This window comes from Kribbella sancticallisti (assembly GCF_039530625.1).
In the GTDB taxonomy this organism is placed as follows: Bacteria; Actinomycetota; Actinomycetes; order Propionibacteriales; family Kribbellaceae; genus Kribbella; species Kribbella sancticallisti.
Genome location: NZ_BAAAOS010000032.1, coordinates 1 through 113,790, shown reverse-complemented (window position 1 = coordinate 113,790; position 113,790 = coordinate 1). Strand labels below are relative to the sequence as shown.

The following is a 113,790-nucleotide window of genomic DNA, read 5'->3' as shown; positions in this document are numbered from 1 at the left end:
CGAGTGCTGGTGATCGGGGACGTTCTGCTCGATCGGGACATCGAGGGAGTAGTACGGCGGGTGACGCCCGACGCGCCGGCGCCCGTGGTCGAGGTCGGGGAGGTGACCGAACGCGCCGGGGGAGCCGGGCTGGCCGCCACGCTGCTGGCCCGCCGCGGTGTCGAGGTCACGTTGGTGACGGCCCTGGCGGACGACGACGCCGGCAAGCGGCTGACCGCCTTGCTCGACGAGCAGTTGCCGGTCATCGCGGTGCTGACGTCGTCGGCCACCCGCTGCAAGACCAGGGTGCGCAGTGCGGGGCACTCCTTGCTGCGGATGGACATCGAGGCCTCCATCGACGGCTCCGGGAGTTGCGACATCCCGGCGCTGGAGGACGCTCTGGATGCTGCCGACGTGGTGCTGGTTTCGGACTACGCCGGCGGAGTGGTCAGCCATCCCGAGGTGTACGCGGTACTGCGGCGCTGGACCTCGCAGCGGCCGATGGTCTGGGATCCGCATCCCCGAGGCGCCGAACCGGTCCCCGGGCTGACCTTGGTGACGCCGAACAAGGCCGAAGCCGTGCAGTTCGGCACCCAGGGACCGGATCGGCCCGACCGTCTGGCCGCCGAGCTGTGTGAGCGTTGGCAGGCCTGGGGCGTGGCGGTCACCGACGGCGGCAACGGCGTCTTCGCCGCCACCGGGGGAGGGCCGGTGCAGTTCATGCCGGCGCCCTTCGAGTCCAATGGCGACACCTGCGGAGCGGGCGATCGCTTCGCCGGCACGGTCGCAGCTCAGCTCGGATCAGGGGCCACGGCCAGCGACGCGATCGAGACCGCGGTCCGGGACACCGCGGACTGGCTGGCCGCCGGCGGGGTGCGGCCGGCCGTGCGCGGCAACGGCGCGGCGCCGCAACTCGATGCCGCCACCCTCATCCGCCGAGTTCACGCGGCGGGCGGGACCGTGGTCGCGACCGGTGGGTGTTTCGACGTCCTGCACGCCGGTCACATCGCCAGCCTCGAAGCCGCCCGCCGGCTGGGTGACGCCCTGGTCGTGCTGGTGAACTCCGACGACAGCGTGCGGCGGCTGAAAGGCCCGGCCCGGCCCGTGAATTCCCAAGCCGACCGCTGCCGAGTACTGCGGTCGCTGCGCTGCGTCGACGCGGTCGTCGTCTTCGACGGCGACGACCCGTGCGTGTCGCTCGATCAGTTGCGACCCGACATCTGGGCGAAAGGCGGCGACTACACCGCCGAGATGATGCCCGAGACACCGATCGTGAACGGCTGGGGCGGCCGGGTCGTGCTGGTCCCGTACCTGCCCGGCCGTTCGACCACCGCAATTCTCGAGGAAGGAAGCACCCGATGAGCCTGGACCGAGTCGCGGTCACCGGCGGATCTAGCGGACTTGGCGCCGCTGTCGTCCGCGCAGTACAGAAACGAGGCGGTACGGCGGTCGCCATCGATCGGCAGAAGCCGGCCGACGACATCGGCTGGGTCGAGGCCGACCTGTCCGATCCGGCCGCCGCGGAGACCGCCCTGGCCCGGGCCGAGGAGCTCATCGGCCCACTGACCGGGGTCGTCACGGCTGCGGGCGTGGACGCCTGCGGCCGGATCGAGGACGTGGAACTGGCCGACTGGGTGAGAGTGATCAACGTCAACCTGATCGGCACCGCCGCGATCGCGCGGGCCGCCGTACCGCGGTTGGAGCGAAGCCATGGCCGCATCGTCACTGTCGCCTCGACGCTGGGACTGCGCGCGCTCAGCGACGCCACGGCGTACTGCGCCTCGAAGTTCGGGGTGGTCGGGTTCAGCCGCGCACTGGCGGTGGAGACGGCCGGACGGGTCGGGGTCACGATGCTCGTTCCCGGTGGCATGCAGACGGCCTTCTTCGACGGCCGGCCCGAGCAGTACAAGCCAGGCCCGGACGCGATGCTGAACGAACCGGACAACGTCGCGGACGCCGTCGTCTACGCGCTCGGCCAGCCGCCAGGCGTGGAGGTGCGCGAACTGGTGGTCTGCCCGTCGGTCGAGCCGTCCTGGCCGTAGTGTCCCGCCCGGTTCTGGTCCTGCGCGCGCTCGGTCTCGGCGATGCCCTGACCGCAGTACCGGCGTTGCGTGGCCTCCGCCGCCAGTACTGCGATCGCCCGCTGCTGCTGGCCGGCAGAGAGCCCGTGTCCAGTTGGCTTTGCGGGCTGGGGCTTGTGGACGGCGTAGTGCCGACCGATGGGTTGTCCGGGGAGCCACCTGGGCGATCCCTCGGCCGGCATCTGGCCGTCAATCTGCACGGGCGCGGTCCGCAGAGTCACCTGCTTCTAAAGGCGGGATCACCGGACGGGCTGGTTGCTTTCGACTGCGCGGCGGCCGGCTATCGCAGTACGAGCAGGTGGCGGGCTGAGGAGCATGAGGTGGGTCGGTGGTGCCGTCTCGTGGGGGAGTGCTCCGTCGATGATCTGCGGTTGACTGTTTCTGCGGAGCCGGACGGGGCGGTGGTGGTTCATCCGGGTGCTGCGAGTGTGGCTCGGCAGTGGCCGCTTTCGCGTTGGGGCTCGGTGATCAGGGAACTGGCTGCGGACGGGCGGCACGTAGTACTGACTGGGTCTGAGCGGGAGTTGTGCGCGCAGTTGGCGGGAGAGGCCGAAGACCTCAGCGGGCGGTTGTCTCTGGAGGGGCTGGCTGCGCGCGTTGCGTCGGCGGCTTTGGTCTTGTCGGGTGACACCGGGGTCGCTCATCTGGCGACCGCGGTGGGGACCAGATCGGTGACGCTGTTCGGTCCGACGCCGCCGAGGTGGTGGGGGCCGACGATCGACCTTGACCGGCATACCGTGCTCTACCACGGCGTTGGCGCCGGGAACCCACACGCGGATCAGCCAGATGCCGCGCTGCTGCGGATCACTGTCGCGGAGGTCCTTGCCACGGCTCGGAATCAGCTAGCGTGCGGAACCAGTCGACCGTCGTGGACAGGCCTTCCTGCCAGTCCACCTGGGGTTTCCAGCTGAGCACCTGCTCGGCCAGCGTCGTGTCAGGACGCCGTACTCCGGGGTCGTCCACCGGGCGGTCGACGAACTCGATGGTGGATCGGGAGCCGGTCGCGGCGATCACGTCCTCGGCGATGCGCAGTACGGATCGCTCGTCGGGATTGCCGATGTTGACCGGTCCGGGGTGGTCGCTGAACGCGAGACCGAGGATGCCGGTCACGGTGTCGTCGACGTAGCAGACCGAGCGGGTCTGGCTACCGTCGCCGGCCACGGTCAGCGGTTCGCCGGCCAGGGCCTGCCGGATGAAGGTCGGGATCGCGCGGCCGTCGTCGGGGCGCATCCGCGGTCCGTAGGTATTGAAGATCCGGACGATCGCCGTGTCGACGCCCTCGCTGCTGCGATAGGCCGTGGTGAGCGCCTCGGCGTACCGCTTCGCCTCGTCGTAGACACCACGCGGGCCGACCGGGTTCACGTGTCCCCAGTAGGACTCCGGCTGGGGATGGACCTGCGGGTCGCCGTACACCTCCGACGTACTGGCCAGGAGGAAGCGGGCGTCCTTCTCCTTGGCCAGGCCGAGGGTGTGCCAGGTGCCGATGGCGCCGACCTTCAGGGTCTGGATCGGCAGCCGAAGATAGTCGATCGGTGAGGCCGGACTGGCGAAGTGCAGAATCACGTCCACGTCACCCGGCACGTGCACGTACTCGGTCAGATCCGTGCGGAGACAGCTGAACGCGGGATCGTCGAGCAGGTGCGCGAGGTTGTCCGGCGTACCGGTGAGGAAGTTGTCCAGGCAGGTCACGCGGTAGCCGTCCTGCAGCAGACGCTCGCACAGATGACTACCGACGAAACCTGCCCCGCCGGTCACCACGACGTGTTTTCGGTCCATGCCGCGGGGTACCCCGCCCGGACTCTTGGAAACCGCTACTTGCCCTTGGCCTTCTTGACGGCGGCCTGCGCCTTGCCCTTGACGGTTCCCTTGGCGTCCGCGATCGGGTTGTACGTGCCGTACAACGCCGGGTCGGGCGCGGGCGCGGTGCCCGGACCGCCCAGCGGCTGCGGATCCTCCAGATACTCCAGCGGATCGTCGCCCTGGGTCCAGCCGCCGTTCTTGCCGTCGGTGCCGTCCGAGAGCCGCCAGATGGTGTGGTTGTGCTCCTGGTCCTCCTCGTCGAACAAGGCGTTCGGGACGATCGGCGTCTCCAGCCCGTCGGACTCCAACTCCTCGATCGCCTTCAGCCACTGCTTCTGGTGCACGGTGTCGCGCGCCAGGTTGAACTGCAGCATCGCCTTCACGCCGGGGTCGTCGGTCATGTTGTAGAGGCGCGCGGTCTGCAGCCGACCTTGCGCCTCGGCCGCCGCGTTGGCCCGGAAGTCGGCCAGTAGGTTGCCGCTGGCCACGATGTACCGGCCGTTCCACGGCACGCCCTGGCTGTCGGAGGGCAACGCGCCACCGCCGCCGACGATCGCCTGCTGGGGATCCATGCCGCCGAGCACCGCCGCCATCACCGGGTCCTTCACCGCGTCCGCGGTCATCGTGGCCGGCGCGCCCTCCAGCAGCCGCGCGACCATCGTGGCGAGCATCTCGACGTGACCGATCTCCTCGGTCGCGGTGTCCATCAGGAGGTCCTTGTACTTGCCTTCGACGCGGCAGTTCCAGCCCTGGAACAGATATTGCATGGTCACGCTCATCTCGCCGTACGCGCCGCCGATCAGTTCCTGCAGTTTCCGGGCGTACAACGGGTCCGGGCGTTCCGGCCTGGCCTCGAACTGCAGCCGCTTGGTGTGACGAAACATCACCGCTCCTGTCGTTGGGGGAGCGGCGCCGGTACCCCGCGGCAAGCGCTGTACACCCGGCAGTTGCCGGGTCTGTTTCCGCCGTGCCGCGCGGGGCACCGGACGGCCAAATCCCTAGCATGGAAAGTGGTGAGTGCGATGGCGACCGCACGTGACCTGATGACACCGGGTGCCGAGTGCGTCGGAGAGAACGAGACGCTCGTCGATGCCGCCCGGAAGATGCGGGATCTGGATGTCGGCGCGTTGCCGATCTGCGGTGAGGACAACCGGCTCAAGGGCGTGCTGACCGACCGCGACATCGTGGTCCGCTGTCTGGCCGAGGGGGGCGACCCGGCGACCGCGCGCGCGGGCGAGTTCGGTCAGGGCAAGCCGGTCACGATCGGCGCCGACGACAGCCTCGAGGAGGCCCTCCGGACCATGAGCGAGCACCAGGTCCGCCGGCTGCCGGTCATCGACGGCCACGAACTGGTCGGGATGCTGGCGCAGGCCGACGTGGCCCGCGAGGCGTCCGCCGAGGACACCGGCGACACGGTGCAGGAGATCTCGGAGAAGTGAGGCCGGCCGCAGGTCTGCTCAGTACCAGCGAGCCGTGGGATCGCAGCCGCGGGGCGAGGTCTGCCGCGCGGGCACGGGGGGCGGTGACGCGCGCGGGATCACCGGCGGCGACGTACCTGGTTTCCGGGTGGTCGGCGAGCCGGTCGAGCCAAGAGGTGCTGAGCAGCGCCTGCGTTCCACCCTGGTACGACGTCGCCCTGATCCGCGGGATCGCCAGCGGGTCGAAGTCGCGGTGGAACGGCGAGAGGCAGGGCAGCCGCGTCCACCCCTGAACCCATGGCATCGCCTTCGCCATAGCACTCACTGCGTGGCACATCTCCGGACCACGATCAGGTCCCCGCCCGTACCCACTTGACGACACGGAGCGTTCGCGGGATCACCCAAAGTGATCAAACCGTTATGGCCGCGGTCAGTACTGAGCCGCTATGTCGAGGACCCAGACCACGCCGAAACGGTCCTTGAGCATGCCGTAGAGCGGCGACCAGCCAGCCGGCGCGAGGTCCTGGATGACGTCCGCGCCCTCGGCCAACTTCTTCCAACAGGTGCTGATCTCCTCGGCGTCCGTGCCGCGGATCGACACGAACACCGAGTTCACGCCCTGCTCGTACGGCGTACGCACGGGCACGTCGTAGGCCATCACGTGGATGCCGTTGTCGCCTTGGACCTGGCCCCACATGATCTGGTCGGCCTCGATCGGGTCCTGCACGTTGTGGGCGTCCTGATAGGTGACGACGGTGATCTCGCCGCCGAAGACGGTCCGGTAGAACTCGAGCGCCGCGCGGGCGTCGCCACGGAAGTTCAGGTGCGTGGTGGTGGTGATGGACATCTTCTGCTCCTTCATCGAGGTGATGACGGCTACCGTAGGAAGGATCGCGGTCACTTCCTGACCGCAATGAACCCGATCGTGGAGAGATGGCGAATACGAGCTCTCGGACTCTTCGGCTGCTGTCCTTGTTGCAGGCTCGCCGGTACTGGCCCGGTCCGTTGCTGGCCGGGCGGCTCGAGGTTTCGCCGCGGACACTGCGCCGGGACGTCGATCGACTGCGCGAGCTCGGGTATCCGGTTGACGCGCATCCAGGGGTCGACGGCGGCTACGCTCTCGCGCCCGGTGCCGCCTTGCCACCGCTGGTGGTCGACGACGACGAGGCCATGGAACTCGCGGTGGCCATCCAGTCCCACCTCGCCACCGGAACCGGAGGCGACGCCGCGTTGCGGGCCCTGACCAAGATCATCCAGGTGATGCCCCGACGGCTGCGGGCGCGACTCGACGCGGTCCGCTCGTCCACCACGCCGGCGCCGTGGAGCAGCGATACCGTCGCGCCGGTCGACCACGCAGTACTGGCGACGCTGGCCCTGGCCCGTCGTGACTCCGAACGGGTCCGGTTCGGCTACCGGTCGATCGACGGGACGCAGACCTCCCGGTTGGTCGAGCCCTTCCAACTCGTGCCGCTCGGCCGGCGCTGGTATCTGGTGGGCTACGACCTCGACCGTCGCGACTGGCGGACGTTCCGGATCGATCGCATCATCACCGCCGAGGGCGCCGGGACGACGTTCGCGTCGCGTACGCCGCCCTTCGACGACGTCGCCGCCTTCGTCCGCACCAATGTCCTGGGCAGCGCATCAGGCGGTCGGCATCGCGTCGAGGTGATCGTGGAAGCGACCGCGGAGATCGTCAGCGCCCGCTTCGGGCGGTGGGCGGATGTGCAAGCTCGCACGTCGAAGAGCTGTCTGGTGAGCATGGAGCCGGACTCGCTCGACGGGCCGCTCGTCACCCTCGCTTCCATCGGCGCGGAGTTCACCGTGCTGACGCCGCCCGAACTCGCGACGATGGCCGCCGACTGGGGCGCCCGCCTGACCCGGGCCGGTCAGAATTCCGAAGGTGGCGCGGCGGCCTTTTGACAGCACGGATTCTTGTGGAGTTCGGAACAGTTCGATCTCAGCCGGGCACCCGGCGGCGGAAACTCGCGAGGCTGTTGCTCATCGCATCGTTCGGGGTACCTGACAGGTAACGGACTCCGGAGGTAGCGATGCTCATCGCGGATCGGTACCAGCTCGAGACAGTGATCGGCCGGGGCGGCATGGGCGAGGTCTGGCGGGCGACCGACGAGGTTCTCACACGGCCGGTGGCAGTCAAGCTGCTCAAGCAGAGCGATGCCGACGCCGAGGCCGGGGAGCGGTTTCACCGCGAGGCCCAGGCTGCCGCGGTGGTCAACAACCCGCACGTCGTCGGGGTCCACGACTTCGGGCCGTACGACGACAGCTACTACCTGGTGATGGAGTTGGTCGTGGGGAACACCCTGGCGGCGGCGCTCCGGCAGTCCGGCCCCTTCAGCCCGCCGACCGCCGCCCGGGTCATCGCCCAGGCGGCGGAAGGTCTGTCGGCGGCCCACCACCAGGGCGTGGTGCATCGCGACATCAAGCCCAGCAACCTGCTGATGACCAGCGACGGCACGGTCAAGGTCGCCGACTTCGGCATCGCCTGCTTTCTCAGCGACAGGGCCGACGATCCGGACCGCGACGGGGGAATCCTCGGCACCAGTTACTACCTGGCCCCCGAGCGGGCGAAGGCCGAACCGGTCGGGCCGCCCGCCGACATCTACTCGCTGGGCTGCGTCCTGTACCAACTGCTCACCGGTGATCCGCCGTTCGTCGCCGACACGCCCACCGGCGTACTGCGGCAGCACCTGGCGGGCGTACCGGCGCGACCGGACCGGCTCGAGGGTGGATTCCGGCGCTATCTCATGCGCATGCTCGCGAAATGCCCGGACGACCGCCCCGACGCCGAAGAGGTCGTGGCGTGGTGCTGGCAGACCTACCTCAGCGCCCCGGCCGCGGAACCGGTGGTGGACCTGCCGGCCGTTGTCGTTCCCACAGCCGGCCTGACGGCTGTCCCGACCGCCGACCCGACGACGAACCTGGCGATCACGCAGGCCCTTGCCGGATAACTTTGCGCCTCCCGAGTGCATCTAGCAGATGTCCTTGAGGGAGGTCACCGTGAAACTCATCCACCCCATTCAGAGCCGCAGACCGATTCGTACCGCGCTCGTCGCGCTCCTCGCCGCCGCAGTACCGGCAGGTGCGCTCGCCGCCCCGGCGAGCGCCGACGCGCGAGCCAACCCCATCAGCCTCGTGTCGGTCGGGCTGAACGGTGGTGGCGGCGACGGTGCATCCGGCCTCGACGGTCGCCCGGGAGTGTCGTCGGGCGGGCGCTTCGTCGTCTTCTCCTCCTACGCGTCCGACCTGGTGGCCGGTGACACCAACGGTCAGCGGGACGTCTTCGTCCGGGACACGGCGACCGGCCGTACGACGCTCGTATCGGTCGGCGTGGGAGGCGTCCAGGGCAACGCCGAAAGCCGGCAGGGGTCGATCTCGGCGGACGGGCGCTTCGTCGCCTTCAACTCCTACGCCTCGAACCTGCTTCCCGGCGACACCAACGACAGCCCCGATGTCTTCCTCCGCGATCTGGTGACCGGCCGGACGACGCTGGTCTCGGTGGGCCTCCAAGGCTGGGCGGACCAAGGCGCGCACGAGCCTGGGATCTCGACCGATGGCCGCCACGTGGCGTTCACCTCGAGTGCGACCAACCTCGTCGCCGGCGACACCAACGACACCCAGGACATCTTCGTCCGGGACCTCCACGCCGGACGCACCGAGCGGGTTTCCCTGACCGCCGAGGGCCTCCAGTCCGACCTGCCCTCCGCCCAGCCCGCCATCTCCGGGAACGGGCTCGTGGTGGCCTTCACCGCCATCGGCGGCGGGGGAGAGATCCAGGTCCGCGACCGGACGGCCAACACGACCCGAGTGATCTCCGACGGCGTGCCGGCCGACCCCCGGGCCTTCGTCGTGGAGCCCGAATCCGCCGCTGTTTCCGCCGACGGCCGATTCGTGGTCTTCACCGTCATCGGGTGGCTGGGAGTCGGCGTCGACCCGATCGCGAACGTCTGGCTGCGCGATCTCCGGACCAACGAACTGCAACTGATCTCGGCGGACCATCTGGGCCGGCCGTCGTCGGCGATCGGTGCTGCCACCGGAGACGTGTCGGCCGACGGCAGGTACGTGACCTTCGGAACGAAGGGCCAAACCTCCCGCGCGGACCAAGGCGCCCTCAGCGACGTCTACCGCCTCGACCGCAAGACCGGTGCCCTGGTCTGGATCACCCACCGCCAGGACCAGACCGACCCGTACGGCGGCCGGAACGGCAGTTACAGCCCGGCGATCTCCGACGACGGACACCACGTGGCCTTCGACTCCGACGACAAGCGACTGGTCCGCGGCGGCGGCACCTCCGGCTACGACGTCTACCGCTGGAGTTCCGCGGGGTAGGTCAGTGGCCGGCGCCGAGTCTGCCCGCGAGGCGTTCGTGGCGCTCGGCGCTGGAGGCGTTGAGGCCGACGATCCGGACGGTCTTGCCGTAGCGGGCGTACTTGGTGGTGATCGCGTCCAGGGTGGCGACGGTGGAGGCGTCCCAGATGTGGGACTCGGACAGATCGATCACGACGTTGGCGGGGTCGCCGCGGTAGTCGAACTGGTAGACCAGATCGTTGCTGGAAGCAAAGAACAGCTCCCCGGTGACGGCATAGACCCTGGTGTCGTCGTCGGGGTGGGCGACGTCCTTGACGGTGGTGAAGTGGGCGACCCGGCGGGCGAAGAGCACCATCGCCACGACGACCCCGACGATCACGCCGATGGCGAGGTTGTGGGTGATGACCACGACCACGACGGTGGACAGCATCACGAGGGTCTCGCTGCGGGGCATCCGGCGCAGGGTCCGGACGCTGTGCCAGTCGAAGGTGCCGACCGCGACCATGATCATCACCGCGACCAGTGCGGCCATCGGGATGTCGCCGACGAGGTCGCCCAGGCCGACGACCAGGATCAGCAGGAAGACGCCGGCCAGGAAGGTGGAGATCCGGGTCCGGGCGGCGGAGGCCTTCACGTTGATCATCGTCTGGCCGATCATGGCGCAGCCGCCCATCCCGCCGAAGAAGCCGGTGATGATGTTCGCCGCGCCCTGGCCCCAGGCCTCGCGGGTCTTGTCCGAGCGGGTGTCGGTGACGTCGTCGACGAGTTTGGCCGTCATCAACGACTCCAGCAGCCCGACCAGCGCCATCGCCACGGCGTACGGCGCGATGATCCGCAGCGTGTCCAGGTTCCACGGCACGTCCGGCCAGAACAGCGACGGCAGGCTGTCGGGCAGTTCACCCTCGTCGCCGACGGTCGGCACCGTGACCGAGGTGAAGGCCACCAGCGCGGTGACCCCGAGGATCGCGACCAGCGGCGCGGGCACGGCCTTGGTCAGCTTCGGCAGGAAGACCATCACCACGATCCCGGCGGCGACCAGCGGGTAGACCAGCCACGGCACGTGGGTGAGGTGCGGAAGTTGGGCCAGGAAGATGAGGATCGCCAGGGCGTTGACGAAGCCGACCATGACCGAGCGCGGGATGAACCGCATCAGCCGGGCGACGCCGAGCACACCGAGGACCACCTGAAGGATGCCGGCCAGGATGACGGTGGCGACGAAGTACTCGAAGCCGTGGTCGCGCATCACCGGCGCGATCACCAGCGCGACCGCTCCGGTGGCGGCCGAGATCATCGCCGGGCGGCCGCCGAGGAACGCGATCGACACCGCCATGGTGAACGAGGCGAACAGCCCGACGCGGGGATCGACGCCGGCGATGATCGAGAAGCTGATCGCCTCCGGGATCAGCGCGAGCGCGACCACCAGGCCGGCCAGTACTTCGACGCGCAGCCGGCGCGGTGAGCGCAGAGCCGGGCGCACGGAGGTGATGTCGGCCTCGGCAGCGGGGGTCCGGGCAGGTTCGGGCGCGGCTGACTCAGGCGTCAGCGAGGTCATACGGTCTCCAGGGAAAGACAGGCCGGGATCTCCGCGGCGGGCAAGCGCGGCGCGTCATTGCGCAGCGGTAGCACGGGAACCGGGTCCGGAAGGACGGGCGGGGTGAGGAGCACCAGAACGCCCCACGGGCGGCAACTCTACCCGAACGTAAGAGTAGAGTTCCTCGTGGGTCCGCTATCCTTCCTCGATCGCGGCACAGCCGTGAGGCCCCACGACGCGGGCCACAGCAAGGCGGCAGGAGTGAGCAGGATGGGCGAGCACAGGCAGATCGGCGAGGTCGCCGAGCGGACCAAGCTCAGCCTGCGCACCATTCGCCACTACGAGGAAGTCGGCCTGGTCCCGCCCTCGGCGCGCAGCAAGGGCGGCTTTCGTCTCTACAGCGAGGCCGACGTCCAGCGGCTGCTGCTGATCCGGAGGATGAAGCCGCTCGGCTTCACCCTCGAGGAGATGGCCGACCTGCTGAACCTCGTCGACCGCCTCGCGACCGAGGTCCAGACCGAGGAACGAGCGGCACTGCTGGATCGGCTGACGATGTACCGCGAAGCCGCCGGCCAGCGCATCACCGCGCTGCGCGAACAACTCGAGGTCGCGATGAGCTTCGCCGACCAGTTGCAAGAGCGCCTCGACCTGCACGCGGACAGTCGCGGCTCCAACCTGCACTAGGTCGCCCGGTCGCGGCGACGTACACAGACAGCGTCATCTGACGGGCGCGGAGGGTTCTCTCGGCTGCCTAACGTCTCTGGTGTCCCCACAACCAGAGGAGAGTCCGTTGATCAGCAGGAGACGATTCACCCAAGCGGTAGCGGCCGGTGCGGCCGGCGCGGCGGCGACATCGCTCGCCGGCGGCTCTGCGGAGGCTGCCCGGGCGGTCGCGGGCGCTGACCTGCGGGCCGGCTCGGGCGGACACACCTCACTCGGCCCCATCAAGAAGATCAAGGCCGGCGTGCTCAACATTGCGTACGCCGAACTCGGTCCCCGCACCGGGCAGCCGGTGGTCCTGCTGCACGGCTGGCCGTACGACCCGCACAGCTTCATCGACGTCGCGCCGTTGCTGGCCGCTCAGGGCTACCGGGTGATCGTCCCGTTCCTGCGGGGGTACGGCGAGACGACCTTCCGGTCCTCGCGGACGGTCCGCAACGCGCAGCAGTCGGCGGTGGCGCTCGACATCATCGCCCTGATGGACGCGCTGAAGATCCGCAAGGCGGTTCTCGGCGGCTTCGACTGGGGTGCGCGAACGGTCGACGTGATCGCCGCGCTGTGGCCGGAGCGCTGCAAGGCGATCGTCGCGGTGAGCGGCTACCTGATCACCAACCTCGAGCGGAACCTGCAGCCGCTGGTCCCGACCGCCGAGCTGGGCTGGTGGTACCAGTACTACTTCGCGACCGAGCGCGGCGTCCTGGGCTACCGGCAGCACCTGAGCGAGTTCAACCGGCTGATCTGGCGGACGGCGTCACCGCAGTGGAACTTCGACGACGCGACGTACGGGCGGACCGCGGCCTCCTTCGACAACCCCGATCATGTCGACCTGGTCATCCACAACTACCGCTGGCGGCTGAGCCTGGCCCCCGGCGAGTCGCGGTACGACGTCTACGAGCGCAAGCTCGCCACCGGGCCGGCCATCTCGGTGCCCGCGATCACCATCGGCAGCGACTTCGACGGCGCGGCCGCGGACGGCAAGGGGTACCGCGACAAGTTCACCGGCAAGTACGACCACCGCGTGTTCGCCGGCATCGGGCACAACGTCCCGCAGGAGGCCCCCGTCCCGTTCGCCCAGGCGATCATCGACGCCGACCACCTCCTCTGACGCGCACTAGGCGGCTGTTCCGTTCTGCCTGGAGCAGGGAGCACCTCTGTGGCACGATTCGGAGCGTGGCGAGTAAAGCGACACCCAACCTGAGTGATCTCGCGCGGTTGCGGCGCGTGCGGGACCGGATCGACCGGGAGTACGCGCAACCGCTGGACGTCGAGGCGCTGGCACGGGGAGTGCACATGTCGGCCGGGCACCTCAGCCGCGAGTTCCGGGCGGCCTACGGCGAGTCGCCGTACAGCTACCTGATGACGCGGCGGATCGAGCGGGCGATGGCGCTGCTGCGGCGCGGCGACCTCAGCGTCACCGATGTCTGCTTCGAGGTCGGGTGCTCGTCGCTGGGCACCTTCAGCACCCGCTTCACCGAACTGGTGGGGGTGTCGCCCAGCGTCTACCGGCGTGAGGTCGGGCGGGCGACCGCGGGGATACCGTCGTGCATGGCGAAACGGGTGACCAGACCGATCAGGAATCGAGAAGCGCCGGTCACCGATCCACAGCTAGCGTGACAGCCATGGACATCACCATTCACGCGACCTACCTCCCGCACGACGACCCGGACGCCGCCCTGGCCTTCTACCGCGACACGCTCGGCTTCGAGGTCCGCAACGACGTCGGCTACCAGGGGATGCGGTGGATCACGGTCGGCCCGCCCGAACAACCCGGTACGTCGATCGTCCTGCACCCGCCGGCCGCGGATCCCGGCATCACCGACGACGAGCGGCGCGTCATCGCCGAGATGATGGCCAAGGGCACCTATGCCTCCATCAACCTGGCCACCAAGGACCTCGACGCCACCTTCGAGCGGCTGCAGGCCACTGACGCCGAGGTCGTCCAGGAGCCGACCGACCAGCCGTACGGCGTCCGCGACTGCGCCTTCCGCGATCCCGCGGGCAACATGGTCCGCATCCAGGAACTGCGCTGAGCCTGACTGACGGCCGAGCCAGGACCGAACTCAGGTGCGCCGCCACGAGGTGACCTCCCCGCGCCGGCGTCTGGTCCCCGCCGCCTACCGGCCGGTGCTCGGCAACCGGGTGTTCCGGAAGCTGATCCTCGGCTTCGGGGTCTCCTACCTCGGCGACGGGATGAGCTTCGTCGCAGTCGCTTGGCTCGCCATCGAGCTCGCGCCGCAGGCGACCGTGGGGCTGTGGGTCGGCGGCGCGGTGGCCGCGTACACGTTGCCGGGCGTGGTCGGCGTCCTGGTGCTCGGGCGCCGCCTGCGCCGGCTGCCGGCCAAACGCCTGCTGCTCGCCGACAACATCGTCCGCGGCGTGTTTCTCGGCGCTATACCCCTGGCCTGGGCCACCGGCCTGCTGACGCTGCCGCTGTATGTCGTACTGCTCGCGGTCTCGTCGCTGCTGCACGCGTGGGGGAGCGCGGGGAAGTACACGATTCTGGCCGAGTTGCTGCCCGACGAGCAGCGACTGGCAGCGAACACCCTCGTCAGCACGCTCAACTTCGCTGCCACGATCGCCGGCCCCGCGATCGCCGGTGTGCTCGTGACATATGTCAGCGCCGCGCTGGTACTCGGCCTGGACGCGCTGACGTACGTCTTCCTCGCCGTGCTGATCGCGCGGATCCGGCTGCCTCAGTCGGGGCACGTCGAGGTCGTCGACCAGGCGGCGGCCCGTGGTGGGCTCGCGCTGCTGCGGTCCCATCCCGAGCTGCTTGGCCTCCTGACGCTCACCTGGTTCTTCAACCTGCTGTACGGACCCGTCGAGGTCGCGTTGCCACTCCACGTGACCAACGACCTGCAGGCTCCGGGCACGCTATTGGGCCTCTACTGGATGCTGTTCGGCATCGGTGCGGTGCTCGGCGGGCTCGCGGTCGGAGCGTTGCGGCAGTTGCCGCTGTGGCCGGTGACGGTCGGCATCGTGGTCGCCTGGGGGCTCGCGCTGCTGCCGTTCGGCTTCGACGTACCGACGGTGGTTACCGTGGCGTGCTTCGCGCTCGGCGGCGCGATCTACGGACCGTTCGTCGCACTCTCGGTGACCCTGATGCAGACGAAGTCGCCGCCGCAGCACCTGGCCGCGATGCTCGCCGCCCGCAGCGCAGTACTGCTCACCGCTGCCCCACTCGGTACTGCGCTCGGCGGCCCGCTCACCACCGCGCTGGGCCCCCGGGCGACGCTCGGCGGCTCAGGACTCGCCACTGTCGTGCTCGGCGCCGTCGCGTGCGTCCTGCTGCTGGCGCGCCGCAGGAACCGATCAGGAATCGAGAAGCACGCACCCCCGAGCCCCACCTAGCGTGAGTGGCACCACTTACCAACGACTTCAGGAGTGATCATGACCAGCTCGCCCACCCAAGGAATCAAGACCGTCCTGCACCCTGTCTCCGACCTCGCCAAGGCCAAGAAGGTGTACGCCGCGCTACTCGGCGTCGCGCCGGTGGCCGACGACTCGTACTACGTCGGCTTCGAGGCCGCCGGCCAGCACATCGGGCTGGTGCCGGGCGGGGGACCGCAGGGCCTGACCTCGCCGCTGGCCTACTGGCACGTGGCGGACATCGAGGCGAAGATCGCGGAGGTGACCGCCGCGGGCGGCACCCTCACCGAGGCCGCGCACGACGTCGGCGGCGGTCGCCTGGTGGCCACCGTCACCGACCCCGACGGCAACGCCCTCGGTCTGCTTCAGGACCAGTGAAACGTCGCCCCCGCAGCCAGTTAGATTGAGCCGGACGACGCCGACGCAGACCGCGAAGGCGCCCGGGAAGCAGATGGAGACACGATGAGCATTGCCACCAGGCCGGACGCGCAGGCGTCCGGGCCGGACGTTGCCGACAGCCACGACCTCATCCGGGTGCAGGGTGCGCGGGTGAACAACCTCAAGGATGTCAGCGTCGAGATCCCGAAGCGCCGGCTGACGGTGTTCACCGGCGTCTCCGGCTCGGGCAAGAGCTCGCTGGTCTTCGGCACCATCGCCGCGGAGTCGCAGCGGCTGATCAACGAGACGTACAGCTCGTTCGTGCAGGGCTTCATGCCGACGCTGGCCCGGCCCGACGTCGACCTGATGGACGGGCTGACCACCGCGATCATCGTCGACCAGGAGCGGATGGGCAGCAACCCCCGCTCCACGGTCGGCACCGCGACCGACGCCAACGCGATGCTGCGGATCCTGTTCAGCCGGATCGGGAAGCCGCACATCGGGCCGCCCAACGCCTACTCGTTCAACGTCCCCTCGGTGAAGGCCAGCGGGGCGATCACGGTCGAGCGCGGCGGCAAGACGAAGGCGGAGAAGGCGACCTTCAACCGGCTCGGCGGCATGTGCCCGCGCTGCGAGGGGATGGGCTCGGTCACCGACTTCGACCTGACCGCGCTGTACGACGACAGCCTGTCGCTGAACGAGGGCGCGCTGACGATCCCCGGCTACAGCATGGAGGGCTGGTACGGCCGGATCTTCCGTGGCTGCGGCTTCTTCGACCCGGACAAGCCGATCCGCAAGTACAACAAGCGCGAACTGCACGACCTGCTCTACAAGGAAGCGACCAAGATCAAGGTCGAGGGCATCAACCTGACCTACTCCGGCCTGATCCCGCAGATCCAGAAGTCGTTCCTGTCCAAGGACGTCGACGCGATGCAGCCGCACATCCGCGCCTTCGTGGAGCGGGCGGTGACCTTCACGACCTGTCCCGAGTGCGAGGGCACCCGGCTCAGCCAGGAGGCGTTGTCGTCGAAGATCGACAAGGTCAACATCGCCGACGTCTGCGCGATGCAGATCAGCGACCTGGCCGACTGGGTCCGGGACATCGACGAGCCGTCGGTGGCGCCGCTGCTCAAGGGACTGCAGCACCTGCTCGACTCCTTCGCGGAGATCGGGCTCGGCTACCTCTCGCTCGACCGGCCGTCGGGCACGCTGTCCGGGGGAGAGGCGCAGCGGACCAAGATGATCCGCCACCTCGGGTCCTCGCTCACCGACGTCACGTACGTCTTCGATGAGCCCACGATCGGCCTGCACCCGCACGACATCGAGCGAATGAACAACCTGCTGCGGCAGTTGCGGGACAAGGGCAACACCGTGCTCGTCGTGGAGCACAAGCCGGAGACGATCGCGATCGGCGACCACGTCGTCGACCTCGGCCCGGGCGCCGGTACGGGCGGTGGAACCATCTGCTTCGAGGGCACCGTGGAGGGGCTGCGGAAGAGTGACACCATCACCGGCCGCCACCTCGACGACCGGGCGAGCCTCAAGGACGAGGTGCGGGCGTCGTCCGGCCCGCTGGAGGTCCGCGGCGCGTCGACGCACAACCTCCAGGACGTGGACGTCGACATCCCGCTCGGCGTGCTCTGCGTACTCACAGGCGTCGCGGGCTCCGGCAAGAGCTCGCTGATCAACGGCTCGGTCGCCGGTCGCGACGGCGTGGTGGTGATCGACCAGGGGGCGATCCGCGGTTCGCGCCGGAGCAACCCGGCGACGTACACCGGACTGCTCGACCCGATCCGGAAGGCGTTCGCGAAGGCGAACGGCGTGAAGCCGGCGCTGTTCAGTTCGAACTCCGAGGGCGCCTGCCCCGCCTGTAACGGCGCCGGCGTCATCTACACCGATCTGGGCGTCATGGCGACCGTCGAGTCCACCTGCGAGGAGTGCGAGGGGAAACGGTTCCAGGCGGCGGTACTGGAGTACAAGCTGGGTGGGCGGAACATCGCCGAGGTGCTGGCGATGTCGGTGGTCGAGGCCGAGGAGTTCTTCGGCGACGGCGAGGCTCGCACCCCGGCCGCGCACAAGGTCCTCGACCGGCTGGCCGACGTCGGGCTGGGCTACCTTTCGCTGGGACAGCCGTTGACCACGCTGTCCGGCGGTGAGCGGCAGCGACTCAAGCTGGCCACGCAGATGGCGGACAAGGGCGACATCTACATCCTTGACGAGCCGACTACCGGCCTGCACCTGGCGGACGTCGAGCAACTGCTCGGCCTGCTCGACCGGCTCGTGGACTCCGGCAAGTCGGTCATCGTCATCGAGCACCACCAGGCGGTGATGGCGCACGCCGACTGGATCATCGACCTCGGCCCCGGCGCCGGCCACGACGGCGGCCGCATCGTCTTCGAGGGCACGCCTGCCGACCTGATCGCCGACGGTTCCACCCTCACCGGCGAACACCTCGCGGCGTACGTCGGCAACTGACCACTACTCCCGAAGAGAAAGTCCTCGTAGCGGGAGATCCAGCGGAAGTTGACTGGATCGTCGAACGTGAGCGGAACCTGGTCGTGGCTCTGAATGACCATGGCCAGGCCGTTCGCGCGACCGACGGCGTACAGGTATGCGGTTACCGGAGGTCGTCCGAGAGGGCCTGGGCCGCCTGGGTCAGCAGGGGGACCGCTTGATTCACCAGGTCTTCGGACATGCGGCCGGCGGGACCCGAGATGGACATGGCGAGTCGGGATGGTGCGTCGGGCACCGCCACCGCGATGCAGCGGACGCCGAGTTCCTGCTCGCCCTCGTCGGTGGCGTAGCCCTTCTGCTGGGCCTTGTGTAGCTGCGCGGTGAACTCGTCCACGTCGGTGATGGTGGTCTCGGTGTGCTTGGGCATGCCAGTGCGTTGCAGCAGGTCGCGGACCTCGGCCTCTCGCAGTTGGGCGAGGATCGCCTTGCCGACGGCCGTGCAGTGGGGGAGCACTCGGCGGCCCACCTCGGTGAACATTCGCATCGAATGCCGGGACTGGACCTGTGCGAGATACACGATCTGGTCGCCGTCGAGCATCGCCATGTTGGCCGACTCGCCGAGTTCGTCGACCAGGCGGGCCAGGTGAGGACGGGCCCAGACGCTCAGCATGTGGGAGGAGGTCTCGCCGAGCCGGATCAACTTCGGGCCGAGCACGTACTGCCGGGAGGGCTCCTGGCGTACGTAGCCGAGGTCGACCAGGGTGCGGACGAGCCGATGGATCGTGGGCAAAGGCAGTCCGGAGGCCGCGGCGAGTTGGGAGAGGCCCATCATTCCGCCCGCGTCAGCCATCATCTCGAGAAGGCCGAAAGCCCGCTCGATGGACTGCACGCTGCCGGAGCGGCCCTTGGTGCCGTTCTCTTCCGCCACTGCGGTCCCATCCTTCTCGACGTTTCCGGATGACGGAAGTTTAGCGCCAGATTCCGGAAGAGCGGGAGCATTGCGACTTCCGCAGAGTAGATACTAGTATCCGCATTACGAAATCCCGAGAATCTGAGGTGGTTCGGTCATGACTGACCTCGACGCTCTCGTCGACGAACTGGATCGGCGCTTGGCCGGGGCCGACGCGGCGCTGGCCGCGCTCTATCCCGGCGATCGCGGGGCCCGGCAACCAGTTCACACCGTGTACGTGCCTGCGGACCGGTATCACGCAGGGACTGTCGAGGAGTGGGCTGCGGAGGCCAGGTCGGTGCTGAGTGAGCACGGCGGGTCGGCGGGGGATTTGGCCGAGGCGTTGGAACTGCCGCCCGGCCAGGCTGTTGAGGTCTACGAAAGGGTTCGGGCCAAGCTGGAGCGCGAGCCGATCGAGGACCTGCGCATCGATTTCGAGGACGGCTACGGGAACAGGCCTGACGAGCAGGAGGACGCCGCCGCGGTTGGTGCCGCGCGTGCGTTGGCGGAGACCGTTAGGGCCGCCTCTGCGCCGCCGTATCACGGGCTTCGGATCAAATCGCTCGAGGCGCCGAGCCGGCGGCGCGGCGTACGGACGTTGGATCTGTTTGTCGGTGAGTTGTCCGAGGCCGGGGCGTTGACGGACGGATTCGTGATCACTCTCGCGAAGGTCACGTCGGTGGAGCAGGTCGAGGCGATGGTGGTCGTGTTGGGCGCTGTCGAGCAGGCTCATGCGGTGCCCTCGGGTTCGCTGAAGTTCGAGATCCAGATCGAGACGCCGCAGGCAATTCTTGGTTCGGACGGCACCGCTCTGGTCGCGCGGATGATCAGCGCGGGGGATGGGCGAGTCACCGGACTGCACTACGGCACCTATGACTACTCGGCCTCGCTGGGCGTTGCCGCGGCGTACCAGAGCATGGAGCATCCGGTGGCGGACCACGCGAAGGACGTGATGCAACTGGCCGCGGCGGGCACGGGGGTTTTCGTCTCAGACGGCTCCACCAACGTCCTTCCGGTCGGCGATCGCGATGCCGTGCACGCCGCCTGGCGACTCCATTCGCGGCTGGTACGACGCTCGCTCGTCCGCGGGATCTACCAAGGCTGGGACATGCACCCCGGCCAACTGCCGAGCCGCTTCGTCGCCACGTACCTGTTCTACCGCGAGGGCCTGGACTCAGCTGCCGCCCGCTTGCGCGCCTACGTCGGCGAGGGCGAATCCGGTTACCTCGACGAGCCCGCAACAGCCGCCGCCCTCGCGAGCTTCGTACTACGCGGCGTCGAGTGCGGCGCTTTAGACCAGACGGAACTCGACGAGCTGACAGGCCTGGACACCACCGGCCTAGCCGCGCTGGCCCGCCGCCCGCGGCGCGCGTGACGAATGCCGGGCGGACCAGGCGAGTGCCCTGGTCCGCCCGACAGCGAGCTGCCGCTCAGCTCGCCTTGGTGACTAGCGTGCGTTGGACTTGCGCGACTTCGCGGGCGAGTGCTGGTTCGTCGAGAGTGACGACGGTGTCGTGCTCGACTACCGGGCGGCCGTTGACGAGTAGCAGCTCCAGTGGGGGTGGGGAGCCGAGGACCAGGGCGGCTACCGGATCGGCGATGCCTGCGTGGGCGAGGGTGTCGAGGCGCCACACCGCGAGGTCGGCCAGCTTGCCTACCTCCAGCGAGCCGATCTCGTTCTCGCGGCCCAGAATGCGGGCGCCGTCGAGGGTCGCCATCTCCAGTGCCGCGCGGACGCCGAGTGCCTGCGGGCCGCCCCGGGCGCGGGCGAAGAGCAAAGCATGGCGGAGTTCTTCGAGCAGGCTGCCGGCTTCGTTGCTGGCGGCACCATCCACGCCGAGGCCGACCGGACTGCCGGCCATCCGCAGGTCCGCGACCCGCGCGATCCCGGCGCCGAGCCGGGCGTTGGAGCTGGGACAGTGGGCGATGCCGGTGGCCGTCTGGCCCAGCCGCTTGATCTCCGCGTCGTCGAAGTGGATGCCGTGCGCGAACCACACGTCCGAACCGGTCCAACCCAGCTGTTCCGCGTACTCCGAGGGCGTGCAGCCGAACCTCTGCTGACACCAATCGCCCTCGTCGGTGGTCTCGGCAAGATGCGTGTGCAGCCGGACGCCCTTGCGCCGCGCCAGTTCCGCCGCCTCCCGCATGAGTTCGCCGGTGACGCTGAACGGCGAACACGGCGCGACCACGATCCGCAGCATCGAGTCCGGCGCGGGATCGTGCCAGCGGTCGATCGCGCCCTCGGTCGCGACCAGGATCTCGTCGCGATCCTGGACCACGGAATCGGGTGGCAGCCCACCGTCCTTCTCGCTCAGGTCCATCGAACCCCGCGCCGGGTGGAACCGCAGTCCCACCTCGGCCGCGGCAAGGATCTCCGCCTCGAGCAGGTCGCTGCCGGACCGCGGAAAGAGGTAGTGGTGATCGGCGGCGGTCGTGCACCCGGTACGCGCGAGCTGGGCCAGTGCGCCCTGGGCGGCCACGTGGACCGACTGCTCGTCGATGCCGGCCCAGACCGGGTAGAGCGCGGTCAGCCAGCCGAACAGGGTGGCGTCGGCCGCGAGCCCACGCGTCACCCACTGGTACAAGTGCTGGTGCGTGTTGACGAAGCCGGGGGTGACGAGACAGCCGCTCCCGTCGACCACCCGGGCTCCGTCGTACGGCGGCGCCGGCCCCGGTCCGACGGCGACGATTCGCTTGCCCTCAGCAACGACATGGCCGGTGGCGAGCTCGCGACGCTCCGGGTCGAGCGTCACGATGCTCGCGCCCTCGATGACGATCGTTGCCGGGGTCATCAACACCTACTCAGCAAAAGCCCGGAACGGCGTGCCAGGCGCTGCCCGGATCGCTGGCGTCGTCCCGCGCGACGGTCGCCTCGATCAAACCGTACGGGCGGTCGGCGGCGATGAACACCTCACCCGGGTTCTCCACCTCGAACGGACTCAGATCCACCAGGAAGTGATGCTTGTTGGGTGCCGAGAACTTGATCTCCGCGACCTCGGGGTGTTGCTGGAGCACGGCCTCGCCCATGCCGTACAAGGTCTGCTGCAGCGCGAAGCTGTGGATCCGGGCGAACTGCGCGAGCAGCAGCCCTTTGATCTCCTCGTACGACTTGTCCCAGTCGACGTTGGTGTGGTCGTAGCGCCACCGGGCCACCAGCGAGGTGGCGAGGATGCGGTCGTTCGTCTCCGGCAGCGTGGTGTACCGGTCCTTGAGGAAGCCGTGGAACTCCGAACCGGTGGACTTGAGCACGACCAGGTCGCTGATGCCGGACACGACGTACGCCGTACGGTCGTCGCCGCGGCCCTCGACGTTCACGACCGTCGTCCGGATGCCGCTGCCGGACCGGACGAAGGAGTGGTCGTGGTCCGCGCCGTCGACGGTGATCCGCTCCCACGGATACTCCTCGATCTCGATCCGGGCGCCATCGGCCGCGGGGGCTGCGTCGAGGAAGTGGTCGCCGAGCGTCAGGGCGAAGTCCTCGATCGCGCCGACGCCCTTCTCCTTGGCGAAGGCGAAGGCGGTGTTCTTCTGGGTGTCGGTCGGCAGCACGTCACGCTGGTCGCCGGTGGTGTGCGCGTCCTCGAACCGGCCGCGCAGGGCGGAGGAGACGTTGAGGTCGCGGATCTCGTGCCGGGGCGTGTCGCGGTAGATGCGGACGACACGGCTCTCGGCCTTGCCGTACTGGTTGGCTCCCAGGTGGATCGCCATCGGATCAGCTCCCTCGATAGGTGGAAAAGGCGTACGGGCTGAGCAGCAGGGGGACGTGGTAGTGCCGCTCGTCGGTGATCGTGAAGGTCACGGAGACCTCGGGAAAGAAGAAGTCCTGGCCGGACGCGACCGCATAGGCGGCAACGTCGAACCGAAGTCGATAGGTGCCGGCCTCGAGCCCATCAGGCGCCAGGTCAGCCACCCGCCCGTCGTCGTCGGTGGTCCCCACCCCGACCTCGACCCCCCGGTCGGCGGCCTGGACGGCGGTCTGATCGACCGCCCGGTCGGCGGGCTGGTCGAGTGTCTGGACGGCGGTCTGATCGACTGCGCGATTGACCGCCTGTTCGGCTGCCCGGTCGGCAGGGCGGTCTTGGTCGGCGGCTCGGCCGCCCGCGCGTTGGGTGGGCGGGTAGTTGGGGAGGTGGGTTAGTTGCACTGGGACGCCTCGGGCAGGGAGGCCCAAGCCTGTGTCGAGGACGTGGGTGGAGACGGTGCTCATGCGGGGACCTCCAAGTCCGTGTCCACGAGCTTGGCCAGGCGCAGGACGGCGATCTTGCGCAGTTCGTCCCGCACGACCACGGCCTCCGCGGCCTCGTCGAACGTCAACCGGCGCCTCAGGCTGGCGAGCATCTGGTGAGCCGACAGCCCAGTGGCGCAGATCAGGAAGACCCGGCCGAACCGCTGCTCGTACTCGCGGTTCCCGGCCGCCAGCGCGGCGCGGATCGCGGCATCATCGCCGACACCCGCCTGCTCACCTCGCGACCAGGCGGCCTCCGTGCTGTCACCGTCCGCTCGGTCGCCGATGCGCGGATGAGCCGCCAGCGCCTGGTTGACCTCCTCGTCGTCCAGGTCTCGCACCCCTTGGTCGGCAGCGTGCGTGAGCGCCCGGACGTCGGCGTACGGCCGGCCGGCGAGCATGGTCGCGACCCACCGAGGTACGTCGCAGCAGGCGGCCAGCATCGGACGCAGCCGGTCGGCCGAAGCGTCGTTGAATTCCCGCAGGTCCACCGGTCATACCTCCAGAGGGGAATCGTCGTCGACCTGCAGCAGTTGCCCGTCGATCCAGACAGCGCGAACATCCGCAGGCGTGCCGAGCGTGAAGACCCGGGCCAGAACGTCCTCGGCGTCGGCGGCGTGAGTGATGCCAACAGCCAACGGTGAACCCTCAGCCGGACGCAGCAGTTGGGCATCGAACCGCTTGCCGACGCTCAGATCACCGACCTCCGCGCTGAGCCCGAGTGCCTCGGCACCGGCCGTCGTCGCCAGGTGCAGCAAATGCGCGGCAGTGAGCGGATGACCGCGATCGCCGAGCAACTGCTGGCAGAAGTAGGCCTGCAGCCCTTCCTTCAGCAGCGAGAAGCCGGTGCCGGCGCCGACGTCCGAGCCGAGCGCGACGCGGACGCCATGATCGAGATGCCGGCCCAGCGGGAACAGCCCGCTGCCCAGTACGGCGTTGCTCGTCGGGCAGTGGGCAACCGTCGCACCGCTCTCGGCGAGCACCTTGAGCTCGACATCGGTCGGGTGGACGTTGTGGGCGAAGATGCTGCGTCGGTCGACCAGCCCGTGCCGTTCGTAGGTGCTGACGTAGTCGCTTCCACCGAACAGTTCGGCCACGGCGGCGATCTCCGCGTCGTTCTCGTTGAGGTGCGAGGTGAACAGCGCACCCGGGATCTCTTCCAGCACGGTGTGGCAGGCGGCGAGCAGGTCGTCAGTGCAGGAGAGCGAGAAACGCGGCGTCACGGCGTACCGGTTGCGGCCGACGCCGTGCCACCGCGACGCCAAGGCGAGCGATTCGGTGTGCGCCTGGGCCGGGGTGGTCAACAGGTCCGGCCGCAGGAGCCGGTCGCTCACGACCAGACCGCTGGTGATCCGCAGGCCGACCTGCGAGGCGGCGGTGAAGAGCGTGTCGACGGCGGATGCGAAGTGGGCGCCGAAGACGAGCGCGCTGGTGGTGCCTGCCGCAGCGAGGCCTTGGACGAATTCGCCGGCCACCCCCGCGGCGTAGCCGGCGTCGGCCATCTTGGCTTCCTCCGGCAGTGCGTACTTGTCGAGCCACTCCAGCAGCGGCATGCCCATCCCGCCGACCGCCCGGATCTGGGGGAAGTGCACATGCGTGTCCACGAATCCGGGAAGTACCAGCCCGCCGGTCAGGTCGACAACCTGCTCGGCCGGATGCGCGCGACGGATGTCGGCGTACGGGCCGCGGGCGGTGATCACCCCGTCCTCAACCAGTACCGCGGCGTCGGTGTCCACGCGCAGCGCGCCACCGGTGAACGGGTTCTGCGGTGTGTCGAGGAACGTGCCTCTAAATACGGTCATGCGTTTGCCTCACGTGGGCCGGCGCGGGGTTGCGCTCGGCGGCGAACAGGTGGAGTAGCCAGGCCGCCGCGCTGACCGCGATCGTGGCCGGCTCCTTGCCGGTCAGGTCGGGCAGGCCGATGGGCGTGGTGATCTTGGCGATCGCCTCGGCCGGAATGCCGTCGTCGGCGAGCTTGCGGCGGAACCGCGCCCATTTGGCGCTGGACCCGATCAGGCCGATCGTGGCCAGGTGGCCGCTGCGGAGCGCCGCGTCGCAGAGGGCGGCGTCCTCCGCGTGGTCGTGCGTCATCACCAGCGCGTGCGTACCCGGTGGCAGCTCGCCGACCACCAGTTCCGGCAGTACTGGGACGTGGTGAACGTGGACATTGGCGACGGCGTCGTCGAGTACGGACAGTCGCTCGGACGTCAGTTGGTCGGGGCGCGAGTCGACCAGGTGTAGCTCGACGTCATGCCGGGCCAGGATCCGGGCGAGCTCGAGCCCCACGTGGCCCATCCCGAAGATCGCCACGGACGGAACCACTGACAGCGGTTCGAGCAGCAGTTTCACCTCGCCGCCGCAGCACTGAACCGCCTGCTGGAACGGCGCCTTGTCCGAGAGCGCGAACTCCAGCACCTCAGGTTCCGTAGTACCGGCCGCGAGCAGCGCACGCGACCGCTCGACGGCGACCGCTTCCAGGTTGCCGCCGCCGACGGTCGCCCACACATTGTCCTCGGCAACAACCATCTTGGCGCCGGCGTCGCGGGGCGCGTGTCCCCGGACCGACATGACGGTCACGAGTACGCCGGGCCGGCGCTGTTCGCGCAGTTGCTGTACTGCCTTCATCCATTGCATCTCCGTGCTCACCCCCCACTCGATCCGACTGCCTCGAGGTGCTTCACCGGCACCGACGAGCGGGCCTGATCCAGCGCCCAGTAGACGGCTTCGGGAGTGGCGGGCAAGGGCAGTTCGACGCTCGTCCCGGCCGGGCCGAACGCCGCCGCGGCCTGCCGCAACGCCTCGCGCACGGAGAAGGCGAGCATCAGCGGCGGCTCGCCAACCGCCTTCGAACCGTAGACAGCGCCGTCCTCGTGCGCCTTCTCCAGCAGCCGGACGTTGAAGACCTCCGGCATCTCCGAGAAGCTGGGCAGCTTGTAGGTGCTGGCAGCCTGCGTGGCCAGCCGGCCGCGGTTCGGCCCGTCGCTCTCGTCCCAGCGCAGATCCTCCAGCGTCAGCCAGCCGGCGCCCTGGACGAAGCCGCCCTCGATCTGGCCCAGGTCGATCAGCGGGCTGAGGCTGTCGCCGACGTCGTGGACGATGTCGACCCTGCGCAGCGTGTACGCGCCGGTGAATCCGTCGACCTCCACCTCGGAGGCCGCGACGCCGTACGCGAAGTACTTGAACGGCTCGCCGAGCATGGCGACGGGGTCCCAGTGCAGCCCTTCGGTGCGGTAGAAGCCGGCCGCCCACAGTTGGACCCGCTGGTGGTAGGCGTCGTGGACAACCTCCTCCCAGCGCAGGCTTTCGCTGGTGGAGGACAATCCGTGGAGGCTGCCGTCCGTGATCCGCACGTCACGCGCGCTGATGCCGAGCCGGCCGCCGGCGACCTGGGCGAGACGTTCGCGGATCTGCTCGCAGGCGTTCTTGATCGCGGCCCCGTTGAGGTCGGCGCCGGAACTCGCCGCGGTGGCCGAGGTGTTCGGCACCTTGTCGGTGCGGGTCGGCGCCAGCCGCACCCGTTCCAGCGGTACGCCGAGGGTGGTGGCGGCCACCTGCAGCATCTTCGTGTGCAGGCCCTGTCCCATCTCGGTGCCGCCGTGGTTGATCAGCACGGAGCCGTCCTTGTAGACGTGCACCAGCGCGCCGGCCTGGTTGAACGCGGTGAGGTTGAACGAGATGCCGAACTTCACCGGCGTCATCGCCACCGCCCGCTTCGTGTGCGGGTGGTTCGCGTTGAATCGCTCGATCTCAGCCTGCCGGTGCTCGACCTCCGCCGATTGGAGCACCTCGCTCCAGCAGGCTTCCAGCCGTTCAGCATGCCGCACCGGCTGCCCGTACGGCGTGGCGTGGTGTGACTGGTAGAGGTTGCGACGGCGCAGTTCCATCGCGTCGTACCCGAGCAGTGGCGCGCACCTGCCCAGCAACTCCTCCACGACGAGCATGCCCTGGGGCCCACCGAAGCCGCGGAAGGCCGTCTGGGAGGTCTTGTTCGTCTTGGCGATCCGGCCGTCGACGCGGACGTTCGGGATCCAGTACGCGTTGTCGATGTGGCACATCGCGCGGGCCAGTACCGGCTCGGACAGGTCCAGGCTCCAGCCGCCGTCGGCGGTCAGGGTGGCGTCGAGCGCCACCAGGTGGCCGTCGTCGTCGAAGCCGGCCCGCCACTCGGTGTGGAAGCCGTGGCGCTTGCCGGACATCGTGACGTCCTGCGTCCGGTTGAGCCGCAACCGCACCGGCCGGCCGGTCAGGGTCGCGCCGAGCGCCGCGATGGCGGCGAACCCGTGCGGCTGCATCTCCTTGCCGCCGAAGGCCCCGCCCATCCGGAGGCACTGCACGGTGACCGCGTGGCTGGCGAGGCCGAGGACGTGGGCGACGATCTCCTGCGTCTCCGACGGATGCTGGGTGCTGCTCTGGACGAAGATCTGGCCGGCCTCGTCGACCTGGGCCAGCGAGGCGTGGGTCTCGAGGTAGAAGTGCTCCTGGCCCGCGAACTCGAACTCGCCCCGGAACAGGTGGGCCGCCCCGGCCAGCGCGGTCTCGACGTCGCCGTGGTCGAGGTGCCGCCCGGTGCCCTGGAAGTTGCCTGCGGCAATCGCTTCGCGGACCGTCACGATCGACGGGAGTTGCTCGTACTCGACCTCGACGGCCGCGGCGCCGAGCCGGGCGGCCTCCAGCGTCTCGCCGAGCACCCAGCAGATGGCGTGCCCGTGGAACATCACCTCGGTCGGGAAGAGCGGCTCGTCGTGCTTCACGCCGGCGTCGTTGATGCCGGGCACGTCGTCAGCAGTCAGGGCCAGGACCACCCCCGGTACGTCGTACGCGGGCTTCACCCGGAGGGCTGTGATCTGAGCGTGAGCGTGCGGGGACTGGACCGGCCAGGCGTGCAGCACATCACGAGTACGCCCGACGAGGTCGTCGGTGTAGAGCGCTTCGCCGGTGACGTGCAGCGCGGCACTCTCGTGCGGCAACGGCAGGCCGACAACGGCTTGCTGAGGTCGTTCGGACAGTGAGCTCATGCGCTGACCCCCTCTACCTCCAGGTGCTGGGCATAGAAGCGGAGCAGCGACTGACCGAGCATCGCCGAGCGGTAGGAGGCGCTGGCCCGGTGGTCGTCCATGGGCGTGCCCTCGGTGGCCATCACCGCCGCGGCCTCGCGAACTGTCCGCTCGGTCCATGGCCGGCCCGTGAGCGCCTCCTCGGTCGCTCGCGCGCGCAGCGGGGTGGCAGCCACACCGCCCAGGCCGATCCGGGCCCGGCTCACGAAACCGTCGACGACCTCGACGCTGTAGCCGACCGCAACGCTCGAGATGTCGTCGAAGCGCCGCTTCGCGATCTTGTGGAAAGCGCTGAGGGGTGCCAGGGGCAGCGGGATCAGAACCGCCCGGATCAGTTCGTCCGGAGCCTTCAAGGTTTCCCGGTATCCGGTGAAGTAGTCAGCCAGCGCGACCACTCGCTCGCCGCGGCGGGACGCCAGTACAAGCGAAGCCTCGAGCGCCAGCAAGGCGGGTGGGGCGTCGCCGATCGGTGACGCGGTGCCGAGGTTGCCGCCGATCGTCGCGCCGTTGCGGATCAGCCGCGAGGCGAACTGCGGGAACATCTGGGCCAGCAGCGGCACCCGGCCGGCGAGCAACCGCTCGATCTCGCTCAACGTCAGGGCAGCGCCGATCCGGACCTCGTCGGGCCCGAAGTCGAACTCCCGCAGTTCGTCCAGCCGGTCGACGGCGATGACCAACGGCGCCCGTACCCCGCGCAGGTTCACCTCGACCCCGACATCGGTCGACCCCGCCACGATCTGGGCGTCGGGTCGCTCGGTCAGCAGTCCGAGTACGGCGTCGAGCGCCGCAGGCCGGTGGAACTCCGCTCCCGCCACGGCAAGCTTCGTGGGCGCAGGCGGGGGAGGCGGGCTGGACCGGCGCGCCGCGAGTACGTCGTCCGTCGCCGGATCACCGAGCGCGTACGCCGCGTCCCGGAGCGGGCGATAGCCGGTACACCGGCACAGGTTTCCGCTGAGCGCGTGCAGGTCGAACCCATTGGGTCCGTGCTCGTGGTCGCACGGCTCGCCGGCGGTCGGCGTACGGTCGGGGCGGTAGTACTCCGCGGCCATGCTGCAGACGAAGCCCGGAGTACAGAAGCCGCATTGCGATCCACCCCGGACGGCGACCTCCTGTTGCACCGGGTGCAATGCGCTGCTCGAGCCCAGGCCCTCCGAGGTGATGACCTCCTGGCCGTCGAGGGATCCGACCGGCAGCAGGCAGGCGTTCACCGCGGTCCACTCGGTAGGGCTGTCGATCCCGGGCCGGGCGACGAGGATCGAGCACGCGCCGCACTCGCCCTCGGCACAGCCTTCCTTCGCTCCGGTCAGCCCTCGGTCGCGGAGCCAGTCCAGCACGGTGGTGTGGATCGGCACGCCGTCGATGGCGAGGTCGCCGCCGTTGACCTTGATCGTCGTACTCATCGGTTGCTGCTCCAGCGGGTTCGCGCACTGTGGATGGGGTTGGCGTCCTGGAGGAAGTCGTCGAACCGGTACCCAGCGATCTTCGCGATCTCCAGCAGGGCGGCGGCGTGCTCCTGGTTCTCGCAGTTGCCGAGCCGGTCGCGGCCCTGCTCGACGATCCGGTCGAACGAGTCCGCGTCCCGCACAGAGATGACCAGGGGGAAGCCGAAGCGGTCGCGGTACGCCTCGGTGATCGCGGTCAGTTCGTCCCGCTCCGGCTCGGCCAGGTAGGTCAGCCCGCGGGCGGACTGGTCCCGCAGCGACGCCTCGCCGCTGAGTCCGTCGGCGACGAACTGCGAGCCGAGCTGCGGGTAGGCCTCGATCAACTGGCGCTGCTCGTCGTGCGATCCGGAGAAGAGCGCCTCCTGGAACGAGCGGCGCAGCGCGTGGGTGTCGGCGAACGGCCGCATCTCCCAGGCGCGTTCGACCATCCAGCGCGGCCCCTGGAACAGGCCGGCGAAGGTCTCCACGAACTCGTCGCGGGTCATCCGGTTCACCTGGTCCAGCCGCACGGTGCCGTCGCCCGGCTGGCCGGCCACGGCGGGCCCGAAGTCCTTGCCGACGTGGTGGAAGACGAGGTTGAGGCCGATCGCGGTCAGGCTGCCCAGGGTGATGCCGCTGCCGAAGATGATCTCGGCCCAGCCCGGCACGGCCTGGGCGACCTGCGGCTGCGCGGTGACGTACATGGCCAGGCCGACGCTGGTCGCCACGATGACCACGTTGCGGTGGTCGTGGAAGTCGACCTTCGCCAGGGTCTGGAAACCGACCACGGCCACGGTGGCGAACATCGCCAGGGCGGCGCCGCCCAGGACGGGGTGCGGGATGCCGGCCACGACGGCGCCGGCCTTGGGCACCAGGCCGAGCAGGATCATGATCACGCCGGCCGCCGCGACCACCCACCGGCTCTTCACCCGGGTGAGCCGGACCAGGCCGACGTTCTCGGCGAAGCACGTGTAGGGAAAGGAGTTGAAGACCCCGCCGATGGTGGTGGCCAGGCCGTCCGCGCGCAGGGCGCGGGCGATGTCCTCGCGGCCGATCCGCTTCTCGACGATCTCGCCGGTCGCGAACACGTCACCGGTGGTCTCGACCGCGGTGATCAGCATGACCACGACCATCGAGATGATCGCGGCGACCGAGAACTGCGGCCAGCCGAAGTAGAACGGTGTGGTGACCCCGACCCAGCCCGAGTCGCTGACCGCGCCGAAGTGGGCATCTCCGAGGGCCCAGGCGACCAGCGTCCCGACGACCAGGCCGACCAGGACCGCGACTGTCGCCATGAACCCCTTGAAGACCCGCTGGATGAGCACGATCAGCGCGAGCGTTCCGAGCGCGTAGGCCAGGTTCTTGCCGCTGGTCGGGTCCGAGGTCGGTCCCGCGCCGCCGGTGGCGTCGGCGGCCGCGACCGGCAGCAGCGCCAGTCCGATGATGGTGATGACCGAGCCGGTGACCACCGGCGGGAAGAACCGGATCAGCCGGCTGAAGAACGGCGCGATCAGGAAGGTGGCCAGACCGGCGACCAGCACCGCGCCGTAGATCACCAGCAGCCCGTCGGTCCCGCCGCCCGCGGCCAGTCCGATCGCGATCATCGGCGAGACCGCCGTGAACGTCACGCCCTGCAGCAGCGGCAGCCGGACGCCGACCTTCCAGAACCCGACGGACTGGATGATCGAGGCGATGCCGCAGGTGAAGAGGTCGGCGTTGATCAGGTGCACGAGTTGTTCGGTGCTGAGCCCGATCGAGTTCGCCAGCAGGATCGGGACGATCACCGCGCCGGCATAGAACGCCAGCACGTGCTGGGTGCCGTAGACGGCGAGCCTGCCCGGGGACAGCACCTCGTCGACAGGGTGACGGGGAGCGCGGCGGCTTGGTCGCAGGACTGCCTTCATCGGACACCTTCCAAGGGGTCGCGGCGGATCTGACCTGCACGACAGCTTGGGCTTCGGGCCTCGCCGGGGGCTATCGACGAACCTCCGAATTTCGCCCGCTCGGACGGGTCCGGATCTGTGCGATCACCCAAACCGGACGGTTCAGAGCGACTTGAGGGCCAGGAAGACGTCGACCCGGTCCTCGAGCGACGACAGGTCGCGACCAGTCAGTTGCTCTACGCGTTCGATCCGGTAGCGAACGGTGTTGACGTGCAGGTGCAGCGACTCCGCGGTCCGGGCCCAGGACCCCGAGCAGGCCAGGAACTCCTGCAGCGTGGCGATCAAGTCGGCCTTGGTCCGGCGGTCGTGGTCGAGCACCGGCCCAAGCACGCGATGGGCATAGGTCCGCCGGACATCGTCGGGGACCGTGGCGAGCAGGAGCACGTGCGACGCGACCTCGTCCGACGTCACCACCGACACCGGCGTGGTGCCGGCCAGAGCCACCCGGTGCGCGAACCGCGCCTCCTCCATCGCGCCGGCCAGGGCGTCGACGGTGGTCTCACCGCTGACGCCGACGGCAAGTCTCGCCCGCGCCAAACCGGGGGAGAGCCGGCCGAAGGCCCGGCGGAGCAGCGCGGGGAGTTCGGGGGATGAGGGCAACAATCCGACCAACAGGCCATCACGCCCCGGCGCGACGATCGCGGGGCCGACCGTGAGCGCGACATCCTCGAAGACGCTGACCGCGACCTCGGTCGGCCCGTCCTCCCGAGGCAGGTGTTCATGGTGCTGAGGCGAGGGCGGGATCAGTTCGGCCACGGCGACGACCATCGGCCGGTCAGAATGCGCACCTGCCTGCCGCAGGCGGGTGGTGACCTCGCTCAGCGGACCGCCGGACTCGACCAAGCCCAGCGCATCGACCACCAGAGGTCGTAGCGCCAGGCGGCCCTCGTCCCGGCGTACGCGGTCCAGGGCAGTGATGGCGCACAACTCCTGCACCGCCTCGACATGATCGCGCGGCCATTGGGTGTGATCACCGTCGATGACCAGCAGCCAGGCGGTCAGCCGGTTGCCGAGCCCCGATCCAACCGGGAACACGCTGTACGCCGTGCCGCCGGCGTCGGCGACGGCCGGGGTGCGTTCGGCGGTGAGGAACCGCCGGGTGACCGCGTCGAGGGTCTGGCCGTCCAGCTCACCAGGACCCGGTACGACGTGCCGCCCGGTGGAGGTGATCACCCGGCAGTCGTGCCCGATATCGGCGGAGATCCCGGCGGCGAGTTCGTCGAGGGAGCGGCCGGAGGCGATCGCCGAGAGCAACTGACGTTGTCGCACCAGACTCGCGGACAACCGGGCTCCGGTGTCGGCGGATCCTGCCGCCGCGACGTACTCGGTCACGTCGGCGAAGGCGACCTCCGTGGGCACCTCGACGAGGGTGACCTGGTGGCGCCGGCAAGCCTCGAGCAGGTCGTCCGGGATCGCGCCGAGCAGGGCTTTGCCCGCCAGGATCGTGGTGGCTCCGCGCCCGGCCACCGAAGCGACGAAGGTCTCGCTGTCCGCGGGGCTCCGGCGCCAGACCAGACCGGTGAGGACCAGTTCGCCGCCGTTGAGGTAGTTGCCGGGTTCCAGCAGATCGGTGGTGACCAGGCGGCCGATCGGGCGGTCGGCACCCTCGGCGGCATGCAACAGACGAAGCCCGAGTTCGGGCGCGTCGAACAGCTCGGACAGCAGCATGACGCACCTCCCTTCACAACAGCCTCTTGGAGGAACGTACAACGCCCACCCCGCTTGACGCCTTCGGTCACGGCAACTTATCGTCCTTTCGCAGAATAGAAAACTACTTCCACAATGCGGAATACACGAGAGGACGCCATGAGCCACAAGCTGCGCTACGCGGTGAACTGCTCGATCCTGTTCACCGAACTGCCGCTGCTGGAGCGCCCGGCCGCCGCCCGGCAGGCCGGATTCGAGGCCGTCGAGTTCTGGTGGCCGTTCGCCGAGGCAGTGCCGCCGGACACCGGCGTCGACGCGTTCGTGACCGCGATCGAAGCGGCCGGTGTCCAGCTGACCGGTCTCAACTTCTTCGCCGGCGACATGCCCGGCGGCGACCGCGGCCTGGTGTCCTGGCCGAAGCGATCCAGCGAGTTCCGGGACAACATCGACGTCACGGTCGGCATCGGTGAACGACTCGGCTGCCGGGCCTTCAACGCGCTCTACGGCAACCGGGACGGGAGTCACTCCGCTGACGAACAGGAGGAGCTCGCCGTCGAGAACCTCGGTCTGGCGGCACGTGCTGCCGCTCGAATCGACGCGACAGTGCTGGTCGAGCCGGTGAGCGGGGCGGAGCGGTATCCGCTGCTGACCGCCGACGACGTGCTGTCCGTCATCGATCGCGTGGAGGCGGCGTACGGCGTACAGAACCTTGGGCTGCTCGCCGATCTCTACCACCTCGCGGTGAACGGTGACGATGTCGATCGGGTGATCGCTCAGCACGCGGACCGAATCGCGCACGTGCAGATCGCCGACGCACCCGGCCGCAACGAGCCCGGTACCGGCGCGCTTGCGCTCCAAGCCCAGATGGCCGCCCTCGCGGCCCGCGGCTACACCGGCTGGGTCGGCCTGGAGTACAAGCCGGCCACCAGCACCGTCGACAGCTTCGGCTGGCTACCGCGCGAACGCCGCGGCCTGGCCGGCTGACCCCACCATTGGAGATTCAGACATGACGAACATCGCCTTCATCGGCCTCGGCATCATGGGCAGCCCGATGGCCGTTCATCTCGCGAACGCCGGGCACCAGGTCGCCGGCTACAACCTCGATCCCGAGCGGGCCAAGCCGTTGGTCGACGCGGGTGGACGCGCGGCCGACTCGATCGCCGACGCCGTCAAGGGCGCGGACGTGGTCTGCGTGATGGTCCCGGACTCACCTGACGTCGGGCTGGTCCTCGCCGGCCCGGGCGGGGTCTTCCAGAACGCTCAGACCGACGCCCTCATCATCGACTTCTCCAGCATCCGGCCCGACGTCACCATCGAGCTCGCGCGCCAGGCCCGCGGGCACGGCTTCCGGCTGCTCGACGCGCCGGTGTCCGGTGGCGAGGCCGGCGCCAGGAACGCGGCGCTGTCGATCATGGTCGGCGGTGAGGCCGGTGACTTCGAGGCTGCCAAGCCGCTGTTCGACGCCGTCGGCAAGACCGTCGTCCACGTCGGTGGTAGCGGCTCCGGCCAGACGGTCAAGGCCGCCAACCAACTGATCGTCGCGGCCAACATCCAGGCGGTGTCGGAGGCCCTGATCTTCCTGGAGGCGTACGGCGTCGACACCAAGGCCGCTCTGGAGGTGCTCGGCGGGGGACTGGCCGGTTCGGCGGTGCTGAACCAGAAGAAGGAGAACATGCTGTCGCGCTCCTTCCAGCCCGGCTTCCGGATCGACCTGCACCACAAGGACATGGGCATCGTCACCGCGGCCGCGCGCGAGGCCGGCGTCGTCGTACCGTTGGGTGCGCTGGTGGCTCAACTGGTCGCCTCCGCGCGCGCCAACGGTGACGGCGGCCTCGATCACTCAGCGCTGCTCCGCGGCGTCGAGCGGCTGTCCGGAAAGGCGGCAAGCTGATGGCACGCATGCGCGCGGTGGATGCCGCGGTTCTGATCCTGGAGAAGGAAGGAGCCGTCCAGACTTTCGGTCTGCCCGGCGCCGCGATCAACCCCTTCTACAGCGCGATGAGGAAGCACGGCGGGATCAAGCACGTACTGGCCCGCCACGTCGAGGCTGCCTCGCACATGGCCGAGGGCTACACCCGGGCCAAGGCCGGCAACATCGGCGTCTGCGTCGGTACGTCGGGCCCTGCCGGGACCGACATGATCACCGGTCTGTACTCCGCTTCGGCCGACTCCATCCCGATCCTGTGCATCACCGGCCAAGCACCGGTGGCGAAGCTGCACAAGGAGGACTTCCAAGCCGTCGACATCGCCTCGATCGCCAAGTCTGTCGCCAAGTGGGCCGTGACGGTGATGGAGGCTGCCCAGGTCCCGGGGACGTTCCAGAAGGCCTTCCAGTTGATGCGCGAGGGCCGGCCGGGTCCGGTGCTCGTCGATCTCCCGGTGGACGTCCAGTTGGCCGAGATCGACTTCGACATCGACACCTACGAGCCGTTGCCGGTGGCGCGACCGGCAGCGACCCGAGCTCAGGCGGAGAAGGTGCTGGCGTACCTCGACGACGCCGAGCGGCCGTTGATCGTCGCGGGCGGTGGAGTGGTCAACGCCGACGCGGCCGACGTGCTGGTCGAGTTCGCCGAACTGGTCGGGGTGCCCGTCGTACCGACTCTGATGGGCTGGGGCTCGATCCCGGATGATCATCGGTTGGCCGCCGGGATGGTTGGCCTGCAGACCTCGCACCGGTATGGCAACGCCACCTTGCTGGCTTCCGATTTCGTGCTCGGCATCGGCAACCGCTGGGCCAACCGGCACACCGGCTCGGTGTCCACCTACACCGAGGGCCGGAAGTTCGTGCACGTCGACATCGAGCCGACCCAGATCGGCCGGGTGCTCGCGCCGGAGTACGGCATTGTCTCCGACGCGCGCGCGGCGCTTGAGGTCTTCGTTGAGGTGGCCAAGGAGTGGGCTGCCGGAGGGAAGCTGAAGGACCGTTCTGGCTGGGTGGAGGAGTGCCGGGAGCGGCGGACCGCCCTGCAGCGCAAGACGCATTTCGACGCTGTGCCGATCAAGCCGCAGCGCGTGTACGAGGAGATGAACCGGGCGTTCGGACCTGATACCCGCTACGTGAGCACCATCGGGTTGTCGCAGATCCAGGCGGCGCAGATGTTGCACGTCTACCGGCCGCGGCACTGGATCAACGCCGGCCAGGCGGGTCCGCTCGGCTGGACGTTGCCGGCCGCGCTGGGTGTCGCGACCGCCGACCCGGACAGCACCGTCGTGGCGTTGTCGGGTGACTACGACTTCCAGTTCCTGATCGAGGAGTTGGCGGTCGGCGCGCAGTTCAACATCCCCTACATCCACGTGGTCGTGAACAACTCGTACCTGGGGTTGATCCGGCAGGCGCAGCGTGGGCTGGAGATGGACTACTGCGTGCAGCTGTCCTTCGAGAACATCAACAGCCCGGAGGTGAACGGTTACGGCGTCGATCACCTGAAGGTCGCCGAGGGGTTGGGTTGTAAGGCGCTTCGGGTGTCCGAGCCGGACGAGATCCTGCCGGCGCTGGAGCAGGCGAAGAAGTTGCTGGTCGAGTTCCAGGTGCCGGTCGTGGTGGAGGTCATCCTGGAGCGGGTGACGAACGTGTCGATGGGCACGGAGATCGACGGCGTCGTCGAGTTCGAGGAGCTGGCTGAGCGGCCCGAAGATGCTCCGACGGCGATCGCGCCGCTCCGCTGATGGTCAAGGTGATCGTTGCCTCTGACAAGTTCAAGGGCACGCTCAGTGGTGATGAGGTCGCGGCCGCGGTGCGTGATGGCGTACTGCGGGTCCGCGGTGATGCGGTCGTCGAATCGGTGCCGGTGGCCGATGGCGGCGAGGGGACCCTCGGCGCCGCGGTTGGCGCGGGATTCGAGCTGGTGCCGGTGACCGCCAGTGGACCCACCGGCGAGCCGGTCCGCAGCGGATACGCCCGGCGTGGCGAGGTCGCTGTTGTCGAGCTCGCCGACGTGTCTGGGTTGAGCCGGCTGCCCGGAGGTGAGCCGGCGCCGATGACCGCGACCTCACGCGGTACGGGCGAGTTGGTGGCGGCGGCGATCGACAGCGGCTGCACGCGGGTGATCCTCGGTATCGGCGGTAGCGCGTGCACGGACGGAGGAGCCGGTCTGGTCCGCGCCCTCGGTGCACGGCTGGTCGACGCCGCCGGTGAGGAGATCGCCGAGGGAGGCGCCGCGCTGACGTCGGCGGTGTCTCTCGATCTGACGGCACTCCGCGAGCAGTTGCAGGGTGTGGAGATCGTCGTTGCCTGCGACGTCGACAACCCACTCACCGGCCCCACCGGAGCCGCGGCGACCTACGGACCCCAAAAGGGTGCCGACCCCGCACAGATCGAGCAGCTGGACACCGCCCTCACCCACTGGGCAGACCTCGTAGCCCACGCAACCGGCCGTGAGCTGCGTGATTCGGACGGTGCGGGTGCGGCTGGGGGAGTGGGGTTTGCGGCGATGGGGGTGCTGGGGGCGGAGTTGCGGCCGGGGATCGAGCTTGTGCTTGAGCTGGTCGGCTTTCATCAGCGGCTCAGTGGCGTCGACCTTGTGGTGACCGGCGAGGGGTCGTTGGACGAGCAGACGTTGCACGGGAAGGCAGTTGCCGGGGTGGCTGCGGCGGCCAAGGCGGTGGGGATTCCGGTGGTTGCTGTCTGTGGTGCCAACCGACTCGATTCGGCCCGGCTACAGCAGGCCGGCATCGGCGCGGCGTACGCGCTGACCGATCTCGAGCCCGACGTCCGCCGGTGCATCGCCGACCCGGTCCCGCTGCTGCGGCGTCTCGGTGAGCTGATCGCGGCCGATCTACGATGAGTTCAACCGAGAGGGGCGTCGCGTGAACGAACGAAGAGAGTTCATCATCAAGCACCGCCCGGCTCGTGTCTCATCCACGCCCGGAGCGAAGCGAGGACGTGGATGAGCATGCTGGATCTGGTTATCCGGGCCCGCAGGGTTGTCAGTACCTCGGGCGAGGTGTCGCTTGCCGTCGGCATCAAGGACGGCCGGATCGCCACGATCGAGCCCTACGAGTCCGCCCTCGACGGCGCCGACCAGATGGAACTGGCCGACGACGAGGTGCTGATGCCAGGCGTGGTGGATTCTCACGTCCACGTCAACGACCCTGGGCGCACCGACTGGGAGGGCTTCACCAGCGCGACCAGGGCGGCCGCGGCGGGTGGTGTCACCACGATCATCGACATGCCGCTCAACAGCATCCCCCCGACCTGCGACGTACCGGCGCTGGAAATGAAGCAGAAGACCGCCGAGCGCCAGGCGTACGTCGACGTCGGCTTCTGGGGCGGCGCTATTCCCGGCAACCTCGCCCAGCTACGGCCGCTGCACGAAGCAGGTGTTTCCGGCTTCAAGTGCTTCCTGCTGCATTCGGGCGTCGACGAGTTCCCGCCGCTGGACGCGGCTCAGCTCGAATCGGCCATGCGTGAGATCAGTTCGTTCGACGGGCTGCTGATCGTGCACGCCGAGGATGCCCACAGCATCGACAGTGCACCGTCGGCGAGTGGCGAGAGCTACCTCCGCTTCCTGCGTTCCCGGCCGCGTGAGGCGGAGAACGCCGCGGTGGCCGAGGTGATCGACCTCGCCCGCCGGACCGGCTGCAGGGTGCACATCCTGCACGTGTCCAGCGCCGAGGTCCTGCCGGTGATCGCAGCAGCCCGACGCGACGGTGTACGGATCACCGCCGAGACCTGTCCGCACTACCTGACGTTCAGCGCCGAGGAGATCCCCGACGGCGCGACGCAGTACAAGTGTTGTCCGCCCATTCGTGAGGCCGAGAACCGGGAACTGCTCTGGGAAGGCCTGCGGGACGGGGTGATCGACCTCGTGGTCTCCGATCACTCGCCTTCGACGGTGGACCTGAAACACCTGGACACCGGCGACTTCGGCACGGCCTGGGGCGGCATCGCCTCCCTTCAGGTCGGTCTGCCGGCCGTCTGGGCGCAGGCGCGCGAGCGTGGCTTCAGCCTCGTCGAGGTCGCCCGCTGGATGTGCCAGGCGCCGGCAGCGCAGGCCTCGCTGCCACGCAAGGGAAAGATCGACCTCGGCTACGACGCCGACTTCTGCGTCCTCGCGCCCGACGAGACGTTCGTGGTGGACGTCAACGCCCTGCACCACAAGAACGCGATGACGCCGTACGCCGGGCGGTCGCTCGCCGGCGTGGTTCGCAGTACCTGGCTGCGCGGCGAACCCATCGACATCCACGCCGACCCACGAGGCCGGCTGCTCACCCGAGGAGACGACCGATGAACCAGCCGCACTACTACTCCCCGACGGGTGGGCTGCCCGCGCAGACCGAGCTGACCACCGACCGGGCTGTCTTCACGGAGGCGTACGCCGTACTGCCGCGCGGCACGATGCGCGACATCGTCACCAGCCGGCTGCCGTTCTGGGAGAACACCAGGCTCTGGGTGCTCGCGCGGCCGCTGTCGGGCTTCGCCGAGACGTTCTCGCAGTACATCGTCGAGGTCGCTCCGGGCGGCGGCAGCGACAAGCCGGAAACCGACCCCGGCGCCGAGGCCGTCCTGTTCGTTGTCGACGGCAACCTCGCACTCACGGTCGCCGGCGAGAAGCACGACCTCGCACCGGGCGGTTACGCCTTCCTGCCCCCGGCCGCGGACTGGACGCTGCGCAACACCAGCGACCGGGTCGCCACGTTCCACTTCGTCCGCAAGGCCTATGAGCCGGTGGAGGGCATCGACGCTCCCGAGGTCCTCGTCACCAACGAGGTCGAGGTCGAGGGCATCGAAATGCCGGACACCGAGGGCCGGTGGAAGACCCAGCGGTTCGTCGATCCGCTCGATGTCCGCCACGACATGCACGTCAACATCGTCAGCTTCGAGCCCGGCGGCGTGATCCCGTTCCCCGAGACCCACGTGATGGAACACGGCCTGTACGTGCTCGAGGGCAAGGCGGTCTATCTGCTCAACAAGGACTGGGTCGAGGTCCAGGAGGGCGACTTCCTCTGGTTGCGGGCGTTCTGCCCGCAGGCCTGCTACGCCGGCGGTCCGACCCGCTTCCGCTACCTGCTCTACAAGGACGTCAACCGTCACCCCAAGCTGCCCCGCCAGTTCGGCTGACGCTCACGCAGGCGAGAACTAGCCGGTGATCTCGGCGGCGAGCTTCTCCGCGTCCTGCTTGGTAAGTTGGAGTTGATCTCCACCTTGCCGCCGGTGATCGCGGAGCTGACGACGGGAGCAGTCACGACCCGGCCGCGGACGACGATCGCGAGCTGGTTCTGCGGCGGGGTCTTCGCCGCCAGGTCCGTCGTGAGCCGCGCGAACAGTTGCGCGCCGTCGGCGTCGAGGCTCAGGGCGACATTCCAGGCGCCGGTGGGTCCGGCGGAAGTCGTCACGTCGGACACGTGGGTGCCGTCCAGTTCGACCTTGCCGAGGCTGTAGCGGGTGCCGTCCGGTCCGCAGGCGATTCCGTCGGCGGCCGGCGTCGTTGTGTCGCACGTACCCTGCTCGGCCTTGGTCACCGGGCGGAACTGCACAGCCTCCGGTGCCTGGGGCTTGCCGGCGGTCGTGTCCTCCCCAGACTCCGACTTGTCGGCACGCAGCAGTACGACGGCGCCCACTGCCAGCACGATGACCAGCACCAGACCGAGTACGACGACAAGCACCAGCGGGCCGCGATTCCGCTGCGGCGGGCCGTACTGCGGGGGCGGGAACGGGGTCTGCTGAGCCATGTCAGTTGATGCTAGGTGCCGGCGGAGTCACTGAGCGGAATCACCGGCGCCGCGCAGGCCGAAACATCGGCGCCGCCGCAGAGCGAACACCGGCGCCGTCGCAGGCCGAGTCACTGAGCGGAATCACCGACGGCGCTCCTGGCCGAGCCATCGGCGGAGTCGCTGGGCCGAGCCATCGGCGGTGTCGCTGGGCCCGTCACTGGTCCGGGACGCCGATCAGTCGCTGGCGGAGGCCGGTGGCTCGCAGCGCGCGCCGTGCCAGCGCGAGGCGTACGGACTCCTCCGTGCCGACGACCCGGACCTTGTCCTGGGCACGCGTGATCGCTGTGTAGAAGAGCTCGCGGGTGAGCAGCCGGGACTCCTCGCCCGGCATCAGCACGGTGACCTCGGCGGCCTGGCTGCCCTGCGCCTTGTGGATGGTCATCGCGTGCAGCGTCTCGACATTACCGAGCCGGCCGGGCGCGAAGTCGAGCCGCCCGCGGGCGCTGTCGATACACACCCGCAAGGATCCGTCCGGTCGCCGTACGGTGACTCCGACGTCTCCGTTGTAGATGCCCAGCCCGTAGTCGTTGGCGGTCACCAGCACCGGCCTGCCGACGTACCAGGTGTCCCAGAGCGGGTCCTCGGTCGCCTCGGTGATCCATCGCTCGACGGTCCGGTTCCAGTGGTTGACGCCCCACGGCCCGTCCCGGTGCGCGCAGAGCAGCCGGTGCCGGTCGAGTGCGGCCAGCGCGCGGACATCGTCGCCGGCTTCGGCGGCGGTCCGGATCGCGAGGGCGTCGGGAAGCAGCACGGCCCGCAGGCGCTCGCGCGGGTCCTCGTCCTCAACGAAATGCACCCGCTCGCCGCCGTCGCGGAGCAGACCGAGGACATCGTCGCGGCGATCCTCGCGCACCGCCAGCGCCAGGTCGCCGATCTCGCTGCCGAACCGGTGCGAGGTACGCAGTTCGGCAGCCTCGCCGTGCCCTCCGGCGACCAGCCCGGCGACCAGATCGGCGAGCACCGCGCCCGCCTCGATGGAGGCCAACTGGTCCGGATCGCCGACCAGGATCAGCCGGGCTCCGGGCCGGACCGCCTCCAGCAGCCGCGCCATCATCGTCAGCGAAACCATCGAGGTCTCGTCGACGACGACGATGTCGTGCGGCAGCCGGTTGTCGCGGTCGTGCCGGAACCGGGTCGACGAGTCGGGCCGTCGACCGAGCAACATGTGCAGGGTCCGGGCGTGAAAGTCGCCTAGCCTCTCGGCATCCTGCGTGGAGAGCCGTTCGGACAGCTCGTAGCGGACGGCCTCCTCCAAACGGGCCGCGGCCTTGCCGGTCGGCGCGGTCAACGCGATCCACGGACGCCGTTGGCCGGCGAGCTCGGCCTGCTCCGCGAGCAGGGCCAGCAGCCTGGCGACTGTGGTGGTCTTGCCGGTGCCCGGCCCGCCGGTGAGAACCGTCGTCCACTGCCGTACTGCGGTCTCGGCCGCTACCCGCTGCTCGTCGTACGACGCATCGGGAAAGAGCCTGGTGAGCCCTGCCGACAGGGCCGCCTCGTTGGGGATTACCGGCGCCGGTCGGGCGGCTCGGCGACGGAGGTCCTGCTCGACCTGCTGCTCCTCGCGCCAGTAGCGATCGAAGTACAGGAGATTGCCTTCGAGGCGCAGCGGTTGGGGTGGGGCAAGCAGAGGACTAGCCGCGAGCGCCGCGAGCCATCGGTCCAAATCTGGCCAGGCGAGTGCGGCGCCGTCCTCACCCACTTCGTCGCGCACCTCTGCGAGGTCGAGGCAGATCGAGCCTGCCCGCACTGCCCGCACCACAAGTGCACACGCCAGCGCCACCGACTCGTCGGTCTCACCCAGCATGGCAGTGAGTCTGCTCGCCACATGGATGTCAGCAGCAACCAGCACGCCCGCGTCATTGAAGTCGCGCAACCTCCCAGTGGCAGCGAGCGCCAGGGTCGAGTCGAACTCGTCGACGGCCGCGGTCATGGGGCCTCCCGGCCTGGACTGAGGAGCGGAGGGAGCGAAGCGACCGGAGCGACGAGGGAAGGCTGGGAGTTCCAGCCCCATGACCCGCGCGCCGGAGGCGCGCAATTCGACACGGTCATGTTGCTCTCCCGTCGAGCAAGTCGGACAACGCGAGTACTAGCGTCGGCGGCACCGGCCAGGTGAACACGCCGGCGGGATGATCGTTCACGAGTGGTGTCTCCGGGCCGCACATGCCACGCAGGTAGAGATAGACCACGCCGCCGAGATGAGTGGCAGGGTCGTACTCCGGCAGCCGCCAGCGTAGGTACCGATGCAGCACCACCAAGTACAGCAGGGCCTGCAGTGGATAGTCGGAATGCAGCATCGCGGCAGCCAGCTGATCGGGGCCGTAATCCGCGGAGGTAGCGGGCTGCTCGGGATCGCCGAGCCGGTTGGTCTTGTAGTCGACGACCACGAACCGGTGGCTGTCTCCGTGCGGCACCCGAAGCACCACGTCGATCGAACCGGTGAGGTAGCCGCGCAAGGTCTGTCGACCGAGCAGCGGCTGTTCGAGCCGGTCGGCGTAGGGGAGGAGCGGGTCGTCTGCAGCCAGGTGCGAGCGCAGTAGAGGCGCCAACTGAGCAAGCCGTACGTCGGCCGCGACCGCCTGATCTCCACCGGACAGCGGGATCTCAAAATCCAGCTCACGGAGTCGGTCGTTGAGACCGAGTTCGCCAAGGGTCAGCCCAGGCACAAGGGGCCCGAGTGGCGTGGTGTGCATCGGCAGCATCGCCGTCGCCAGAACATCAGGTGTCACCTCGACCCGCCACAACGGCAGTTGGTCGCGGACTCGTCCGGCCAACTCGGCGTGCAGGTCAGGTGCGTGCGGATCGGCCTCCTCCAGCACGGCATGCACCAGCGACCCGAAGGTCGCCCCGACCGGCAGTCCTTCCATCGGCGAAGGCATTGCCTCGGACGACGCGGTGTCCGACGTGGGCAACGGGTCCACGGACTCGTCCGCCAGTTCGTCCTCTTCGTGCTCGCTGGCGACGCCACCCACCTGCTGCTCGGCCGCACGGATCAACCCGGAGTACGACGTACGCCGCCAGGCGAGGTCGATCTCCCGGGAGAACAACCCGACACTGAGCCCGCCGGGCAACGCCTCGCGTCCGGGCTCGACGTGCTCCGCGACCACTGACTCCTCGACGACCGGTCCGCCGGCCTGCTGCCAGCGCCGCAACCAGATCAGCACGTCGTCGTCGGACGTCGCCCTGTCGAGGCTGTCGGGCACGACCGGGTCGCCCTGCTTGCGACCACGCAGCAGCCGGGAGATTCCGCCGTTGATCTCGTCCCAGGACGGCGCCCACCACGCCACCACCTGCGACTGCGCGCGGGTCAGCGCGACATAGGTGAGCCGGATGTCGTCTCCGGCGACCTCGGCCCGCCACCGCTTCTCGTTGGCCTTGTGGCCGCCGTGGTTCCGGCCGCCGATGTCGAGGCTCCGTACGCCGTTCTCGTGGAACAGCAGCAACTCGTCGTCGTCGAAGATGTGCCGGTTGAACCCGAACGGCAGGTACACGACGGGGTACTGCAGGCCCTTGCTCACCCACACCGTCATGATCTGCACCGCCGCGGCGTCGCTGTCGAGCCGGCGGGTTCGCTCTGTCGTCCGGCCCTTCCCGGTGCACTCCTCGCGCAGCCAGTCGAGCAGCGCGGGCAACCCGAACCGCTCGCGGTGCGCGGTCTCGTGCAGCAGTTCGGTGAGGTGGGCGAGGTCGGTCATGTCGCGCTCGCCGCCGCGCCAGGACAGCACGCGTTCTGCCATCCCGCTGAGCTGGGCGGCCTCGAACACGGCGGCGACGCCACGAACCCGCAGTTGATCTGCCCAAGCGCGCAGTGTCTGCCCGATCCGGTCGGTGAGATCGTCACCGCCCGCGTGCAGGCTGACCGCCGTCTCCCCGAAGAACATCGTGGTCGCCGCGGCCCGCACCAGGCCGGACCGGTGCGGTTGTTCGAACGCCTCGAGCAGGCACAGCCAGTCCTTGGCGGCCTGCGAGGAGAAGATGTCGAGGTCACCGGAGTAGACCGCGGGGACGCCGGCCTTCGCCAGCGCCTCGCGGCAGGCGCGTGCGTCCTTGTGCGCCTCGACAATCACCGCGATGTCACCCGCGCGGAGCGGGCGGTCGGCGTACGTCGCGCCGGCGGCGAGCAGGCGGCCGATGTCGGCGGCGAGGTCCTCGGCGATGTGGTCGCGCAGATCGTCCATCGCGATGCTCTTGCGCGTCGCCGAGCCGAACTGCTCCCGGCGCGCGACCCGGAGCCGGAACGGCGCATCGGAGGGGGCCCCGACGAGCCGGCTGCCCTGGTTGCTGGCGGCAACCTTGTGCACGACGATGTCCTGGTGGCCGAGCCGGGCGCCGCCGAGCACGACCTGCAGGCAGTCGACCAGCGGCTGGTCGCTGCGCCAGTTCTTGTCGAGGGTGCGCCTCTGCCGGGCGGTCCCGGCCGCCTGGAGGTACGTCTCGATGTCGCCGCCGCGGAAGGCGTAGATGGCCTGCTTCGGGTCGCCGATCAGTACCAGCGTGCTGTGGCCGTTGAACGCGGCGTCGATCACCTTCCACTGCACCGGGTCGGTGTCCTGGAACTCGTCGACCATCACCACCGACCAGCGGCGCTGCATCCGCTGCCGGGCTGGAGCCGCTGGATCCTCCAGCGCGGCCGCCAGCCGGGTCAGCAGGTCGTCGTACCCGAGAATGCCGAGCCGGCGCTTGCGACGTTCCATCTCGGCCAGTACCGCATGCGCGAACTTGACGCGGACGCCCTCCGGCGACACCTCGGCATAGGTCTCGGGCACCAGCCGGGTGTGCGGGTTGGCCACCACCTTGGTGGCGATCTCGAGCGCCGTGGAGCGGGTGATCGGCGGCTTCTCCGGAGAACTCCCGAAGTGCTGAAGGTAGAGATCGTCGACCACCTCGGCGACGAGGTCGCCGAGGTCTTCCACCAGGGTGACGCCGGCATCCGTGTCACCGGCGACGCCGAGCGAGCGCAGTACGAGTTGGCAGAACTGGTGGGTCGTCGCGATGGTGGCGGCGTCGAAGTTGGCCAGTGCGTCGCGGAGACGAGTGTGGCGCAAGGCGACTTCGTCGGCAGGGCCACGGACGAGGTGACCGAGGAGGCCGGAGTCGTCGAACCATGGGCTGGGGTCGGCCAGGGCTTGCTCGGCCTCCAGCAGTTGCGAGCGGACTCGTTCCCGAAGTTCCTGGCTGGCCGCGCGCCCGAAGGTGATCAGCAGCATCTCGTCCAGCCGGGCGTTGCCCTCAGCAACATAGCGGGTGACCAGCCCGGCGAGGGCGTAGGTCTTGCCGGTGCCGGCGCTCGCCTCCAGCACCGTGGTGCCCTTCGGCAACGGACCGAGCAGGTCGAAGGGCTCCATCACACGCCCCCCTGCTCGAAGCGCAGCATCGGCTCCCAGACCCGAGCCGCATAGGCGCCAAGTCGGGTCGGCTCGCCCGGCCGCTCCTCACCGGGTCGCGTCGGCTCCATGAGTGCCTTGAGCGGCGAGTTGGGCCCCCAGACGCGGACGTGTGCGAGATCGGCATTCTCACCGTCGTAGTTCCGCGGTCGCCACCGGCGATCGGCAGCGATCACCGGGTCGTCGTCGGTACGGCGGGCCTGGTGCCACGCGTACGAGGTCTTGAGTGGCAGCGGCAGCGGTTCTCGACGACCGGCGTCATAGACGGCGACCAGGTCGGCAAGCAGGGCACGGGCTTCCGCTCCGACCGGCCCGAACAGCCGCGCCGCGGGGTCGTTGCCTCGCCGCGCGCGGCCGATGGCCAAGCCTGTCCAGTTGTGGTCCTCGTCATTGGCCGACAGCGCGAGCAGTTGCAGCCAGGTGGCCAGCATTTGCTTGGCATCGAGCCGGGAGTAGCCGGCCGACACCAACCGGTACGCGTACACGCTCGGCACGGTGCCGGTGAGGCGCCGGCCGCCGCCGAGGTCGACGTCCACATCGAAGGCCTGCGGGCTCACCTGCCGATGCTGATAAGCGCTCACCGCGACCTTCCGGGCGATCTCACGGATCTCGGTCGCGGTCCGCCAGCCGAGCCTCCCCGGCGGCAGCGTGCCGCGTCGCCACTCGGCCTGCAGCGCCGCGTCCGGGTGAATGCCCGCCAGCATGTCGCGGAGCATCCGGTCGCCGACCGACCACTTCTCGAGGTTGTCGATCTCCACCGGCATCACGTCCGAGACACCGTCGACTTCCCACGGCAGGGTCAGGTCGAGGGCCCGGAAGAATCCTTTCACCGGATCACGGAAGAACCCCAGGAGTTCCGCCAGCGCGACGTTGCCGCCGCCGGCGGATGCCAGCGGCTCCGCCAGGAACTCCGGGCGCTGCGGCCGTGGTCCCGCTGCGGCGCGCGCCGCGACCAGCGCGGTCGGATCGAACGTGAAAGGTCCCGCAGTGCCGAGCCGACCGGGCTCCAGGTTCTTGAGGTCGAAGGGCTGCAGTGGGTGCTTCACCAGGACGGCTTCCCGGACCGCCGACTCGGTGGTGCGGTCGAGGGCATCGAGCAGTTCACCGAGAGGTACGGCGGGCGGCCGCGGCTGACCGGAGTACTCGTTCGCGCCGGTGTAGGTGATCACCAGCGACTCGGTGGCAGCGAGGATCGCGTCGAGCATGAGTTGGCGATCCTCGCTGCGTACGTCGCGCTCGCCGGTGATCGGGTGCCTCGCCAATACGTCGTCGCCGTCGGCGAGGCCGAACCGCGGGAACACCCCGTCGTCCAGCCCGAGCAGGCAGACCACCCGGTGTGGCACCGAGCGCATCGGCACCATCGTGCAGACGGTCAGGGTGCCGGTCCGGAAGTTGGCGCGGGTCGGCCGCCCGGCCAGGTGGGCCGACAACAGAGCGCGGACATCGGGCAACCTGAGTGGGGTGGCGGCGAGAGTGCCGGCGTCGGCGGCGACTCCGGCGAACTCGCGCTGGACCTGGCCGACCTGCCAGTTGTCGTCGACTCCGACCCTGGTCAGCCGGTCGATCCCGCCGCGGAGCGTGTCGAGCCAGTCCGCGAGCGGCCGCGCGCCGTCGAGGTGATCGACCACCGCCCGGACCCGATCGACGTACTCGGCGAACCGGCCGGCCAGCTCGATGTTCGTACTGCCGACGTCGTCGAGCGGCAGGGTGGTGTCGATCCAGGCGTGCGCGTCCGCGGACATCGTGACGCCGGTGAGCACCCGGTCCAAGCCGAAGCGCCAGGTGTTCTGCGGGAAGTCGGCCAGGCCGAACGCGTCGCGGTGGTCCCGGTCGAACGCCCAGCGGACGCCCGACTCGCGGACCCAGGCGGTGACGGTGTCGAGGTCGTCGTCGGTGAACCGGAACCGGCGGCGTACCGGCTCGGTCTGCGCGAGGTCGAGCACCTGGCTGGCCGTGGCCCTACTGCCGGCCAGATCGAGCAGCTGGGAGGCGACGCTGAGCAGCGGATTCGTCTGGGTGAGGGAGCGGTCGGCCAGCCGCACCCGGAGCCGGTGTGCCGGATGGCCGTCGTCGTAGGCAAGGTCTTCGAGTCCGAAGCGGGCGCTGATCAGCGGTGCGTAGGTCTCGATGTCGGGACACATGACGAGGATGTCGCGCGGCTCGAGGGTGGGGTCGGCTTGGAGCATCCCGAGCAACACCTCACGCAGTACGTCGACCTGGCGAGCCGCGCCGTGGCACGCGTGGACCTGCACGCTGCGGTCGCCGGCTGCTTGGTGCCGCCCGGTAGGGGTGACGGTGTTGGCGCGTAGGTCGTCTTGCAGCCAACCGAGAAGAGTGTCGGGCGCAGTTGGCGGCTGTAGGTGGTCGTCGACGACTGAGACGGCGGTGAGCGCCAATTGCAGCTCGCGGCTGTCCCTGCCGAGTGTGGCGAGCAGCGGGTGGTCCGCCGCTTGGTGACTCGTGTCGGCGGCCCGGTCGCCGGCGGTGGCACCCGCTGCCTCAAGGCGTTCCCACAGAGCGCCGCTGGGGTGTGGCAGCCACAGGTGTACGTCGCGGTGTTCCGCCAGCGCCGAGAGCAGCTCGACCTCCGTCATCGGCAGGCGAGTGTGCCCGAACAGCGATATGCGAGCCGGTAGCTGGAAGGACTCGGGCTGGTCGCGGAGCCGGGTGAGCGTGTCGGCGTGACGGGCGTGCGGTGGCAGTCCGTCGATGCGGTCGACCAGCCGGCGCCAGAGCTCGGGCTGCCAGCGCAGATCGGCGTCGACGGCGACCCCGCGGCCGTCGGTGTCACGCCCTTCGAGCCAGTCCTCGAGCAGGATCGGCCGCTGGACGGCGTACGCCGCGAAGAGGCGGGCCAGCCGCGCGGCGACGGCGTACCGGCGACCTTGGCGCAGTTCGGCCTCGGCGCCGGTGTCGAAATGACCGAGGTGCCGGGCGACTGGCTCACACCAGGCCTCGTCGAGCGAGTCGTCGAGGACAGCGAGCAGTGGCCAGGCCATTGCCTCCGCGGCCCACGGATCACCGTCGTCCAGGCCCAGCACCGCCGAGACCAGCGAGCGCGGCGACATGAACCGTACTCCGGCGCAGACCCCGTCCCGGGCCATCGGGGCGGCACCCAGTCGATGCGCGAGTCGCTGGGAGAGCCAACGCTCGACGCCCTTGGCCGGTACCACGATGAGCTCTTCGGCGAACGGATCGGCCAGCGGCACGGCGAGCAGGTCACCCAGTCCGTCGGCGAGCCCATCGGTGCGCTCGGCGCGGTGCAGGTACAGGGTCACCGAGGCAGCATGCCACGCGCGATCGACACCTCGTGGGATGGCCCTCCGCCGGACGACGACTACCGCGCGGGGCCCGACTGTCACAGCTCGCCCGGCTGTTTTGTCTTAGCTACTGACCTGTCTGTCTTGGCTACTGCCTTGGCAACGCGCCCAAGCATGCCTATGGAGGCTCACGATGTCCGACTCCGACTCCACCAGCACTGACCAGAAGCCGCGATCGACCGCATGGCAGACGGCGCTGACCGTGGTACAGGAAGCAGTACCGCCGTTCATCCCGGCCAACGCTCACGCGATGACCGTGGTGATCGAGTATCCGCCCGGCGACCCCGGTACGCCGCCGCACCGGCACCCGGGCGGGCCGGCCTTCGGGTACGTCCTCGAAGGGGAGATGCGGATGGAGGTCGAAGGCGAGCCGGAGCGGATCATCCCTGCCGGGGAGGCGTTCTGGGAGCCGGGCGGCGATGTCATCCACTACCAGGACGGCAACGCCCGCGACGACGTCCGGCTTCGCTTCACGGTGACGATGCTGTGCGACCCGGGCCAGCCGATGCTCGTCCTGGTCGAGGACGAAGAGCTTGCCCAGCGCAAGGACCGCCGCGCACCCCGGCCTGCCTGACCACCGCCGACAGTACGGAGTACAGATGACTCTCCCGCGGGAGATCTTGTCGACGACACAAATCAACACGTTGGAGAGCCTTCGCGAGCACCTTCAGTGGGCGATCGAGCTGGAGCACGCGACGCTGCCGCCGTACCTCTGCGCGCTCTACTCGCTCGACCCGGCGCGGAATCCGGACGCCGTGGAGGTGGTGGGCAGCGTCTTCGTGGAGGAGATGATCCATCTGGCGCTGGCGGCGAACCTCCTCAACGCGGTCGGCGGGCAGCCGTGCATCGACACGCCGAGGATGCTGCCCCGCCATCCCCGGCCACTGCCGCACGGCGACCGCTCGCTGGAGTTGTCGCTGGTCCCGTTCGGTGCCGAGTCACTGGAGATGTTCCTCCGCCTCGAACGGCCGGCGCCGCCCGGTGCGCCGGCCGAAGGCGACAGCTACGAGACGATCGGGCAGTTCTACGACGCCATCGAGCAAGCCCTCCATCACCTGTGTGCTGAGCTCGGCGAGCAGGCGGTCTTCTGCGGCGACCCGGCTCGTCAGGTCACCGCTGGTCACTTCCTCCACAGTGGCGGGCATCTGAAGGCGGTCAACGACCTGACCTCGGCGCTGGCAGCGCTGGAGGAGATCGTCGAGCAGGGCGAAGGCACGGCCCGAGGCGAGGTCTGGGACGGAGACCAGGACATCTTCCACCCCGAGCGCAACGAGGTCGCCCACTACTACCGGTTCCAGGAGCTCAAGCTCGGCCGCCGCTTCCAGCGTGGTGACACGCCGCAGTCCGGACCCACCGGTGAGGCTGTCGCGCTCGACCTGGCCGGCGTCCGCCCGATGCGCCCCAACCCGCGGCTGGCGGACCACCCGCTGGGCAGTCCGATCCGGCTCGCCCAGGAAGAGTTCAACCGCACGTACTGCGCGGTGCTGCATCTCCTGGACCATGCCTTCAATGGCAGCCCGAGCAAGCTCGGCGTCGCCACCGGCACCATGTACGCGCTCAAGGCGCAGGCGCAGAGCCTGATGGAGATGCCCGAAGGAGACGGCACGACCGCCGGCCCGACCTTCGAGTACGTCGAACCGGAGCTCCGCCGGTGAGCGGCGACGAGCGGCGCCGGATCGTCGTACTGGAGAACGGCCCGTACGTCGTCTACGGCCGGATCCCGCTGCGACGCAAGCGCAAGGTGGTAGCCGAGGGCAACGAGTCGCTGAGCTGGCAGACGCACGAGGATCTCGAGACCGAGGAGATCTACGTGCTGTGCCGGTGTGGACGCTCGGGCTCGAAGCCGTTCTGCGACGGGACGCACGCGGTGGTCGGCTTCGACGGTACGGAGTCGGCCGACGTCCGCCCGTACGAGGAACTGCAGCACGTCCACGACGGCGTCGGAATCTCGGCCCAGCGGGTCGGCGAGTTGTGCATCCACGCGGCCTTCTGCATCGGTCGTACCAGGCCGATCGCCAAGATGCTGGACGACACGGCCGACAGCGACGTCCGGTCGAACGTGATGGGACGGATCGATCACTGCCCGTCCGGGTCGTACAGCTACGCCCTCTACCGTGGCGGCGACTCGATCGAGCCCGACCTTCCGCAGGCGATCTCCGTCCTCGAAGAGGAGGACGGCCTGGCCAGCGCGTTGTGGGTCACCGGCGACGTGCCCGTCGTGAGGGCAGACGGTAAGCCGCTGGAGACCCGCAACCGGATGACGCTGTGCCGCTGCGGCCACTCCGCCAACAAACCCCTCTGCGACGGGACGCATCGGACGATCGGCTTCCACGACGAGAACAATCAAACGGACTGGACGAACGATCAGTGATGGTCTTGTTTCCTTTGTCTTCGTCTGAGCCGGTACGCCCTGGTCCGTCACCGCAGGGTGAGTCGGACTACCGGGTACTCCCGGCTGGACTTGCTCTGGTACTTCGCGAGCCGGGGCTGGGCCTCGGTGATCCGCTGCCAGGCCGGCTCCCGGTCGGCGCCGTCGAGTTGGTGCGGCGTCACCGGCACGGCGTCGCGGCCCGGCAGTTCGATCGACGTCCGTTCGGGGTGCGCCATCAGGTTGAAGAACCAGTCCGGATGCTGGCTGCCACCGCCCGAGGCGACGATCAGCCAGGCGTCCGGGCCGTCGGGGAACCACGCCACCGGGGACTGGCGTACCTGCCCGCTCCGGCGACCGACCGTGCCCAGGATCAGCAGGTCCATGCCCATGAACTCGCCGCGGCCACGGCGGATCTTGGCGTTAGTCCGGGCGTTCATCGTCCGCTGCACCCACCGGGACAACGGCCCGGGCGTTCCGCTCTTGCGTCCTTGTTTGGCTGCCTGCTGCCGCGTCATCGGGTGCCTCCAGTTGGTCCAGTTGTTGGGTGAGATCGATCAGGGCCGCGAGGCCTCGCATGCACATCGGCCGGCCTCCGATCAGGTCTGGATTTCCATGACGATCACGCTAGGTGGGGCAACCGGACCGGTGCTTCTCGATTCCTGACCGTTTCGCCCGGGGGACCGGTAGTGAGACGACGACCGGGTCGTCGTCTACTCTGCAAGGCAGAGGATCGCCGGCGCCCCGGAGGGGACGTGATGAGCGAAAGCGAGAGTGGCCCCGCCCAGCCGCTGGGCAAGATCATGCTGTCCGAAGCGGGGGAGACCGTCACTGTCACGGTGGCCGGCACGATTGACGTGCGCCTCGTGCTCGCCTTGCGCAAGGTCCTGGCGGAGGCGATCAGACTGGCTCCGACGACGCTGCGCGTCCACTTGGTCATCTCTCTCGACGGCGCCGAACTGGTGGCGCGGACGGTACGTGAGGCGCAGGCCCGGTTCCGCGCCGGCCGACGCCGTTTCCTGGTCGTCACGCCGGATCCACGGGTCGTCCGGCTGCTGGCGGGAGCCAAGATCTCCGCCCAGTTGCAGCCGAACCTTTCCGCCGGCTGACGCCGTCCGTCGCCGGCCGGGTTGCAGATCCAAGACATGGGCACCTGCCCCGGAAGGTGTCGGCCTGCATTTCGAGTGGCCAGCGCCCTAGGTTTCCGGTGTTAAGAAGCCAGCACCGGAAACCGCCACAGTCCAGTACTGCGTTACCGTCCGCGACCGGGAGCGCTTCAGCGCGCGGCGGAGACGGCGAGCAGGAACCACCCCGTGTGCGGAATCCACTGCTCGGCCCAGCGCCAGGCATCGCCCTCGGGCGCGTCAGGTGGCAGGAACGCGAGGTCGTCCTCGTCGGTCCACCCGGAGGTGACGCCGTTGACGATTCCGCCGGGGAGGTTGGGGAAGTCGGAGGAGTAGTCGGCGTTGTTCCGGCCGCGACCCTGCAGCATGGAGCTGTCGAAGGGGTTGCGGCCGACGATCCAGTTCAGCTGATCGTCGGCGAAGGTGCTCAGCCGGGCCCGGTCGTCGGTGGCGAGTCCGTCCAGCCGTGCGCAGGCGCGGGCGGCGGCAGACAGCGAGGCGATCGCCGCGTTCTCGCCCTGCCACCAGTACCCGGTCTCGTTGGCGTGCGGGAAGAAGAACGCCTCGCGCGGTTCCTCGTCGAGTGGCTGGACGAGACTGCGGGGATACCCGAACGGATTCGGGACGGACGCCGTACGGTCGAGGAGGTCGAGCATCGCCCGGATCGCGGTACGCCGCGCGGCGGTCGACTCGGCGGCATCGGGCAGGACCTCGGCGAACCGCAGCAACGCGAGCACCGGCAGGCCGGGCTCGGCGGCGTGGAAGAAGGGCCGGCCGCGCTCGTCGGCGCGGAACCAGCCCGGTCCGTCACCGGACCGGACGTACCGCTCGATCAGCAACGAAGCTCGCCGACACGCAGCCTCCCGTGCGGCGGCCCGCGCAACCTCCTGCGCGGATCCTCGTGCGGACTGCGGGGCGGCGTCCCGCGCCGCGCCAGTCGGCTCGTGGTGGGGTGCGGCGGCGGTGAGTTCGGTGGCTGCCAGCAGCGCGGAGTAGTCGTCGATGATCGACTCCGTGCCGTCGAAGAGGTAGTCGAGGTTGTGCTTCTCCAGATGCGCGAAGCCGTCGCGTGCGGCCGCGAAGTACTCGGCGCGGGTGCGGTCGCCGTCGTCGTCGACGGTGGAGGCGCGGGCGAGGGCGGCGATCGCCAGCCCGCCGCCGTGCCGATAGGCGGCCTGATATCGGCTGGTCCGGACGGAGTGCTGCAGTGGCGCGGTGATCACCCGCTCGTCCAGCCGCTTGGTGAGGGCGTCGAAAATCCCGGTGTAGAAGTAGCCCTCGGCCGAGCGGAAGCGGGTCAGGAAGTCCGCGCCCCACAGCGCCTCATCACGCAGGCGCGCGCCCAGCACCGGTACGAGCGCCGGACGGTGCGCGGCGAGTTCGTCGCGAGCGGCGAGCATCGCCCAGGCACATAGCGGGATCTGCTGCGGGCTCATGGTCGAGGTGTACGTGAGGTGGGACAGGAACTTGCTGGTGTCACCGCTGGCATCGAGCCACCCGCCGCGCGCATCGACAGTCGCCCCGGAGGAATCGTCCCAGAACCGGGCCGCCCGGTCCTTGCGGTCGATCTCCCCACTGGACCGCATCGCCTTGAAGTAGGCCAGTACGTCGGACATCGTCCGACGCTGAAGTCGCTCTTCGCCGACCTCGAACGGTTCGGACCGCAACTCGACCCCATCGACGACCACTCGGACCGTGTACGTCCCCGGGGCGAGGTCGTCCGGTAGCGGGATTCGGGAGTACGGCCCACCCGACCAGCCGGGTACCCGCTCGACCTGCCCCGGGTTCAGTACGAAAGTTCCACCGGCACCGACGAGTTCGGCGGTGAGCGGCCTGTCGGGAACGACCGCGATCACGGCCTTGCTCGCGCCGGTCCCGTAGCCGAGGTGAGAGACCAGAATCCCTGGAGTTGTCTCATCGAGCGAGCGCACTGCCGCATCAGCCCTTCCACACCCTGTCCGCGAAACTCCCATCCAACCGCACGCCGCGTTACAGCGTTGTAATGTGGACCGCGATCGGCCGATGGATGTCACCCGACCTCGTTGGAGGAGAAGTGTCGAAGCCGCTCAAGATCGCGGTCCTGGGGTTCTGGCACGTTCACGCAGGAGACTACGCACGGCAGACCGAGCAGCATCCGGGGACGGAGCTGGTCGCGGTCTGGGACGACGATCCGACGCTCGGACAGCCGGGGGCGGACCGGTTCGGGGTACCGTTCGCGCCGGATCTCGAGGCGCTCCTGAGCCGCGATGACCTCGACGGCGTCATCATCACGACCGCCACCGACGTGCACCGCGACCTGATGGTCCAGGCCGCGAACGCGCGGAAGCACATCTTCACCGAGAAGCTGCTCGCGCCGACCGTGACCGAGGCGACCGAGATCATCGCCGCGGCCGACGAGAACGGCGTCAAGCTGGTGGTCTCCCTGCCCCGGCTCGCGCACGGCTACACCCGGGCGATCCGCGACGTGATCGACAGTGGCGAGCTCGGACAGCTCACGTACGGCCGGATCCGGCTCTCCCACGACGGAGCGGTGCCGAGGGACGGGACCGAGGGCTGGTTGCCGCAACGGTTCTTCGACCCGAAGGCCGCGATCGGTGGAGCGCTGACCGACCTCGGCTGCCACCCGGTCTACCTGCTGCAGCAGTTCCTCGGCGCCGATCCCGAGACCGTCAGCGCGACCTACCGCTCGGTGGCCGGCCGCGGGCTCGAGGACAACGCCGTCGTCACGGTCGGCTATCGGGACCAGAAGATCGGCGTCATCGAGGCCGGCTTCGCCAGCCGGAATCCCTTCACGATCGAGATCTTCGGCACCGACGGCAGCCTGACCTACACCGACGCGGGCAACGTACTGCGGGTCGCGGGGCCGGCGTCCGGCGGTGAGGAGCGGCAGGTGCCGGTGCCCGAGCACGGCAAGGACCCGTTCGGTCAGTGGGTCGACCACATCACCGACGGCACCCGGGCCGACGACAACCTGGCGCGGGCGGTGGAGCTGACCAGGCTGGTCGAAGCCGCCAACCAGGCCGCGGCAGAGGGCCGCACGATCGCCTACGAAGCACCGACGCGCTGACCTTGCTCCCCCTAGCAGCGCTCCCACCAAGCAGCCGAGGAGAGGACTTCCCATGCCCCAGATCAAGGTCGGGCTGATCGGAGGCGGTGGTATCGCGTCCGCCCACATCCGTGGCTATCGCGAGCATGCCGACAAGATCGGCATCACCGCCGTGGCCGACGCGGTGGAGCAGACAGCTGCCGATCGCGGCGCCGAGCTCGGCGCGACGCCGTACTCGGACTATCGGCGGATGCTCGAGGCCGAAGGGCTCGACGCGGTCGACATCTGCCTGCCGCACCACCTGCACCGGGACGCGATCGTCGCCGCAGCCGAGGCCGGCAAGCACATCCTGTGTGAGAAGCCGCTCTGCCTCACGGCCGAGGAGGCCGCGGCTGTCCGGGCGGCAGTGACTGCCAGCGGCGTGACGCTCATGTGCGCGCACAATCAGCTGTTCCTGCCCGCCGTGGCCAAGGCGAAGGAGCTTCTCGACGCCGGCACCATCGGGACCGTCTACGAGGTGCGAACCACCGACAGCTTCTACAACGACTTCGACCCGACCACGATGGGCTGGCGGGCGAGCAGCAGTACGAGCGGTGGTGGCGAGCTGATCGACACCGGGTACCACCCGACGTACCTGATGCTGCACCTGGCCGGTGGGTCACCGGTCGAGGCCACGGCGATGCTGTCCACGCACCGGCTGAAGTTCATGGAAGGCGAGGACTCGGCGCAGGTCATGGTCAGGTTCGACAACGGCGTCGTCGGTCAGCTGGTGACCAGCTGGGCCTACCAGCCGGCCGCGTCCACCGAGCGCTTCTCGGCCGTCGGCGAGCTCGGTGCTCTGCACAGCGACGGCACCTCCCTGAGCTGGCAGCTCCGGTCGGGGGAGACCCGGACCGTGGACCTCGAGCCGGTGGACACCTTCGCCGCCGAGATCGGTCATTTCGCCGATTCGCTGCTCACCAAAACGCGTCCCCTTCACACCGAGGACGAGGGCATCGCCGTACTCGGCATCCTCCTGGCCGCCTACGAAGGGGCGCGGACGAAGACCATCGCCCCCGTCCTGGCGAAGTAGGCGATCCGATGTCACTGGATCGCCATTTCGTTCGCAGCGTCGAGCGGTCGAGCCTCAAGACGCGGTACCCACGGACCGTCGGCCGTAACGCCCGGCTGGGGAGTCATGGCAGTGGTGGTGTAGACGACATCGTGGTCCTGCGGACCGACACGGGGAAGGTCGGCTGGGGGTTGGTCGCGGGTTCTGTGTCTGCCGACCAGGCGGTCGGCCGGTCAGTGGCCGAGCTGATCGATCCCGGCCGCGGCGTACGTGACGATTCCCTGCGAGGTCTGGACTTCGCGCTGCACGACCTGGTCGGCCAGATCGAGGACCTGCCGGTCCACGCGATCCTCGGAGGACACGGGCCGAGCACGGTGGCGTGTTACGACGGGGCGATCTACTTCGCCGATCTCGATCCGGACGAGAGCCCACGCGGGGTGCCCGCCGTACTGGCTGACTGTGCCGCCGACGACGCGGCGGGGTACCGGGCGTTCAAGCTGAAGATCGGGCGCGGCAATCGGTGGATGGACCGCGCGGCCGGTGATGCCCGGGACATCGAGGTGACCCGAGCCGTCCGGGAGGCATATCCGGAGCACCGAATTCTCGTCGATGCCAATGACGGGTACGACTGCGCCGGCTTCATCGAATATCTGCAGGCGGTCGCGGACTGTGGCCTGTACTGGGTGGAGGAGCCCTTCCTCGACGACGCGGCCGACCTTGCCCGGCTACGGCAGTATCTGCGCGAAGCCGGCTCGGCGACGCTGATCGCCGAGGGGGAGAGCAATCCCGAGCTGGAGACCTTGCTGGAGATCGCCGGCCGTGGGGACATCGACGTGCTGCTGATGGACGTGGTCTCGTTCGGCCTGACGAGCTGGCGCGGCGTCATGCCGAGGATCGCTGAGCTCGGAGTACGGGCGTCGCCGCATGCCTGGGGCCTACCACTCAAGACCCTGTACGCAGCCCAGTTCGCCGCCGGACTGGGAAACGTCGACACGGTCGAGGGGGTTCCCGGTGAGACGCTCGGCGTGGACACCAGCGGCTACCTGTGGCGCGACGGCGAACTCACCGTCCCCGACCGCCCTGGCTTCGGTCTGCCCCTCACTTAGCTTCGCGTCGGTGCTGTGTCACAGGAATCCGTGCTGCGCGGTCATAGGCAGTGCGGGCCTGAACCAGCACAGGAGGGCGACATGGAGCCGAGCATCGAGACCGAGCGACTGGTGATCAGACCATGGCGCGAAACCGACGTGCCCGAGGCACTGGCGATCTACGGCGACGAGGAGGTGACCCGCTGGCTCACGCCGGCCATGAGCTGGGTGCCTGACGAGGCGACCATGCGCTCTGTACTGCGCAAGTGGCGGGAGGAGGACGTGGCACCGGTCAGTCACCAGGCCGTGGAACTGCGCGGCACCCGCCAGGTGATCGGTGGAGTGTCGCTGGTCCGGCTGGCGCCTTGGGAAGACGTGGAGATCGGCTGGCAGCTGGCCCGCTCGGCCTGGGGCCACGGCTACGCGTCAGAGGCGGGCGAGGCCATGGCCAGATGGTCGCTGCACCGTGCCGGCGTCGAAGAACTGTTCGCTCTCGTCGGCGCGGAGAACGCTCGCGCAGCGGCCACAGCGCGGCGGATCGGCATGGAGTGGATCGGCGAGACAGACCAGTACCACCATCGGCGACTGGAACTCTTCCGCCTGCGCCACTCCGACCTGGCGTACTGCGAATCCTGCGAGGACGCCTTCGATCATGACGTCGGCACCGTCCGCTCGGTAGTCGCGGACGGCCGAGGCGAGTAAGGGGCGGTCAGGCGTCCAGCGCCTCGATGATCGCCGCGGTGACCGCGTCGGGGGCGGAGATGCTGAGGGCGTGGGATGCGCCCGCCACCTCGCGCGTGCACACCGCGTTGGCTCGCCGCGCCATATAGCGGTGTACCGCGATCGGGATGTTCAGGTCCTCGTCGCCGAAGGCGAACCAGGACGGCAGCGTCTTCCAGGCCGGTGTGTGCGTGGGCAGGCCGGTCATGAGTGCCAATTGGGCGACCGGCCGCTGGGTGGCGCACATCAGAGCTGCCTGAGCGGCCGGTACGTCGGCGGCGAACTGGCGGTGGAAGGCATCCCGTCCGATGCTCAACTCGTTCCCCCGGATGCCGAGGGGATAGGTCACGAGCGCCTCGCCGAGCGTACTGCCGGGCCGCTTGCTCGCCAGCTCGAACGCGCTCTCGCCGTGGTCGGGCGCGAAGGCACAGACGTAGACCAGGCCCTTCACCGTGTCGTGGTGGGCGGCCGCCTCGGTGATCACCGAGCCGCCGTAGGAATGCCCGACCAGGACGACGGGCTTGCCGATCCCGGCGATCACGTCGCGGACGTAGGCGGCGTCGCCCGGCAGGCTGCGGAGCGGATTGGCCACGGCGACGACCTCGGCCGAGCGCCTCAGCAACCGCTCGATGACGGCATTCCAGCCGCCCGACTCCGCGAAGGCGCCGTGCACCAGCACGACGACGGGGTTCTGCTCGTTCACGGTTCTCCTCGGTGCCCTGAGGCGTGCTACGGCTTGCACCCGAAGGACCGGATAGCGCACCGATTTGTGACAGCGGCCCGGTAACTACGCTGTGTTCCAACTTCACAGTGGCCTCGGGCAACAGGGTTGCCGCCGCGTCACAAAGCTCCCGGCCATCCTGTCTAACTCTTGAAAGAGCCCAGAAAGACAGGACTGCGGACAGTGAGCGAACACGTAGCCCGAACACCAGAGAGAAGAGAGCGGAAAATGAGTGACCAGAAGCCCGCCGTCGTCCTCGTGCACGGCGCGTTCGCGGAGTCCGCGAGCTGGAACGGCGTGATCGAGCAGTTGCAGGTCAAGTCCCTGTCCGTCGTCGCCGCCGCCAACCCGCTGCGCAGTCTCGAGGGTGACGCCGCGTACGTCCGGGACGTGATCGCCGGGATCGGTGGACCCGTGGTGCTCGTCGCGCACTCGTACGGCGGCATGGTGATCACCGAGGCGGCGGCGAACAACGACGCCGTGGTCGCGCTCGTCTACGTCGACGCGTTCGTCCCGGAGCAGGGCGAGAGCGCGCTGGAACTGTCCGGCAAGTTCCCCGGCAGCACCCTGGGCGAGGCCCTCACCGCCTACCCGCTCTCGGGCGGCGGGACCGAGTTCGTCATCAGGCAGGAGAAGTTCCACCAGCAGTTCGCCGCCGACGTCCCCGCGGACCAGGCCGCGCTGATGGCCGCGACGCAGCGCCCGGTCACCGAGGCCGCGCTCACGACCGGCCTGCCCACCGACGCACCCGCGTGGAAGTCCACTCCGTCCTGGTTCGTGATCAGCGACGAGGACCTGAACATCCCGGTCGCCGCTCACCGGTTCTTCGCCGAGCGCGCCGATTCGCGCGGTACCCGCGAGGTACGCGGCGGGTCGCACGCGCTGAGCGTGTCGCAGCCCGGCGAGGTCGCGGCCTCGATCCTCGAAGCGGTCGACGCCGTCTCGTGACCGTGGCGGTCGAACGCCGGCTGTAGGGCCGGGGAGCAGAAAGGCGGTTCAGCTGTGAGCGTGGCTGCGATGGTTGCCGAGTTCGACGATGTCGCGGGCTGGACCGCCGACGCCGTCGAGCATCTGGGAAACCGGTACGCGATACCGGCCGCCTGCCGTGGCAGTGCCAGCCCTGCCGCCCTCGCCTGGCTGGCCGAAGCCTGCGAACTGTCCACCGGTACCACGTTGCTGGACGTCGGCGCCGGGGTCGGCGGTCCAGCGGCCTGGGCAGCCGAGCGGTTCGGAGTACGGCCGTTGTTGCTGGAGCCGATGCAGACCGCGTGCCGGGCCGCGGCACGGCTCTTCGGGTTCACGGTCATCGCCGCCGACGGCACCCGGATCCCGCTCCGGACGGGATCGATCGACACCGCCTGGTGCCTCGGCGTGCTCTGCACCGTCGACGACAAGGCCGCGCTCCTCCGCGAGATCCACCGAGTACTGAAGCCCGGCGGGTCACTGGGACTCCTGGTGGTTGTCGCCCGGGGCCGGACGCGTCTGCCGGGCCCGGAGGGCAATCACTTCCCGACTCAGCACGAGCTCGCGACGCTGCTCGACCGTACTGGGTTCTCGCTCCTCGAGCAGACCACGCGACCCGATGACGCGCCGCTGTCCTGGTCACGGCGAGCGGAGCAGGTGCGGGCGGCCGTCGCCGCGAGGCACCACTCGACCCACGCCTACAAACTGGCTGCCCACCAGAGCGACCAGCTCACCCTGCTGTTCAGAACCAGACAGGTCTCCATGCAACTGATCCACGCGGTCGGGGTCGACACCTAGAGAAGAGGGGAACAACGTGCGGACAATCTTGGTGGTCGGGGGAGGCTATGCCGGCTTCTACGCGGCGTGGAAACTGGAGAAGAGAGTGCGACGCGGCGAGGCGCGGCTCATCCTGGTGGACCCGCGGCCCTACATGACGTACCAGCCCTTTCTGCCCGAAGTACTGGCCGGCTCGATCGAGGCCCGGCACGCCGCGGTCTCCCACCGCCGGCATCTGCGCCGGACGAGGATCGTGGCCGGCGCGGTCACCCAGATCGACCATGCCCAGAAGACGGTCCTGGTCTCGCTGACGCAGGGACACCAGATGGTCCTCGAGTACGACATCATCGTCGTCACCGCGGGCGCGGTGACCCGCAAGCTCGCCATCCCCGGGGTGGCCGAGCAGGCCATCGGCCTGAAGCACGTCGAGGAAGCCGTCGCCATCCGGGACCGGCTGCTGACGGCGTTCGACCAGGCCGCGTCGCTGCAGCCGGGCCCACTGCGCCGCCGGCTTCTCACGGTGACGTTCGTCGGCGGTGGTTTCTCCGGGGTGGAGGGTTTCGCCGAACTGCTGTCACTGGCCTCGTCCCTGGTCCGCAGGTACCCCGAACTCGATGCCGGGGAGCTCGACTTCCACCTGGTCGAGGCACGCGATCGGATCCTGCCCGAAGTCACCGACGGCCCGGGGGAATGGGTGGTGGACTCGCTCCGGAAGAGGGGAGCGCACGTTCACCTGAACACCCAGGTCGTCTCCGCCCGCGACGGCCACGTGGTCCTTTCCACCGGCGAGGAGTTCGACTCCGAGCTGCTCGTGTGGACCGCCGGCAACGCGGCGAACCCGATGGTCAGCAGCCACACCGATCTGCCGATCGATCACCGCGGCCTGCTGACGGTGCGGGCCGATCTCCGGGTCGGTACGGACGCGGACCCGGTGCCGGACGCCTGGGGTGCCGGGGACGACGCCGCCGTACCGGACCTCACCTCGTCGGAGTCCGGCGTCCTGACCGTGCCGAACGCGCAGCACGCCGTCCGGCAGGGGAAATTGCTGGCGAGGAACGTCGTCGCCGTCCTTCGCGGACGGAGTACGAAGCCCTATGTGCACCACGGCCTCGGTGCGGTCGCGACGCTCGGCCTGGGCCTGGGGATCTTCCAGTACCGCCGCTTCGTGGTCAAGGGACTCCTGGCCTGGCTGATGCATCGCGGGTACCACGTCCTGGCGGTGCCGACCTGGGAGCGCAAGGTCCGCGTGCTGGCGATCTGGCTGACCGCCGTGGTGTTCGGCCGGGACATCGTCTCCCTGGCGTCCGTGCAGCACCCGCGGGACGCGTTCGTCGCGGGAGGCGTTCCGGCCCCCGACTGAGCCTCCTGGGAATACATGCGCGATCATGTTGTTGAACTGCATGCGCAGTCATGCAGTTTCGCGGGCGCGCGGATCAAGGAGGACGACATGCAGTTCGGAGTGTTCACGGTCGGCGACATCGCGCCGGACCCGACGAACGGGTACACCTACAGCGAGGCGGAGCGGATCGACAACATGATCCGGGTCGCCCAGCGGGCCGACGAGGTCGGTCTCGACGTCTTCGCGCTGGGGGAGCACCACAACCCGCCCTTCGTGCCGTCGTCCCCGACGACGCTGCTGGCCTTCATCGCGGCGCAGACCCGGCGGATCGTGCTGAGCACCTCGGTGACCTTGATGACCACCAACGATCCGGTGAAGATCGCTGAGGACTACGCGATGCTCCAGCACGTGGCCAAGGGCCGGCTGGACCTGATGGTCGGCCGTGGCAACACCGTGCCGGTCTACCCGTGGTTCGGCAAGGACATCCGCCAGGGCGTGGCGCTGGCCCTGGAGAACTACAACCTGCTGCACCGGTTGTGGCGTGAGGACGTGGTCGACTGGGAGGGCCGCTTCCGCACCGCGCTGCAGGGCTTCACCTCGACGCCGCGGCCGCTGGACGACGTACCGCCGTTCGTCTGGCACGGCTCGATCCGTACGCCGGAGATCGCCGAGCAGGCCGCCTTCTACGGCAACGGCTTCTTCGCCAACCACATCCTCGCGCCGAACTTCCACTTCAAGCCGCTGGTCGACCTCTACCGGCAGCGGTTCGAGCACTACGGCCACGGAACCGCCGCGCAGGCGATCGTCGGGCTCGGTGGGATGTCGTTCATCGCCAAGCGCTCGCAGGACGCGGTGAACACGTTCCGGCCGTACTTCGAGAACTACCCGGTGTTCCGCGGATCCCGGCTCGAGGACCACATGGCCGGCACCCCGCTGACGGTCGGGAGTCCCCAGCAGGTGATCGACAAGGTGCTCACCTTCCAGGAGGGCTTCGGCGACTACCAGCGGCAGTTGTTCGCGGTGGACGGCCTCGCCCTGCCGGTCGACGTGGCGCTCGAGCAGGTCGAACTGCTCGGCACCGAGGTGGTCCCCGTCCTGCGCAAGGAACTGGAGTCGCGCCGCGCGCCGGGTGTTCCCGACGCTCCGACCCACGAGTCGCTGGTACTGGCGAAGTACGGCGACGCCGAGCCGCGCCGGCCCCGGCCGAACCCGAACCGCGGCGACAACCTGTCCGGTACGTCGCCGTACCAGGACAGCGACCCGGACGTCGAGGCGAACTTCCCGGTGGCCTTCTGATGGAGAGCACGACCCGACTCGCGAACGTGGCCTGGGAGGCGCTGTTCCGCGCCCAGGCCACGCTGGCCCGCGAGTTCGAGCGCGACGGCGAGTGGGGCGACCTGCTGGGGCGCGAGTACGGCGTCCTGTACGCCCTCTCGGTGGCGCCGGACGGACTGCGGATCATCGACCTGTGCGACGACGTGCTGCTGACCCAGGCCGGGGTGTCCCGGTTGGTCGGCCGGCTCGAGCGACGGGGTCTGGTGGAGCGAAGCGACGACCCGCACGACGGCCGCGCCTCTCGCATCCGGCTCAGCGCCGAGGGCGTCGAAGTACAGCGTCGGGTGGGCCGGGCGCACGCGCGTCACGTCGCGAAGGCGATGACGCGCGCGCTCAGCCCCGAGCAACTCCGGATGCTGCGAGACCTCAGCCTTGCCCTGACCGCCGAAGCCGAAGCCGTTTCCCCTCCGTCCCGCACGCAGTCCGAAAGGAACCCGACATGAACGACGCCACCCGCGGTACGGCGGGGTCCGGCCTGTCCATCGCCGTCATCACCGCAGGCGTCAGCGACCCGTCCTCGACCCGGTTGCTGGCCGACCGGATCGCCCAGAAGTCCGTCGACGCCCTCCGCGCGTCCGGCACCTCCGCCACCGTCAGCGTCATCGACCTCGCGCCGATGGCCGTGGAGATCGCCCAGTCCATCGTCTCCGGCGTGCCCCACGCCAAGGTCCAGGCCGCGATCGAACGACTCGCCGCGGCTGACGCGATCATCGCCAGTACGCCGGTCTACAAGGCGGCGATCAGCGGACTCTTCAAGTCGTTCGTCGACCTCATCGACAACGACCTGCTGGTCGCCAAGCCGGTCATCGTGGCCGCGACCGGCGGGACCGCCCGGCATGCGATGGTCGTCGACGATCATCTCCGCCCGCTGTTCGCCTTCCTGCGCGCCATCCCACTCCCGACCTCGCTGTACGCGGCGCCCGAGGACTGGGGATCACCGGAACTCGGGCGCCGGATCACGCGGGCTGCCAACGAGTTGACGATGCTCGTACGCAGCGGCGCCCCGCAACAGATCGCCGACGACAACTGGACCGGCTACCAGCATCAGTTCGCCGGCAACGCCACCCGCGCCGACCGCTCCGTCGACGACGTCGACTTCTCCACCGACCTCATGCGCCTCGCCACCGGCGGCACTTCAGCGGCCAAGTAACGGCCCTTGTAAAGCAAGGCGGCCGGGACCAGTTGATGGTCGCCGGCCGCCTTCGCGGTGTGGGTGTCAGCTCAGCGAAGCGAGTGCGTCGTTCCAGGTCTTGGACGGGCGCATCACGGCCGCGGCCTTGGCCGGGTCGGGCTGGTAGTAGCCGCCGAGGTCGACGGGGTTGCCCTGGACGGCGAGCAGTTCGTCGATGATGGTCTGCTCGTTGCCGGCGAGGGTCTCGGCCAGCTGGGTGAAGGCCTTGGCCAGGTCGGCGTCGTCGGCCTGCTTGGCCAGCTCCTGCGCCCAGTACAGGGACAGGAAGAAGTGGCTGCCGCGGTTGTCGATGCCGCCGACGCGGCGGGTGGGGGACTTGTCCTCGTTGAGGAACGTCGCGGTCGCGCGGTCCAGGGTGTCCGCGAGGACCTGGGCGCGGGCGTTGCCGGTCGTCTGGGCCAGGTGCTCGAAGCTGGCGGCCAGGGCGAAGAACTCGCCGAGGCTGTCCCAGCGCAGGTAGTTCTCCTTCACCAACTGCTGGACGTGCTTCGGCGCCGAGCCGCCGGCCCCGGTCTCGAACAGGCCGCCGCCCGCCATCAGCGGAACGACCGACAGCATCTTCGCGCTGGTGCCCAGCTCCAGGATCGGGAACAGGTCGGTCAGGTAGTCGCGCAGTACGTTGCCGGTGACGGAGATGGTGTTCTCGCCCCGCCGGATCCGCTCCAGCGAGAACTTGATCGCGTCCACCGGCGCCAGCACCTTGAGCTCCAGGCCCTCGGTGTCGTGCTCGGTCAGGTACTCCTCGACCTTCGCGATCAGCTTCGCGTCGTGGGCGCGGGTCTCGTCCAGCCAGAACACCGCCGGGTCGCCGGTGGCGCGGGCGCGGGTGACGGCCAGCTTGACCCAGTCCCGGATCGGGGCGTCCTTGGTCTGGCAGGCACGGAAGATGTCGCCGGCCGCGACCTCCTGCTCCAGCACGACCGTGCCGGCCGCGTCGACCAGCCGGACCGTGCCGGCGGTGGCGACCTCGAACGTCTTGTCGTGGCTGCCGTACTCCTCGGCCTTCTGCGCCATCAGGCCGACGTTCGGGACCGAGCCCATCGTCGAGGGGTCGAACGCGCCGTTGGCCCGGCAGTCGTCGAGGACGACCTGGTAGATCCCGGCGTAGCTGCTGTCCGGCAGGACCGCGAGAGTGTCGTGCTCGGCGCCGTCCGGGCCCCACATGTGACCCGACGTACGGATCATGGCCGGCATCGAGGCGTCGACGATCACGTCGGACGGCACGTGCAGGTTGGTGATGCCCTTGTCGGAGTCCACCATCGCCAGCGCCGGGCCCTCGGCCAGCTCCGCGTCGAACGACGCCCTGATCGCGTCGCCGTCCGGCAGCGCGGCCAGCCCGGTGAAGATCCCGCCGAGACCGTCGTTCGGGCTGAGCCCGGCCGCGGCCAGCGCCTCGCCGTACTGCGCGAAGGTCTTCGGGAAGAACGCGCGGAGCACGTGCCCGAACACGATCGGGTCGGACACCTTCATCATGGTGGCCTTCAGGTGAACCGAGAACAGCACGTCGTCGGCCTTCGCCCGGGCCACCTGGGCGGTGAGGAACTCACGCAGCGCGGCGACGTGCATCACCGAGGCGTCGACCACCTCGCCGGCCTGCACCGGGATCGACTCACGCAGTACGGCGGTGGTGCCGTCGGCGCCGGCCAGCTCGATCCGGAGCGTGCCGTCGGCCTCGATCACGGCGGACTTCTCGGTGGAGCGGAAGTCGTTCTCGCCCATCGTGGTGACGTTCGTCTTCGAGTCCGCGGTCCAGGCGCCCATCCGGTGCGGGTGGGTCTTGGCGTAGTTCTTCACCGAGGCGGGCGCGCGGCGGTCGGAGTTGCCCTCGCGCAGCACCGGGTTCACCGCGGAGCCCTTGATCTTGTCGTACCGGGCCCGGACCTCGCGCTCGGCGTCGGTCTTCGGCTCGTCCGGGTACTCCGGCAGCGCGTAGCCCTGGCCGCGCAGCTCCGCGATCGCGGTCTTGAGCTGCGGGATCGACGCGGAGACGTTCGGCAGCTTGATGATGTTCGCGGCCGGCGTCTTGGCCAGCTCGCCGAGCTCGGCGAGCGCGTCCGGGATCCGCTGGTCCTCGGTCAGGTGGTCGCCGAAGACGGCGATGATCCGCCCGGCCAGCGAGATGTCACGGGTCTCCACGCCCACCCCGGCCTGCGCGGCGTACGCCTGGATCACCGGCAGGAACGAGTAGGTGGCCAGGGCCGGGGCCTCGTCCGTGTGCGTGTAGATGATGGTTGACTCAGTCACCGCGTACTCCGCTTCCTCTACTCCGTCGATGGTGCTCCCGGGCCACGCCGTGGGGGCATCCCCACCCTAATGGGCGGCCCGGCCCGGACAGTTCCCAGGCGCCCGTAGGGTGGCAGAGTGCACAATGAGCCGAGTTGGCGCGACAGACGGCGTGAGGCGTCCGCCGCCCACGCCGCCGCCCTCGAACGCCGAGTGGCCGCCGAGACCGCGCAGGCCCGCGAGCACCTGGCCGACTTCGTCGAGAAGCTGAAGGCTCGCGGCGTCGAGCCGCAGCCGCTGCGAGCCCCGGTGGTGGGCTCGGGCGTGAGTTATCGCACCGACCTCACCGGCTGGTACCTCCGCCGCAACCGGTCACTCGCTGTGGACACCGACGGCAACTACTACATCCTCGGCACCCCGGCCAGCCTGAAGGCCCGGCTCTTCGGCGTACGAGTCCTGCCCTCCGACCCGCCGATCATCGTGGGCGTCGGCGCCCGCGACGGCGAGTCCCTGCCGCTCGAACAACTCCTGCGCCTTCGCCTCGACGAGGTCGACGGGCGGACCTCCGGCTGACTTGTCGGGGCCGCCTTCCGGTGGTCGGCGAATATTCGGTGGCGGGTGCCGGGCGGCGCTGGTAGCGTCCCCGGCCTGTCTTTTCGAGTGGCTTCTCCGCACTGCGTGAAGGATCGAATCGAACCGGATGGCTCTCCGGGGCGGGACCCTGCTGGTCGCCACCAGTCCGTCGTACATCCCGTCAAACACGAGTCGAGGCTTCTTCGATGGTCGAATCCGCACTGCTCCCTGCCGACTCCCCGGAGCTCGAGGCCGAACAGGCCTTCCTCACCGAGGCCCGCGCGGCGCTGGCCCGCATGCATCGCGACGTCGCCGGGCGCGAGGTCCCGATGATCGGTGGTGAGGACAACGACGAACGCTTCACCAACGAGGCCAACCAGGCCGCTCACCGGCAACGGACGCAGGCGCTGGTCGACCTGCCCGACGTGCCGCTGTTCTTCGGGCGGCTCGACTACGAGTCCGGTGCCATCGAGGAGATCGACCGGATCTACATCGGCCGCCGGCACGTGCACGACGGCAACGGGGTCCCGCTCGTCATCGACTGGCGGGCGCCGGTGTCGGTGCCGTTCTACCGGGCGACCCGCAGCGACCGCCGGCACGTCGTACTGCGGCGCCGGTACGGCTTCTCCGACGTCGCCGACCTGACCGGGTTCGAGGACGAGCCGCTGACCGGGACCGGCCCGTCCGACCAGGCCGACGCGTTCCTCCGCGCCGAGATCGAGCGCCCGCGCACCGGGCCGATGCGCGACATCGTGGCCACCATCCAGCCGGAGCAGGACGACCTGGTCCGGGCGCCGCTGCATCCGACCGTCTGCGTGCAGGGTGCGCCTGGTACCGGCAAGACGGCCGTCGGCCTGCACCGGGTGGCGTACCTGCTCTACACCGAGCGGGAGCGGCTGAGTCGTGGCGGTGTCGTGATCGTCGGGCCGAACAGCTCGTTCCTCTCCTACATCCGCAAGGTGCTGCCCGCGCTGGGTGAGGTCGACGTACGGCAGATCACCATCGAGGAGCTGATCGACCAGCCGGCCGCCGCGACGGACGAGGCCGAGGCCGCGCGGGTCAAGGGTGATGTCCGGATGGCTCGCGTGCTGTACCGCGCTTTGTGGTCGTACGTCGGTACGCCGGCGAGTGGAATCCTCTACAGCAAGGGATCCCAGCGGTATCGGGTGCACGACTACGAGGTAGTGGAGATCGTGTCCGCCCTGCGCGAGTCGACCAGGTACGCGCCGGGGCGTAACGCCCTCGCGCAGCGGCTCGCGCACGCAGTACTGGTTCTGATGGAGCGACGCGGGGAATCGCCCGACGACCGGGTGCAGAACGCAGTGGCACGGTCGAAGGTCGTCAAACAGGTCCTCGACGCGGTCTGGCCGCGCGTCACCCCCGAGCAGGTGCTGCACCGGCTGTTCTCCGACGCCGACTTCCTCGCTCAGTCCGCCGGAGACGAGTTCACGGCGGACGAGCAGGCGGCGCTGCTGTGGAGCAAGCCGCCCCGCTCGTGGAAGTCGGCGAAGTGGTCGGGCGCCGACACCCTCTTGCTCGACGAGCTGACCGACCTGATCGAACGCAGCAGCGGCTCACTCGGCCACCTCGTGCTCGACGAGGCACAGGATCTGTCGGCGATGCAGTTGCGCGCGCTCGGTCGGCGCTGCCGGACCGGCTCGGCGACGGTTCTGGGCGACCTCGCTCAGGCGACGACGCCGTGGGCAGCGGGCTCCTGGGATCGGGTGCTCGATCACCTCGACAAGTCCGACGCCCTGGTGGCCGAGCTCGATCGCGGTTTCCGCGTACCGGACCAGATCATCGACTTCGCGGCGAGGTTGCTGCCGCAGATCGCCCCCACGCTCGGCGTACCGCGCGGTGTCCGGACGGTCGCCGACGCCCTCAGCATCGTGCGGACCGACGAGGACTCCTTCGCGGAGACGCTCGTCGCTTCCTGCCGGGCCGCGCTGGCCGGCGAAGGCTCCGTCGCGGTCATCGCGGCTGACGAGCAGGTCTCACACCTTCTCGAAGCGCTCGCTGCCGCTGGTCTTCAGCCTGGGCTGCTTGGTGCGACCGAGGACGCGATGGAGACGGCGCGCCTGGTCCTCGTGCCGGCGACGCTCGCGAAGGGCCTGGAGTTCGACGCGGTCGTGGTGGCGGAGCCGGCCCGGATCGTGGCGGCCGAACCGCGCGGGCTGCACCGCCTGTACGTCGTACTCACTCGCGCCGTCAGCCGGCTCCAGATCGTCCACGCGGCACCGCTGCCTGCCGCACTGGAGCTGTCCTAACCCGCCACTGACTTCTTGACGAGGGCGCCGATGGTCTTCTCGTGGGCGGCGGTCATCTTGGTCAGCGCGTAGGCGGTCGGCCACAGGCTGCCGTCGTCGAGCGTCGCCACGTCGTTGAAGCCGAACGTCGCGTACCGGGTCTTGAACTTGTCGGCGGGCTGGAAGAAGCAGAGCACCTTGCCGTCCTTGGCGTACGCGGGCATGCCGTACCAGAGCTTCGGCGCGAGTTCCGGCGCGTTGGCCCGGATGATGGCGTGCAGCCGCTCGGCGATGACGCGGTCCGAGTCAGACATCTCGGCGATCTTCCCGAGCACCTCGGTTTCCCCGTCCGGCTTGGCGCTGCGCGAGCCGCGGCGGGTGCCGGCCTTGAGTTCCTGCCCGCGCTCCTTCATCGCCGCTCTTTCCTCGGCGGTGAATCCCTCGTACGACTTGTTTTTGGTGGTGGCGGTGGCCTTCTTGGTGGCGTTCATCGGTGCTGCCTCTCGGTGCGTCTCTGGGTGCTGCGAACACCTCAAAGGCTAGGAGGCCGGCGCCCCGGTCGCTTCTTGAAAACTGATCGATTCGGCTGTGGCATCGTGGGAGCCATGAGCATCGAGGTTCGCCCGGCCGCGGTCTTCGAGGATGTCCGGGCCGTGCTCGGCCCGAAGTCGCCCGGGTCCAACGTCTGCTGGTGCCTGAGCTACCGGATCCCGTCCAAGCTCAACAACGAGCTTCGCGGTCAGGCGCGCGGCGAGTACGTCGCGGAGCTCTGCCGCTCCGAGCCCGCTCCGGGAGTGCTCGCCTACGACGGCGACGAGCCGGTCGGCTGGGCCGCGGTCGCCCCGCGCTCGGAGACCTCCTTCGCCCGGAACCGCAAGATCCCGCACGTCGACGACCTGCCGGTCTGGTCGCTGTGGTGCATCCGCGTCCGCCCCGGCCACCGGAAGTCAGGACTCTCGCACGTCCTGATCACCGGCGCCGTCGAGTTCGCCCGTACCAACGGCGCTCCGGCGATCGAGGCCTACCCGCTGGACAACGGCGACGCCAAGGTCGACCTGACGATGGCGTACGCCGGAATCCGCAAGAACTTCGAACGCGCCGGCTTCACCAAAGCCGCCGACACCACCTCAGTACTGGCCGGCCACCCCCGGATCCTGATGCGCCGCGACCTGCCCTGACACCCTCTGCGGAGGACGATCCGGAAGCCCGAAGCAAAGTGGCCCCCACTACGTAGTGGGGGCCACGACTACGTGGCCACCTACGTGGTTCTAGTGGCGCGATGAGAGGGCCGGGCGGCGCACCGTGATGGCAGAGGGCATTCGCGAGATGCCTGCCAGAGCGGGAGAGGAGCCGGGACCGTGAATGCCGACGCGGTGGAGCAGCGAGTCAACGGTGACCTCGACGAGGCGGTTGCGATCTTCGTCAGTGTGCGACCTCGGCTGATGGCGATCGCGTACCGGGTCCTGACCAGCACGGGCGAGGCCGAGGACGTCGTCCAGGAGATCTGGCTTCGCTGGCAGAACATGGACCGTACGGTCGTGCTGAATCCACCGGCGCTGCTGTCGACGATGACGACCCGGCTCGCCATCAACGTCAGCCAGTCCGCCCGGCGGCGCCGCGAGATCTCGGTGGACCCCTGGGCCCTCGAGGCGGCTGACGCGAGCGACGACCCGGCGGCACGGGCCGAGCGCCGCGAGGCCGTCGAGCAGGCGGTGCAGATCATCATGGGCAGACTGGCGCCCAGCGAACGCGCCGCCTACGTCCTCCGGGAGGCGTTCGACTACCCCTACCGGCAGATCTCGGAGATCCTCCACCTCGGCGCGGCCAACACCAGGCAGGTGGTCTGCCGTGCCCGCGCGCACATCGCCGCCGAAAGACGCGCGGTCATGGGTCCGGCCTCCCACGAGCGCTTCCTGCAGGCATTCCTCAGCGCTGCCCGCGCAGGCGACTTCACCGACCTGGAAGAACTTTTGGCCACCGACCGGGCCAGCTGAGACGAGGCTCGCGCAATGAAACACATCGAGGACTACGCGCTGATCGGGGACCTGCGTACTGCGGCACTCGTCGCCGTCGACGGATCCATCGACTGGCTCTGTCTACCCCATTTCGATTCGGCCGCGCTGTTCGCGGCCTTGCTGGGCGATCCCGGCAACGGCCGCTGGACCATGGGGCCCGCGACAGGTGGCCGCTGCGCCCGCCGACGCTATCGAGGGGACTCGTTGATCCTCGAGACGGAGTGGGTCAGCCCCGCTGGACAGGTACGGGTCACCGACTTCATGGACCCGACCGGCCCCGAGGGCCAAGTGATCCGCATCGTGGAGGGCTTGGCGGGTCGGGTCCGAATGCACACCTCGTTGGCGATGCGGATGGACTACGGCAGGGTCCACCCCGTACTCCGGAGCGTCGGCGGGCAGATCCTGGCAACCGCGGGCACGGACGCCGTCTGGCTCTCCAGCAGCATCGACATGGTGGCCGAGCTCGACAACTCGCTGACCGCCGACTTCAGCGTCGCCGCGGGCGATCGGCTCTCCTTCGTCCTCACTCACACCCGCACCGCGCCGAGACCGGTCAGCCCGGCCTGCTCCCTGACCACAACCGAGGCGTTCTGGGACCGGTGGATCAGCCAGTGCACGTACTCCGGGCCGTGGGCCGACGCGGTCAGGCGCTCACTGATGATCCTCAAGGCCCTCACCCACACCCCGACCGGCGGCATCCTGGCCGCGGCGACGACCTCGTTGCCCGAGGAGATCGGCGGCACCCGAAACTGGGACTACCGGTACTGCTGGCTGCGGGACGCCAGCTTCACGCTGCAGGCGTTTCAGGCCACCGGCTTCGTGGAGGAGGCCGCGGCCTTCAGGGACTGGCTGGCTCGGACTGTCGCCGATGACCCGGACGACGTACAGGTCATGTACTGCCTGGACGGCAGCCGCCGACTGCCCGAGCGGACACTGGACTGGCTGCCCGGCTACCGAGCGTCCGCACCGGTCCGCATCGGCAACGCCGCCGCCAGGCAGGTGCAGAACGACGTCTGGGGCGAGCTGATGGATGCCCTGTGCGGAACATCCCGCGGTGCCGACACAGCGATCCACGACCTCCTGCTCGGGCACCTCGAAGACAGTTGGAGGGAACCCGACAACGGCATCTGGGAAATCCGCGGACCACGGCGCCACTTCGTCCACTCCAAGGCGATGGCCTGGGTCGGCGTCGACCGAGCCGTCCGCGCCCTCGAGCACCAGAAGACCGCCCCGGCGTCCCTTGAACGTTTGCGGCACCTCCGCCAGGCCATGCACGACGAAATCTGTCACCGTGGGTTCAACGCCGCGCTCCGCAGCTTCACCCAGTGCTACGGCTCCAGCCGGCTCGACGCCTCCGTCCTGCTCCTACCTCGCTACGGATTTCTCCCCTGGACCGACCCCCGCGTGGTCGGCACCGTCGATGCCATCCAAACCCACTTGACCCACGACGGACTGGTACTGCGGTACGCCGTCGGCCGGCGCCGACCCAACTGCGACGGTATCCAGGGCAAGGAAGGCGCGTTCCTGGCCTGCTCGTTCTGGTTGGCCGACGCGCTGCACGGGATCGGGCGGACCGACGAGGCCGAGGCGTTGTTCGAGCGCCTCCTGTCACTCCGCAACGACGTCGGGCTGCTCAGCGAGGAGTACGACGCCGCGACAGGGCATCACCTCGGGAACACGCCGCAGGCCTTCAGCCACGCCGGGATCGTCACCACCGCCCTGCATCTCAGCCGCCACCGGAGCGAATTGGTTGCCTCGTCGCTCGCATCCCCGGACAGCGTGGCAGGGTGAGTCGCGCCGTCCGGTACTGCGTGAGGTTCGTTGCACCGCCGGGCCGCGCGCGGATACGCTCAGGCTCGGGCGGTGGGCATGACGACGGGAGACCGAGGCATCCAGCTACAGGGTCGGCGAGACGAGTGCCAGACTCTCGATCGGCTTGTAGCCAGTCTGAGAGCCGGGCAGAGCGCCGCGTTGGTCCTTCGTGGTGAAGCCGGCATCGGCAAAACGGCGTTGCTCGACTATGTGCGGGCGCAGGCGTCCGGATGCCGGATCGTGCGAGCCGCGGGCGTCGAGTCCGAGATGGAGATCGCGTACGGCGGCCTGCACCAGCTCTGTGGCCGGCTCGGGGAGCGTTTGTCCGACCCTCGGTACGAAGCGCTCACCACCGCGTTCGGGATCTCCTCGGGGCAGCCGCCGGATCGGTTCGTCGTCGGGCTCGCGGTGCTGAACCTGCTCACCGAGGTTGCCGAGGGCAAGCCGCTGATCTGCTTGATCGACGATGCTCAGTGGCTCGACCGAATCTCCGCCCAGACCCTCGCCTTCGTAGCCCGCCGGCTGCTGGCCGAACGGGTCGCCATCGTGTTCGCCGTCCGCGCGCCCGAGGACTCGCGCGAGCTGGCCGGTCTGCCGGAGCTCGACGTCCGCGGCCTTGGCTACAGCGACGCCCGCGCCCTGCTCGACCGGTCGATCACCGTGGTGGTCGATGAGCACGTACGCGACCGGTTCGTGGCCGAGACGCGGGGGAACCCGCTCGCGCTGATCGAGCTGCCCGGGGCGATGCCGGCCGGGCAGGTCGCGGGTGGGTTCGGGCTTCCGGTCGTGCGCCCGCTGGCACGCCGGATCGAGGATGGGTTCGTCCGCCGCCTGCAGCCGCTGCCGTCCGAGACCCGCCGTCTCCTGCTGACCGCCGCGGCCGAGCCGGTCGGTGACGCGCCGCTGCTGTGGCGCGCGGCCGAGCGGCTCGGAATCGAGCCCGGGGCGGCCGCCGTGGCCGAGTCGGCGGGCTTGATCGAGATCGGTGCCCGGGTGCGGTTCCGGCATCCGCTGATCCGTTCCGCCGTGTACCGGGCGGCCTCGGGTGAGGATCGGCGCAGTGTGCACCTCGCCCTGGCCGAGGCCACCGACGGCCGCCGTGACCCTGATCGCCGGGCCTGGCACAACGCCTACGCGGCGGTGGGGCTCGACGAGCCGGTAGCCGGCGAGCTCGAGGGTGCGGCAGCGCGAGCCCAGTCCCGTGGCGGCGTCGCGGCCGCGGCAGCGTTCCTGGCCCGGGCCGCGGAGCTGACGCCGGGTCCGGGCCGGCGCGCCGAGCGCACTCTGGCCGCCGCCGACGCGAAGTTCCGGGCCGGTGAACCGGACGCTGCCTACGACCTGCTCGCGGCTGCTGAGATCGGCCCGATGGACGACCTTCAGCGCGCTCGGCTCGCCCGGCTGCGGGCCCAGATCGTGTTCGCCCACGGGCGGGGGAGCGAGGCCGGTCCCTTGCTCCTCGACGCGGCCAACCAGCTCGAGGCACTCAACGATCCCGCTGCGCGCGAGACGTACCTCGAAGCGCTCGGTGCCGCCATCTTCGTCGGCCGGCTCGGCAGCCTCCGAGGGATACAGGAGGCCGCCGAGGCAGCTCGGGCGGCGCGACCGGCAGTTCCGCCGCCTGGATCGATGGACCTCCTCCTGGACGGGATGGCCACCCGCTTCACCGCGGGCTATGCGGCCGCCGTACCTCAACTGAGGAAGGCTCTCGAGGCCTTTCGCCAGGAGGCCCAGACCAACGAGGTCACGCTGCTGCGCTGGCTCTGGCTGGCCTGCCCGGTCGCGCCCGAGCCGATCGCGCCCGATCTGTGGGATGACGATGCCTGGCATGAGCTCGCCGGCCGGGCGGTCAAGCTCGCCCGCGGGGTCGGCGCCCTCGGTGTTCTCCCGATGGCGCTGTCCTACCGCGCCGGCGTCCATCTGCACGCCGGCGAGTTCGCCGCGGCGGCGGCCCTGGTGACCGAGGCGGAAGCGATCGCCGAGGCCACCGGCAACGCGCCGCTCGGCTACACCCGGCTGCTGCTCGCCGCCTGGCGCGGCGAGGAGGCCCCGGCGATGAGGTTGGTCGAGGCACAGATCAAGGACGCGACCCTGCGGAGCGAAGGCCGAGCGCTCGGTCTGGCTGCTCACGTGACCGCCGTGCTCTACAACGGTCTCTCCCGTTATGACCTGGCCCTCGGCGCCGCCCGGCAGGCGTGCGAGCACGAGGACCTGGGATTCTTCGGCTCGTCCCTTGCCGAACTGATCGAGGCCGCGGTCCGCAGCGATGACGCCGAGTCTGCGGCCGAGGCGTTGCGGCAACTGGAGGATCGCACCCTTGCGGCCGGCACCGACTGGGCCCTCGGAATCCTGGCGCGCTCGCGGGCCCTGCTCGCCGGCGGCCGCCAGGCCGACGCGCTCTACCAGGAGGCGATCGATCGACTGGGGCGAACCCGGATCGTCGTGCAGCACGCCCGTGCCCACCTCTTGTACGGCGAGTGGCTGCGCCGCGAGCAGCGTCGCCAGGACGCCCGGTGGCATCTTCGCCTCGCCCACGAACGCCTGAGCGAGATCGGCGCCACGGCGTTCGCCGAGCGGGCGGGCCGGGAGTTGGCCGCCACCGGCGCGACCGCCCGGAGCCGGACGGTCGAGAGACGCGAGCTCCTCACCGCCCAGGAGGCGCAGATCGCCCACCTCGCCGCGGACGGCCTCACCAACCAGGAGATCGGCACCCAGCTGTTCCTCAGCCGGCACACCGTGGAGTGGCACCTCCGCAAGGTGTTCACCAAGCTGGCCATCTCATCCCGCAAGCAACTCAACGCACCTCTGATCGATGCCGTAAGCCCTATCTCAGCGGGGTGATCCACCGCGCGGGCACCGGGCCCTGGTGGCCCGATGCCCTGGTTGGAATCAACCGGTCCTGCTAGCGAGTGCGCGCGGCCTGCTTGATCACCTGGGTGACGGTCTTGGGGTCCGTGATCAGGCCGACGTGTCCGGCGTCGAACTCGGTGATGGTGGAGCCGGCCCGCTCGGCCATCGCCCGTTGCACGCTCGGCGGGATGATCTTGTCGTTGGTGCCGATGAGGTACCGGGACGGGATCGTCTGCCAGGCCGGGGTGTCGGACGGCTCGTTGAGTGCGCCGATCGTGGCCGGTCGCTGGGAGGCCGTCAGGACTGCCTTGTCGTCGTTGCTCAGTTCGGGTGCGAACGAGGTGAAGACGGTCGACCTCTTGAGGTACAGGTCGGTGCCCGGGCCGGGCGGAAGGTTGGCGGGAACGAAGTCGAACACGGTCGTCGGATCCGCCGACAGCGCGGAGTCCGGCCCGGCGAGCTGGGTCGCGGTCTCACCCGCGTCGGGTGCGAAGGCGTTGACGTAGACGAGTGACTTGATGTTCGGGTTTCCGGTGGCCGCGTTGGTGATCACGGCCCCGCCGTAGGAGTGGGCGACGAGGACGATGGGTCCGGTCAGCGATTCCAGGAAGGTCTTCACGTACGCGGCGTCGCCCGACAGCGAGCGCAGCGGATTGGCGACGGCGACGACCTGGTACCCGTCGTCCTGGAGCCTCTCGATGACTCCGGTCCAGCTGGAGGCGTCCGCCCAGGCTCCGTGCACGAGGACGACGGTGGGCTTGGTTCCGGACCGGCCTTCCTGGGCGAAGGCGGGGGTGAGGCTCGCCAGGACGAGGGCGACCGCGGTGAGGAGGATCGCGGGGGTTCGTCTGCTGCCGCGAAGGGCGTGCGTGAGGGGATTGGTCATGAATCTTTCCTGTTCCATCGAATCCGTCGGAGTCGAGCGGGTAGTCGTCGACTCAGCTGTATGACAGGTTGCCGACCCGCCCTGTGACAGGACGCCCAGACCGGCCGCGAACCTTTGGCTACGACATGGCCGCGGTGCGAACCAGCCAGTCGCTGTACTGGGTCTCGCCCAGAATCGCGCCGTCGCCGGGCACCAGTGCGCCCTCGGCGGGCGAGACGCCGAAGTACATGGCGCTGGGATCGGTGACGACCTCCCGGGGATCGTTGCGGGCGGCAAGCGCCTGCCGGAAGAAGTCGTCCATCCGGTACCGCTCGGGGCCGCCGATCTCGACCCGCCCGTTCAGCGGTGAACCGGCCGCGGTGCGTCCGACGGCCTGGGCGACGTCGTCGCCGGCCATCGGCTGGAAGAAGATGCGGGCAATCCGGACGGTGTTGCCGTCGGTGGCCGCGTCGGCGATGCCGGGGACGAACTCGAAGAACTGGGTGGCGCGCACGATCGAGTACGGCATCGAGAAGTTCTCGATCAGCTCCTCCTGGGCCAGCTTGGCCCGGAAGTAGCCGCTGTCGAGCAGCAGTTCGGTGCCGACCACGGACAGCGCGACGTGGTGGCGGACGCCGGCCTCGGCCTCGGCGGCGAGAATGTTGCGGGTGGAGGTCTCGAAGAACGTCATCACCGCGTCGTCTTCCCAGGAGGGGGAGTTCGACACGTCGACCACCACGTCCGCGCCTGTCAGGGCCTCGGCGAGTCCTTCGCCGGTGATCGTGTTGACGCCGGTGTTCGGCGCCGCCGGCACGGCCTCGTGACCATGCTCACCAAGCTTCGCCACCACCTTCGAACCGATCAGACCAGTACCGCCGACTACCACGATCTTCATCTCGGAACCTCCCTGTCACCGGGACACGAGTTGCCATCCGGTCACCTGGTAAGTCCGTACAGCGCTGTGCCCTGTGACAACGGCCTCCAGGAACGGCCTCCAGGACAAGGGCCTTCAGGACAACGGTTTGTCCGCTGCCGCGTTCGTGTCGTAGCGGGCGCGGATGAGCGCGATCACGGTGTCCGCGGTGCGTTCGAGGTGGCTCCGGCCATCGGGCAGCAGGGCTGTCGGACTGATGTAGCTGCGCGGTCCGACGTGAGTTGCCGGGTCGAGCCGGTGAACGGTGATCTTGCCGTCGCGGCGGGCCCGGTTCCAGCCGGTACGCCGGAGGATTCGCCAGCGCTGCGGGAAGATCCAGGTACCGACGCGCTCGATCCGGTCGCTCGAACTGGTGAGCTGATGCAGGTGCCAGACGTTGGTCAGGTCGTTGGCGCCGTTGTGGAATCCGCCGAGCGAGATCAGCAGCAGCGGGCAACGCAACTGGCTGTGCAGTTCGTCGGCGGCTCCGGTGGCCACTTGGGCGCCGCCGCTGTAGCTGAGCAGCACCACGGGGATGCCGCTGTCGGGCTGGTAGCCGGCGAGCCGGAGCTGAGTGGCGATCTGGCTGCCTATGGCCCGGTTGTACAAGGGCCGGTACCGGTGGTCCGCGGCGACGAAGGTCTGCATGACGTTGTGCAGGAACAGCAGCAGTCCTGCTCGGCGGCGCAGCCACGCCCATACCGGCCGATCAGCGAGCGGGTCGGCCAGCGGCGAGTACGGCTGAACCTGACCCAGCACCCGCAGTTCAGGTGCTCCGGCGATCAGGGCCTGGACCAACTGGCCGCCGTCCCGGCTGTCGTGGAAGCGGCGTTTCCCGATGCCGTCGAGGAAGACCAAGTAGGCACCCGGGGGAGTGTCAGGTGATGCACCCCGGGCATAGGGCACACCCGCCGGGAGTTGGGTGGTGGGCGCCCGCCAGCCGACGCTGTAGGCGAGTACTTCGTAGCGGGCCAGCAGAGCTTCGACGACCAGAGCCAGCCCGAGCCCGCCGAACCAGAGCAGAAGGTTGTTCATCGGACCGGCTCCGGCACTCCAGTGGCCAGGATCATCGCGACCAGCCGCCGTACGAGGTCGACCGCGACAGCAAGCCCGAGGCCGGCGGCTGCGACGCAAACGGCGGCGAGTCCCCAGTCCAGGCCGGTGGCGTCCGCGAGCGGGCCGGTCAGGCTGACCCCGACCGCCGCGATGAGCAGCAGGTGCAACAGGGGTCCGAGCAACGGAAACGCAAGGATGGCCGCGAGCACCAGCGGCGCTATCAGGCCCGGAGTCCACACCAACCCAGCGGTGTCGGCCGCCGCGGTGGGCATCATCAGTTCGGCAAGGGTCCACGTGACCAGTGGCCACAGCGCGATCACAGCGCCCTCGATGAGGGCGCCGGCCAGCAGCAGCCCGATCACAAGGGTCCGCGACATCCCGGGTCGGCGCGCCACCAGGGGCAGGACCCGCCCGGCTGCCTCCGACAGGCCGGCGAGCAGACACAGCACGACGACGGCTGACATCGGTCAACCTCGCTCCGAGGGATCGACCGGAGCCCGCCGATCGACCGAGCCGGTGGCCGGCAGGTACTGCTCGAGCTCGTCGGCGGCACGGTGATAGCCACCCGCCTGACGCTGGGCGGCCTGCAGGGTGGTGGCAGCCGCATGGAACCGAGGCTCGCCGAGCAGCCGCTGGGCGAGACCCCGTACGGCGTCCTCGGCGACGTCCTGGGTGCGAAGGGACAGGCCTGCTCCGAGTTCGACGACGCGACTGGCCACCAGCGGCTGGTCGGCGCCCTGCGGAACCACCAGCAGCGGCACCCCGGCGTACAGGGCTTCGTTGACGCTGTTCATTCCGCCATGGGTGACGAACATCGCCGCGCGCGCCAGCAGTTCCGGTTGTGGCACAGAACGGCGTACGAGCACGTTGGCCGGCAACGGATCCAGCTCGGCGGGATCGGTCTGTCCGGTGGAGACGACCACGGTGCCGCCCAGCGGGGCGAGTGCGGTGGCGAAGGTCCGCAGCAGTCGGGGGTCGGCCTTGAACACGGTGCCCAGCGAGACGTACAGCACCGGATCCCGCAACTGATCGGCCGGGAACGAGGGGTCGCTCGGACGGGCGCCGATGCTCGGGCCGACGAATCGGTAGGACTGGTCGAGGTCCTCGACGCCCGGCTGGAACGCGCGCGAGGTGTAGACGAGATTGAGTGACTGGCGGATGTTCCCCAGATCCAGCACTGGCAACTGACGTGCGTCGAAGCGGCGGTGCAACTCCCAGCGCGACCGCAGGTACCGCAGGACGATGCCGGGTTGAGACGCCGCCGCCAGCAGCAGTTCCGCCGAGGCGCCGGTGGGACTCGGCACCTGCCGGTTGAACGCGAACGTGGTGAAGGACGACACCGCTGGAATCTTCAGTTCACGGGCGGCGACCGCGCCCCACAAGCACGCGGCGTCATGGACGATCAGGTCGGGCCGGACGCCCCGCAGTTCGGCGAGCACAGTGGGAAGCACCCGTACTGCGGTCGCCGCGAGCCCTTCCAGCAGCGCGACGGGTGTCGGCGGATCGGGTAGCGGCTGCTCTCCGCCGGAGTACAGGAACACGGTCGCTCCGACAGCCTCGATCTCCGCTCGGAAGGCGGGCGAGGTGTGGTAGGTGACCGTGTGGCCACGCCGAACCAGTTCGGCGACGACCGGCAGCGTCGGGTTGACCCGCCCGTGCATGCCGATGTTGAGGAAGGCGACGGTACTCATCGGGTGACCCCCGCTCTGGAGGAAGTCGGTGGGTGGACTCGGCCGGCCGGCGCCTGACCGGCGCGGGCATGATCGTCGTCTCGGTACAGCCCGGCCCCATCGATGTGCAGCTGGTCGAGGAAGCGCCCGGCCGTGACGGACGCGGTACGGATCAGCCGCTGCGAATGGCCGAAGTCCCACGGGGCGGGCCATTCCTCGATGCCGGTCGGCAGCACGACGGTCGGAAGGTGCTCGGACACCGCGCGCAGGTCGCCCTCGATCTGATGGTGCACCTGCAGCACGGCGGCCCTGGAGGCGATCGCCCCCGCACCTCGGGGCGGGGTTGTCGGACGCAACGGCCAACTCGCCGGGCCGGTGGACAGCACCACCACGCTGGCCGCCCCGGCCTGCTCGGCCGCGCGTACGGGGACATAGGCAACCATCCCGCCGTCGACCAGTGTCCGGTCCTCGTGAATCACCGGCGGCAACACCCCGGGAATGGCCGCGCTGGCCAGCAGCGCGGCCTCGAGGTCTCCGTGGTCGATCAGTACCTCGGCGCCGGTGACCAGGTCCATGGCCACCGCGGTGAAGGGGATCGGCAACTCCTCGATCCGCGACGGCAGTCCGGCCCGGGCGATCAGTCGGCGCAGCCCGCGATCAGAGAAGATGGCGGACCGCGAGGACAGGAAGCCGAACGGGTACACCTCCCGGCGACGCAGGTGGGTCCACACGTGGTCCAGCCATGGCGCCGCGCGGTCGGGGTGGGCGGCCGCGATCGCACCGGTGAGGGCGCCCACCGAAGTACCGACGATGAGGTCCGGGACGAATCCTCGCTGCTCCAGCGCGTACCCGACACCGACATGTGCCGCTCCGAGCACACCGCCGCCGCCCACCACCACGGCCACGGGACGGGGCAACGCGCCCAAGCCGTCAGGTGCCGGATCTCCCGGCGGCCGGCTCGGGGCCAGGGTGCTGACGCCGGATTGTGCCGATGACGCTGGTCCCCTGCCACCGGTAACCGTCATGATCCACCTCTCCACCACGGCGTTGAGGGAGTGATTCCCTAACTAGGACCAGGTGCCGGGCCGATCTGTGACACCTTCCGCCAGATGTCACAGAGCAGTGGCCCGTGCGGTCCTATGGGCGCACGGCCCATCCTGAAGAGAGAGCTAGATCACCAAAAGTCAACGCGGGTTGACTTTCATTCCGGGCGGGATCTACCGTCGAAGTCAACAGGCATTGACAAACTTGCCGGCCAGTCGGAGATGACGCGATGACAGAGGAAGTCGACGGGTCGGCACCCTGGCTGCCGGACGCGCGGCAGTTCCGGCTCGAGCGTGGCGTCCCGCACCCCGGCGGTGACCGAGCTTCGGTGCCACCGGCCGGTTCGGTCATCGACGTCGCCCACGGCACACCGTTCGCCGTAAATAGCGCGCCCTGGCCCCCGAACCAGGCGACAGTTGGAACACACCGGTGCGGGCCCGCACGCCCACCAGGTGCGGCAACTCGACCACGCCAAGACGCTGACCGGCCGATCGCTTCCGGGGCCGGTCAGCGATCCGCCCTCTCAGGAGCCACGGAGGAGAAGAGGCCATGACCCAGGTCAATGTCCGCTCGGAGCGGAGCCGTACGCCCAGGCGCGCTTCGCCTGACGGGCTCCGCCGATTCGTCGAGACCTTCGCCGAGGACCATCCGCCGCTGTCGCTGGACGCCGCCGACCTGACCATCAAGGACCCCGACGAGGTCCGCCGCCGCTACGGCGGGGTGTTCAACTATCTGACCCGGGTCGAGCTCGAGGTCGAGCGGAACGTGCTGGAGTTGCGGGCTCTGATGCCCGACGCCACCGACACGGACCGGTTCTTCTACGAGGACGTCTGGTCGCCGCAGGAACTGCAGCACGGCCTCCTTCTCGACGCGGTCCAGCACGGCTTCGGGATGACGCCGGCACCGATCGACGTGGCGGCGGCGAGCCTGAAGATCCGGCTGGCCGGCGCCCTCTCGCACCTGCCGGGCATGCTCGGCGTCATCCGGCTGCTCTACTACCTGACCGGCGCGGCCACCGAGCGCTCCGCGGTGATCGCGTACTCGCGGCTGGTCGACGGACTCCGCCGGATGGGCGAGCATGCGATCGCGGAGACGGTCATCGCCCCGATCAGGCGGCAGGAGCCAGGGCACTTCGCGTTCTACCGGATGTCGGCCGAGTCGCTGGTGGGGGACGAGGGGCTCAAGAACTGGCAGCTCTATCTCGCGCGGCTCCTGCGCCGCCGGTCGTTCGGGCTCGTCGGCGTGAACAATCGCCGGCAGCGCGCGGACTTCGGTGACGTCGCCAAGGCGCTGGAGTTCGACCGGGATCTCCTGGACGTCGCCCGGCAGATGAGCCTGGTCGAGCGCCAGATGCTCTGGGCTCAGAAGCAGGGGATGGAGATCCCCGGCTACATCCTGGCGGCCCTTCAGGATGCGATCGCACTGGGCACCGCCCGCAGGGAGGGAGCCGAGATCTGAGCGACGGCCGGCGCCCGGCCCCGGGTCGCCGAGCGCTGGGGCCGGCAATTACCGGCCGCGCTTGGGAGTGGTCAGGCTGCCGTTGAGATAGCGCTGCACCGTCGGCGCCATGTCCGCGATCAGGCCCTCGGCGTCGCGATCGGTCATGTCGGGCAGCCGCAGAACGTAGCGCGTGAGGACGAGCCCCAGCAACTGGCTGCTGATGAGGCTGGCCCGCCGGGCCGCCTCCGACTTCGGTACTACGGCCGCGACCACGCCGCGGACCTGATCCCGGAAGACCTCCCTGAGCCGCTCCGCCGCGGCCTCGTGCGTGACGGCGGATCGAAGCAGGATCGGGAGTGCGTTGTGCCTCGCCTCGCCTTCCCACATGCCGAGGAAGTGCCGCAGGAGCACCTCACCGCGGTCGTCGGCCTCGACGGCCCGGAGGTCGGGCAGATGCAGGTCGATGTCGACGACGGTCGCGAACAGCGTCTCCTTGTTGGTGAAGTAGCGCAGCACCATCGCCGGATCGATCCGCGCCTGCGAGGCGATGGCGCGGATGCTCGCGCGGTCGTACGGGTGCTGGGCGAACTGTTCGCGAGCGGCCACCAGGATCGCCATCCTGGTGCGGTCCGACTTCTTCTCACGCGCGGGGACCGGCATGAGTCGTCCTTCCGGGCGGCGACGTCCTGGGGAGCGGTCGGCGGGATTGTGCGCGGCGGTGAGACGAGCATAGCAAAGAAAGTCAACACGGGTTGACTTTGGCTCCGTACCCGGTGGTGTCAGCTGAGGATCGGTGCCTGCACGCGTTTCGGGGCACTTGGTGCGTGGCCGGTGACTGTATCGATGCCTGCGATGAGCATCCGGCGCAGCAGTTCGTCGGGGTCGGTGTGAGGACTGTGCGCCGCCGCGTGCGCCGCCGCCGAGATCGAGCTGGGCGCCGAGGACCGGATGTAGGTGATGAGGCGCCGCCTGTCCTCCAGATCCGCGCTCACCTGCTCCGCACGGATCAGTGCCACGGCCAGGACGATCTTGTCCTGGTCGGCGACGACCGGAAGTACGGTCCTCACCACGCGCGCGACGAGCCGCGGGTGGACGATCGGGTCGTCGGAGGTCACGCCGATCACCGTCGGGATCAGCGGTGCGAGCGCGGCGCGGCCCGCGTCAGAGGTTCGGTCGTTGACCTCGCGGGCGAGGTAGGCCAGCAGGGAATGGGTACAGCTCGGATGGTCCGACCACTTCTCCCCGGCCAGGTACGAGGCGTACTCCATGAAGCAGGCGCCCTGCTGAGCGTGCCGGTGGCTGCCTACCGACAGGACCGGTACGCCGTCCACCGTCCTCGGTCGCGCGGCCGGCCTCATGAACCCCTTCATGGTCGTTCAGGTACCCGCTGCCTCGCATGCCATTCCCCCGTCAGAAACTGCGGACGTAACGCTTCTGCCAGGGGGTCTCCACGGCGCGCCGATCGTAGTTCGCGCGGACGAAGGCCACGGCTTCGCCCGCCGGTACGCCGTCCAGCACGGCCAGGCACGCGAGCGCAGTACCGGTCCGGCCTTTGCCGCCTCCACAGGCGAACTCGACCCGATCGTGCTCCAGCCGGTCCAGCGCCTCTGCGAAGGCCCTCCGCGCCTCGTCCCGATCCGCAGGCAGCCGAAAGTCCGGCCAACGGATCCACCGAGACTCCCACCCCACCGGATCCGGCCTCGCACCCAACAAATAGACCCCAAAAGTCGGCGACTGCCCGGACGGCAGCCCCCTGCGCAGCCCCCGCCCCCGCACCACCAGCCCCGACGGCAACCGCAGCACGCCCGGCGTCCCCAACTCCCACTGCTCCATCGCTTCTCCAGCCTCCACTCGGGTTCTGCACAAGTTTGACGGGTTTTGTTGCGTCAACGGTGGGTTTGGGGGCACATAGGGGGGCACTACCGTCCTGGGCGATGGAGGCCGCAGTGACCAGTACCAATGGCAGTCACCATCTTCTGGACCAGCAGTTCAGGGATCTCATGGGGCAGCGGCTCCGTCCGACGGAAGCCGATCTGACGGGGTGACTGGAGGCGCACGTCGCCGGCACCCGGGCGATGGTGTCGGCGTTCACGATGCAGCGCTGCGCGGACTACTTCACCGCTGCGGAGACTCAGGTACTGCGGCCGGTGCTGGAGTCCTTCGTGGCGCGCGGCAAGTACCTGCGCTCGAGCTTCGCTTATCTCGGCTGGCTGTGTGGCCGTCCCGAGTCGGGCGCTGCCGCTCGCGCCATCGCGAGCCTGGAACTGCTGCACGCCTTCGCCTTGATCCAGGACGACGTGATGGACGATTCGGCGACTCGTCGCGGGGAGCCCACGACCCATGTGCAACTGACCGACTGGGTCCGCGGCCGGCAACAACCCGTCGGCGAGCCGGATCGGTTCGGCAGGTCCGCCGCGCTCCTGCTCAGCGACCTGTGTCTGCTGTGGGCCGAGCGGATGTTGCGCGAATCGGGGCTACCGACGGACGCCATGGCGCGAGTCTGGCCCGTCTACGACCAGATGCGCAGTGAGTTGGCAGTAGGGCAGTACAGCGATCTCCTCAACGAGCACGCCGCCACCACGTCGTTCGACACCGTGATGGACATCGCCCGCCGCAAATCCGGCAATTACTCCGTACTGCGTCCGCTGCAACTCGGTGCGGCCTCCGCGGGCTGCGGACCACTGGTCATGCAGATGCTGCAGGTGTACGGCATAGCTGTCGGCGAGGCGTTCCAGCTGCGCGACGACCTTCTCGGTGTCTTCGGAGACCCAGCCGTCACCGGCAAACCAGTGGGCGACGACCTCCGGCAGTCGAAGGCGACCAGCGTGATCGTCGCCGCGTATGACCTGGCCGACCCCGTCCAGTACCAACAGCTTCGTGACTTGTCCCAGACACGACCAGGTCCTCATGACGACTCGGAAGAGGCCTGGGTGCGCGCCTGGCAGGAGGCGATTCGGGCAACCGGCGCCGACCAGTTCATCGAGCGACTGATCGCCGAGCGCGTTGTGATCGCCACAACGGCCTTGAGCAGAACGGATGCCGTTCCCAACCTGCCCAGGGACATGCTGATCACGCTGGCTGACCGATGCACCCGGCGCTCTCGATGACACCCGGAGCCAAGCGGCGGAGAACCGCCTGATGCGCGGCGTCACCGGAGCCACCGATCGGGTCGTCGTGGTGGGTGCGGGTTTCTCCGGCTTGGCGGCCGCGCTGCATCTGGCCGGGCGGGGTCGGCAGGTCACGGTGCTGGATCGCGAGCTGGTGCCGGGCGGCCGGGCGGGGCGCAGTACGGTCGACGGGCATCACTTCGACACCGGCCCGAGTGTGTTGACGATGCCCGGGATCATCGAGGACACGTTGGCCGCGGTCGGTGCCGACATGTCCGACCTGCTGCGGTTGACCGAGCTCGATCCCGCTTACGACGCGCGTTTCGCCGACGGCAGCAACCTGCTGGTGCATCGCGAGCCCGAGCAGATGGCCGCCGCGATCGAGGCCTTCGCCGGACCGGACGCGGTGGCCGGCTACCTGCGGCTGCGGGAATGGCTGCAGACCTTGTACCGGGTCCAGTTCGATCGGTTCGTCGCCGCGAACTTCGATTCACCACTCTCCATGCTGTCACCGCAGCTTGGGCAGTTGGTCGCGTTGGGCGGCTTCCGCCGACTCGACCCGATGATCAGCCGCTTCATCACCGACGAGCGGCTCCGGCGGGTGTTCACCTTCCAGTCCCTGTACGTCGGTCAGGCTCCGCAGGCCGCCCTCGCGCTGTACGGGGTCATCACCTACATGGACACCATCTCGGGCGTGTACTTCCCGGCCGGCGGGATCAGCGCCGTACCGGATGCCTTGGCTGCCGCCGCCACCCAGGCAGGTGTCGACTTCCAGTTCGGTACGACGGTCGATCACCTCGAGCGCTCTGGCCGGCGGGTGACGGCGGCACGAACCAGCGACGGCCGGCGGTTCGGCTGCGATGCCGTCGTCCTCACCACCGAACTCCCGGTCAGCTACCGCCTACTGGGTGGTGCGCCCCGTCGGCCGGTACCACTGCGCGCTGCGCCGTCCGCCGTCGTCCTGCACGCCGGACTGTCCACCCAGCAACGCGGAATCGCTCACCACACGATCTCCTTCGGAGCGGCCTGGAAGGAGACGTTCCATGAGCTGATCTCCACCGGCACGGTAATGAGCGACCCGTCGCTGCTGATCACCCGCCCGACCGCGACCGACCCGTCGCTCGCGCCACCTGGACGCGACACGCTCTCCATCCTTGCCCCGGTCCCGAACCTGGCGCACGGCAAGAGTCCGAAGTGGGACAGCGACGGACCGAAGTACGCCGACGAGTTGGTGCGCCTGGTCGAAGAACGCCTCTTGCCGGGGCTCGGAGCGTCGATCACCGCGCGGCATCTGCTCACTCCCGCGGACTGGGCCCGCCAGGACATGGTCGCGGGTACTCCGTTCGCGTGGGCGCACTCGTTCAGCCAGACCGGACCGTTCCGGCCGGGGAACTTCCCGCGCCGGACCGACAACGTCGTACTGGCCGGTGGCGGCACCGTGCCCGGAGTCGGAGTGCCGACAGCGCTGATCTCCGGACGGCTCGCGGCCGACCGGATCACCGGACCGGCCCACGAGCGCCGCGGGCGGCGGGCTCGTTCCGTCCCGACAGGAGGTCAGGTATGACGATCCGGGAACTGAACGCCGCGGGCATCACCGACCCACAGCTGCGGCAGGCGTATGCCCGGTGCCGCCGGCTGAATGCCGAGCACGGGAAGACCTACTACCTGGCCACCCGGATGCTGACCCCAGCTCAACGGCCCGCCATCCATGCCCTGTACGGATTCGCCCGCTACGCCGACGACATCGTCGACCTGCCACCGGCCGAAGCGACCTCTGCCGACATCGCAGGCGCTCTGCAGGACGTGGCCGACGCGTTGGTCCGCGGCTTGACAACGGGACACAGCCGGGACCCGATCCTGGCTGCCGTGGTCGACTCCGCCCAGCGTTTCGGCATCGAGCGCGAGCTGTTCGACGACTTCCTCGCCTCGATGCGGATGGACCTCACGGTCGAGCGCTACCCGACGCGGTCCGACCTCTATCGCTACACCCGCGGCTCGGCCGAGGTGATCGGTCTGCAGGTCCTGCCTGTCCTGGGCACCGTCACCAGCAGGTCGGAAGCCGCTCCCGCCGCGGCGGCGCTGGGCCTGGCGTTCCAGCTCACCAACTTCCTGCGCGATGTCGCCGAGGACTACGAACGCGGCCGGATCTACCTACCGCTCGACGAACTGGCCGCCTGCGGTGTGGACGAGGATCGCCTCGGCTGGTGCGTCACGAACAGGCGGACCGACCCGCGGATGACCGAGGCACTGAGATTCCAGATCGCCGCCACCCGTGAGGTCTACGCCCAGGCCGTCCTCGGGATCGCCATGCTGGCACCGGTTTCCAGGCTCTGCGTGCAGACCGCCTACACCCTGTACTCCGAGATCCTCGGCCGGATCGAGGCAGCGGAGTACGACGTGTTCTCCCATCGGGCCAGCGTGGGCACCGCGCGTAAGGTGAGGGTGGGAGTCGCGGCGCTGGCCAAGGCTGTGTGGACCAGGCGGTTCGCGATGCCGGCAAGCGAAACGGTGGTGCAGTGATGGACCATTGGCAGTACCTGCTCGTGATGGCGGCCTGTGTCGCGATCACGCTGCCGCTGGAGCTCCTGGGCGCCCGGGTCTACCGACGGCCACGGCGCTGGTTGCTCGCGCTGCTGCCGGTGGTGGCGATCTTCCTGATCTGGGACGCGATCGCGATTGCCGCCGGGGTCTGGGAGTACAACCCCCGCTACCTCACCGGCGCGATCCTCCCTCTGGGGATCCCAGTCGAGGAGCTCGTCTTCTTCATCGTGGTGCCTACCTGCGGTCTGCTGACCTACGAGACAGTCACGCTCATGCTCGCCCGGATCGGCCAGTACCGGAGGGCGCGGCAGGCCGGAGTACGGTCATGATCGGCCTCGGCTACACACTCCCGGCACTCGTCGCGGCGCTGCTGGTCGTGGTGGCCGAGCTGCGCTGGTTGCGGACGGGCTTGTTCGGCCGGCCCGCCTACTGGCTCTCCATGGTCATCGTGATCGGCTTCCAGATCCCGGTGGACGGCTGGCTGACCAAGCTGAACGCGCCGATCGTCCTCTACAACGACGAGCAGATCACCGGCTGGCGGTTTCCGTGGGACATCCCGGTCGAGGATTTCGTCTTCGGGTTCGCGCTCGTTACCGGCGTCCTGCTGGCCTGGGAGCGGCTCCGGCCGCGGGCTGAGGAGGCCGATCGGACTTCGGCCCGCCAACGAGATGAGGTTGACCACTGATGCTCCGGCAGCGACCCGACGGCCTACCTCGCGCCGAGGTGCCGACGGCCTTCGACGGCGCAGCGTCCAGCTATGACCGACTCGTGGGCGCCAATCCGGGCTATCACCGGCAGTTGCGATTGTCAGCGGCCCGGTTGAGGTTGCCGGGCCAGGGGAGAGGCCTCCGCATCCTGGATGCCGGCTGTGGGACCGGCGCGTCCACCGCGGCGCTGCTGGCGGTGGCGCCGGAGGCGGAGATCGTTGCCTTCGACGGATCCGGGCAGATGCTGGATCACGCACGCCGGAAGAACTTCCCGTCGTCGGTTCGGTTCGTGCACAGCACGATCGAGGCACTCGAGCCGGACCTTCTCGGCGGCCGGTTCGACGCGGTGCTGGCGGCGTACCTGATTCGCAACCTCGGTGATCCGGACGCGGGCCTGGCGAAACTCCACGGCTTGTTGCAGCCGGGTGGTCGACTCGCGATTCACGAGTACTCCGTTGCCGACTCGGCGCTGGCGAAGGTCGTGTGGAACGCCGTCTGCTGGGGCGTCATCATCCCGGCCGGCCGGATCAGCACCGGCGACGCCAGCCTGTACCGGCATCTGCGCAGCAGCGTGAACCACTTCGACGGTGCGCGGGCCTTCCGGCAGCGGCTGGTTCGCGCTGGCTTCACCGATGTGACGGCGGCGACGATGAATGGCTGGCAACGCGGTGTCGCGCACACCTTCCTCGGCACCCGGCGAGCGGACGGCGCCGTACCGGATCGGGGTTCTGCCGGATGAGTGGGAGCAGACCGCCTTGGGCAGGATCGGATCCGCTGATCCAGCGGCATGATCCGCCTCTGCCGGCCGACGTACCGGTCCGACCGCGACGAGTCGCTGTGGTCGGTGGCGGGATCGCCGGCCTGGCCGCTGCGACCGCACTGGCCGAGCGAGGTGTCGCAGTCGAGTTGCTGGAGAAGCAGCCGTACCTGGGCGGGCGGGTCGGAGCGTGGCCCGATCGGCTCCGCGACGGCAGCGACGTCACGATGAGCCGTGGTTTCCACGCGTTCTTCAAGCAGTACTACAACTTGCGCCACCTGCTGGCACGCACCGACCCTGCGCTGGAACGGCTGACCCCCGTCGGGGACTACCCGTTGATCGATGGCCAAGGTCGGGCCGACAGCTTCCGGGGGTTGCCGCGGCGCCCGCCCTGGAACGCGCTGGGGTTCGCTTGGCGAAGCCCGACCTTTGCCCTCGGCGACATGCTCCGGCTCAACCCGCGCGCGGCCATGCCGCTGGCCACCGTGCAGGTGTCCCAGGTGTACGAGCGGCTCGACGACCTGGCCGCCGACGAACTGCTGGATGCGATCAATTTCCCAGCGGCCGCACGGCATCTCGCCTTCGAGGTGTTCTCCCGGAGCTTCTTCGCCCGCCCGGGCGACCTGTCCGCGGCCGAGCTGGCCGTGATGTTCCATATCTACTTCCTCGGCTCTTCAGAAGGCCTGCTCTTCGACGTACCCACTGACACGTTTGCTGCCAGCCTGTGGGATCCGTTGGACAGCTATCTCACGGATCTCGGGGTCAAGCTTCGTACCGGGACCTCCGTCGACGGCATCGAACCAGGCGGCGACCTTCGGTACCGCGTCCACACCGGTGACGGTCCGCTCGACGCCGACGCGATCGTTCTTGCCACCGATTCGGCAGGACTGCGGGAGATCGCCTCGGCTTCGCCGGACCTGGGTGATCCCGCGTGGAGGGATCAGCTCGCCCGGATGCGGTCGGCGCCGCCGTTCGTGGTTCACCGGCTGTGGCTCGACCGGCCGCTCGCACTGCATCGAGCGCCGTTCCTGGGCACCAGTGGATGGGGACCATTGGACAACATCTCGATCCTCGACCGGTACGAGTCCGAAGCCCTCCACTGGGCACTCGAGCATCGCGGCTCGGTGGTCGAACTGCACGCCTATGCCGCCCCGATCGACGATCAGCCGGACCAGGCGGCTGTCAGCGACGAGTTGGTACAGCAGCTCTACAAGATCTACCCGGAAGCCGCCGCGGCGCAGGTGGTGGACTCCCGGACTTTGCTGCGCCAGGACTGCCCCCTGTTCGCGCCGGGCGGTTTCGCCGACCGGCCCACGGTCACCACTCCCGACGACGGAATCGTCCTGGCCGGTGACGGCATCCGGATCGACCTGCCGGTGGCGCTGATGGAACGGGCCGCCACGACCGGTCTGCACGCCGCGAACGTCCTCCTCGCCCGTTTCGGCTTGCAGGGTCACGATCTCTTCACCGTTCCGAACCACGGCCGGTTCCAGCCCTTGCAACGGCTCGCCCGACGTTCAGGCAGCCGAGCAGACAGGAGTTGACATGTTGCGACGGCGGGAACAACCCACTGGTACAAGCAGTCTCTGGCCGGCGCGGTGGCCGGTCCGGTGGCTGCCGAGACAACCCTGGTCCGAGCAGCAACCCACGTACCGCGAGGCCTCGCCGGCCGTCATTGCCGGCGCTGTCGAACGCGCATCGGCAAGGCCCTCGGGGAACTGGTTCGTCTTCGCCGCGAGCCGTGAGATCAAGCCTTCCCGTCCGCACGGCTTCATGGTCGGTGGCATCGAACTGGTCGCCTGGCGACGGCCGGACGGGTCCTTGAAGGTTGGCCCCGGCGCCTGTCCGCACCTCGGGGCGCCGCTGAGCCTGGCCAAGGTCGATCGGGGCAGGCTCGTCTGCCGCTGGCACGGTCTGGCGGTCGGCGGCGACAAGGACCGTACGGGCTGGCTGGCCTATCCCGGCCACGACGACGGAATCCTTTGCTGGGTGCGGCTCGACCCCGCCGGCGGCGAGGAGCCCACCGAGCTTCCCGTAGTACCGGATCGTCCGGCCGGCGCGAGGGTTGACGCGGTCGCCAGGATGACCGGCCGCTGCGAACCGGTCGACATCGTCGCCAACCGGCTCGACCCGTGGCACGGCGCCTGGTTCCACCCGTACTCGTTCTCCGACCTCCGCGTGCTGCAACTCCCGCAGGGAGCCGCTGATGCCGACGAGGACAAGTTCGTCGTCGACGTGACCTTCCGTCTCGGCGGAGCGATCGGTGTTCCTGTCCGGGCCGAGTTCAGTTGCCCCGGCCCGCGGACGGTCGTGATGCGGATCATCGAGGGGGAGGGCTGTGGAAGTGTGGTCGAGACCCATGCCACGCCCATCACCTCTGACGGTGGGCCCCGTACGGCGGTGATCGAGGCGACGGTGGCCGCGTCGGACCGCCCGGGATTCCGCGGCGCTGTCAGGGCGGCGTCCGCGTTGCGCCCGGCGATGCGGTGGGCCGCCGCACGCCTGTGGCGCGACGACCTCGCCTACGCCGAACGCCGGTACGAGTTGCGCAGTCGTGGTGGATTCACGGGGACAGCTCAGTGAGTTGCCGGGCTGATTCGCCTGCTAGCGGGTGATTCTGTCGATGCGCCGGCCGGACTCGTCGAAGATGTGCAGGCGGGACGTGTCCACTGCGAGATGCACCTTGGTGCCGGTTTCGAGGCCGGCGTCGGCGTCGATCTCGAGGATGAGGTCGGCGCGGCGATGGGTCGGCGTAGCGAGTGGTTCCAGTGCGTCCGGCGTGCTGGATCGGCCCAGTGCGGTCTTGGCCTTCGCGCCCAGTGCGGACATGCGCTTCTTGATCATCGGCACGTGCGGTGCGGCGTGCCGGTTCCGGCCGCCGAGCGTCGGCGCCCGGCGAGTCGGGACCACTCCGACGAAGTCGGGATTGAGCATGTCGACACCGCACTCGACGAAGGCGATCCACTGGTGCCCATGGAACTCGAGCGCCCGGAGCCTGCCGGACAGATGCTCGGAGGCGTCGCCATCGGCGGCCACGGTGAAGGCGTCCGAGCGGGCCCCGACGATGACACGCCCGCCGTCGTGGTTGCTGAGGATCATCGATCGCCGGTCGATCGGTGGCAGCGAGATCGACTGACTGCCGAAGTCGAGACTGACCCGATGGTGAGCGGTCACCCGGACGCTCGCGGACATCAGGTTGATCCGCGGACTGCCGAGGAAGCCGGCCGAGAACGCGGTGGCCGGATCGTTGAAGACTTGATCTGGCGTCCCGACGTCCTCGATCCGGCCGTCGCGCATGACGGTGATCCGGTCCGCGAGGGTGAGCGCCTCGATCTGGTCGTGGGTCACGTAAACCGTTGTCACGTTGAGATCCCGGGCCATCGCGCCGATCTCCTGCCGCAACTCGGTCCGCATCGTCGCGTCGAGATTGGACAACGGCTCGTCCATCAGGAAGATCCGCGGTCTCCTGACGATCGCCCGGCCGATCGCCACCCGCTGGCGCTGGCCGCCGGACAGGGTCCGGGGGAGCCGGTCGAGGGCGGCGTCGATGCGCAGTACCTTGGCCAGGCCGCCGGCCTTGGCGCTCGCCTCGGCGGCGTCCTCGCCCGCCATCAGCAACGGGAACATGATGTTCTGGCGCGCCGTACGGTTCGGGTAGAGGGCACCGTTCTGGAAGACCAGGGCGACGCCGCGCTCCTTGGGAGGAAGATCGGTGGCCTTGGTCCGTCCGAACCACAGTTCGCCCGCGGACACGTCCTCCAGACCGGCGATCATCCTGAGCAGCGTCGTCTTGCCGCAGCCCGACGGGCCGAGCAGCACCATGAACTCCCCGGCCGCGACGTCCAGGGACACCTCGTTCACGGCGGCGTAGTGACCGTCGTACGTCTTGGATACCGCGTCCAGGCGGATAGCTGTCATGACCCCTCCGTCAAGCTGAAGGCTGAGTACACCGCTCGTCACTGAGGTTGTCCAGAGCCGGCCAAGCCCGCGAGACACCTGGCGACTCTCGGTAGTTGCCCACCACAAGCACCGTGACAATCGAGTCTCGATCGGCCGACATGGTGCTGACATACAGCCTCCAGGGCAGCGGCGTCCGGCCGGTCGTACTCCGCCGCTTGGCGCGCCACCAACACCCGCTGAGCGGGCGGTATCGTGGTCGGGTCTGAATGTCTCCCGACTGGGGAAAGGCCGCGATGGGCGTCAAGACAGCAACCGTCATCGCGCTCTTGATGCTGTCGGCCGGCTGCACTGACGGAAGTCAGGAGAACCTGGTTGCTCCTACGGTGCAGCCAACTCGCGCGCCCACGTCCGCGCCGGCGGCACCTTCCCCGACGCCGAGCCCGACGACGACACCCTTGACTCCCCAGCAGGCCGCCAAGATCTACCTGGCTGCCGTACGGCCACGCAACACCGCCCTGGCCAAGTTCGACGCGGACTGGAAGGCCTCCGCGTCCGTCGAGATCCTGCGCGCGGACGCCGCCCGAATGGTCGCAGCGGAACGCAACTTCCTCAAGGTCCTGGACAGCAACACCTGGCCGAGGTCGATCGCCGAGAACGCCGACAACCTGGCGAACTGCATCGCCTCCAGCATCACCTGGTACGACGACACCACCCGCATCACCAACGCCAGCGAGATCCTCCCACTCCCACCCTGCGGCGGAGCCGACGCCAACCTCATCAGACTCCGCCTCCAACTCCCCAGCCATTGACCCATCTCCCCAGCCACCGGCCCCGACGACCGCGGAACTGAGGTGGCTCTGGAGAGGCTTCTCGGCTCCTGTGATCCTGTCGAGTAACGCTGAATTTCGCCGACAAGAGTACGCTGTCTGTGCAGTTTTACTGAACATTCGATCAGACAGGATGAACACTATGTCGGAACAGGCTCCTCCCCGCGTGTCCTCCGTGCTGCCGCAGAAGGGCTTCGACTTCGTCGAGGGCCATCCGAGTGAACCGGGTGAGGGAGTGTCCGTTGCCGAGTTGCTGGGTCCCGGGGACGGGGCCCAGCACCTCGCCATCGCCTTGGTCCGGCTTGAGCCCGGCGCCAGCGTGGTCGGTCACCTGCATCCGTTCCAGGAGTCGTTCTTCGTACTGTCCGGACAGCCGCAGGTGACGATCGCGGACAAGCAGTACGCGCTCGTACCCCAGGATTTCGGCCTCGTGCCCACCGCCCAGGGGCACGCGTGGGCGAACCCCGGCAGGGAACCCGCGACTCTCTTGAGGGTGTACGCGCCACAGCCGCGGCCGATCGGACGACGCGGACGCTGGGGAGTCTTCGCCGCACCGACGACGCCCGTCCCCAGCAAGGGCCGGCCGGTGCGCGAACTCGATCCGACCCAGACCGGCGTCGGCCACTTCGACCAGACCGACATGGCTCCGCCCGGGTCCATCTCGATGCCGGGCTATCACGGTGGGAACGTCCAGGACGTCCAGATCCGGATGATGGTGGATGAGCTCAGCGGCTCGGTGCAGCACACGATGTTCATCGTCCAGTTCACTCCCACTGGACGACCGGGAGGCGCCGCCAAGGAACACTTCCATCCCTTCGAGGAGATCTACTACTTGCTCTCGGGGAGCGCGCAAACCTCGTTCGACGGTGAACACAGTGAGGTCGTCGCCGGAGATCTCGTCTTCGCGCCGGTCGGAGCCTCACATGGCTTCACGCCGACCGGGACTGAGCCGGTCTGTTGGATCGAGGTCCAGTCCCCGCTTCCGCCGAGCGCTCACGGCTTCACCTTCCACAACGACTGGGACGACCTCGAGATCCTGGGATGACGAGGCGACCGACCTCACTCAAGACCCTCCGTGCGCGGTGGAGGGACGGTTGCGTTACCCACTGACGACCGAGCCCTCGCTTTCATCGCGGCGTTCAACAGATCGCGCCGCCGGCGGACCGGCTCCTGTGGGTGGAGAAGGTGGTGGATCCGGACAATCTCTTCAGGTCCGGGCACCCGCTCGCCGGCTCCGCGGAACAAGTCGGCGAACAGGCCGCGGCAAGCGTCGTCAACACACTTGCCAACGGCATTTCACAGCGATTAACACCCGCCTAACAACCGCCGACTAAGCTAACGGGATCAAAGGGGCGGCGCGGTGCTGGTTTCCCAGCTTCTAACGCGTCGAGATTAGGTTCACAGATGGGCACCGCCGCAATTCTCCGCGACATTCAACAGCGCGGAACCGGATGGCCTGCCCGGCGCGAAAGTCCAATGCACGATGGGTGCTTAGGTGAACAGAAGAAGGTGGCGTTGATGCGAACTGGCGACGAGTACTTGGAGTCCCTCAGGGACGGGCGCGTTGTGTGGGTCGGGGGTGATCGGATCGATGACGTCACGACCCACCCGTTGACCAGGGCGCAGACCAGGCGGATGGCGCGGTTCTACGACCTCCATCACGAGCCCGAGATGCAGGACACCATGACATTCGTCGACGACGACGGAGTACGTCGGTCGATGATGTGGTTCACGCACACGGATGCCGAGGGCCTGCGGCGCAAACGGGTGTACCTGGAGACCGTGGTCCGGGAACTCGACGGCGGAGCGACGGGACGGACCCCGTGCGCGAACAACTACGGCCTGATCACGTACGAAGAGGACCCGCAGCCGTGGAGCGACCAGTCGGTGGGCACAGGTGGTCGTGACCTGACCGTGGGCATCCGGAGCTTCCTGGAACTGGTCAAGGAGGGCGACCTCAACTGCGCGTTCGCCTTCATCGATCCCCAGCTCGACCGGTCCGACCCGTCCTCGGCCAAGAAGTCCCCCGCGCTCCGCGTCGTGGAGACCCGCGACGACGGCATCATCGTCGCCGGCGTCAAAGCCGTCAGCACCGGCACGCCGTTCGCCGACTACATTCACATCGGCGTCTTCTTCCGCCCGGGAATTCTTCCCGAACAGGTCATCTACGGCGCTGTTCCGGCCAATACGCCGGGTGTGACGATCCTTTCCCGCGAGGCGACGGTGCGTGACGGCGATACCGACAACCACCCGATGTCCTCGGGCGGTGACGAGCTCGAGTGCACCATTCTCTTCGACGATGTGTTCATTCCCTGGGATCGGGTGTTCCACATCGGCAGCCCCGAACACGCTTCGCTGTACCCGCAGCGCATCTTCGACTGGGTGCACTACGAGGCGCTCATCCGGACGATGGTCCGGGCCGAACTGATGGTCGGTCTGGCGCTGCTGATGACCGAGCACCTCGGCACGTACCAGCTTCCGCCGGTCCAGGCGCGCCTGGCCCGTCTCGTCGAGTTCTACCAGACCCTTCGAGCGCACGTCATCGCGTCCGAGACGGAGGGGTTCATGTCGCCGGCGGGGCTCTACAAGCCGAACGTCCTGCTCTTCGACTTCGGGCGGTCGTACTACCTGGAAAGGTACGTGGAGATGAGGAACGAGGTGGTCGACCTCGCCGGCCGCGCCTCGCTGCTGTTCCCCACTGAGGAGCAGTGGAACCACCCCGAGTTGCACGACTGGCTCGAACCGTTGCAGTCAGGTGCGGTCGGCAAGCCCCACGACCGGCTGCGGATCTCGCGCGTCATCCGCGACCTGTTCCTGTCCGACTGGGGCGACCGGATCAGCACCTTCGAGCAGTTCAACGGGACGCCGCTGCTCAGCACCCGGATGCTCACGATGAAGCGCTCGGAGCTGTCGCCCTCGGGCCCGCTCACCGACCTCGCCCGCAGGATCTGCGGCCTCGAGGCGGCCGCCGCTCCTGAGGTCACTGCCTACACTGAGCAGGCCGAGTATGCCCGGCGCCTCGACGGCGTCCGGGTCGAGGGCTCTCGCGTCCGCTGACGGTGTAGGAGGCGGTTCGCGGCCGATGGAGTCCGCGAACCGCCGCCGTCTCCGTGCCCGCGGGTCCGATGCGCGATCAGTTGCAGACCGGCGAAGCGAGGGCCGCCGGCGCCTTCGCCCCTGGCAGGAATCATTGACGTGGCCCACTCCATCTCACGAGCGCCGCTGCGGTCGTTCTCCGACGGCTGGCGTAACGTTCACGACGAGCACTGACGAGCACGGAGGCACGACGATGTCGGCAAGCGGTACCGGGGCCTCCGGCTGGACGCGGTGCGCCGGGCCTTCGCGAAGTTCCTCCGATGGGTGACTTCGAGCCCGATCGACCGAGCGAATCCACGGCGCCGGTCCGGCACCATCGGGCGATTATCAGACGGAAGCTGGCGGCACCGGAGCCGGCGAAGGACATCGTGGTTCGCGAGCGGCTCAGCCGGCGGTTGCGAGAGTCCCTCGACCGGCACACCGTCGTGAATGTCTTCGCGACAGCGGGTGCGGGCAAGACGACGGCGGTGGCGCTGGCCGTCAGAGACCTCGACCGACCCGTCGCCTGGGTGTCACTCGACGGAACGGAGCAAGCCGCGGGGCGCCTGCTCGTCTATCTCGAGGCGGCTGTCGAGGGCGCTGTCCCCAGTGCGGCGGATGTGGCCTCCGACGCCCTCAGCAGCAGCCTCCAGATCGGTGAGGCGGCCGGGCTGCTGGCTGAGAGCCTGCAGGGAAGCGGCCTCATCCTTGTCTGCGACAACGTGGAGCGGATCGCTCCCGACGAGAGCTGCATCGCGGTGCTGTCGTGCTTCGCCCGCTATCTGCCGTCGGACGTGAACCTGGTGCTGATCTCGCGCGTCGACATCCGCCTCGACCCGGGCTCGACCAGCGAGCGTGAGCGCGTGGGTGCGCTGGTCGAGAGCGATCTCGCGTTCGATGTGGAGGAGGCCGGCGCGGCACTGCGGTCCGTCGGCCACGTCGACGTCGATCCGGCTCAGGCGGTGACGGCGACCGGCGGCTGGGTCACGGGCGTCCTGTTCGAGGGGTGGCGGCATGCGCAGTCGCGCGAGCTGGATCCCGATTCGTTGCGGTCCTATGTCGCGGCGAACGTCTTCGACTCCCTTTCCCTGGTGCAGCGGACGTTCCTCCTGCACACCAGCCTGCTGGCGGAGATCTCGGTCGACGGCGCCCGCGCGCTGGGGCAGGGGAATGCCGCGCAGATCATGGCCGGCCTCCGCACCCGGCACCTCCCGGTGACCTGGTCCGCGGACGGCGCACGGATGACCCCGCACCCGGTGTTCCGCGACTTCCTGCGGACAGCGCTGGGACGGGAGGATGACAACACGGTCAACGAGGTCCGCCGCCGGTACGCCGAGGTCCTGATCGCGGGCGGCGAGCGCGAGGAGGCCGTCGACGAGTTGCTCCGGCTCGGGGACGTGGACGCGGCCGGACGGCTGGCCGCCGTGGCGCTCCCGAGCCTCGTCGCACGGATGGACTTCGCGCCGGCGGCACGGTGGCTCGACGCGCTGAGGGCATCGGGCCGGACTCCGACGTCGGAGGTCGGATCGGTGATCCTGCGGGTCGCGTTCGCCCTCGAGCAGTGTGATCGGGGGGTGGAGCTTGTCGATCGGCACGGGTACGACTGGCTCTCGGGGCTGGGGCCTCTCGACTTCGAGGAGGCGCACGTCCTGACGTGTTGGTGCCTGTGGCATTCGGGGCGGATCGAGGAGGCGCAGTTCGTCGCCGATCAGTTGCCGCCGGGCCGCCACCGGCTGATCGCGCACACGTTGATCGCGCTGGCCACTGGTGAGGAGCCGCCACCCTTCCCCGAATTCTCGGCCACTCCGTCCGGTCCGCTCGACGGCTTGCTGATGCGGCTCGCCTTCATGCGCGGTCGCCTCGAAGGACTGGACGACCCGGGGTCGTTCGATCCGTGGCGCACCATCCTCGGCGGTCCCTGGGTCGTCGCCGCACTGCGCGTCACCGGGCGACTCGATGCCGCGATGTCGATGTTCGAGCCCCGCAGCGGTTCGTCGCAGCCGGTCTGGTTGCATGCCGTCGACGCTGTCGACCTGATGCTCGACCTCGGTCGCGGCGAGGAGGCGTGGGCCTTCCTCGAACGCGGCCGGGAGTTGATCGAGAAGACCGGCTCGCGGGTGTACCTGAACATGAGTCTGTTGACCGAGGCCAAGCTGTGGCTACGCCTCAAGGGCGACACCCAGCGCGCCGACCGGGTGCTGGCGGAGGCGGCTGCCAACGGAGCCGCGGACTATGCCCTCACCCGGGACATCTGGCAGCTCTGGTCGGGTCTCTCGATGCTGCTGCAGGAACGGGACAGCGAGGCTCACGAGTGCCTCACGGAGTGCGTCCGGAACATGCAGCAGGGAGACCGGCAACTCGAACTCCCGACGGCCGCGGTGTACCTGGCCGAGGCAGAATGGCGTCTCGGCCTCGAGGACGACTCCGATGCCACCGCCGACCAGGCGATCGGCTGCGCCTCGACCTACGGATCGATGCACCTGCTGCTGACCGCTCTGGCGGACATGCCGTCGGTCGCGGCAAGAGCCGCGGACACGAAGTCCAGCCGGATGTCGCCCTGGCACGAGATCCTCACCGTCTTGTCCGGCCAGGATCCCATCCGGGTGACCGTACGGACGCCTCGTCTGGTGCTCGAGGAGTTCGGCGAGCCGACCCTGACGGTCGACGGCAATCTCGCCCAGCCTCGTCTGACGAAGAGTCTCGAAGTGCTCAGCTACCTGCTCGGGACCCCCGACCGCAGGGCTACCCGCCAAGAACTTCTCCGGGCGCTCTTCGGTGGCCGCAATGATGCTGCCGGCCGTAGCTATCTGCGCCAGGCGCTGTACCGGCTTCGCGAGGTGTTGCCCGAGGGGCTGGGCCCGGCGCAGGAGAACGACGTCTTCCAGTTGGTCGGCCCCGCACTGGCCATGGGTTCGGCACAACGGGCGGTCGATCTCGTCGCCCAGGCGGGCCGACAGGATGGAGCGATTCGCCTCCAGACGCTGTCGCAGGCCCTCAGCAGCGCCCAGCGGGGGCCCTACCTCGCGACGGTCTCCGGCGAATGGGCCGCGGAGCGTCGCGTGGTACTGGCCGAGACGTTCCTGTCGGCCCGGGTCGACGCGGCCAAGCTCGCCTACCGGATGAACCGTTACCGCGAGGCGAAGGATCTGGTCGACCACGTGCTGCGGGAGGATCCGTACCGCGAACAGGCCTGGCAGCTCGCCATCAAGCTGGCCCACGCCAGCGGCAGTGACGACGCCGTACTGGCGCTCTACCAGCGTTACGTCGCGCGGATGCGAGAGCTCGGAGTGCCACCGTCCGACGAGGTTCGCCGGCTGGTAACACAGCTGCGCCGGTAGGCCGGGCCGATTTCGCGTCGGTAAACATGTCGCGAGTCACACTCGACCCAACTCGTCACCGGCAACGGAGGGCAACATGGGTACTTCGACCGCGCAGGACATGTGTGCTACGTATCGCGGAGCAATGGCACGGTTCACCACCGGCGTCACCATCGTGACCACCAGTACTCCGAACGGACCGGCAGGGATGACAGCCAGCGCTGTCGCGTCCGTATCGCTGGATCCACTGATGCTGCTGGTGTGCGTCGGGAACACCCTCGCGACCAGGGATGCGATCTCCACCTCCGGAGTCTTCGCAGTCAGTGTCCTCGCGAAAGGCCAGGAGGGGCACGCGCTGCGGTTCGCGAGCCGGGTTGACGACAAGTTCGCCGGCCTCGGACTGAGAGCCGATCACGACCTCCCGGTCGTCGAGGGCGCCGTTGCCCACTTCGCTTGCACCGTGAGCGAAGAGATCGCCGGAGGAGACCACACGATCTTCATCGGCGAGGTGGTCAGTTGCGGTTACTCCGAGGACTCCAGCCCACTGGTGTACTTCGGCGGGAAGTTCGGCAGCCTCTGCGATCCCAGTTCCCATGCGGAGCTCGCCTACGAGTGGCAGCTCGCCGCATCGATGTAACAAGACGCCCGGGGCGGTTCGCGCCGTCTAGCGTCACAGTGCGTCGTCGGCCCGGGCGAGATCACCAAATCCTCTGCGCAGATCGCGCACTTTCCCCAGGAGATGAAACGTGGACGTATCCGTGCTGGGCCTCGGTCAGATGGGAACAGCCATCGCAGAACGACTCATCCGCGCAGGCCACCAGGTCAGCGTCTGGAACCGGTCGAAGGGCAAGGCGGACAGCCTGGTGGTCGAGGGCGCGTTCGAGCTCGCGGCCGCCCACCAGGCATGGGACCGATCAGACGTCTGCATCACGATGGTCGCGGACTCCCAGGCTCTGGCCGACATCGCGCTCGCGCCCGGTGGCGGGATCGCGCACACCGCATCCGGCAAGGGAAAGACTCTGATCGACATGAGCACCGTCTCGGCGGAGGTCTCCCGCGAGGTGGCCGATGCGGCCGCGGGCGCCGGCGTCGAGTACCTCCGCGCGCCGGTGAGTGGAAACCCGGGGGTGGTGCGCGCCGGGAACCTGACGATCATCGCGTCGGGTGAAGACGCCGTGTTCACGTCCGTCGAGAGTCTGCTGCGCGACATCGGTCCCCAGGTGTTCTACGCCGGTGAGGGGGACGCGGCCCGGATCATCAAGCTGGCCTTGAACCTGATGGTTGCCGGGACGGCCGAACTGTTGGCGGAATGCGTCGCCCTGGCCGAATCCCACGACGTACGACGAGACAAGCTGCTGGAGGTCGTCGCCGCGTCGGCGGTGGCGTCACCGTTGGTGAAGTACAAGATCGGGCCGCTGCTGGCGGACGACTACACGTCGACCTTCAGCTCACGGCTGATGCACAAGGACCTCGACCTCGTCCTCGGCGCGGCGGCGGCCGGTGGAGTTCCGATGCCGGTGACCGGGGTCGTCCATCAGTTGCTGCAGGCATGCATCTCGACCGGCCTCGGCGAACTGGACTTCATGTCCCTGCTCGTCCGGCTGCAGCGTGAGTCCGGCCAGACCTCGGTCTGACCGGTACTGAACGCACGTGAGGCCGGCCAGGACCCTGCCTGGCCGGCCTCACGTGCGCGTGGTCTCAGAGCTGGGCATCCACAGCCGGGGGCGGCTCCGGCATGTCCATGTCGAAAGCCATCACGCGGTGGAAGCGCGACAACGCGTTCCAGACACTGATGGACATGACAAGGTCTACCACCGCTGTCGGGTCGAACACCCGCTGTACTTCGTCGCGGAGGCTCGTGGAAACGCCCGTGAGGTCGTCTTCCAGCGGAACCAGCGGCAGGGAGATCGTCATCTCCTCGGCCAGCTGAAGTGCCAGCCGCTCCTGCTCGGTGAACCCGTCGAGCTCGCCCCTGGCAACGGCCTCGAGGTCGCCGGCCTTCACCCCTTTGGACAACGCCGACGTGCAGCGGTGACTCGCGGTGTAGCGACAGTGGTTGAGCACGGCAACGCGTACTGCGACCAGTTCCTTCACGCGGTCGTCCAACGCACCCGGGCCGTTGAGCTGCCGCAGGAAAGGCAGGTAGGTGGAGAGCAGACCGGGGCTGTTTCCGATCGCCGCCCAGGTGTTCAGCAGCTGGCCGTAGGCGTCCACCCCCTTGGCAAGAACGGGTTGGTCGACCGAGGAGAACTGGTCGGACGTGAGCAAGGGCACCAAAGACATGGGAACTACCTTTCGACGGGGCCGCCCGGTAGGCGGCCGGCTGAGGATGTCCGGAGGCCGATCGCGATCCCGAAGGTCGCGTTGAGCCACGGAACGAAGAAGGTCAGGAAGACACGAGCCATGAGGGCGACCGTGAAGGGCCCTTCGCGCAGCTGCGAGTAGAGGTTGACCATGAACAGGGTCGAGCCGACCGCCAGAGCGGCCAACGTCGTCTGCACCAGTGACCTGCCTCGGACGGCCCCGCGCAGTGCCTTGCTCCAGGCGACCACGGGAGTCTTCGTTCGAGGGTCTTGCATAAGGGGCTCTCCTACTTCCATGGCTCTCCACAGTGGCATAGAATGGATCCATTCTCAATCAGAACATGGGGAAAGCTTGACATGACCACCGAAAATGGATCCCGAAGGCGTCGCAGCGCGGCAACCCGGCGGATGCGGTCCGTCCGCTCGAGTTGCGTCTACACTGCGTCTGACAGGCCGGGCGGTGGCGCCCGGGCCGCTGTCCGCCACCAGGAAAGGCGATCATTCGTGGACGACAGTCCGCCCCGGAGCGAGGCGGCCAGCGAGCGTGTGGCCGCGTACCTGCGGCAGGCGATCCTCAACGGGGAGATCCCGCCCGGGAGCAGGATCCGGCAGGAAGACATCGCCGAGCGGTTCGGCGCGAGCCGGTTGCCGGTCCGCGAGGCGCTGCGGATGCTCGAGACCGAAGGGCTGACCCAGCTCGAGGTCAACAAGGGTGCCCGCGTGCCCGCGTTCGACCGGCTGCAGCTCGACGTCATCTACCAGATGCGGGAACGCATCGAGACGCTCGCACTCCGGCTCAGCCTGCCGTACCTGACCGCGGATCAGGAGGCCGAACTGCAGGATCTGCAGGACCAGATCGAGGCGAGTGAGGACGTCGCCACCTTTCTCGATCTCGATCGCCGGTTCCATCTGCTGACGTACGCCGGCTGTCCGAGCCCTGAGCTCCTGGCCTCGGTGACCCGGTTGTGGAACTCCACCCAGCACTATCGGCGCGCGTTCATGCTGCAGAACACTGAGGACCGGCAGACGATCGTGAACGCCGAGCACCGCCTGCTGCTGGACGCGATCGCCCGGCGGGACGAGGTCGACTGCGAAAGGTTCTTGTCCGGGCACATCCGCCGGACCCGGATCAAGCTCGCCGATCACCCGGAGATCTTCGACGACTGACACGGTCTAGGGGGCCCGCTTCACGAAGGTCACCTCGACGAAGGCGCCGGCCGGCGTCAGGCCGGTGACCGCGACCGTACGGTCCGCACGCACGCGGAGCCCGCAGGCGTGGCTGTCGACGAACCCGAGATAGGCCCCCGGTGCGGGCCGGGCGAAGTCGGACGAGATCAGCAACCGGCCGCCGTCGCCGACGACCGCGGGCAGGGCGAGGGGCGCTCCGAGGAGCTTGGCGGCTGTTTCCACGTCGCCGTCGAAGATCAGCCGGCGGATGCGCGTCGACGAGATCGGCTCAGCTGCGGGGCCCTGCGTGACGAGTGGGATGATCCGCGTGCTCAGCCCGGGATACTGATCGAACGTGGTCGTCGTGCCGGCGCCACCGGCACCGAAGCGGAAGTCCTGGCCGACGCTGACGGACTCCGCGCCGAGCCGTCCGACCACGACGCTTTCGACGAAGTCCTCGGCCGGGACCCGTGACCACGCGCGGTCGAACGCGACGATCGCGACGCGCCGGATCCCCAGCGCGCTGAGCTTGCGGAGCTTCCGGCGGCGATCACTCAGCAGGCTCGGCACCTGCTGCGGTTCGAGCACCATCAGCGGGTGCGGGTCGAAGGTGAGCACGGTGTCGCACCCGTCGAGGACCTGACGGTGACCGAGGTGGACGCCGTCGAACGTTCCGATCGCGACCCTGGAACGCGGTCCATCGGTGCGATCGCCGGCGTGACCCTTCCAGTGCGGTACGCCGAGGCTGAGGACCTCCATCTCCCATCCTTCCTTGACCTTCAGAGCAGGCTGAGCAGGTCAGTCTGCACCTCGCAGCGTTAGCCGACCGGAAGTCGTGAGGTGGCCCGGGAGCCTGGTGTGAACCCTGCGTTAGCGGTGGTTGCAGCGGTCCCGGCGCTCAGATCCACTGTGCGGAAACGATCTGAACCGCTGATTTGGAGGAGCCGAACATGGCCGCAGGTTGGAGCTTGAAGGGCCGCACAGCGTTCGTGACGGGAGGTAGTCGGGGCCTGGGCTTCGCTATCGCCCAGGCATTGCTCGAGCGTGGCGCCAAGGTCGCGATCGCAGCCAGGGACGAAGCGGCCGTCAAGGCCGCGGCCGACCGTCTCGCCACCGGGCTGGGCGCGGACGACGTGCTGCCGCTGGTCGCGGACGTCTCGGACGCGAAGTCCGTCAACAGCGCGCTGTCCCAGGTGCACGCGTGGCAGGGCGGCCTCGACATCGTCGTGAACAACGCCGGGCCGCAGCTCGCCCCGTCCCCGCTGGCCGCTGTCGACGAGCAGATCCTCGCGTCGGCCTTCGACACGAAGCTGATCGGGTTCCTGCGGGTCTCGCAGGCCGCGCTCCCGTTCTTGAGCCAGACCGGCAGCGGTGCCATCGTCAACGTCGTCGGCGCGACCGCGCACATGCTGATTCCCAACGCCGGCGTCACGGGCATCGTGAACTCGAGCGTCGTCGCGCTCACCAGCTATCTGGCGACGGAGGCGGCGGCGAGCAACATCCGGGTCAACGCGATCTCCCCGGGGATGACGAAAACCGAGGGCTGGCTGGCCAAGAACGAGGCCGCCGGCAAGCAACAGAACAAGAGCGCGGAAGAGGTCCGCGCCGGCATGGCCCAGGGGCTGGGCATCCGGCTCAACCGCTGGGCCGAACCCGCCGAGATCGGCGCCGCGGCGGCATTCCTGGCCTCCGACGACGCGTCCTACGTGACGGGACAGGTGCTGGCCGTCGACGGCGGGATGACGAAGCCCGTCGCCTGACCGCAGTCCCCAGGCAGGGGCCATCCGGGGTAGAGCTCGCCCCGGATGGCACCTGCCTGGCTCACGTACCTGCGTAGTCCCCACGTACCTGCGTGGTCATCGAGTGGTCCTCACATCGAAACCCGGGAGTGTTGGGAATGCTGATCGGAATCGTGCGCGAGGCTCGCGGAGGCGAGACGCGTGTGGCCGCGACCCCCGCCACGGTGGTCGAACTGGTGAAGCTCGGGTACGACGTCGTGGTCGAGCCTGGTGCGGGTGCGTTGTCCAGCTTCCCGGACGACGCGTACGTCGGCGCCGGTGCGCGGCTGGGTGACCCGCTCCCGGCGGACGTCGTGTTCGGAGTGAACGCTCTGTCGTCAGCTCAGCTGGACGGGTTGAAGCCGGGTGCGACGGTCGTCGGCATCCTGAGCCCGGCGCTGAACCCGGCGCTGGTCGAGGACCTGGCAAGGCGGCCGATCACCGCGCTCGCGCTGGACGCGGTACCGCGGATCTCGCGGGCGCAGTCGCTGGACGTGTTGTCGTCGATGGCGAACATCGCGGGCTACCGCGCGGTGGTGGAGGCCGCCCATGTCTTCGGCCGGTTCTTCACCGGTCAGGTCACGGCCGCGGGCAAAGTGCCGCCGGCCAAGGTGCTGGTCTGTGGTGCGGGCGTGGCCGGTCTGGCCGCGATCGGCGCAGCGGGAAGTCTGGGTGCCATCGTGTACGCCACCGACCCGCGGCCGGAGGTTGCCGACCAGGTCAGGTCTGTGGGCGGTGAGTACCTCTCGGTCGAGGTCGGGGACACCGACGAGGTGGAAGTGTCGGCGACCGGTTATGCCAAGGAGATGTCGGGGGACTACAACGCCCGGGCGGCCCAGCTGTACGTGGATCGGCTCCCGGGGATGGATCTTGTGATCACGACCGCGCTGATCCCGGGCCGTCCGGCGCCGACGCTGATCACCGCGGAGATGGTGGCGTCGATGCGATCGGGCAGCGTGATCGTGGACATGGCCGCCGCGAACGGCGGCAACGTCGAGGGCACGGTCAGCGGCGAGGCGGTGGTGACCGCCAATGGCGTCACGATCATCGCCTACACCGATCTGGCCGGCCGGCTGCCCACGCAGGCGTCCCAGCTGTACGGCACCAACCTGGTCAACCTGATGAAGCTGATGACGCCGGCCAAGGACGGCCGGCTGGTGCTGGACTTCGACGACGTGGTCCAGCGGTCGATGACCGTGGTACGCGACGGCGAGTCGACCTGGCCGCCACCGCCGGTCCAGGTGTCCGCCGCGCCCGCGTCTACAGCGTCTGCGACGAAGCCGGTCGCCCCCGAGCCCAAGCAGCCGCTCTCGAACCGGCGACGGCTCGCGATGGTCGGGGGAGGGGCGGCCCTGTTGTTCCTGCTGGCGGCCTTGTCCCCGCCGGCGCTGCTGGGACACCTGACGGTGTTCGCGCTGGCGATCGTGGTCGGGTACTACGTGATCGGGCGCGTGCACCACGCGCTGCACACGCCACTGATGAGCGTGACCAACGCGATCTCCGGAATCATCGTGGTCGGCGCCGTGCTGCAGATCGGGCACGACGGTACCGCCACCGGCCAGGTGGTCACGGTGCTGTCGGCGATCGCGATTCTGGTTGCCTCGGTCAACGTCTTCAGCGGCTTCGCGGTGACCCGCCGGATGCTCTCCATGTTCTCGAGAAGCTGAGGGACCTGTCATGTCTGAGCTGATGACCGTCGAGACCGCCGCGGCGGCCGCCTACATCGTCGCTGCCCTGCTCTTCGTCCTGGCGCTGGCCGGACTGTCCCGCCACGAGACCGCCAAGGCGGGCAACACCTTCGGCATCGGCGGTATGGCGGTGGCGCTGGCCGCGACGATCGGCCTGGCGATCCACCAGCACATCTCCGGGCTCGGTCTGGTCCTGACGATCGCCGCGATGGCGGTCGGCGCCGCGATCGGGCTGTGGCGGGCGCGGGTGGTGGAGATGACCGCGATGCCGGTGCTGATCGCCCTGCTGCACTCCTTCGTGGGGCTGGCCGCGGTACTGGTGGGCTGGAACGGCTTCCTGCACGTCGAGGCCACGTTGGACGGCGGCCCGCTCAGTGGCGAGGCCGGCGCGCTGGCAGCTCAGGAGCTGCTCGGTATCCACTCCGCGGAGGTGTTCGTCGGCGTCTTCATCGGCGCCGTCACCTTCACCGGCTCGATCGTCGCGTTCCTCAAGCTCTCGGCCCGGATCAAGTCGTCCCCGCTGATGCTGCCCGGCAAGAACTACCTCAACCTCGCCGCGCTGGCCGCGTTCGCTGTCCTGACCACCTGGTTCGTGATCGACCCGGCGTTGTGGCTGCTGATCGCGGTCACGGTCGTCGCGCTGGCGCTCGGGTGGCACCTGGTCGCCTCGATCGGGGGCGGTGACATGCCCGTGGTGGTCTCGATGCTGAACTCGTACTCCGGCTGGGCGGCCGCGGCGTCCGGCTTCCTGCTGGAGAACGACCTGCTGATCATCACCGGCGCACTGGTCGGTTCCTCGGGCGCCTACCTGTCGTACGTGATGTGCACGGCGATGAACCGGTCCTTCCTCTCCGTGATCGCCGGCGGGTTCGGCATCGAGGCCGGCCCGGCCGACGACAAGGACTACGGCGAGCACCGTGAGATCACCGCCGAGGGTGTCGCCGAGCTTCTCGGGACGGCCGAATCGGTCATCATCACTCCCGGGTACGGCATGGCCGTGGCGCAGGCGCAGTACGGCGTCGCCGAGCTGACCCGCAAACTCAGGGACCGCGGCGTCGACGTCTGCTTCGGCATCCATCCGGTCGCGGGCCGGCTGCCGGGCCACATGAACGTCCTGCTCGCCGAGGCGAAGGTCCCGTACGACATCGTGCTGGAGTTGGACGAGATCAACGACGACTTCGCCCGCACAGCCGTGGTCCTTGTCATCGGCGCCAACGACACCGTCAATCCGGCGGCCGCCGAGGACCCCGGCTCACCCATCGCCGGCATGCCGGTACTGCAGGTCTGGAACGCCGAGAACGTCATCGTGTTCAAGCGGTCGATGGCGTCGGGCTACGCCGGCGTCCAGAACCCGCTTTTCTACCGGGACAACTCCGCCATGCTCTTCGGTGACGCCAAGGACCGCGTCGAGGACATCCTCCGCGCACTCTGAACCGAGCCGCTGGAACCCCGGTGACCAGTCCCGTCACAGCGCGGCGCTGTCACAGTCCAGGTCTGTCGCCTGTCTTCTAAGGAGGAAGCGCCATCGGCCCGGAGTGTGACTCGCTTCCGGCATGGATTGTTGGAGGAGTCATGAAGTTTCGCTGGAGGAAGCTGACCGCGGCGTTGTTGGCTGTGGGTTTGGCTGGTACTGCGGCCGCCTGTGGCGGTAGCGATGGTGGCGGTGATGCCGATGCGGCGGCGCAGGCCAGGGGTGAGATCACCGTCTGGCTGTCGAACAATGCCGAAGAGGTGGCGTGGGGTCGGCAGATGGTCGCGGCGTGGAACGCGGCGCATGCGGATCAGAAGGTGACCGCGCAGGAGATCCCGACCGGTAAGAGCTCCGAAGAGGTGATCGGCGCGGCGATCACCGCGGGTAATGCGCCGTGTCTGATTTTCAACACGTCGCCGGCGTCGGTGTCGCAGTTTCAGAAGCAGGGTGGTCTGGTGGCGCTCGACGGCTTCGGGGACGGTAAGTCGTACGTCGAGGAGCGCAGCGGGAAGGTCGCGGAGCAGTACAGGTCGACCGACGGTAAGTATTACCAGATGCCGTGGAAGGCCAACCCGGTGATGATCTTCTACAACAAGACGGCCTTCGCCAAGGCGGGGATCGACGCGGCGAAGCCGCCGTTGGCGACGTATGAGGAGTTCTTGGCGGCGTCGCGCAAGTTGGTCGCGTCGAAGGCCGCGAAGTTCGCGATCTATCCGGCGCCGAGCAACGAGTTCTATCAGTCGTGGTTCGATTTCTATCCGTTGTTCGCGGCCGAGACCGGTGGCAAGCAGTTGGTCGAGGACGGTAAGTCCCAGTTCACCTCCGAGGAGGGCAAGAAGGTCGCCGGGTTCTGGCGCACGATGTACGCCGAGAAGCTGGCGTCGCAGGAGAAGTACACGGGTGACTCGTTCGTCGACGGCACCGCCGCGATGGCCGTGGTCGGGCCTTGGGCGATCGCGACGTACAAGGGCAAGGTCGAGTGGGGCGCCGTACCGGTGCCGACCTCGGCCGGTAAGCCCGCGGCGGAGACCTACACCTTCAGTGACGCGAAGAACGTCGCGATGTACTCGGCGTGCAAGAACCGCGGAACCGCGTGGGACGTGCTCGAGTTCGCGACCAGCAAGGAGCAGGACGGCAAGTTGCTGGAGGCCACCGGTCAGATGCCGCTGCGGAACGACGTGGCCGGCAGCTACCCGGAGTACTTCGCGAAGAACCCGGATTACCAGTCGTTCGCCGATCAGGCCGCCCGGACGGTGGAGGTGCCGAACGTGCCGAACTCGATCACCATCTGGCAGACCTTCCGTGACGCGTACTCCAAGTCGGTGATCTTCGGCCAGGAGGACCCGGGCGCAGCCCTGGACGGAGCCGCCCAGAAGGTCGACCAGCTCGCCTCGCAGTCATGAACCGCCGCCCCGCCACCCGGCTCACCGGGCCGTGGTCCGCACTGCCCGGAAGGCGCCCGTCGGGCGGGAGCCCTCGGTCGGCCCGGCCGAGGGGGCGTGGGTTGTCGGGTGTGTTGGGTAAACAGCCGATCGGTACCGCGTTCGTCACCCCGTACGTGGTGTTCCTGGCCGCGATCTTCGCCTACCCGTTGGGGTTCGCGGTCTACATGTCGTTCCACGACTACTTCTTCACCGCGCCCGGTGCGGTGGTGGAGCGGCCGTTCGTGGGCTTGGAGAACTACGCCGCGGTCCTGTCCGATCCGGCGGTGCGCCGGTCGTTCGTGAACGTCGGCATCTTCTTGCTGATCAACGTTCCATTGACGGTGGTGTTGTCGCTGCTGCTGGCCTACGCGTTGAACAGCGCGATCAGGTGGCGGACGTTCTTCCGGGTCAGCTACTACGTGCCGTACGTCGCGGCGAGCGTCGCTGTGGTCGGGGTCTGGCTGTTCTTGTTCAACTCGAACGGGCTGGTCAACACCGTGCTCGGCCCGCTCGCCCCGGATCCGTCCTGGCTGGTCAACTCGAATCTCGCGATGCCGACGGTGGCGATCTATGTGACCTGGAAACAGTTGGGCTTCTTCATCCTGCTCTACCTGGCGGCGTTGCAGAACGTGTCGAAGGATCTCTACGAGGCGGCCGCGATGGACGGCGCCGGGCGGGTGAAGTCGTTCTGGAACGTCACCGTGCCCGGCGTCCGCCCGGCCACCACGCTGGTCGTCCTGTTGGCGACGGTGACGGGGGCGAACCTGTTCACCGAGCCGTATCTGCTCACCGGTGGCGGCGGCCCTGACGGGGCCTCTGCTTCGCCGGTGCTGATCATGTACCAGCGCGGCATCGAGCAGGGCAACCCGGACATCGGCTCGGCGATCGGTGTCCTGCTGGTGATCGGTGTGCTGCTGCTCGCACTCATCGAACGCCGGTTCGTGTCCAGGGAGGATTGATGCACACCACGCGGCAACGGCGGCTCTCGGGGCGCTTCCTGCTCTTGCTGGTCGGCGCGTTCGTGTTCTTGTTCCCGTTCTACTACATGCTGATCGGCAGCCTGCAGGCCGAGCCGGATCCCAGCCTGAAGGGCGCGTTCCCGAACCCGGGGAACCTGACCGGCAAGAACTACACGGAGATCGACACCGCGATCGACCTGGGCCAGTCGTTGCTGAACTCCGGCATCTTCACCGGCGGGGTGCTCCTGGGCACGATGGTGTTCGGAGTGCTCGCCGGTTATGCGCTGGCCCGGTTGCAGTTCCGGGGCCGGGGTGCGGTGTTCAGCCTGATGTTGCTGGTTCAGGTGGTCCCGTTCCAGTTGCTGACCATCCCGTTGTATGTGATGGTCGTGCGCAGCTACGGGCTGGCCGACTCCTACCTCGGCATGATCGCGCCGTTCGCGATCAACTCGACCGCGGTCTTCATCGTCCGCCAGTACTTCCTGCAACTACCCCAGGAATTGTTCGACGCCGCCCGGATCGACGGCGCGGACGAGTTGAACACGCTGTGGCGGATCGCGATCCCGCTGGTGCGGCCAGCCTTGCTGACCGGGGTCCTGGTGACCTTCATCGGGCCGTGGAACGAGTTCCTCTGGCCG

The 113,790-nt window shown here is 69.0% G+C and carries 100 protein-coding genes (1 of these 100 only partly in view); 63 read left to right on the top strand and 37 right to left on the bottom strand.

Annotation, left to right across the window (positions count from 1 at the left end; translation table 11 throughout):
- The 3 genes in view from ABD255_RS23055 to ABD255_RS23045 are tightly spaced (each overlapping or abutting the next) and all read left to right on the top strand, a layout consistent with a single transcriptional unit that may run on beyond the window.
- Window positions 1-1,341: the 3' portion of a PfkB family carbohydrate kinase gene (locus ABD255_RS23055; RefSeq protein ID WP_344217264.1), read on the top strand. It extends 9 nt beyond the left edge of the window; only the last 1,341 of its 1,350 coding nucleotides appear in the window; its start codon lies beyond the left edge, outside the window; it ends in the stop codon at window positions 1,339-1,341.
- Window positions 1,338-2,021: an SDR family oxidoreductase gene (locus tag ABD255_RS23050; RefSeq protein WP_344217262.1), complete on the top strand. Its 684-nt coding sequence runs from the start codon at window positions 1,338-1,340 to the stop codon at window positions 2,019-2,021. Before ABD255_RS23055 ends, ABD255_RS23050 begins: the two co-directional genes overlap by 4 nt.
- The gene (locus ABD255_RS23045; RefSeq protein ID WP_344217260.1) at window positions 2,021-2,971 is read left to right on the top strand and encodes a glycosyltransferase family 9 protein; all 951 of its coding nucleotides are present in this window, start codon (window positions 2,021-2,023) and stop codon (window positions 2,969-2,971) included. The genes ABD255_RS23050 and ABD255_RS23045 overlap by 1 nt, the downstream gene beginning before the upstream one ends.
- Here the strand turns inward: ABD255_RS23045 and ABD255_RS23040 are convergent.
- Both ABD255_RS23040 and ABD255_RS23035 read right to left on the bottom strand, forming a co-directional pair.
- On the bottom strand, window positions 2,865-3,836 hold the full coding sequence (locus tag ABD255_RS23040) for a UDP-glucuronic acid decarboxylase family protein (protein WP_344217258.1): 972 nt from the start codon (window positions 3,834-3,836) through the stop codon (window positions 2,865-2,867). The two genes, ABD255_RS23045 and ABD255_RS23040, sit on opposite strands and share 107 nt — an antisense overlap.
- A gap of 35 nt (window positions 3,837-3,871) precedes the next feature.
- On the bottom strand, window positions 3,872-4,744 hold the full coding sequence (locus ABD255_RS23035) for a manganese catalase (protein WP_344217256.1): 873 nt from the start codon (window positions 4,742-4,744) through the stop codon (window positions 3,872-3,874).
- Between the two features lie 138 nt (window positions 4,745-4,882).
- Between ABD255_RS23035 and ABD255_RS23030 the strand changes: the two genes are divergently transcribed.
- Window positions 4,883-5,299, top strand: a complete 417-nt coding sequence (locus ABD255_RS23030) for a CBS domain-containing protein (RefSeq protein ID WP_344217254.1) — start codon at window positions 4,883-4,885, stop codon at window positions 5,297-5,299.
- A 409-nt stretch (window positions 5,300-5,708) separates the two neighbouring features.
- Here the strand turns inward: ABD255_RS23030 and ABD255_RS23025 are convergent, their stop codons facing one another.
- On the bottom strand, window positions 5,709-6,125 hold the full coding sequence (locus ABD255_RS23025; RefSeq protein ID WP_344217252.1) for a VOC family protein: 417 nt from the start codon (window positions 6,123-6,125) through the stop codon (window positions 5,709-5,711).
- An 86-nt stretch (window positions 6,126-6,211) separates the two neighbouring features.
- On the opposite strand from ABD255_RS23025, the gene ABD255_RS23020 reads away from it, so the two are divergent.
- From ABD255_RS23020 to ABD255_RS23010, 3 genes are all read left to right on the top strand, one after another.
- Complete coding sequence (locus tag ABD255_RS23020; protein ID WP_344217250.1) at window positions 6,212-7,198, top strand: helix-turn-helix transcriptional regulator; 987 nt, start codon at window positions 6,212-6,214, stop codon at window positions 7,196-7,198.
- Window positions 7,199-7,326: 128 nt separating this feature from the next.
- Complete coding sequence (locus ABD255_RS23015) at window positions 7,327-8,244, top strand: serine/threonine-protein kinase (protein ID WP_344217247.1); 918 nt, start codon at window positions 7,327-7,329, stop codon at window positions 8,242-8,244.
- A 49-nt stretch (window positions 8,245-8,293) separates the two neighbouring features.
- Window positions 8,294-9,622 carry a TolB family protein gene (locus tag ABD255_RS23010; RefSeq protein ID WP_344217245.1) on the top strand — a complete coding sequence of 443 codons (1,329 nt, stop codon included), beginning with the start codon at window positions 8,294-8,296 and terminating at the stop codon, window positions 9,620-9,622.
- Window position 9,623: 1 nt separating this feature from the next.
- Here the strand turns inward: ABD255_RS23010 and ABD255_RS23005 are convergent, their stop codons facing one another.
- Complete coding sequence (locus tag ABD255_RS23005; RefSeq protein WP_344217243.1) at window positions 9,624-11,153, bottom strand: SulP family inorganic anion transporter; 1,530 nt, start codon at window positions 11,151-11,153, stop codon at window positions 9,624-9,626.
- A gap of 249 nt (window positions 11,154-11,402) precedes the next feature.
- Here ABD255_RS23005 and ABD255_RS23000 point away from each other — a divergent pair, with 249 nt between their 5' ends.
- From ABD255_RS23000 to ABD255_RS22970, 7 genes are all read left to right on the top strand, one after another.
- Entirely contained in the window at window positions 11,403-11,816 is a 414-nt protein-coding gene (locus tag ABD255_RS23000; protein ID WP_344217241.1) for a MerR family transcriptional regulator, read from the top strand.
- A 106-nt stretch (window positions 11,817-11,922) separates the two neighbouring features.
- Window positions 11,923-12,957: an alpha/beta fold hydrolase gene (locus ABD255_RS22995; protein WP_344217239.1), complete on the top strand. Its 1,035-nt coding sequence runs from the start codon at window positions 11,923-11,925 to the stop codon at window positions 12,955-12,957.
- A gap of 65 nt (window positions 12,958-13,022) precedes the next feature.
- On the top strand, window positions 13,023-13,466 hold the full coding sequence (locus ABD255_RS22990; protein WP_344217237.1) for a helix-turn-helix transcriptional regulator: 444 nt from the start codon (window positions 13,023-13,025) through the stop codon (window positions 13,464-13,466).
- Between the two features lie 5 nt (window positions 13,467-13,471).
- Entirely contained in the window at window positions 13,472-13,882 is a 411-nt protein-coding gene (locus ABD255_RS22985) for a VOC family protein (protein ID WP_344217235.1), read from the top strand.
- Between the two features lie 49 nt (window positions 13,883-13,931).
- Window positions 13,932-15,203: an MFS transporter gene (locus tag ABD255_RS22980; RefSeq protein WP_344217233.1), complete on the top strand. Its 1,272-nt coding sequence runs from the start codon at window positions 13,932-13,934 to the stop codon at window positions 15,201-15,203.
- Window positions 15,204-15,242: 39 nt separating this feature from the next.
- On the top strand, window positions 15,243-15,599 hold the full coding sequence (locus tag ABD255_RS22975; protein WP_344217231.1) for a VOC family protein: 357 nt from the start codon (window positions 15,243-15,245) through the stop codon (window positions 15,597-15,599).
- Window positions 15,600-15,683: 84 nt separating this feature from the next.
- A complete protein-coding gene (locus tag ABD255_RS22970; protein ID WP_344217229.1) occupies window positions 15,684-18,074 on the top strand; it encodes an ATP-binding cassette domain-containing protein in 2,391 nt (796 codons plus the stop codon).
- Between the two features lie 142 nt (window positions 18,075-18,216).
- On the opposite strand, the gene ABD255_RS22965 is transcribed toward ABD255_RS22970, so the two are convergent.
- A complete protein-coding gene (locus ABD255_RS22965; RefSeq protein WP_344217227.1) occupies window positions 18,217-18,981 on the bottom strand; it encodes an IclR family transcriptional regulator in 765 nt (254 codons plus the stop codon).
- Between the two features lie 139 nt (window positions 18,982-19,120).
- On the opposite strand from ABD255_RS22965, the gene ABD255_RS22960 reads away from it, so the two are divergent.
- Window positions 19,121-20,377, top strand: coding sequence for a DUF6986 family protein (locus ABD255_RS22960; RefSeq protein WP_344217224.1), 1,257 nt, complete (start codon window positions 19,121-19,123; stop codon window positions 20,375-20,377).
- 55 nt (window positions 20,378-20,432) lie between these two features.
- Here the strand turns inward: ABD255_RS22960 and ABD255_RS22955 are convergent, their stop codons facing one another.
- The 10 genes from ABD255_RS22955 to ABD255_RS22910 form a co-directional block, all read right to left on the bottom strand.
- Entirely contained in the window at window positions 20,433-21,794 is a 1,362-nt protein-coding gene (locus tag ABD255_RS22955) for an 8-oxoguanine deaminase (protein WP_344217222.1), read from the bottom strand.
- Window positions 21,795-21,804: 10 nt separating this feature from the next.
- On the bottom strand, window positions 21,805-22,710 hold the full coding sequence (gene pucL, locus ABD255_RS22950; RefSeq protein WP_344217220.1) for a factor-independent urate hydroxylase: 906 nt from the start codon (window positions 22,708-22,710) through the stop codon (window positions 21,805-21,807).
- A gap of 4 nt (window positions 22,711-22,714) precedes the next feature.
- Window positions 22,715-23,209 (bottom strand): hydroxyisourate hydrolase, encoded by a 495-nt coding sequence (gene uraH / locus ABD255_RS22945; protein WP_344217218.1) that lies wholly within the window; start codon window positions 23,207-23,209, stop codon window positions 22,715-22,717.
- The gene (uraD, locus tag ABD255_RS22940) at window positions 23,206-23,718 is read right to left on the bottom strand and encodes a 2-oxo-4-hydroxy-4-carboxy-5-ureidoimidazoline decarboxylase (protein WP_344217216.1); all 513 of its coding nucleotides are present in this window, start codon (window positions 23,716-23,718) and stop codon (window positions 23,206-23,208) included. Before uraD (ABD255_RS22940) ends, uraH begins: the two co-directional genes overlap by 4 nt.
- 3 nt (window positions 23,719-23,721) lie before the next feature.
- Window positions 23,722-25,029, bottom strand: a complete 1,308-nt coding sequence (gene guaD, locus ABD255_RS22935) for a guanine deaminase (protein WP_344217214.1) — start codon at window positions 25,027-25,029, stop codon at window positions 23,722-23,724.
- Window positions 25,016-25,873, bottom strand: coding sequence for a xanthine dehydrogenase accessory protein XdhC (gene xdhC / locus ABD255_RS22930; protein ID WP_344217212.1), 858 nt, complete (start codon window positions 25,871-25,873; stop codon window positions 25,016-25,018). The genes guaD and xdhC overlap by 14 nt, the downstream gene beginning before the upstream one ends.
- Complete coding sequence (gene xdhB, locus ABD255_RS22925; protein ID WP_344217209.1) at window positions 25,870-28,242, bottom strand: xanthine dehydrogenase molybdopterin binding subunit; 2,373 nt, start codon at window positions 28,240-28,242, stop codon at window positions 25,870-25,872. Before xdhB ends, xdhC begins: the two co-directional genes overlap by 4 nt.
- On the bottom strand, window positions 28,239-29,681 hold the full coding sequence (locus ABD255_RS22920; RefSeq protein WP_344217207.1) for a xanthine dehydrogenase small subunit: 1,443 nt from the start codon (window positions 29,679-29,681) through the stop codon (window positions 28,239-28,241). The genes xdhB and ABD255_RS22920 overlap by 4 nt, the downstream gene beginning before the upstream one ends.
- Window positions 29,678-31,606, bottom strand: coding sequence for a 2-oxo-4-hydroxy-4-carboxy-5-ureidoimidazoline decarboxylase (gene uraD / locus ABD255_RS22915; protein WP_344217205.1), 1,929 nt, complete (start codon window positions 31,604-31,606; stop codon window positions 29,678-29,680). Before uraD (ABD255_RS22915) ends, ABD255_RS22920 begins: the two co-directional genes overlap by 4 nt.
- Window positions 31,607-31,747: 141 nt before the next feature.
- Window positions 31,748-33,313 (bottom strand): PucR family transcriptional regulator, encoded by a 1,566-nt coding sequence (locus ABD255_RS22910; protein ID WP_344217203.1) that lies wholly within the window; start codon window positions 33,311-33,313, stop codon window positions 31,748-31,750.
- 138 nt (window positions 33,314-33,451) lie between these two features.
- On the opposite strand from ABD255_RS22910, the gene ABD255_RS22905 reads away from it, so the two are divergent.
- The 6 genes from ABD255_RS22905 to ABD255_RS22880 all read left to right on the top strand — a co-directional run bounded on the left by ABD255_RS22905 (window position 33,452) and on the right by ABD255_RS22880 (window position 40,352).
- Complete coding sequence (locus ABD255_RS22905; protein ID WP_344217201.1) at window positions 33,452-34,276, top strand: hydroxypyruvate isomerase family protein; 825 nt, start codon at window positions 33,452-33,454, stop codon at window positions 34,274-34,276.
- A 22-nt stretch (window positions 34,277-34,298) separates the two neighbouring features.
- A complete protein-coding gene (locus ABD255_RS22900; RefSeq protein WP_344217199.1) occupies window positions 34,299-35,183 on the top strand; it encodes a 2-hydroxy-3-oxopropionate reductase in 885 nt (294 codons plus the stop codon).
- Window positions 35,183-36,958: a glyoxylate carboligase gene (gene gcl / locus ABD255_RS22895; RefSeq protein ID WP_344217197.1), complete on the top strand. Its 1,776-nt coding sequence runs from the start codon at window positions 35,183-35,185 to the stop codon at window positions 36,956-36,958. The genes ABD255_RS22900 and gcl overlap by 1 nt, the downstream gene beginning before the upstream one ends.
- Window positions 36,958-38,076, top strand: a complete 1,119-nt coding sequence (locus tag ABD255_RS22890; RefSeq protein WP_344217195.1) for a glycerate kinase — start codon at window positions 36,958-36,960, stop codon at window positions 38,074-38,076. Before gcl ends, ABD255_RS22890 begins: the two co-directional genes overlap by 1 nt.
- Window positions 38,077-38,184: 108 nt before the next feature.
- On the top strand, window positions 38,185-39,522 hold the full coding sequence (gene allB / locus ABD255_RS22885; RefSeq protein WP_344217193.1) for an allantoinase AllB: 1,338 nt from the start codon (window positions 38,185-38,187) through the stop codon (window positions 39,520-39,522).
- Window positions 39,519-40,352 (top strand): bifunctional allantoicase/(S)-ureidoglycine aminohydrolase, encoded by an 834-nt coding sequence (locus ABD255_RS22880; protein ID WP_344217191.1) that lies wholly within the window; start codon window positions 39,519-39,521, stop codon window positions 40,350-40,352. The genes allB and ABD255_RS22880 overlap by 4 nt, the downstream gene beginning before the upstream one ends.
- Here the strand turns inward: ABD255_RS22880 and ABD255_RS22875 are convergent.
- The 4 genes from ABD255_RS22875 to recC form a co-directional block, all read right to left on the bottom strand.
- On the bottom strand, window positions 40,322-40,963 hold the full coding sequence (locus tag ABD255_RS22875; protein WP_344217189.1) for a SecDF P1 head subdomain-containing protein: 642 nt from the start codon (window positions 40,961-40,963) through the stop codon (window positions 40,322-40,324). The genes ABD255_RS22880 and ABD255_RS22875 overlap by 31 nt on opposite strands.
- Window positions 40,964-41,159: 196 nt before the next feature.
- Entirely contained in the window at window positions 41,160-42,935 is a 1,776-nt protein-coding gene (gene recD, locus ABD255_RS22870) for an exodeoxyribonuclease V subunit alpha (protein ID WP_344217187.1), read from the bottom strand.
- Between the two features lie 115 nt (window positions 42,936-43,050).
- Window positions 43,051-46,347 (bottom strand): UvrD-helicase domain-containing protein, encoded by a 3,297-nt coding sequence (locus tag ABD255_RS22865; RefSeq protein ID WP_344217185.1) that lies wholly within the window; start codon window positions 46,345-46,347, stop codon window positions 43,051-43,053.
- A complete protein-coding gene (recC, locus tag ABD255_RS22860; protein WP_344217183.1) occupies window positions 46,347-49,664 on the bottom strand; it encodes an exodeoxyribonuclease V subunit gamma in 3,318 nt (1,105 codons plus the stop codon). The genes ABD255_RS22865 and recC overlap by 1 nt, the downstream gene beginning before the upstream one ends.
- 175 nt (window positions 49,665-49,839) lie before the next feature.
- Here recC and ABD255_RS22855 point away from each other — a divergent pair, with 175 nt between their 5' ends.
- The 3 genes from ABD255_RS22855 to ABD255_RS22845 are packed head-to-tail and all read left to right on the top strand — an operon-like array spanning window position 49,840 to window position 52,077.
- Window positions 49,840-50,280 (top strand): cupin domain-containing protein, encoded by a 441-nt coding sequence (locus ABD255_RS22855; protein WP_344217181.1) that lies wholly within the window; start codon window positions 49,840-49,842, stop codon window positions 50,278-50,280.
- Window positions 50,281-50,305: 25 nt separating this feature from the next.
- On the top strand, window positions 50,306-51,361 hold the full coding sequence (locus ABD255_RS22850) for a ferritin-like domain-containing protein (protein WP_344217179.1): 1,056 nt from the start codon (window positions 50,306-50,308) through the stop codon (window positions 51,359-51,361).
- A complete protein-coding gene (locus tag ABD255_RS22845; protein ID WP_344217177.1) occupies window positions 51,358-52,077 on the top strand; it encodes a CDGSH iron-sulfur domain-containing protein in 720 nt (239 codons plus the stop codon). Before ABD255_RS22850 ends, ABD255_RS22845 begins: the two co-directional genes overlap by 4 nt.
- Before the next feature lie 47 nt (window positions 52,078-52,124).
- Here ABD255_RS22845 and ABD255_RS22840 read toward each other — a convergent pair whose 3' ends face one another.
- Window positions 52,125-52,592 (bottom strand): nitroreductase family deazaflavin-dependent oxidoreductase, encoded by a 468-nt coding sequence (locus ABD255_RS22840; protein WP_344217175.1) that lies wholly within the window; start codon window positions 52,590-52,592, stop codon window positions 52,125-52,127.
- Window positions 52,593-52,832: 240 nt separating this feature from the next.
- On the opposite strand from ABD255_RS22840, the gene ABD255_RS22835 reads away from it, so the two are divergent.
- Window positions 52,833-53,183 carry a hypothetical protein gene (locus tag ABD255_RS22835; RefSeq protein ID WP_344217173.1) on the top strand — a complete coding sequence of 117 codons (351 nt, stop codon included), beginning with the start codon at window positions 52,833-52,835 and terminating at the stop codon, window positions 53,181-53,183.
- Window positions 53,184-53,350: 167 nt separating this feature from the next.
- On the opposite strand, the gene ABD255_RS22830 is transcribed toward ABD255_RS22835, so the two are convergent.
- The gene (locus tag ABD255_RS22830; RefSeq protein WP_344217171.1) at window positions 53,351-55,129 is read right to left on the bottom strand and encodes a glycoside hydrolase family 9 protein; all 1,779 of its coding nucleotides are present in this window, start codon (window positions 55,127-55,129) and stop codon (window positions 53,351-53,353) included.
- Window positions 55,130-55,251: 122 nt separating this feature from the next.
- Here ABD255_RS22830 and ABD255_RS22825 point away from each other — a divergent pair, with 122 nt between their 5' ends.
- From ABD255_RS22825 to ABD255_RS22810, 4 genes are all read left to right on the top strand, one after another.
- Window positions 55,252-56,265: a Gfo/Idh/MocA family protein gene (locus ABD255_RS22825; protein ID WP_344217169.1), complete on the top strand. Its 1,014-nt coding sequence runs from the start codon at window positions 55,252-55,254 to the stop codon at window positions 56,263-56,265.
- A gap of 52 nt (window positions 56,266-56,317) precedes the next feature.
- Window positions 56,318-57,316 carry a Gfo/Idh/MocA family protein gene (locus ABD255_RS22820; RefSeq protein WP_344217167.1) on the top strand — a complete coding sequence of 333 codons (999 nt, stop codon included), beginning with the start codon at window positions 56,318-56,320 and terminating at the stop codon, window positions 57,314-57,316.
- Window positions 57,317-57,324: 8 nt separating this feature from the next.
- The gene (locus ABD255_RS22815; protein WP_344217165.1) at window positions 57,325-58,401 is read left to right on the top strand and encodes a mandelate racemase/muconate lactonizing enzyme family protein; all 1,077 of its coding nucleotides are present in this window, start codon (window positions 57,325-57,327) and stop codon (window positions 58,399-58,401) included.
- Between the two features lie 81 nt (window positions 58,402-58,482).
- On the top strand, window positions 58,483-59,082 hold the full coding sequence (locus tag ABD255_RS22810) for a GNAT family N-acetyltransferase (RefSeq protein WP_344217162.1): 600 nt from the start codon (window positions 58,483-58,485) through the stop codon (window positions 59,080-59,082).
- Window positions 59,083-59,089: 7 nt separating this feature from the next.
- On the opposite strand, the gene ABD255_RS22805 is transcribed toward ABD255_RS22810, so the two are convergent.
- Entirely contained in the window at window positions 59,090-59,803 is a 714-nt protein-coding gene (locus ABD255_RS22805) for an alpha/beta fold hydrolase (protein WP_344217160.1), read from the bottom strand.
- A gap of 246 nt (window positions 59,804-60,049) precedes the next feature.
- On the opposite strand from ABD255_RS22805, the gene ABD255_RS22800 reads away from it, so the two are divergent.
- From ABD255_RS22800 to ABD255_RS22775, 6 genes are all read left to right on the top strand, one after another.
- Complete coding sequence (locus ABD255_RS22800; protein WP_344217158.1) at window positions 60,050-60,769, top strand: alpha/beta fold hydrolase; 720 nt, start codon at window positions 60,050-60,052, stop codon at window positions 60,767-60,769.
- Window positions 60,770-60,823: 54 nt separating this feature from the next.
- A complete protein-coding gene (locus ABD255_RS22795) occupies window positions 60,824-61,582 on the top strand; it encodes a class I SAM-dependent methyltransferase (protein ID WP_344217156.1) in 759 nt (252 codons plus the stop codon).
- 16 nt (window positions 61,583-61,598) lie between these two features.
- Window positions 61,599-62,921, top strand: coding sequence for an NAD(P)/FAD-dependent oxidoreductase (locus ABD255_RS22790; RefSeq protein ID WP_344217153.1), 1,323 nt, complete (start codon window positions 61,599-61,601; stop codon window positions 62,919-62,921).
- 87 nt (window positions 62,922-63,008) lie between these two features.
- Entirely contained in the window at window positions 63,009-64,196 is a 1,188-nt protein-coding gene (locus ABD255_RS22785) for a CE1758 family FMN-dependent luciferase-like monooxygenase (protein ID WP_344217151.1), read from the top strand.
- Entirely contained in the window at window positions 64,196-64,678 is a 483-nt protein-coding gene (locus ABD255_RS22780) for a MarR family winged helix-turn-helix transcriptional regulator (protein WP_344217149.1), read from the top strand. Before ABD255_RS22785 ends, ABD255_RS22780 begins: the two co-directional genes overlap by 1 nt.
- Window positions 64,675-65,385, top strand: a complete 711-nt coding sequence (locus tag ABD255_RS22775; protein WP_344217148.1) for a CE1759 family FMN reductase — start codon at window positions 64,675-64,677, stop codon at window positions 65,383-65,385. Before ABD255_RS22780 ends, ABD255_RS22775 begins: the two co-directional genes overlap by 4 nt.
- Window positions 65,386-65,451: 66 nt before the next feature.
- Here the strand turns inward: ABD255_RS22775 and ABD255_RS22770 are convergent, their stop codons facing one another.
- On the bottom strand, window positions 65,452-67,671 hold the full coding sequence (locus ABD255_RS22770) for an NADP-dependent isocitrate dehydrogenase (protein ID WP_344217146.1): 2,220 nt from the start codon (window positions 67,669-67,671) through the stop codon (window positions 65,452-65,454).
- Window positions 67,672-67,788: 117 nt separating this feature from the next.
- On the opposite strand from ABD255_RS22770, the gene ABD255_RS22765 reads away from it, so the two are divergent.
- Window positions 67,789-68,223, top strand: a complete 435-nt coding sequence (locus ABD255_RS22765; protein WP_344217144.1) for a hypothetical protein — start codon at window positions 67,789-67,791, stop codon at window positions 68,221-68,223.
- A 206-nt stretch (window positions 68,224-68,429) separates the two neighbouring features.
- Window positions 68,430-70,490 carry a HelD family protein gene (locus tag ABD255_RS22760; protein WP_344217142.1) on the top strand — a complete coding sequence of 687 codons (2,061 nt, stop codon included), beginning with the start codon at window positions 68,430-68,432 and terminating at the stop codon, window positions 70,488-70,490.
- On the opposite strand, the gene ABD255_RS22755 is transcribed toward ABD255_RS22760, so the two are convergent.
- Window positions 70,487-70,960 (bottom strand): iron chaperone, encoded by a 474-nt coding sequence (locus ABD255_RS22755; RefSeq protein WP_344217139.1) that lies wholly within the window; start codon window positions 70,958-70,960, stop codon window positions 70,487-70,489. The genes ABD255_RS22760 and ABD255_RS22755 overlap by 4 nt on opposite strands.
- A gap of 114 nt (window positions 70,961-71,074) precedes the next feature.
- Between ABD255_RS22755 and ABD255_RS22750 the strand changes: the two genes are divergently transcribed.
- The 4 genes from ABD255_RS22750 to ABD255_RS22735 all read left to right on the top strand — a co-directional run bounded on the left by ABD255_RS22750 (window position 71,075) and on the right by ABD255_RS22735 (window position 77,134).
- Entirely contained in the window at window positions 71,075-71,647 is a 573-nt protein-coding gene (locus ABD255_RS22750) for a GNAT family N-acetyltransferase (protein ID WP_344217137.1), read from the top strand.
- 180 nt (window positions 71,648-71,827) lie between these two features.
- Window positions 71,828-72,463, top strand: a complete 636-nt coding sequence (locus tag ABD255_RS22745) for a sigma-70 family RNA polymerase sigma factor (protein ID WP_344217135.1) — start codon at window positions 71,828-71,830, stop codon at window positions 72,461-72,463.
- Window positions 72,464-72,478: 15 nt separating this feature from the next.
- A complete protein-coding gene (locus ABD255_RS22740) occupies window positions 72,479-74,275 on the top strand; it encodes a glycoside hydrolase family 15 protein (RefSeq protein WP_344217133.1) in 1,797 nt (598 codons plus the stop codon).
- A gap of 78 nt (window positions 74,276-74,353) precedes the next feature.
- Window positions 74,354-77,134, top strand: coding sequence for an ATP-binding protein (locus tag ABD255_RS22735; RefSeq protein ID WP_344217131.1), 2,781 nt, complete (start codon window positions 74,354-74,356; stop codon window positions 77,132-77,134).
- A 61-nt stretch (window positions 77,135-77,195) separates the two neighbouring features.
- On the opposite strand, the gene ABD255_RS22730 is transcribed toward ABD255_RS22735, so the two are convergent.
- The 6 genes from ABD255_RS22730 to ABD255_RS22705 all read right to left on the bottom strand — a co-directional run bounded on the left by ABD255_RS22730 (window position 77,196) and on the right by ABD255_RS22705 (window position 82,552).
- Window positions 77,196-78,029 (bottom strand): alpha/beta fold hydrolase, encoded by an 834-nt coding sequence (locus ABD255_RS22730; protein ID WP_344217130.1) that lies wholly within the window; start codon window positions 78,027-78,029, stop codon window positions 77,196-77,198.
- 118 nt (window positions 78,030-78,147) lie between these two features.
- Window positions 78,148-78,903, bottom strand: a complete 756-nt coding sequence (locus tag ABD255_RS22725; protein ID WP_344217128.1) for an SDR family oxidoreductase — start codon at window positions 78,901-78,903, stop codon at window positions 78,148-78,150.
- A 114-nt stretch (window positions 78,904-79,017) separates the two neighbouring features.
- Window positions 79,018-79,956, bottom strand: a complete 939-nt coding sequence (locus tag ABD255_RS22720; protein ID WP_344217126.1) for a hypothetical protein — start codon at window positions 79,954-79,956, stop codon at window positions 79,018-79,020.
- Complete coding sequence (locus ABD255_RS22715) at window positions 79,953-80,441, bottom strand: hypothetical protein (RefSeq protein WP_344217124.1); 489 nt, start codon at window positions 80,439-80,441, stop codon at window positions 79,953-79,955. The genes ABD255_RS22720 and ABD255_RS22715 overlap by 4 nt, the downstream gene beginning before the upstream one ends.
- Window positions 80,442-80,444: 3 nt before the next feature.
- Entirely contained in the window at window positions 80,445-81,668 is a 1,224-nt protein-coding gene (locus tag ABD255_RS22710) for a macrolide family glycosyltransferase (RefSeq protein ID WP_344217122.1), read from the bottom strand.
- Window positions 81,665-82,552 (bottom strand): patatin-like phospholipase family protein, encoded by an 888-nt coding sequence (locus tag ABD255_RS22705; RefSeq protein WP_344217120.1) that lies wholly within the window; start codon window positions 82,550-82,552, stop codon window positions 81,665-81,667. Before ABD255_RS22705 ends, ABD255_RS22710 begins: the two co-directional genes overlap by 4 nt.
- Before the next feature lie 688 nt (window positions 82,553-83,240).
- Here ABD255_RS22705 and ABD255_RS22700 point away from each other — a divergent pair.
- Window positions 83,241-84,149, top strand: a complete 909-nt coding sequence (locus ABD255_RS22700; protein WP_344217118.1) for a GTP-binding protein LepA — start codon at window positions 83,241-83,243, stop codon at window positions 84,147-84,149.
- A 48-nt stretch (window positions 84,150-84,197) separates the two neighbouring features.
- Here ABD255_RS22700 and ABD255_RS22695 read toward each other — a convergent pair whose 3' ends face one another.
- The 3 genes from ABD255_RS22695 to ABD255_RS22685 all read right to left on the bottom strand — a co-directional run bounded on the left by ABD255_RS22695 (window position 84,198) and on the right by ABD255_RS22685 (window position 85,964).
- Window positions 84,198-84,791, bottom strand: coding sequence for a TetR/AcrR family transcriptional regulator (locus tag ABD255_RS22695; RefSeq protein ID WP_344217115.1), 594 nt, complete (start codon window positions 84,789-84,791; stop codon window positions 84,198-84,200).
- 119 nt (window positions 84,792-84,910) lie between these two features.
- Window positions 84,911-85,489, bottom strand: a complete 579-nt coding sequence (locus ABD255_RS22690; RefSeq protein WP_344217113.1) for a hypothetical protein — start codon at window positions 85,487-85,489, stop codon at window positions 84,911-84,913.
- A 52-nt stretch (window positions 85,490-85,541) separates the two neighbouring features.
- Window positions 85,542-85,964, bottom strand: a complete 423-nt coding sequence (locus ABD255_RS22685; RefSeq protein ID WP_344217111.1) for a protein-tyrosine phosphatase family protein — start codon at window positions 85,962-85,964, stop codon at window positions 85,542-85,544.
- Window positions 85,965-86,206: 242 nt separating this feature from the next.
- Between ABD255_RS22685 and ABD255_RS22680 the strand changes: the two genes are divergently transcribed.
- The 8 genes from ABD255_RS22680 to ABD255_RS22645 are packed head-to-tail and all read left to right on the top strand — an operon-like array spanning window position 86,207 to window position 93,826.
- Entirely contained in the window at window positions 86,207-87,238 is a 1,032-nt protein-coding gene (locus ABD255_RS22680) for a polyprenyl synthetase family protein (RefSeq protein ID WP_344217109.1), read from the top strand.
- 31 nt (window positions 87,239-87,269) lie between these two features.
- Window positions 87,270-88,802 (top strand): phytoene desaturase family protein, encoded by a 1,533-nt coding sequence (gene crtI, locus ABD255_RS22675; RefSeq protein WP_344217107.1) that lies wholly within the window; start codon window positions 87,270-87,272, stop codon window positions 88,800-88,802.
- Window positions 88,799-89,758: a phytoene/squalene synthase family protein gene (locus ABD255_RS22670; protein ID WP_344217105.1), complete on the top strand. Its 960-nt coding sequence runs from the start codon at window positions 88,799-88,801 to the stop codon at window positions 89,756-89,758. The genes crtI and ABD255_RS22670 overlap by 4 nt, the downstream gene beginning before the upstream one ends.
- Window positions 89,758-90,108: a lycopene cyclase domain-containing protein gene (locus ABD255_RS22665; protein WP_344217103.1), complete on the top strand. Its 351-nt coding sequence runs from the start codon at window positions 89,758-89,760 to the stop codon at window positions 90,106-90,108. Before ABD255_RS22670 ends, ABD255_RS22665 begins: the two co-directional genes overlap by 1 nt.
- Window positions 90,105-90,464, top strand: coding sequence for a lycopene cyclase domain-containing protein (locus tag ABD255_RS22660; protein WP_344217101.1), 360 nt, complete (start codon window positions 90,105-90,107; stop codon window positions 90,462-90,464). Before ABD255_RS22665 ends, ABD255_RS22660 begins: the two co-directional genes overlap by 4 nt.
- Window positions 90,464-91,225, top strand: a complete 762-nt coding sequence (locus ABD255_RS22655; protein ID WP_344217099.1) for a class I SAM-dependent methyltransferase — start codon at window positions 90,464-90,466, stop codon at window positions 91,223-91,225. Before ABD255_RS22660 ends, ABD255_RS22655 begins: the two co-directional genes overlap by 1 nt.
- On the top strand, window positions 91,222-92,787 hold the full coding sequence (locus ABD255_RS22650) for an FAD-dependent oxidoreductase (protein ID WP_344217097.1): 1,566 nt from the start codon (window positions 91,222-91,224) through the stop codon (window positions 92,785-92,787). Before ABD255_RS22655 ends, ABD255_RS22650 begins: the two co-directional genes overlap by 4 nt.
- Window position 92,788: 1 nt before the next feature.
- Window positions 92,789-93,826: a Rieske (2Fe-2S) protein gene (locus ABD255_RS22645; protein WP_344217095.1), complete on the top strand. Its 1,038-nt coding sequence runs from the start codon at window positions 92,789-92,791 to the stop codon at window positions 93,824-93,826.
- A gap of 21 nt (window positions 93,827-93,847) precedes the next feature.
- On the opposite strand, the gene ABD255_RS22640 is transcribed toward ABD255_RS22645, so the two are convergent.
- On the bottom strand, window positions 93,848-95,161 hold the full coding sequence (locus tag ABD255_RS22640) for an ABC transporter ATP-binding protein (RefSeq protein WP_344217093.1): 1,314 nt from the start codon (window positions 95,159-95,161) through the stop codon (window positions 93,848-93,850).
- A gap of 248 nt (window positions 95,162-95,409) precedes the next feature.
- Between ABD255_RS22640 and ABD255_RS22635 the strand changes: the two genes are divergently transcribed.
- The 6 genes from ABD255_RS22635 (at window position 95,410) to ABD255_RS22610 (ending at window position 103,996) form a co-directional block, all read left to right on the top strand.
- Complete coding sequence (locus ABD255_RS22635; protein ID WP_344217091.1) at window positions 95,410-95,952, top strand: hypothetical protein; 543 nt, start codon at window positions 95,410-95,412, stop codon at window positions 95,950-95,952.
- Between the two features lie 160 nt (window positions 95,953-96,112).
- Window positions 96,113-97,015: a cupin domain-containing protein gene (locus tag ABD255_RS22630; RefSeq protein ID WP_344217089.1), complete on the top strand. Its 903-nt coding sequence runs from the start codon at window positions 96,113-96,115 to the stop codon at window positions 97,013-97,015.
- A gap of 473 nt (window positions 97,016-97,488) precedes the next feature.
- Window positions 97,489-99,027, top strand: a complete 1,539-nt coding sequence (locus ABD255_RS22625) for a 4-hydroxyphenylacetate 3-hydroxylase N-terminal domain-containing protein (RefSeq protein WP_344217087.1) — start codon at window positions 97,489-97,491, stop codon at window positions 99,025-99,027.
- 299 nt (window positions 99,028-99,326) lie between these two features.
- Entirely contained in the window at window positions 99,327-102,383 is a 3,057-nt protein-coding gene (locus ABD255_RS22620) for an AfsR/SARP family transcriptional regulator (protein WP_344217085.1), read from the top strand.
- A 124-nt stretch (window positions 102,384-102,507) separates the two neighbouring features.
- Window positions 102,508-102,999, top strand: a complete 492-nt coding sequence (locus ABD255_RS22615) for a flavin reductase family protein (RefSeq protein ID WP_344217083.1) — start codon at window positions 102,508-102,510, stop codon at window positions 102,997-102,999.
- 109 nt (window positions 103,000-103,108) lie between these two features.
- Window positions 103,109-103,996 carry an NAD(P)-dependent oxidoreductase gene (locus tag ABD255_RS22610; protein WP_344217081.1) on the top strand — a complete coding sequence of 296 codons (888 nt, stop codon included), beginning with the start codon at window positions 103,109-103,111 and terminating at the stop codon, window positions 103,994-103,996.
- 64 nt (window positions 103,997-104,060) lie between these two features.
- On the opposite strand, the gene ABD255_RS22605 is transcribed toward ABD255_RS22610, so the two are convergent.
- Window positions 104,061-104,645, bottom strand: a complete 585-nt coding sequence (locus ABD255_RS22605; RefSeq protein ID WP_344217079.1) for a carboxymuconolactone decarboxylase family protein — start codon at window positions 104,643-104,645, stop codon at window positions 104,061-104,063.
- Window positions 104,646-104,650: 5 nt separating this feature from the next.
- Complete coding sequence (locus ABD255_RS22600) at window positions 104,651-104,941, bottom strand: hypothetical protein (RefSeq protein ID WP_344217077.1); 291 nt, start codon at window positions 104,939-104,941, stop codon at window positions 104,651-104,653.
- 228 nt (window positions 104,942-105,169) lie between these two features.
- Between ABD255_RS22600 and ABD255_RS22595 the strand changes: the two genes are divergently transcribed.
- Window positions 105,170-105,832 carry a GntR family transcriptional regulator gene (locus tag ABD255_RS22595; RefSeq protein ID WP_344217075.1) on the top strand — a complete coding sequence of 221 codons (663 nt, stop codon included), beginning with the start codon at window positions 105,170-105,172 and terminating at the stop codon, window positions 105,830-105,832.
- Between the two features lie 6 nt (window positions 105,833-105,838).
- Here ABD255_RS22595 and ABD255_RS22590 read toward each other — a convergent pair whose 3' ends face one another.
- Window positions 105,839-106,591 (bottom strand): FAD synthetase family protein, encoded by a 753-nt coding sequence (locus ABD255_RS22590; protein ID WP_344217072.1) that lies wholly within the window; start codon window positions 106,589-106,591, stop codon window positions 105,839-105,841.
- A gap of 191 nt (window positions 106,592-106,782) precedes the next feature.
- Here ABD255_RS22590 and ABD255_RS22585 point away from each other — a divergent pair, with 191 nt between their 5' ends.
- The 6 genes from ABD255_RS22585 to ABD255_RS22560 all read left to right on the top strand — a co-directional run.
- Window positions 106,783-107,592, top strand: a complete 810-nt coding sequence (locus ABD255_RS22585) for an SDR family NAD(P)-dependent oxidoreductase (protein ID WP_344217070.1) — start codon at window positions 106,783-106,785, stop codon at window positions 107,590-107,592.
- Window positions 107,593-107,729: 137 nt separating this feature from the next.
- Window positions 107,730-109,277 (top strand): Re/Si-specific NAD(P)(+) transhydrogenase subunit alpha, encoded by a 1,548-nt coding sequence (locus tag ABD255_RS22580; protein ID WP_344217068.1) that lies wholly within the window; start codon window positions 107,730-107,732, stop codon window positions 109,275-109,277.
- 10 nt (window positions 109,278-109,287) lie between these two features.
- Window positions 109,288-110,730 (top strand): Re/Si-specific NAD(P)(+) transhydrogenase subunit beta, encoded by a 1,443-nt coding sequence (pntB, locus tag ABD255_RS22575; protein WP_425554506.1) that lies wholly within the window; start codon window positions 109,288-109,290, stop codon window positions 110,728-110,730.
- Between the two features lie 140 nt (window positions 110,731-110,870).
- The gene (locus tag ABD255_RS22570; protein WP_344217066.1) at window positions 110,871-112,172 is read left to right on the top strand and encodes an extracellular solute-binding protein; all 1,302 of its coding nucleotides are present in this window, start codon (window positions 110,871-110,873) and stop codon (window positions 112,170-112,172) included.
- 110 nt (window positions 112,173-112,282) lie between these two features.
- The gene (locus ABD255_RS22565; protein WP_344217064.1) at window positions 112,283-113,152 is read left to right on the top strand and encodes a carbohydrate ABC transporter permease; all 870 of its coding nucleotides are present in this window, start codon (window positions 112,283-112,285) and stop codon (window positions 113,150-113,152) included.
- Window positions 113,152-113,790 (top strand): carbohydrate ABC transporter permease (locus ABD255_RS22560; protein WP_344217062.1); only part of this gene is annotated, 639 nt, incomplete at its 3' end. The genes ABD255_RS22565 and ABD255_RS22560, both read left to right, overlap by 1 nt.

Excerpts from the sequence above, each read along its gene's own strand:
- ABD255_RS23050 (WP_344217262.1), top strand. The coding sequence starts at position 1,338 with ATGAGCCTGGACCGAGTCGCGGTCACCGGCGGATCTAGCGGACTTGGC.
- ABD255_RS23040 (WP_344217258.1), bottom strand. The coding sequence starts at position 3,836 with ATGGACCGAAAACACGTCGTGGTGACCGGCGGGGCAGGTTTCGTCGGT.
- ABD255_RS23035 (WP_344217256.1), bottom strand. The coding sequence starts at position 4,744 with ATGTTTCGTCACACCAAGCGGCTGCAGTTCGAGGCCAGGCCGGAACGC.
- ABD255_RS23030 (WP_344217254.1), top strand. The coding sequence starts at position 4,883 with ATGGCGACCGCACGTGACCTGATGACACCGGGTGCCGAGTGCGTCGGA.
- ABD255_RS23025 (WP_344217252.1), bottom strand. The coding sequence starts at position 6,125 with ATGTCCATCACCACCACCACGCACCTGAACTTCCGTGGCGACGCCCGC.
- ABD255_RS23020 (WP_344217250.1), top strand. The coding sequence starts at position 6,212 with ATGGCGAATACGAGCTCTCGGACTCTTCGGCTGCTGTCCTTGTTGCAG.
- ABD255_RS23015 (WP_344217247.1), top strand. The coding sequence starts at position 7,327 with ATGCTCATCGCGGATCGGTACCAGCTCGAGACAGTGATCGGCCGGGGC.
- ABD255_RS23005 (WP_344217243.1), bottom strand. The coding sequence starts at position 11,153 with ATGACCTCGCTGACGCCTGAGTCAGCCGCGCCCGAACCTGCCCGGACC.
- ABD255_RS23000 (WP_344217241.1), top strand. The coding sequence starts at position 11,403 with ATGGGCGAGCACAGGCAGATCGGCGAGGTCGCCGAGCGGACCAAGCTC.
- ABD255_RS22985 (WP_344217235.1), top strand. The coding sequence starts at position 13,472 with ATGGACATCACCATTCACGCGACCTACCTCCCGCACGACGACCCGGAC.
- ABD255_RS22975 (WP_344217231.1), top strand. The coding sequence starts at position 15,243 with ATGACCAGCTCGCCCACCCAAGGAATCAAGACCGTCCTGCACCCTGTC.
- ABD255_RS22970 (WP_344217229.1), top strand. The coding sequence starts at position 15,684 with ATGAGCATTGCCACCAGGCCGGACGCGCAGGCGTCCGGGCCGGACGTT.
- ABD255_RS22960 (WP_344217224.1), top strand. The coding sequence starts at position 19,121 with ATGACTGACCTCGACGCTCTCGTCGACGAACTGGATCGGCGCTTGGCC.
- ABD255_RS22955 (WP_344217222.1), bottom strand. The coding sequence starts at position 21,794 with ATGACCCCGGCAACGATCGTCATCGAGGGCGCGAGCATCGTGACGCTC.
- pucL (WP_344217220.1), bottom strand. The coding sequence starts at position 22,710 with ATGGCGATCCACCTGGGAGCCAACCAGTACGGCAAGGCCGAGAGCCGT.
- uraH (WP_344217218.1), bottom strand. The coding sequence starts at position 23,209 with ATGAGCACCGTCTCCACCCACGTCCTCGACACAGGCTTGGGCCTCCCT.
- guaD (WP_344217214.1), bottom strand. The coding sequence starts at position 25,029 with ATGACCGTATTTAGAGGCACGTTCCTCGACACACCGCAGAACCCGTTC.
- xdhB (WP_344217209.1), bottom strand. The coding sequence starts at position 28,242 with ATGAGCTCACTGTCCGAACGACCTCAGCAAGCCGTTGTCGGCCTGCCG.
- ABD255_RS22920 (WP_344217207.1), bottom strand. The coding sequence starts at position 29,681 with ATGAGTACGACGATCAAGGTCAACGGCGGCGACCTCGCCATCGACGGC.
- uraD (WP_344217205.1), bottom strand. The coding sequence starts at position 31,606 with ATGAAGGCAGTCCTGCGACCAAGCCGCCGCGCTCCCCGTCACCCTGTC.
- ABD255_RS22910 (WP_344217203.1), bottom strand. The coding sequence starts at position 33,313 with ATGCTGCTGTCCGAGCTGTTCGACGCGCCCGAACTCGGGCTTCGTCTG.
- ABD255_RS22905 (WP_344217201.1), top strand. The coding sequence starts at position 33,452 with ATGAGCCACAAGCTGCGCTACGCGGTGAACTGCTCGATCCTGTTCACC.
- ABD255_RS22900 (WP_344217199.1), top strand. The coding sequence starts at position 34,299 with ATGACGAACATCGCCTTCATCGGCCTCGGCATCATGGGCAGCCCGATG.
- gcl (WP_344217197.1), top strand. The coding sequence starts at position 35,183 with ATGGCACGCATGCGCGCGGTGGATGCCGCGGTTCTGATCCTGGAGAAG.
- ABD255_RS22890 (WP_344217195.1), top strand. The coding sequence starts at position 36,958 with ATGGTCAAGGTGATCGTTGCCTCTGACAAGTTCAAGGGCACGCTCAGT.
- allB (WP_344217193.1), top strand. The coding sequence starts at position 38,185 with ATGCTGGATCTGGTTATCCGGGCCCGCAGGGTTGTCAGTACCTCGGGC.
- ABD255_RS22880 (WP_344217191.1), top strand. The coding sequence starts at position 39,519 with ATGAACCAGCCGCACTACTACTCCCCGACGGGTGGGCTGCCCGCGCAG.
- ABD255_RS22875 (WP_344217189.1), bottom strand. The coding sequence starts at position 40,963 with ATGGCTCAGCAGACCCCGTTCCCGCCCCCGCAGTACGGCCCGCCGCAG.
- recD (WP_344217187.1), bottom strand. The coding sequence starts at position 42,935 with ATGACCGCGGCCGTCGACGAGTTCGACTCGACCCTGGCGCTCGCTGCC.
- ABD255_RS22865 (WP_344217185.1), bottom strand. The coding sequence starts at position 46,347 with ATGGAGCCCTTCGACCTGCTCGGTCCGTTGCCGAAGGGCACCACGGTG.
- ABD255_RS22855 (WP_344217181.1), top strand. The coding sequence starts at position 49,840 with ATGTCCGACTCCGACTCCACCAGCACTGACCAGAAGCCGCGATCGACC.
- ABD255_RS22850 (WP_344217179.1), top strand. The coding sequence starts at position 50,306 with ATGACTCTCCCGCGGGAGATCTTGTCGACGACACAAATCAACACGTTG.
- ABD255_RS22840 (WP_344217175.1), bottom strand. The coding sequence starts at position 52,592 with ATGACGCGGCAGCAGGCAGCCAAACAAGGACGCAAGAGCGGAACGCCC.
- ABD255_RS22835 (WP_344217173.1), top strand. The coding sequence starts at position 52,833 with ATGAGCGAAAGCGAGAGTGGCCCCGCCCAGCCGCTGGGCAAGATCATG.
- ABD255_RS22820 (WP_344217167.1), top strand. The coding sequence starts at position 56,318 with ATGCCCCAGATCAAGGTCGGGCTGATCGGAGGCGGTGGTATCGCGTCC.
- ABD255_RS22815 (WP_344217165.1), top strand. The coding sequence starts at position 57,325 with ATGTCACTGGATCGCCATTTCGTTCGCAGCGTCGAGCGGTCGAGCCTC.
- ABD255_RS22810 (WP_344217162.1), top strand. The coding sequence starts at position 58,483 with ATGGAGCCGAGCATCGAGACCGAGCGACTGGTGATCAGACCATGGCGC.
- ABD255_RS22800 (WP_344217158.1), top strand. The coding sequence starts at position 60,050 with ATGAGTGACCAGAAGCCCGCCGTCGTCCTCGTGCACGGCGCGTTCGCG.
- ABD255_RS22785 (WP_344217151.1), top strand. The coding sequence starts at position 63,009 with ATGCAGTTCGGAGTGTTCACGGTCGGCGACATCGCGCCGGACCCGACG.
- ABD255_RS22780 (WP_344217149.1), top strand. The coding sequence starts at position 64,196 with ATGGAGAGCACGACCCGACTCGCGAACGTGGCCTGGGAGGCGCTGTTC.
- ABD255_RS22775 (WP_344217148.1), top strand. The coding sequence starts at position 64,675 with ATGAACGACGCCACCCGCGGTACGGCGGGGTCCGGCCTGTCCATCGCC.
- ABD255_RS22760 (WP_344217142.1), top strand. The coding sequence starts at position 68,430 with ATGGTCGAATCCGCACTGCTCCCTGCCGACTCCCCGGAGCTCGAGGCC.
- ABD255_RS22755 (WP_344217139.1), bottom strand. The coding sequence starts at position 70,960 with ATGAACGCCACCAAGAAGGCCACCGCCACCACCAAAAACAAGTCGTAC.
- ABD255_RS22750 (WP_344217137.1), top strand. The coding sequence starts at position 71,075 with ATGAGCATCGAGGTTCGCCCGGCCGCGGTCTTCGAGGATGTCCGGGCC.
- ABD255_RS22740 (WP_344217133.1), top strand. The coding sequence starts at position 72,479 with ATGAAACACATCGAGGACTACGCGCTGATCGGGGACCTGCGTACTGCG.
- ABD255_RS22735 (WP_344217131.1), top strand. The coding sequence starts at position 74,354 with ATGACGACGGGAGACCGAGGCATCCAGCTACAGGGTCGGCGAGACGAG.
- ABD255_RS22730 (WP_344217130.1), bottom strand. The coding sequence starts at position 78,029 with ATGACCAATCCCCTCACGCACGCCCTTCGCGGCAGCAGACGAACCCCC.
- ABD255_RS22725 (WP_344217128.1), bottom strand. The coding sequence starts at position 78,903 with ATGAAGATCGTGGTAGTCGGCGGTACTGGTCTGATCGGTTCGAAGGTG.
- ABD255_RS22720 (WP_344217126.1), bottom strand. The coding sequence starts at position 79,956 with ATGAACAACCTTCTGCTCTGGTTCGGCGGGCTCGGGCTGGCTCTGGTC.
- ABD255_RS22715 (WP_344217124.1), bottom strand. The coding sequence starts at position 80,441 with ATGTCAGCCGTCGTCGTGCTGTGTCTGCTCGCCGGCCTGTCGGAGGCA.
- ABD255_RS22710 (WP_344217122.1), bottom strand. The coding sequence starts at position 81,668 with ATGAGTACCGTCGCCTTCCTCAACATCGGCATGCACGGGCGGGTCAAC.
- ABD255_RS22700 (WP_344217118.1), top strand. The coding sequence starts at position 83,241 with ATGACCCAGGTCAATGTCCGCTCGGAGCGGAGCCGTACGCCCAGGCGC.
- ABD255_RS22695 (WP_344217115.1), bottom strand. The coding sequence starts at position 84,791 with ATGCCGGTCCCCGCGCGTGAGAAGAAGTCGGACCGCACCAGGATGGCG.
- ABD255_RS22690 (WP_344217113.1), bottom strand. The coding sequence starts at position 85,489 with ATGAGGCCGGCCGCGCGACCGAGGACGGTGGACGGCGTACCGGTCCTG.
- ABD255_RS22685 (WP_344217111.1), bottom strand. The coding sequence starts at position 85,964 with ATGGAGCAGTGGGAGTTGGGGACGCCGGGCGTGCTGCGGTTGCCGTCG.
- ABD255_RS22680 (WP_344217109.1), top strand. The coding sequence starts at position 86,207 with ATGGTGTCGGCGTTCACGATGCAGCGCTGCGCGGACTACTTCACCGCT.
- crtI (WP_344217107.1), top strand. The coding sequence starts at position 87,270 with ATGCGCGGCGTCACCGGAGCCACCGATCGGGTCGTCGTGGTGGGTGCG.
- ABD255_RS22670 (WP_344217105.1), top strand. The coding sequence starts at position 88,799 with ATGACGATCCGGGAACTGAACGCCGCGGGCATCACCGACCCACAGCTG.
- ABD255_RS22665 (WP_344217103.1), top strand. The coding sequence starts at position 89,758 with ATGGACCATTGGCAGTACCTGCTCGTGATGGCGGCCTGTGTCGCGATC.
- ABD255_RS22660 (WP_344217101.1), top strand. The coding sequence starts at position 90,105 with ATGATCGGCCTCGGCTACACACTCCCGGCACTCGTCGCGGCGCTGCTG.
- ABD255_RS22655 (WP_344217099.1), top strand. The coding sequence starts at position 90,464 with ATGCTCCGGCAGCGACCCGACGGCCTACCTCGCGCCGAGGTGCCGACG.
- ABD255_RS22650 (WP_344217097.1), top strand. The coding sequence starts at position 91,222 with ATGAGTGGGAGCAGACCGCCTTGGGCAGGATCGGATCCGCTGATCCAG.
- ABD255_RS22645 (WP_344217095.1), top strand. The coding sequence starts at position 92,789 with ATGTTGCGACGGCGGGAACAACCCACTGGTACAAGCAGTCTCTGGCCG.
- ABD255_RS22640 (WP_344217093.1), bottom strand. The coding sequence starts at position 95,161 with ATGACAGCTATCCGCCTGGACGCGGTATCCAAGACGTACGACGGTCAC.
- ABD255_RS22635 (WP_344217091.1), top strand. The coding sequence starts at position 95,410 with ATGTCTCCCGACTGGGGAAAGGCCGCGATGGGCGTCAAGACAGCAACC.
- ABD255_RS22630 (WP_344217089.1), top strand. The coding sequence starts at position 96,113 with ATGTCGGAACAGGCTCCTCCCCGCGTGTCCTCCGTGCTGCCGCAGAAG.
- ABD255_RS22625 (WP_344217087.1), top strand. The coding sequence starts at position 97,489 with ATGCGAACTGGCGACGAGTACTTGGAGTCCCTCAGGGACGGGCGCGTT.
- ABD255_RS22620 (WP_344217085.1), top strand. The coding sequence starts at position 99,327 with ATGGGTGACTTCGAGCCCGATCGACCGAGCGAATCCACGGCGCCGGTC.
- ABD255_RS22615 (WP_344217083.1), top strand. The coding sequence starts at position 102,508 with ATGGCACGGTTCACCACCGGCGTCACCATCGTGACCACCAGTACTCCG.
- ABD255_RS22605 (WP_344217079.1), bottom strand. The coding sequence starts at position 104,645 with ATGTCTTTGGTGCCCTTGCTCACGTCCGACCAGTTCTCCTCGGTCGAC.
- ABD255_RS22600 (WP_344217077.1), bottom strand. The coding sequence starts at position 104,941 with ATGCAAGACCCTCGAACGAAGACTCCCGTGGTCGCCTGGAGCAAGGCA.
- ABD255_RS22590 (WP_344217072.1), bottom strand. The coding sequence starts at position 106,591 with ATGGAGGTCCTCAGCCTCGGCGTACCGCACTGGAAGGGTCACGCCGGC.
- ABD255_RS22585 (WP_344217070.1), top strand. The coding sequence starts at position 106,783 with ATGGCCGCAGGTTGGAGCTTGAAGGGCCGCACAGCGTTCGTGACGGGA.
- ABD255_RS22580 (WP_344217068.1), top strand. The coding sequence starts at position 107,730 with ATGCTGATCGGAATCGTGCGCGAGGCTCGCGGAGGCGAGACGCGTGTG.
- pntB (WP_425554506.1), top strand. The coding sequence starts at position 109,288 with ATGTCTGAGCTGATGACCGTCGAGACCGCCGCGGCGGCCGCCTACATC.
- ABD255_RS22570 (WP_344217066.1), top strand. The coding sequence starts at position 110,871 with ATGAAGTTTCGCTGGAGGAAGCTGACCGCGGCGTTGTTGGCTGTGGGT.